The sequence below is a fragment of the Kovacikia sp. CALU 1929 genome (genome assembly GCF_056784235.1).
This window is the reverse complement of sequence record NZ_JBXBCF010000097.1, coordinates 57,672-173,014: the sequence shown is the minus strand read 5'-3', so window position 1 is coordinate 173,014 and position 115,343 is coordinate 57,672. Positions and strand designations below refer to the sequence as shown.

Below are 115,343 nucleotides of genomic sequence, written 5' to 3'. Positions count from 1 at the left end.
CCACAGAATTCTGGCAATACTCACCCCGTGGTTACAGCTATCGGGGAGTCGAGCGCATTTATCCCGCTAGTGTGGTCAAACTGTTCTATCTGGTTGCTATCCACGAGTGGCTAGAGCGAAGTATGGTGCAGACTTCGGTAGAACTGGAGCGGGCAATTCGCGACATGATTGTAGATTCCAGCAATGATGCAACGGGTCTGGTAGTCGATGTGCTAACGGGTACCACCAGCGGTCCTGAATTACCTTCTGGTCCGTTTGAGACGTGGAAACAGCAGCGTAATCTGGTGAATCGCTACTTTCAGTCCCTCAATTGGGAAGAACTGGAGACGATTAACGTCAACCAGAAAACCTGGTGCGATGGTCCCTACGGGCGCGAACGGATCTTCTATGGCGAACTGATGGAAAATCGCAATATGCTAACGACGATCGCCACAGCCCGGTTATTGCACAGTATTGTCGGTGGAGTGGCGGTATCCCCAGCGCGATCGCAGGCGATGATGAAACTGATGCGGCGATCGCTGAATCCTGAACATCTGGCAGCCGATCCCGAAAATCAAGTCACTGGCTTTTTAGGAGCAGGACTGCCTCTAGAGACGTGCATCTGGTCAAAGGCAGGTCTGATGAGCCGGGTTCGTCATGATGCTGCCTACGTTGAACTTGCCAATGCTCGTCCTTACCTATTAGTTGTGTTCATTGAAGGCACGGAACATAGCCAGAATGAAGCGATTTTGCCATCGATCTCGCGATGGGTTGCGGAAGCGGTAGTATTCCTGGGACAGGGACCAGTAGCTGAGAATTAATATCAATAAATCTGCCAGGCTAAGGCTTGGTCAGTTGCTTACCAGCAAGTTCAATCAATGATCCCCTACAACAAACTATGAATATAGATCGTTGGATTGATTTTAGTCTTGTAAAATTCTGACAGTTAGGTACAAATCATTTAGATAGGTTCAGTCAAATCAGGGTTGAAAGTATCTGCCCGATGGGCGAGGCGCTTTTAACAGGAAATGTTCAATATCTGACTAAGCTCAAATATTGCAGTCTGAACATAAGCAGTCCCAGTATCTAAATCCGAACTAAACCTCATCCAAATTGAGAACTGGAGATTTTTTCCAGGAAAACCCACGGGTTTCTAAGTTGGTGAAGTTTACTATCAATTTGGACTAGATCCTGTGGGGTGAAAGTCAAGCGAATTCATTAGTGTGTGGAGAAGTGAACGTGAAAGAAACCCTTGTGCTCAAACGGATGCTTTTATCAGTTAGCCTCGCCGTTTCTGCGATCGCCTGTGGGCAGTTTTCAGCCAAGGCTCAGGTCTCTGAGACAACCACATCAGAAACCTTTCGGAATAGACTGCAAACGACTGCTCAAGTGATTGATCAGAATGCAGTGAAACCAAACACCGAGGCTACAGAAAGTCCAATCAACTTAGAGCAGCTTGCCTCGGTTGCCGCCAGCCTGAAAGAGATTTCAGCCCCCGAGCCAGAAGCTTCTGCTGAAGCCGCTCAATTTGAGCCTACCCAGCCATCCGCCTCGATTCCAGCCCCAGGCACTGCTTCAACGTCTACATCTGGTTTTTATGCTCAGTCTTCAGAACCTGTTCCCGGTACTCCCGGAGAACCACTTGAGCCTGCTCCGGTAGAGACTACCCCATTAGAGGTTCCCGCTGCCGTAGAAACCCGTTACCGATTTAGCTACGTTGGGGTCGGGGTAAACCTGGGAGCAGGTAGCGGCGATACGGCTTTAGGAGAAGTCAGCTTTGCTGCCTTCAGTAAGTTTGCCTTCAGCCCCTATTTCTCTTTCCGCCCAGCCATCCTGGTTTCTAATGATGTGTCCTTTCTGTTTCCGGTGACTTACGATTTCCCAAATCGGGGTCCGGGCAGTATCTCTCCCTATGTGGGCGCAGGGGTAACCTTTGCAACCGGCAGAAGTGGCAATGCCGACTTGTTATTGACCGCGGGTTTGGACTATCCCCTTAACCCTGAACTGGCAGCCACCGTTTCCGTCAATGTTTCTCCGATCAACAAGTTTGACATTGGTTTCATCATTGGCCTGGCATATACCTTTGGCACTGAAACAATTACAACACCGGCGATCGCCGTTGGTGACATCGTTCCCGATCTACCACCCCGTCAAAATCCAAGTTATCTGGGGGGTGGGGTCAACTTTGGAGCCGGGGGTGACAGCGCCCTGGGACGGATCAGTGGAGCTATTTACAGCAAGATTGCTCTGGGTTCTTATTTCTCATTTAGACCAGGTCTTCTCATCTCACGCAATGTGACGTTCCTGCTGCCCGTCACCTACGACTTTGATGTAATTAACCTGTCAGAGTACATCCGCATTGCTCCCTACGCTGGGATTGGCGCTTCTTTCTCCACAGGAGATGACAGCAATGCCGATATGTTGTTAACTGGCGGGATTGATATTCCCATCAGTGATCAATTTGCTGCCACCCTCGGCGTTAACATCGGTCCCATTGATACGTTTGACATTGGCTTTCTGCTAGGGCTTGCCTATACCTTTGGACCGTTTGCTCGATAGATCAGGGATCAAAAGGCAAAGGGCAACCAGTGGGTGTCGAGTACAGGGAAATTAGTTGCTAGTTGTTGGTTATTAGACTAGACCTCTAATGACTAACAACTAACAACGACCGACTGTTCACCCCACACCTATCCTTTATTTTGGACTCACCTTGCCAACGACGTTTGTTTTGCCGTCCTCTCCCACCTGCCAAACATCGTAGCTGCCAACCACGTCTCCATTTTCATCAATATCAACGTTGCCGCTGGCTCCCTGGTAATTGATCTCCTGTCCTGCTTGCAGAAGTTTTAAGGCTTCACAAACATCGGTGACCTCCGTTCCAGGAGCATTGGCAACGTCCCGAATTCTGCTGCTAATCCCTTCACCCGTATTAGACTTTGCGGCTTGGGCTGCCAGGACTAATAAAGCGGCTGCATCCCAGGAATGGGGGACATAAGCGCTCACGGGTCTGTTTTTCTTCTCTTGCCAAAGTTTCGTCAGCGCCTCTAACGCTTTGCCATCAGCACCGGGCACGGTTCCCATTGCCCCTGCCAGAATGAACCTGCCGTCGGCTGTTTTGCCAACCTGCTCAGGAAAGTCGGGAGAGTAAACCCCATCGGTCAGCAAAATTTGTACCCCTTTACTAAGCCCCTGCTCAAAGGCTGATTTCAGCAGCAAACTGCCGGTTTCAGCATAAAGAACGGCTGCCACCGCATCGGGATTGCCAGAAAAGGCTGCCTGTACCTCAGTGTCAAAGGTCGTTGCTTTGGGATCATAGCGAGTGGGGCGGCTTGCATTCGTGATCTTGCCACCCGCTTTTTGAAATGCCTGCACAAATTCCCGCTCGAAGCCAACTCCATAATCGTTATTAATCACAATCGTCGAGGCGGTTTTGGCTCCCTTTTCGCCTGCCAATCTTGCTAATGCCTGTGCCTGGTAAGTGTCTGGTGGGGCTGTCCGTGCCCAAAAGCCTTGAAATTCACCCTTTTTCGCCCGCTCTGTAAAAACGGGACTGGTACTGCCGGGGGAGATTAGCATGACCCGATTGCGAACGGCTACAGGGATGGCAGCCGTTGAAACGCTGCTGGCAAAGGAGCCAACCACCCCTGCCACTTTTTCCACTTCAGCCAAACGGGTCATCGCTTCTAGCCCAGCTTCTGGGCTGGTCTGGTCATCGGCATTGGGAACCAATGTCACAGGAGCACCATTGACTCCACCACACTGATTGACCGCATCTACCAACAGGGGTACCGCATCCAGCATCGGTTGCCCAATGGAGGAAAGGTCGCCAGTTGCAGGGAGTAGGGAACCAATCTTTAACCCGCCTGTATCACCTGTTGCTGGGGAAGTTCCCTGCTGGGGCGGGGCGGTTTCCTGACAGGCAGCAGCAAGAATACCCGTCACCAGAGTCAGCGTTGCCAGAATGATTGCTCTACCGGGTTGAAGGGGGCTGGAAGTGAATCGTTTCATTGTGATCCCTAAACTCCTGACTTTCCATCACGATCGCATTGGGCATTAAGAATTAAACGATACCATTCTCGTGAACGCCCTTCCCCATAAAGCGGTACAGTTTTTGGAACTCGTTTTACCCTGTTCTTTTATGAAACTTTGTACCCCTCCCCTTCCTTTGAAACCGGGTGACCTATTGCGTGTCATTGCTCCCAGTGGCACTTTGCGAGAGTTGGAAGCGTTTCACAAAGGGGTAGAAATCTGGCGATCGCGGGGCTACCGGGTTGAGTTGACTCCCGGCTTTGATGACCGTTGGGGGTATCTGGCAGGTACAGACGAAAATCGCCGTCACCAGCTTCTCACGGCAGTGAATGATCCAGACTGTCGCGGGATCTTGTGTGCGCGGGGTGGTTATGGGGGTGCCCGCTTGCTGGAGAACTGGGAATGGCACCTGCCAGAACCTAAATGGCTGGTGGGGTTTTCTGACATCACCAGCCTCTTGCTCAGCCTCAGCCACCAGGGAATCTCAGGCGTTCATGGTCCCTTACTGACAACCCTGGCAGCAGAACCCGCCTGGTCGGTTGAGCGCCTGTTCGACTGGGTAGAAGGGCGATCGCTGCCTCCCCTCAAAGGAACCGGTTGGGGCGGTGGCAAAACCACAGGCATCCTTTTACCCGTGAACTTAACGGTGGCTACGAATCTGTTGGGTACCCCAATTCAGCCCAATTTCTCCGAGGTCATTCTCGCGATTGAAGATGTGGGAGAGGCACCCTACCGGATTGATCGGATGTTGACCCAGTGGCGATTGGGTGGGTTTTTCCAGCCGATCAAAGGGATTGCCATCGGGCGGTTCAGCCAGTGCCATCCCCCTGCGAACATTCCCAGTTTCACCGTTGAAGAGGTGCTGCGCGATCGCCTGGGCAATTTGGGCATCCCTGTGGTCGCCAGTCTTCCCTTTGGACATGATGGGGCAAATGCAACCCTGCCCGTCGGTGTAACCGTGGAATTGGATGGGGATTTGGGTAGCTTGAGCATGATTTGATTCGTCGGGGCAGATCACTGGGTATCAACCCCAACTTGAGCTGATTTAAGGAACTTGGGCGATCGCGGGTGCCGGGGGTACAGGCATGGACAATTGCGAAAAATGCTGCCCATTTGAGTTTAGGGAAGCAGGCTGTCCGCTAAATGTGTTGGCAGTGATGAGGATTGCCACGGTTGCTCCAACAGCAGTTCCAAGTCTGTAAATTGTATTCATCATGGAGGAACTCCTTACAGGTAGACTGCCAGCAAAAGGGGCGTTTGGGGCAGAGGATCTGACAGCAATTTTTTGAAATCGGTAGACCACAGGCATTCAGGCTGGGGACTTTTTGACCCTGAACTATGCCTGCCTCTGCCAGCGACGGAGAAACTCGTCTAAGGTTTTGGCAGGAATTTGACTTTGCAACCATTGCAAAGCTTCAGCCTGATGAGGCAGAGTTTGCGGACTATAAAGCAAACACATATCATCCAAACGAACAGGGAGTTTTCTGCTGCGCAACTCCTTCCAGACAATGGAACCGATCGCCCCATCAGGCACCAGCCCATAATGCTTCTGGAAATGAATAACAGCGGCTTTCGTCGCTGGACCAAAGAAGCCATCCACTAATAAATTGGCTCCCCTCGCATTCAGGAGCTTTTGCAACTCAACCACTGCCGTCCCAAAATCTCCTTCATACAATGCCGGATTGGTCAAAGTGGAAGCGATTTCCTCAGGAAATTCGTAGGTAGCGCTCATTGAAAACCTCTGGATTGAACAAGAGCTTTGGGTGGATATGTTTCAGGTTAAGAAAGGATGGAGAAGAAGTCGGGAAGAGGGAGGGGGAGGGATAAGAGTTGAGAGTTGAGAGTTGAGAGTTTGGAAGCTTAGGGAAATCAGTGAAGGCAAAGGCTAAAGGCTGGAGGCTAGAACACTTGTTATACCTAGCACTCTCTCCCTAGCACCTGCGCCCTGACACCTGACATTTCAGCAACTATAGGTCAGGCTTGCCTGCTTGCAGTCGAGACGACTGCACTACGGAATGGTAGCTAGTGCAAATTCAGACAAGCTTTTTTGTAACCTGTATATTGCCCACCCTACGGGAAGCAAGCTACATCCCCAACTTTTTTCCCCAAGGAGAAGGGAGCCAGAACTCCTGTTCCCTCGCCCCTTGGGCGAGGGCTAGGGTGAGGGCAGAGTTGGGGGTACGCCACAGGCTGGATAACAGGGAAAATACTTATTCGCTATAGGAAAATACTTCCTGCTCCGCTCCAAACACATAGTCATAGTCAAACGCCAGGGAGTGAGCATGACGAATGATTGAAAATCCAAAATTAGTGGTGGTTTCTGTGGTGAAAGTTGCGATCGCCAACTCCACTAATTTCTTATCCCCAATGATAGGTTTCTGCACATAGTAATCTCGTCGAGCGAAAAATAAATGCTCATCCTTAGGAACAATAATTTTATTGATTTTATGCGCGTGTTGGATGGGCTTAACGTAAGTCTGAATAAATTCATCCTGGTTTCTTTGGAGGCGATAGAGCTTTTCATGCTCATACCAGGTCATCCGAAACATCATTTTAATCAGTTCAAATCCCAGAATATAGTTGAACACATTGTTGCGTTCTTCAGTACTCATAACCAGGCGCAAGGCTGATTCTAGATACAGCTCTGGCTGGCAGCGCACATCCTGGGCTGAATGAATATAGAATTGCCGAATATAGCTTCTTAGCAAAGCAGTGGTTAACTCTGTCTCAATCCGAAATTCCTTTAAGTAATCTCTAACCTTTTGTTTGGTATCCCGGTCTTCTAAGACTTTTGAAATCAGCCCATCTGCCGTATAGTCGTCTAAAAAATCCGCCCGCATTTCTGACGTAGCAGCAACCATTAAATGGCAGATTGACAATAAATAACGTCGCTGGATCCAGGGTAAACTTTCAGCCCACCTTTTTGCCTCTGAAGGGAGCCTTGAAAGAATACTTTCAGTATCAATTGGATTGGACGATGGAATGTCTTCGTCCATTGGCATATCCATAGGAGGCAGAGAAAATACTTGAACCGATACCTCTAGTATGCCCAGAGAAATTTAGGGTGAACAAGGGACAGGATGGAGAGTGCAGGCAAGAACCAGGCTCAGCAAGCATTAGACAACTTGAGGGATTCTAAGGAATGTAGCCGTGGGGTGCGTTCGGGTAAGGCAAGCCCAAAGCCTTGCCCATAGTCCACCCCCAGATCCCGACAGAAAGCGATGTCCTCAAGCTCTTCCAGTCCCTCTGCCAGAACAGAAATTCCTAGCTCGTGGGCAGACTGGAGTAGACTCTTGAGCAGAATTTGCTTGAGATGATAACGGCTGCAACCAGCAACCAGTTGCCGATCTAGCTTAATCACATCCGGACGAAACTCCATGAAGAAGTGATCCGTCGAGGCACTGCCGCACAAATCATCGATCGCAAACCGAAACCCCCAGCGCCGCAGTTCAGCCACCATCTGACGCAGTTGGGGACAATTTGCCAGGGCTTCAACTTCGGTTAGCTCAAACACAATTTGCTGGGGCTGAACCCCCAGGTCAAGCACTTGCTGGAAGCTTTGCTCCAGGGAATGAATATCGGTTGTAATGGCGTTGGGCAAAATGTTGATGAAAAAACGCGGCGGGGTTTGGCTGGTAGTGAAGTGAACAGCAAGTACCTGGGCGATCGCCTGAAAACAGCTTGCGCGAGCCAGTTCATCAAATTCGCGGGTCAGATCCATCGACAGAGCCGCATCGATTAGCTGTTGCCCATTAAAGTAAGCCCCTTGGTCACTGATCGCCCGCGCAAGGCATTCATAGGCGACCACATGCCCCTGCTGCAAATCAAAAATGGGTTGGTAGTTGAAGAAAAGTTGCTGCTTCGCCAGAACTTGCAGGAACCAGGCATGTTTGACCGAGTCGGTGATGGTGCTTAATGAAGGGGCATCCAGAAACTCAATCAGCAGAGCCGTCGAGTCCAGGGGCGATCGCGTAATACAATACCGCGAACTGGTTAGACTTTTTTCAGAAAGAGCCTGACTGACCTGCAAAAACACCTGGGAAAGCTGACGGCTTTCTACAGCACGATAGAAAAGCTGCGGTACGGAGGGGATAGACTTGAACCCCAGTCGATGTAGACGATGACTGGCATCCAGGTCATTGGGATGAATGATGAACTTGAGCGGATTAGTCAACAGGGTTACAGAGCACACCACAGGGACATTCCTTGACCGAAACGATTGAGGCTGGCTGTTTCATTGGAAACAACTAATCAGCCTTTTAGCGATTCTCAGACGAGTGCGGTACAAATTAGTGTAAAAAGCCTTGTGAATAAGCAGTTTAACCGTACACACCAATGGGAATTGCTATATGTAACCGACTTTCAGGCGAGGTGACATCCCAATCACGAGAAATAGGAATTCTCTCTAGAGACGACGCTAATATAGCGTACTATGCCGTTCGCTATCTTAAAGTTTTTGACCGAACAATTCCATCTATGGGAATGATAGAAAAGTCAGTCGGGTGAACATCAATGGACTATCAACGTTTTATTGCAGAACTTCCCAAACTCTACAACGATTGGGGGCAGGAGTCCATTCGTCCCCAGGTTGGGCAGTTTCAGGCAGTGATCGAGCAGATAGACGGAATGACCACCGCCAATATTGCCCAATTGCTGAATTTTGCGGTTGCCTGCATGGAACCAGATGAGGTGTATTGTGAAGTGGGCTGCGGGTCTGGCTCTAATCTGATTGGGGCATTGCTAAATCACCCCAACCGCATGGCGTATGCCATTGATACAGAATTTGATCCACCATGCGAAAACCAGGAAAGCCTGATACAAAACCTGGTGCGCTTTAACCTGGAAGAACAGGTGTTTTTTTGCAGTCAGGATTTTGAGGCATTCTTTGCTGATTTACGGGAATTAGAAAGTAGCGATCGCATCGGTGTTTACTTCTATGACGGTGCCCACGATTACCGCTCCCATCTCATGGGCTTGCTATTGGTCAGACCGTTTTTGGCAGAACGAGCCTTGATCATTCTGAACGATAGCAACTGGGATGGGGTACAGCAGGCAACCTGGGACTTCATTGCTGCCCACCGCGAATGTAACCTGCTGTTAGATCTGCCCACCCCTGGCAATGCCCATCCCACCTTTGGAAACGGCATCCAGGTGTTAAGGTGGGATACCCATGCCAGCCATCACCATGACTGGTCAGCCTTAGCACAACAGCGCAAAACGAGATTAATCCAGGCAATTGGCGAGATTCCACCCCTGGATCAAACACCCCAAGCAACCCACCTGGAATCTTTACAGCAGCAAGCCCAGCACTTGCAGGCAACCGGACAACTGGCTGAAGCCGAACAGGTTTACCGAACCATTCTTCAGCAAAACAGTAATCTGGCAAGGGTTTGGCACGCATTGGGCATGGTTTACTTCCAGATGCAGCAGTATGGGGATGCAATTGGAGCATTGTCCAAAGCGCTGGAACTGGATCAATCTAATGCTCCATACCATTACAGCCTGGGGCTAGTGCATGAAGTCCTGGAACAGTTTACTGAAGCGGCGATCGCCTATCAAACCGCGATTGTCCTGGATGCCAACCTGGTTAATGCCTACAGCAAACTGGGCAGCCTGGTGCTCAAACACGGCGATCCTGCTCAGGTAGAGATCATTTGCCAGCAGGGAATTTCGGTTGATCCGCAACACCTGGATAATTACCTGAATTTGGGCGATGCACTCTTGATTCAAAAGAAAGTGGAAGCGGCGATCGCTGCCTATGAAACCGCCTTGCAACTAAAACCTAATGCAATCGACATTCGGCAAAATTTAGAGCTGGCTCGGAAATTTTCTGAAGATGAAGTGCAAGCCTGTATTTTTGCCGGAAATAGTCTCCATCAGCGTCAGCGGTATCGAGAAGCCGCCATCCACTATCAACGGCTACTCGATCTGCAACAAACAGACCTAGATATTTATACGGTTCTAGCGGATTGTTATGAGCAAACCCATCAGTATGAAGCAGTCGTCAGGACTTGTCAGCAAGGAATTTTGCACCATCCGGTTGAGCAGGTTGAACAGTTATCTATCCAACTCATTCAAGCCCTGCAAAAGACCAATCAGACCGAGGAGGCGATCGCCCAGGCAACTCACTATGCCCAGCAGTTCCCAGACAACCCCTACTTCAGATTTCAGCAACACCTCCTCATTCCCCTGATCTATCAAACCACCGAAGAAATCGAACGCTATCGAAGCCACTTCACTCAAGGCTTATCAACCCTGATTCAGGAAACCCTGCCGCTTCTCAGCGAGAGAGGCACCGTCGCACAACGGATCCTTGAAGATGCCCTCAGTCGCCATACTAATTTCTTTCTACCGTACCAAAACGCGAATGTTGTCGAACTCCAAAAACAGTACGGACAGCTTGTTCATCAAGTCATGGCAGCCAATTACCCACAGTGGGTGAAGGCGATCGCGCCGAGGGGGAGTGGAGGGGAAGGGGAGCAGAGGCGTGGAGGCGCAGAGGCGCAAGGGACGAGGGACAAGAACGAAACACCTAGCACTTACCACGTAGCACCCAACAAAATCCGTATTGGCTACATCTCAGGCTGCATGTGGGAACACACGGTTGGCAAGATAATCATTGGTTGGTTCAGGCACCACAACCGAGAACAGTTTGAAATCTATAGCTACTCCCTGTCAGACAAAAATGATTCTCTGACACAGCAGTTCCAGCACTATAGCGATGCCTTCCATCAAATTCCAGATAACTTAGAAGCCATTTGCCAGCAAATTTTGGCAGATCAGTTGGACATCCTGGTATTTTTTGATCTGGGCTTGCACCCTTTAATGACCCAGTTAGCGGCTCTGCGTCTGGCACCCGTGCAATGTACGACCTGGGCGCATCCCATCACGTCTGGACTGCCAACTATCGACTATTTTCTGTCCAATGACTTGATGGAACCAGACAACGCCCAGGAGCATTACTCCGAAAAGCTAATTCGTCTGCCGAATATTGGCATTTCCTTTGCCAAGCCTCAAATCCCTGAACCGACCAAGCCCCGCTCTGCGTTTCAACTGCGGGAGAATGCGGTGGTTTATCTGACTAATCAGATGTTAAGTAAATATTTACCGGAGCAGGATAGGGTACTGACCACTATCGCCCAACAAGTTCCCAATGCCCAATTTGTCTTTGTTGCCCGTCCAAATGTGACGGTTGCCCACGAGTTTCAGCACCGTTTGCAGCAGGCATTTTCTGAAGTAGGACTGGATAGCGATCGCTATTGTGTCATGTTGTCCCAGCTCAATCAGGTGGATTATTGGAATCTGAACCAGCTAGCGGATGTGTTTCTGGACACCTTTGGCTGGTGTGGTGGACAAACCACGCTGGAAGCGGCAGTCTGCAACTTGCCAATCGTCACACGACCAGGAGAGTTTATGCGGGGTCGGCAATCCTACGCCATTCTTGCCATGATGGGTGTTACCGATACCATTGCTCAAACCGATTCAGAATATATCGACATTGCTGTGCGGCTGGGAAAGGATAATGCCTGGAGATCCGCCATCATTAAACGCATGATTGATCGCCATTCCTATCTTTACGATGACACCGCTTGTATGTCTGCGCTTGAAACCTTTTATCGCAGAGTGTGTGGAAAGAGTGGGAACGGATAATCAGCTATTCGTCATTTTGTAATTTCTTCATCCTCCTCAGGTAATAAACCCCAAAAAATAATCATGAAATTCTGACTAAAATGTCGTCTCTAAGTCGTTTGGCTATTGCGATGATAGGGTTCACTGGCTAAAATCTGGGGATCAGTTCCCCTTTCACACAAACTGAATGAAAACTGCAATGCCTGTTTCCCAAGAGGTCGTACAGCAAGTCGCTGAATATTTCAGCGTTTTAGGTGAGCCAATGCGCCTGAAAATCCTGAACCTGCTGAGAGACGGCGAGAAATGCGTACAAGATCTGGTTGAAGCAACCAATACCAGTCAGGCAAACGTATCCAAACACCTGAAGGTGATGGTGCAGGCAGGTATTCTCAGCCGTCGAACCAAGGGCACCCTGGCTTACTACAGTGTGAAAGACGAACTGATTTTTGAACTCTGTAATCTCGTCTGCGATCGCCTCGCCAGTCGCATCGAGCAACAAGCCATTCATTTTCGTGCCTTTAGCTTTGCCGGAAAGCGATGAGGGAGAAGTTGAGAGTTGAGAGTGGAAAGTTGAGAATGGTAAGTCTGGAGTTGAGAGTTCGGATCTGATCCTTTACTCCTCTCTGCCCCTCACACCTCACACCTCAAAACGAAAACTCCTGCTCAAAGCTCTTACGGGTCAAAGGCTGTTCAATTAGTAACCCTTCGCCACCAAGTGTTTTTAAGGGTTCCCCCTCAATCGATAACCAGACCTGGTCATTAGGATTAAGACTAGTAGCGGTATAGAGAACCTGAGCAACCCTTGCCGTCATTGAGGCAGTGCCCCCTCCCGTTGTAAATTCTTTTGATAGATTAATGTGAACACCGTCCTCCCGCACTGTAAAGCTTTGGAGTTGAGTATCGCGGGGAATAGTTGTAGCCGCAGTTGAGTTGGCGGGTCCAGCTAAAAGCTGTTCTAACGCCGCTTTAAGTAAGGAACCCGAGTCACCCGTAGAACTTAGTTTGACTGGAGTAGGAGCTAATTCAATTTCGCCACCCGAACCTTTAAGCCAATAAACTTGCAGGGTTTTCTCTGTCCCAGCGGGTGCTGGTTTAGTCTGGGGTTGCCCGGTTTCAGTTGGTGCAGCAGTGACTGGAGGAAATTTTGGCTCTTCTGTTGGGGATGTGGAATGCTGGGTTGTGGTTGGGGTAGAGGCATTACGGGAAGTGGTATGCCATCCCCATAAAGCAACGGCACTTCCGGTTGCCAGAATTAGCACTGAAATGCCTGCAACCACACCTAGAGGAAAGCGGCGAGTAGATGGTTCACGGTCTTGCATGGGTTTCCTCCTGAAGATGAAGTGCAGTTTTTGGAAAAGAGAGGATGCCTGACTATTACACCTGATCTTGAACGTTTTTGGAAATATTGCAATGAAAGTTGCAATGTCTTTTTAGAAAGCAGTCAGACGGGGATTTGTTCCCGGTGCAACCTGAATAAAGGCTGCCACTTCCATCTGTTTTGGGTCGATTTTAAGTTGCAGAATTCGGGCAGTAATTCCAGATTTCTCTAGCTGACGCAGGTCTGAGCGCTCAAATACACCATCGGCGATCGCCCTGACCAGGTTATCGGGTGCGGGTTCACCATTCAACCGAATGAGCGGATTGATCAGCCGTAGTTGTCGTCCTGCAACCACTTCAATCCCTGACTCAACAAAAATGTCCAGAGTTGCCGGATCATCTTTTTCCCGGACCTGAACGTGTACTTGCAATCGCTGGCTATCTAAAAGGGCGATTTGAGGATTGATCAACTCATAGCGTTGAGCCTGTCTGGCTTGCTGTCTCCCCAGCACCCCGATTCCGGCTTTGCGCAGCCGTTCGACCACAACAGGAGACTGGAATGCTCGCAGAATGTCTTCCTGGTTAATCACAACCCGCACTCCCGTTCTTAGAGGTTGCACCAGCCGGGTTCTGCCGCGCCGCAGCAGGCGACCCGCATCAATCTGAACGGGGTCGGTTTCAACTTCCAGCGCTTCGATGCGCACCCCTTCCAGGGGAAACACGCCTCTTCCAGCAATGCGAATGCGATCAGCTTTTCCCTGCGCCAATTGATAGCTGGGGGCATTGTCAATTCGGACTTGAATCTGCTCAACAGCGGCAAGTTGCTTGCGAATAGCCGTTGCCGCCAGGCGATCGCTGACTCCTCCGACTGGAGAAATCAGCGTGATTAAGCTGGAAAGAAGGATGACTATAATTTCCATAGGAAGCCAAATTGATTCTGATTACATCAGGTTCATCGGGGCGGATCAGGGCGGATCAGCGGCGATCGCGCGGTTTACCAAACACCATGACATGCTGCTGAGGTAAATAACTCTTTGTTTCTAACCAGACCAGCCCCACTGCCGCCATCTCCTTTTTGACCTGTTTTTGGGTCATTTTGTGTAGCCCCTTGATCGGGATGAATGGGTTTTCACCCCGATATTCCACCAGTACAACCCGTCCTTCCGGCTTGAGTGCCTGCACAATCGCCTGCATCATCTCGTAGGGATACTCAAATTCGTGGTATGCATCCACCATCAGCGCCAGGTCAATGCTGTCTGGTTGCAATTGAGGATCAGTTTCGCTGCCCAGCACGGATTCCACATTAGTAATGCCTTCCTCCTCTGCGATCGCATTCAAAATGTCAATCATTTCTGGCTGAATGTCTACTGCCAGAACTTTTCCCTGGGGCACCAAGGGAGCCAGACGGAAGCTGAAATAGCCGGTGCCCGCACCAACGTCAGCCACAACATCAGTGGGTTTCAGGCGCAGGTCATCGATTAGCATCTGGGGCTGTTCTTCCAGGTCACGGGTGGGACGCTCCAACCAACCAGACCCTAAATGCCCCATAACTTCAGAAATTTCCCGCCCCAGGTAAAATTTGCCAATCCCATTCAGATTATGGATTGCCCGTTCCTGATAAATAGAGTCAGCTTCCGGTTGGGCGATCGCGGGTTGAGTACCGCTAATGCCCAGCAGGAGGGCAAAACAGATCGTCCAGATGAGAATGGCCCGGTTTAACCAGTGTGCCCACATATTCCTTACCCACTTGCTCAGTTGCTCAAACGCTCACTGTCTGCCCCTGCTTCTATCCTATTGGTTGACCAGGCTTTAAAGCCTACCCGAAATACAACCGAAATCCCCGGCTTCTGAGTGAAGTCGGGGATTTTATTGACGAGTCCAGTGGAACGGTCTTACATCAAACTTTGGATGGTTTCTCGATACTGGCTTTTTTGCTTCACCCCTTTCAATTCGCCCACCTTATCCTTTTGCTTAAAGAAATGGATGGTAGGAGTGCCGGCTACACCTGCGGCTTCAGCAATCTCCGGATCTTGCTCAATGTCAATTTCGATGTAGTGGATCTTGCCATCAAACTCATCGACCACTTTGCTCAAGATAGGTTTCAGCGTATGGCAGGGACCACATTGGGGAGACGCATACTTGACCATAATCAGGCGATCGCTCTCATGATAGAGCTTACGCAGGGCATAGCTGCCTTCATGGCGCGTCGCATCCACATCAAACCCAACTGCCTGTTCTTCTTCGGTTTTCTTTTGTACCGCTTCTTCAGCAGGTCTTTCAGAAGCTTCGGTCTGGTGAAACTCCTGCGCCAGCCCATTCAGTGACAGCCACCGCTCTGCCAGCATTGCCGCCATACAGCCCGTACCGGCTGCCGTAATTGCCTGCCGAAACTCGTGATCCTGCACGTCTCCAGCGGCAAAAACCCCTTCTACACTGGTTTCTACCGACTCATGGGTGACAATATAGCCCACATCATCCAGTTCAATCTGTCCCTTAAATAGGGAAGTGTTGGGAGTATGCCCGATCGCGTAAAACAATCCCTTAACAGCCAGATCACTTTCCTCGCCGGTCTGGGTGTTGCGAACTTTCACCCCATTCATCACACTCCCTTCGCCAATCACATCCACCGCCTCAGTATTCCAATGCACCGTAATGCGGGGATTCTTAAATACCCGGTCTTGCATTGCCTTACTGGCACGCATCTGCTCCGTCCGCACCAGCATATGGACATGATCCCCATACTTGGTCAGATAGAGTGCTTCCTCTGCCGCCGTGTCACCGCCACCAATAATTGCCAGTTCCGCCCCTCGAAAAATAGGCGTTGCCCCATCACAAATGGCACAGGCAGAAATGCCCCGACTCCAAAACTCACCTTCACAGGGCAGCCCCAGTCGTTTAGCGGTCGCCCCCGTTGCAATAATGACGCTATGGGCACGCACTTCCCGCTCCTCCGAACGGATGACAAACGGGCGCTGGCTAAAGTCAACAAAAGTCACATCTTCTGTAAACAGTTCTGCGCCCCAGCGAATCGCCTGCTCCTTCATCCGATCCATGAGCTTTGGTCCAGTGATGCCTTCAGGAAAACCCGGAAAGTTTTCGACCTCGGTCGTTGTCATGAGCTGCCCGCCAGGAAGTCCCCCAGCTTGAAACCCTTCAAACACAAACGGCTTGAGGTTTGCACGCGCCGCATAAATAGCAGCCGTGTATCCAGCAGGTCCAGAACCAATAATTACTAAATTCTCAACGGTAGGATTTGTCATAGGTTTTGAACGAACTCATAACGACTACGCATAGATTAGCATATTTTAAGTTCTGTTGAGAACTGCTTCGGAAATGTTGCGGTGGGCATGGGGTGAATGAGCTGAACAGATGGGGGTTGAACCAATTCAACTTTGACTAACCAACAAAGACCTCCGAGATTTGGGAAAACCTCGGAGGTCTAAGCAGCACAAAAATTCTGTTCATCTACCCTTTTTCAACCGCTGTCAGTGCCAGATCGATGCGATCGCCCTCTGGTTGGCTAATATCGACCTGCACTCCTGGGGCAAAGAAGCCAGTCATTTTCTGTTGCTTTTGCTGCCAGGTTGCCAGCGAAATTTGAGGTGAATCAAATTCCAACACCAGGGTGTACATACCTTCCCGTTCCTCTTCCCGCAGCCCAATTAGCTCTGGACGTTCTTCATCAGTAGGACTTAAGCCCAGATAGTTGAGAGCGGTATCAAAGTGAGCTTTTTGACCATAGCGGTAGCGGGTGACATCCTGCCGAATCTGATTAAGGGTAGCGGTTGCCTGTTGTTCACGTAGTGTTAATACTGAATCAGGGGTCGGCTGGCTAAAGGTAATTGGCTTCAGTTCAGCCGCTTTGAGGGCAAGTCCACCCAATAGCAATGGAATGCCATAGAAGAAGCCAGCCAGATTGAGAGTCGGATTATTCGTAAAATAAGCTACAAAACCAATGAGTGTAAGCAGCCCTCCCACACTCAGCCCCAACATACCGAGAGATGTTTGACGTAACATAGAAGAAAGTTTTGCTCAAGTTCACATACCGTCATCCTTAGTCTATAGTCTATTATCCCTGCTCTCTGGCGATCGTACAGAGGATAGACCTAAGCACCTCTATGGTTGATTGGCTTACTCAATAGCTCAGAGTTATCACTTGTAACCCAAAAAACAAAAAAAACTCAGTATGCTATTAATCTCTGCTGCATCTTCCTTTATGGATTTCCCCTATGCTCAAGAATGAAACCTGCCCCACGGATCACAAAAGCACCCTACTAGAACAGCTCGACTCGCTCAAGCGAGAGGATGAGATGCTGTACAACATTCTGGCAGTTGATATTTGGGCACTGGCAAAAACAATGGATGAGTATCAACCAGGGTTTTGGGCTGCATTTATGAAAAACCGGGAACAGGCACTCAAACGCTTTATTGATGAAGTGGTCAAAAGTAAGCCTGCGGATGTAAAACGCCCGCCTTTTTTGCGTTAGGGTTAGGTTTGGCGCTGTCGTTTTAGATCCATATAGCAGTGAAGGGAGGCGTTGACTTTTATGACCCCTGAAACAATTCGGGAACAGGTTTCTGTGATTAAAAGCAAACGGGAGGCACTGGTACGGCTACTAGAGCAACCCGATCTCGGCACCTTGAGAATTGATGTGAATCAGGCGATCGAGGAAATGGACGATTTATTGGATGAATTTAAGCTCACTTTTCCTGAGCTAGAAATTAATTAAACATTATCCTCTCAGGATACGAGGAGTGGAAAAAGCCCCACTCCTCCATTGCATTAATAACTGTCAGGGGATTGCTGACTCAACTGCCTGACCATACTGATTAGGTCGTTGGTTGCCGTGTCTTTGGTACAAAAGGCATCAACATTTGCTGTTTGCACCATCACTTCAGTTTGAGGATCATCCAGGGAAGAATAGGCGAGAATTTGAATCTCTGGATAGGTGGCTTTAATCTGAGTGGAAGCACTCAAGCCATCCATGACGGGCATCTGCAAGTCTAGGATAATTACGTCTGGATGGTATTTTTTAGTCAATTCGATCGCCTCCATGCCATTACTTGCTAACCCAACTAATTCAATATCTCGCTGACTACGGAGAGCCAAACTTAAACTAAACCGAGTCAGCTCATGGTCATCAACAACTAAAACACGAACTTTCGATTTGTCGTCGGTTAACATGCAAAACACTGCCATCTGCTGAAGGAATCCACTCACGAATGAGTCTTTTCCAAGCTTAAGCTGACGGATGACAACCCGCCTCTATCATATGAGTTAATTCTCTCCGCGTTTTAGCCGATAAAAGCTGGGGTTCGTCAGTTGACGCAGTTCGTGACCAAGCTGGAGCCTGGTCACGGGACAATCAAGCTCCAAGCCTTACCGAATCCAATCCTTCAGCAATGCCTGACGACGGGGATGGCGAAGTTTGCGCATGGCTTTCGCTTGAATCTGACGGACCCGCTCCCTGGATAAGTGATAAAGTTCGCCAATTTCAGTCAGGGTGTAGTGCTGTCCATCGGTAAGCCCAAATCGCAGCTTGATGATGTCGCGTTCGCGATCGCTCAGGTGATCGAGGACAGAGTTGAGGCGATCGCAAAGCAGCTTGTGATCCAGGTTGTCATTGGGGGCAACGTTATCAGAGTCTTCAATTAACTGCATCAGCTCAGTGTCTTCTTCCCGACCAACCCACGCATGGAGGGAAAGAGTTCCCTGGCTAACATCCAGGACTTGCTCTAACTTATCTTCGTCCAGTTCCAGAGCGGCAGCCAACTCCTGTTTAGTCGGTTTGCGTCCCAATTCCTGCGAAAGCACCTGACGGGCTTTGCGAATCTGGTTTAGCTTTTCGACCATGTGAACGGGCAGACGGACTGTACGGGATTGGGACGCGATCGCCCGCGTTATTCCCTGACGAATCCACCAGTACGCATAGGTTGAGAATTTGTAGCCGCGCTCATAGTCAAATTTTTCAGCCGCCCGCATCAGCCCCATTGCCCCTTCCTGAATTAAATCAAGGAAAGGAACCCCACGATTCAGATACTTTTTGGCAATTGAAACCACCAATCTAAGATTAGCTCTGACTAATCTCCGCTTTGCCTGTTCTGCGCCGGGACCTCCCTTTGCAATTTCCCGAGCCAATTCAATTTCTTGAGCTTGAGTTAGCAGTGGGTAACGTGCCATCTCTCGCAAGAATAGACCCACGGAATCATCCGTTAGCCCCAACCGTTCTGCTTTAGTTGGTTTATAGGAAGACTTGTCTCTGCCTGAATCGACCACCTCCATCTCTTCAATTTCGGTTAAATCGATCGCGAAGTCGATATCAGCAATAGGATCCGATTCAATAATATCTGGTTCGATTGGATCAGAAGGTAAGTTGGCACTCATACTCGCTCACATAAACTCTCAGAAATTGCCGTAAAATTGCCTCCAACTTTAGCAAAGTTTTGCGAAAACGCTCACTTTTTCTAAAAGATCTTTTTAAATTTTTGTGTGCCCCGGATGGAGCATTCGTAAGTTTATAACAAGTTCTTAAAAAAATGCACCATTTATTGAAACCTGTGCAGAATTTATAGATTTGTCCAATCACAATCCAGGGAATCGATCAGGTTTTAAAAACAGTGGCGCTCCGGTTTCGGGTTAGATTTCTTGCATGGAGTTGTTGGGGAAATCCAATGGTGGTAGGGGCAAGGCTAATAATCAAGGGCTAATAAGGTCAGCTTTTTTGCTGATTGACACTTTCTGCATTCGGGTAGATAAATAGCGTTTATAGCTATGAGTTCATCATTGGCAAATTGAGTGGGTAACTTGAGTGGGCAAATTAAGTAGGCAAATTCATGGGCAAATCACATGAGTAAATATGCGTATGGTTTAATAGAGGAAAAACTTTTCCTCAAAATAAAATCATGAGCCAACGACTTTCCTATAGGTATCTGGGTCTTTTGGCAGTGGCAGTCGGACTGGTTGCTGTTAATGAACGTGGTTTATCCCTGGCACCCTCCCCTCAGGTTTTCAGCGCACAGCCTGCTACTCTAGCCGCAGGCACCAAATCGCTTCCGGCTCAATTGGTGAAAACCCTCTCTGGGCATGGCAATACAGTCAATGCCGTTGCGATCGCCCCAGACGGCAATACCCTGATTAGCGGCAGTGCTGACCGCAGCATTCGGCTCTGGAATTTGGGGACCGGCGAAGTACTGAACACCCTTTCCAGCGGCACGGTCAATGCGCTGGCACTTAGCCCGGATGGCAACACGCTGGTCAACGCTGGAACCGATAAAACCGTCAAGCTCTGGAACCTGAGCGAAGGAAAACCTATCCGCACGCTGACTGGCTTTCAGGGAGTGGTGCGATCGGTGGCTGTTAGTCCGGATGGCAAGACGTTAGCAATGGGCTGTTTAGATAAAACGGTTCAGCTTTGGGATCTGTCCAGGGGCGAACTGGTCACCACCCTGACTGGGCACAGTGATTTTGTAACATCCGTTGCCTTTAGCCCAAATGGACAGTGGCTGGTCAGTGGTAGTGGAGGAACCGACCGAACCGTTAGAATTTGGAATCTGGCAACCGGGCAACTGCGGCAAACGATCAATGGACACACCGACTGGGTACTATCTACAGCGGTAAGCCCAGACGGGCAACTTTTTGCTAGCAGCAGTGCTGACAAAACAATTAAGCTGTGGGATCTGGCAACGGGAAAACTGGTCAGAACCCTAACAGGACATAAAGACTGGGTGCGAAAAGTAATATTTAGTCCGGATGGCACCAAAGTAGTCAGCGCCAGCAAGGATTCTACGATCAAGCTGTGGAGTGTCAATTCTGGAAAGCTGCTAGATACCTTGACTGACCATAAAAAACCCGTTTTAGCGATCGCCCTCAGTCCCGACGGACAAACCTTAGTTAGCGGCAGCGAAGACCGCACGATTAAGGTCTGGAAGATTGAGTAGGGGTCAGGTACCAGGGTCAGATACCTTTTATCTTCTAGCTTCTCTTCATTCCCATTAACTTCAAAACTCTCAACTCTTAACTCATACCAATTTGAATTGAAACCACGGCAGATCCCGGTACGGGCTTGGCACTGCTAAGCCCCTCCAGTACTTTGATGTGTCCACAAGTCCGTTTTCGGTATCAAAACTCTTACCACTTACCATCTACCATCCCGTCTGGGTTTCACTGGCTGCAAGTTTACTTTTAGCTGGCGGGTCATCACATGGCAGTCGTCTTTAGCGACATTTACGCCGGTCATCACAAACGTAGCGTATCCATCTCTCGAAACCGTGATGGTGTAGTGACCAGGACGTTCAAAGGCTCCACCATAAATCGTCTGACCTGTAGGGGTGACACCGTTCAGTTCTAAGGTTTCTTGAAAGGTTCCGTCTTTAATCACAATAGTCGCTTCCAGAGGTTTTTCGGTTCTGGAATCAGAGACAACGACGGTAATGGCGGGTTCAATGCTGGGAGTGCAAGGGGGCATTGCTTTAGGCTCCGTTTGGCTGAGAAGGGGGGCGAACACGAGTGCAAGGAGTGACATCAGATATTGAATGGAATTCCACATAATTGGTTCCCGAAAGGGAAGGAAGGGGAGGAGTTTTGAGTTGAGAGTTTTGAGTTGAGAGTTTTGAGTTGAGAGTTTTGAGTTAAGGGTGGGTGAGGGAATGGGGATTAGTTGTTGGTTGTTAGCTTGAGCTTCTAACAACTAAAAACTAAAAACTAACAACCAGCAACTTGTTTACCTCGCCCCTCGCACCTCGCACCTCACACCTTTCCCCTTACACCTTACGTAAACAGAGACGCACCGGAGTAGAGGTTAGCTAAGTCGTAGTGGCGACCAAGGGCGTGGGCGCGGCGCACGGCGGCATCGGCGTTGACCAAACCCTGACCAAAGGTGTTATCTCGACCAGCAGTTCCCAGATCCATAGCGGTTTCGGTTAAGACTCGACGCAGTTCGTTGCCATCCAGGTTGCCGTTGACACTCCAGACCAGAGAAGCGATGCCTGCCATGTTGGGGTTGGCAGCGGAAGTCCCACCGAAGGTAGTGACATTGCCAAACTTATCCAATGCCGGAGAGTTGGTGGCAGCAACCATCGTCAGGTTGGAACCGCGATTGGAGTAGCTTGCCAGATCTACGGCAGTAGCATTGGTCAACCCATTAACCGTGTTGCTGCTGGTACGTGCCAAGGCACCGACTGAGATCACGTTTCCGTGAGTGGTTTGCAGTTTGGCAACCCCGCTGACACTGGTCAGGTAGTTCGGGTCACTCAAGTTACCTCCAGGTCCCCCGTTACCGGCAGCGATCGCGAAGATGGCAATGTCTGAGTTGTCCCGAATTAATTGCTCCAGTTGCGCCTGGGTGCCGCCACTGTTGAGCCAACCCTCACCCTGAATGCCACCCTGGAACACGACTCGCTGATTCCGGGCACGGGCATAGGCGATCGCATCGCTGATAGCGGTCTGCAAGGAAACCCCGTTATACACATCGGTCACGTACACATTGCTGTTCCAGTTAATTCCAGCCACTCCCGAACCATTGTTCGCGGTGGAAGACATGACACTGATTGCCTTGTGCCCATGAGCATAGGAACCGGAGGTGGGACTGTAATTGTCATCGTCGGTGGAATCAGTAATCAACCGGGCAGTGGAAATGTCATGGATGCCACCACCACCAGTCACTCCGGCGGCGGTTAGGATACCCGTATCGAGGGAAACCAACAAGACATTGCTGGAGCCGCGACTAAAGCGCCATGCGCTGCTGACATCCGAGACATGCAAGTTCCACTGCTGCCCATAGGAAGTGTCATTGGGGCGGACTTGCAGTTCCAGGGTCGAACCATCGTTGAAGCGGAGGTTTTCAATCCCCTGGAAGTAGATTTCCTGCCCATCGGTGAGGGAGAGGTAATCGAAGCTGGTACCGCCAAAGAATGCCTGGTTCCAGGTGGAGTTGGTCAACGGATTGAAGGAGGTGAGACTGAGTCCGTTAACGCTGGCAACACTGGAGCGGGCAATTCCCAGGTTAAGGGTATCCGTACCACCGCGTCCCAGGTAGACAGCCCCCGTCCCGCTAGCCGCCGAGTAATTCAATGTATCCGCCGCAAAGGTACCGTTAAATCTTGCCCAGGGAACGATCTGGATAGCTTGGGTGGCTGAAATAAATTCAGTACCTCCGGTAGTTTGGGCGATCGCCCGAATCTGGTAATCCCCAGCCGTAATACTGGAGAAGTTCGCCAGGTTCACGAGTCCATTGGTGAGGCTAGAACCATGCCAGGTGCCTAAGTTAATGATGCTGCTACCGCTGAGGGCTTCTAAGCGCACATTGGCAAGCGAAGCGGTGCCTGCAAAATTATAGTTAAACCGCAGTGCCCCATCCTCAAAAACTTGCTGGGCAGAACTATCGCCAGCCGCATCAGCAACGCTAAAGCCCGCAAAACGATTTACGGGAGTTCCAGACAGGTTCAGCGTGTAGAGCGTGGAGGCGGAGCCGAAAGAATAAACCCGGACAAAATAACTGCCGCTCGTTAAGCCGCTCAAGGAAATCGATTTAGAAGCAGAACCACCCCAGGTTGAACGGGCAATCACTTCACCCGGATCCACGACACCATTGAAATTAGAGTCACGAATCAGTTGCACATCAGCATCCGCACTCAAGCCAGTCAGTGAAAGACTGAAGTTACTCTCCGTTCCCAAATTGAAGCGGTAATAGTCATTGGGATCATGGAACAGTCCAGCACTACCGCTGACCCAGCCGGAAAAGCCACGGCTGCCATTGAGGGTGCCGATGTTGTAAGCTCCACCCAGGGTGTCATTTGGCTCCGTTGCCACACCTAAGCCCGCAGTTGCAGTCAGGCTCAGGTTATAGCTGGTGCTGGCAGTTGTACCAGACCATTGATAGACCTGGGCAAAGTAGGTACCCACCCCCAACCCCTGGAGATTGATTGATTCTGCAATATTGCCGCCATTGGATGACCGGAAGATCTCTTCGCCCGTATCCACCACACCATTATTGTTGGCATCTCGAATGATTCGTAGATCGGCATCAGCACTCAAACCATTCAGTGCCAGGTTCAAGTTGCTGTTAGCGCTTAAATTAAACCGATAGACATCTGCTGTGTTGCTGGTGCTGATAAAACCGCTGGAATTGCTGGCAACCCCTGAAGTCAGGGTGCCAAAATTCGTTTCTATCGGCAACAAATTACTGGTAGAAAGAGCAGAAACATTAAGAGTGTAGTTAGTGTCACCACTGTACTGATAGACGCGAACATAATAGGTTCCGGTTGATAGAGATGCCCGGTTAATGGCTTCGTGGTTGGTGCCACCCCGATAGGAACCGGTAATCAAGTTACCATCGCCGTCGAATAATTGGACATCTGCGTCAGCCGTCAGCCCTGTTAGTGAGAGGTTAAGCCGACTGGTGGAATCGAGATAAAACCGAAAATAATCCTGAGTATCGCTACTACCAACAAAATTGACTGCTGTGCGTGTGCCATCCAGGGTGCCCAGGTTGTTCGCCCAGAACATGTAGTTATCCGAAAAGATCGGAAACAGCAGCGAAGAGTCTAGGATGCTGGTTGAAATGGCAGAGGAAGAAAGGGTTCCAAAGTCAAATCCGCCATCCGGAGGCGGAGCGCTCGACCGGGAAACCTTAGCCCCCTCTTGCAGAGGAGTACTTAAACCCAACAAAGCTCCAGGTTTCACTCTGGAGCTTAAGGGAACAGCATCAGGGGAGTAGTCATTAAAAGCATTAACGGAATTCGATAGTTTGTTAGGGGCAAACATGCTTTAACCTGCCTTTACTAGAGTCAGATAGTGAAATTGGGCAAATGCAACTAACGGCTCCCATTCACCCCCAAAGGTGGCGCTTGAACCGTTGAGGATTTGTCTGACTCAACAACAGGGATTGTGCATAAAGTTACATATCTTTACAAAAGCCGGTCTACCAGCTTCAGTTGGCTACAGAAGGAGAAGGCGGAAAAGTGTTTAGTCCTTAACTTGCAAACTTTTGGTTTTGTGGAGAGGGGTTTAAAACTAAAATCCCCGGAATCTTGGAGATTTCGGGGATCTAAAGCTTTTTCGTTCTGTGCAGTTCAGTCAGGAAGGTTGCCTAAAGCTCTCCTACCTGTGTCCTATCGTGCTTTGGGAAAAGACGGTAGATCAACTGCTGCTAGAGACTTCAGTTTTCTGGATGGACGCAGAGGATAAACGACGGGAGAGGGCCAGGCACCTGAAAGCATCTCCTGGTTTTTGGCAGGATTAGCTGATTCAGGTAAACTGTCAGCGCCGATCGCCACTGGCGAAGCCTTCACTTCCGCGTCTACCTGATTTGGTGCCACTCCAACAGAACGTCGATTGCTCCGAGGCGTGCCAGAACGGGCAGCCCAGTTGACCAATTCCAGCGGCTTATGCTCGCTACCAGCGGTTGCTTGATCAGCCTCAGCCAAGGGAACTGGCGAAGGGGCGTTTACAGTTACCCCTGTTTCACCCTCGGCGGCTGACACACCTGAGCCACTTTCGACGGATAGGGGGGACGGGACTGAAGCGGCATCCTTCTCTGCGATCGCGGGAGGCTCAATCAATTTCGCCAGGTCATCCCACAGACCATCTTCAACATCGGCAGGCTGACCCCAAGAAAAAGCTTCTAGAGGGCTACCCAGTTCGTCTGAATCCAACGGAACCGCCGCCAGCATTTGCAACAATTGACTGTCCCCCTGCTGAGACACCTGACTGCTGGAAGCGACCTCCTCTACCGTCGTCTCACCCAGGGACATCTCAGATCCGAGGCTTTGATCGTCAAGAAATGGAGTTAAGTCAAAAATAGTATTTGATGGTTGCCCATCGACGGGCTGATACGGCTCAGTTGCCGAAGTATCATGAAAAATCTGACTGACCCAGTTCTCTGAGGTTTGCGGATCCTCTACCAAACCTGCCATCCCATCCCCGTCATCCGGCGCATTGGGATGCAACAGCTTAGACAGCGGTTTTGGCAAAGCCATACTGCCCGTGTCATCCGCTTCAGACTGAGCTTCCGCTGCGGCAGACCAGGGACGCACAGGCTGATTTTTAGGTGCTAGAACCTGGGACAGCGAAGTGGGTGGAATCGAAACGACCGGAGCAGAGGCACTATTTCCCTCAGTCAGGCTGGGAATAAATTGGCTTTGGCGTTGGGCGGGAGTCATTTCCAGGCATTTTTCCAGCGCTGCTTTGAACTGGAGGGTTTGCCGCTGCTGGCGATGAAGGCGCATCCGCAGGTCGCGGCAGGTATTTTCTGTTTGTAAAAGCTGCTGTACTTGCTCGTTATAGCGTTGTTGGGCAAGGGCACAGTCTCGCTCTAGCTGGGCAACCCGTTCCTGACTACTGTCTAACTGCTCTGTCAGGGTTTCTGCCAAAATGCGCTGACGTTGAGCAACTTGCTTGGAAATTTCTAATTCCTGGAGCAACTCGTTCACTCGCTCTTGGGCAACGGTCAGTTCTTGTCCAAGCTGGGAGTCCAATGCTGCTGGCTGAGGGGATACTGGCTGGGGAACTATTGCCTCAGCATTATGGAGCGATCGGGCCACCTCTAGCTGAAATTCAATCTGTTGCTGAGTCAGATCTTGTTCTAACTGAGCCAGGCGATCGCGCAATTCTCCATTTTCCTGCTGAAACCGATGCAATTGTGCCGTCACCAGGTCGGCAGTTAAATTGGCTCCATCTAAGGGCGCTTCACCCAAAGCCGCTAGAGCGGCAACCACTTCCGAACTGGTATCGGGGCTAATCTCGGATGCAACCTGAGAAACCAACTCCGTCGCCCTGGGAATTGCATCCACACTTAAGGCACCAGGAAAATCAACCGTCTCCCAGCCCTCCTCATCATTGGCACCTGGGGAGGAAAACAATTCAGATGCCTCCGACATCTCAGACATGATATAGGGAGGAACAGAAGGAACTGGATCGGAAGATTCAGGCAAACCAGGTTCGTTGTTGACTCTCTCAGCTTCACTCATAGCTCTAGTCCTGCAGGGTGAGAAATCCTTAAGCGCAGCGCCTTGCGACGATACCCATCATATATGGAGTTATTAAATTTGTTTCGTTGATTTTATGAAATTGATTTAACCAGTCCAGTTTAACCAGTCAAGCGATACCAAACGAACTAACCATCAATCATGCACGGCGTTGCTGATTTTGGGTATGAATTGAGAGTTGTATGAATTGAAACTTTGTTCCAACTCATACTGCTATTCCAGCACCATCAATCAGGCACAGACTACCAATATTGACACTGAGTCTTTCATTTCGTACCACGAAACAATAGATTTCAATGAATTTGTTAGACAAATATACACCCCTATTCAGAGTTATGAATTTCTGAAGTATCAAAGATCACCAGAAACCTCACACCTTAAGCCAGCCTTATGATTTTGTGGTTCTCTACCTCAGTCGCTTGACCTGAGCCTGAATTCCTACGAGACTGACAGATGATTTAACGGTAATTTGAAATCGGGCATTTCAAAAGTTGCCTGCTATGTACCTGTTATCTATATGTTCTGAATCCCTATCCCCTGTAGTCTGTATCCGGCAAGCTCATCCCTGCTCTCCTGTACTCCTATCTGGTAACTATGAATTTTTCTGGCTCTAAACCGACACTGGCTCATTGTAGAGTCAGCGGTGTTTTATTACATCCCACCTCTTTCCCCAGCCCATTTGGGATTGGTGATTTGGGACCGGGCGCGCGGCGATTTCTTGATTTTCTCGCAGATACGGGACAACAAATCTGGCAGGTTTTACCGCTAGGACCAACGGGGTTTGGCAACTCTCCTTACATGTGTTATTCCGCGATGGCAGGTAATCCTCTACTGATTAGCCCAGAATTACTGCGCGATCGCGGTCTGCTGCATCAGGAAGACTTTGCCGATCTGCCCAAATTTCCCGCTGATGGGGTCGATTTCGACTCGGTAGAACCCTACAAGATGGCGTTGTTAAAGAAAGCCTGTGAAAACTTCAGGACCCAGGCTGCCGATGAGCAGCGGCAGGAGTTCAATCTGTTTTGCCAGGAAAAAGCGGAATGGTTGGATGACTATGCCCTGTTTATGGCACTTAAAGAAGAGCAGAATGGGGCAAGCTGGCATACCTGGGAACCGGACCTGGCAAAGCGAACCCATGATGCGATGGAAAAAGCTCGGCTCCGTCTGCCAGGAGCGGTCTTTTTTCAAAAGTTTGTCCAGTATGAATTTGCGCGCCAGTGGTCTGAGCTAAAGCAGTATGCTAATTCTCGCAGTATCTACATCGTGGGTGACATTCCTGTCTATGTGGCGCATGACAGTGCCGATGTCTGGGCGCGTCCTGCCAACTTTTCCCTGGATGTGAGAACAGGGGAACCCGCGATGATGGCAGGCGTACCCCCAGATTACTTCAGCGCTACAGGACAACTGTGGGGCAATCCCATCTACAACTGGGGGCGGTTGAAAAAGACTAAGTTTGCCTGGTGGATTCAGCGGTTTCGAGTCCTGCGCGAATATATGGATTACATTCGGATCGACCACTTTCGCGGGTTTGAGGGTTACTGGGCAGTGCCCAGGGGCGAAACGACTGCCATCAAAGGCAGATGGGTAAAGGCACCGGGGGAAGCTTTTTTTGAAACCCTGCGGGAAGAACTGGGAGAATTGCCTGTGATGGCAGAGGATCTGGGGGTGATCACCCCAGAAGTGGAGGCACTGCGCGATCGCTTTGAATTCCCTGGTATGCGGGTGCTGCAATTTGGGTTTGGCTCCGATCCGGCAAATCCCTTTCTGCCGTTTAACTATTGCCGTAACTGTGTGGTTTACACCGGCACCCATGACAACAACACCACAGTTGGCTGGTTTGAGAACGATCTGAACGATTATGAACGGACGAATCTATTGAGCTACCTGGGTGGGGTCAGTCCAGACGGAATTCAGTGGGATCTGATTCGGCTGGCGCTGAGTTCGATCGCCAATGTTGCCATCACGCCCCTACAAGACATTTTGGGACTGGGTAAGGATGCCCGCATGAACCGTCCCGGTGCAGCAGAGGGCAACTGGCAGTGGCGTTATCAGGATGACCAGTTGGCTGGAGAGGTGCGCGATCGGCTGGCGAAAATTACCTGGCTGTTTGGGCGGGGACCAGCACACTGGTAAGAGGGGAGAGGTGTTCGCCTTTGGCGTTCCCGTAGGGTGGGGTAAGGAGTTGTTAGTTGTTGGTTGTTAGCATTTCACGCGCTGGCGCACCTTCAGAGTGAAAGAAATTAAATTTGCTAGATGAGTATTTATGCTTATCGAAAATCTAATTTCTTAGGAGCTATGCAATGGGTAACTTGGTAGCGAAGATCCCCGTGTCTTGTTGAGCATAATATTGGTTGACTAAATCATCCTTTCACACACCGGGGGATCTGGAGATCGTCTCTCAAACCAACCTACCATTTTGTTCAAGTCATCTCGCAGGCACTTTCACCTACTCTAAATTTAGAACAAGCTTACATTGATCGAAATGCTCCATGCCTGAAGTAATTGAGATCCCGATTGAACTAGCTCGATTTCAACTTCCCCAAGCGGTTCAAGCACGCTTGCAATTTTTGTGAGATTGTCAGGATGGGGGGGAAGACGTTGTCTCCAGCAGAACGACAGGAGGCAGAGGGACTTGTTGAGTTGGTAGAATTCTTGTCTTTGCTGCGTTTACGGTCAGCATGGATGGTAATGGAATTTGGCTGGGTAGCCATTGATGGCTTGTGAGAGGCATGGAGTTTGAGTTTGACCTAAAGAGAAGCCAGTCTAACCAAAAAAAACATGGAGTGGATTTTTTAGAGGCTCAAAACCTGTGGACCGATCCTGACCGAGTTGAGATTCCTGCAAGAACCGAGGATGAACCCAGAATCGTGGTGATTGGAAAAATGGGTAGTAAACATTGGTCAGCAGTGATAACAAATCGAGGAGACAGGATTCGTATTATATCTGTGAGACGGGCGCGAGATGAGGAGATAGAGATTTATGAAAGCAGAAACGTTTGATACCCAATTTGACCAGGGCGAAACAGTCATAGAATTTCTAGATTTAGATCAAACACGTCGTCCAGGGCATGCATCTAAAGGGATAACGATCGATTTCCTCAATGGATGCTAGATGCCCTGGATCGGGAAGCTAAACGGTTAGGGGTGACTCGCCAATCGATTGTTAAGATCTGGTTGGCTGAACGTCTAGAGCGAGTAAGTTAAACCTTGCTGACCCTACAATCTCCATGACAGCGATCTGCACGACTCAGCTCCCAGAACTACTGCTCATTTGATTTTGCTGGGTTTGGATACTTCGGTATCCAAGCCATTACGCCTGCTGTAACTGTTCCAGCGATCAGAACCACTTCTAAACCATAGTGTTAATCCTATCCAGTTAATACAACTAGATGCAGCACCGCCTGGTGAACTGTCAAGAATTATTTGCTTCTGTTCAGTCCTGATTAAATAACCCCAAGCATGAGTGAGTTTTGACTCTACTTCAGTGCATCCAATGCCTTTTGATTGGTGATGCCCTTTTCGGAGGCAAGGAACTGGAAGAATTTGCGGAGTGCCACCCTCAGATCGGATTCAGTGGCAGAATCTAATACTTTACGCTTGTACCAGCTCCTGAAATGGCTGTTAACCATGCCCTTGGTAATCTCTTGAATGCTTTGCACGTTGAGGCTGACCCGCCTGCATCAGAGCATCGACAAACTGAATCATCAGTCCGGGTAGATGGGTGAAATGTGCCTGGGCGATCGCAGCGGACACAGCTCAAACTCAAAGCCTCCAGACCTCCGAGGTTTCCGAAAACCTCGGAGGTCTAAGCCGAATTATTTTCCACAAGAAAGACTACCAGAGGCAGCTTTCCTGTCACTCCTACCAGGGATTGCCCACCAGGGTGAAGGCTGCCCAGTAGAAGGGAAAGGACAGATCTTTGTCAGCTTCCTGCAATTCGGGTGGCAGGGGAATGGTGCCTGTGGGGGTAATCAACTGTCCCCGTTCGAGGCGTACCTGCTTGCGAATCAGGGCTAACTGGGTCTGGCGCACGGCTTCGGCTCTGATGGGTGCTGTTTTGAGTTGTCGGTAAAACTCTGCCATAAAGGCAAGCGTGCCTTCGTCATCCACTGCCCATAGACTTGCCAGCGCAGACCTGACCCCGGTTTGGTAAGCAAGTCCAGCAAAACCCAGTTCCGCTTCGACATTGCCCAGGGCAGTGCGGCAGGCACTCAAAACCAGCAATTCTACCGGTGGGTCATTCCAACCGAGTTTGGGGACTTGATCTAACCCCAGTCGGGTATCCCAAAGTTGAATATAGGACTGATCGATACTGCCAGGTTTGAATTCGGCATGGGTTGCCAGATGAATAATGCCGTAGGGCTGTTGCTGCCGCTGTGCTCTGAGATTGTCCAGGGTGAATCTTTCATTTAGAAAAGAATTCCCCTGCCACTGATTTTTGAAGATGGTTGCCAGTTCAGTGGGGACTGCTGGTAATGCCCTTTGAGTTTCAAACTGGGATGCTCCCATTGCCAATACCTGGGTATTTTTGAGATCCCGGTAGCGGGTGTCGGTGAGGCTGAGGCTGGGCATCAAGCCGACACTATAGCGCTCGATCAGAAACCCTTTGCCATCATGGAGAGCCGCGATAGGCAGCGATCGCAACCCCACATCCATAATGAATGCGAGATTGTCAATCTGCTTTTCCTGCAAGTCTGCCTCCAGGGGTTGAATTAACCACTGGTAGAGTTGCTGCGCTGGAGCCAGATAGCCTGTGGTTTCGCGAATGGTGGGGTCAGTGACGGCATTGGTTAACTGACGGGCAATTTTCAACACCTCTGCACGGGTCGCACCGGAAACTCGTCGATAAATCGGTGGTCGGTCTGGCACTACAGCAATCAGCTCCAGGCGATCGCTATCCTGAGGTTGCGTTGCCGGGGATTGTTGCAGTTGAGCGATCGCAGGCAGTTCAGACAAAGACTTTGCCTGGGGAGCGGGTGATTGAATCGAGTCTGGCACAAAGCTGACATAGATAATGGCTGGCTTTACCCCGGTCGCAGTCTGCACCTGATTAAAGACATTACAAATCTCCAAAACCTGGGTTCTGAAAGCACCCACCCGTTTCCCCAGAAATTCCTCAAACTCCTGTGCATACTGGTTATCCAGCGAAGCGACTCCAATATCGCCAGAGCGACAGGGGAGGCTGGTCAACGCTAAAGCATTGGAGGGCAGGGGCGATCGTACGGGCTGTTCCAATACGTCAAACCTTCCCACAGTTGGGGGAATGTCATTTCCTGGCGACCCATTTCCTGGCGACCCATTTCCTGGTGATCCGTTTCCTGGCGAGCCATTCCCTGGCTCTTGTGTAACTGGGATGGGCTGGATATTAATGGTGACTGGAGCGGCAGTCGAGGATGAAACGCCATCTGAAGCAACCAGCGTAAAGGCAGTTAATAGCCCGGTGGCAGTAGAAGGCGCAAGATAGAGGAGCGTATCACCGGCAGCAAGGGGTGTGACACCTGGAATTGCCTCAACGCCATTGACGAATAAGGTGCCATTGTTGATGGCAGAGATAAGCAGGCTGGTTTGGTCCTGGTTGGCATCGGCGATCGCGGGAGCCAGGTCGGCATAGGTAAACGTAAACGGTTGCCCCTCCGTTGCCCCAGTCAGGGTGGAAACCACTGTCAGCGTTGGCGGTTGGTTGACGGAGGTAATTGTAATCGTGTTGGGTGTGGCTCCCACCACCACACTGCCTCCCGTGGGCAGAACTGGAAAGTTATTTGTGGTAATGACGGAAGCACCCCCCGCATCGATCGCTCCGGCCGTCCCGTTCGTGGAAGGGCTACCCACTGTAAAAGGCTGGTTCGTCGGTCCACCATCATGCTGAATTGCCACACTGCCTGACTGCGTAGAACTGGCGGTGTTAATGGTGGTGCCTGCCGTCGTTCCCTGGATCACACCATTTGCAGTCAAACTGACGTTGCCACCAATGCTGGTGAGGGCAGTGCTGGCAGTGGTGTTGATGTCACTGAAGCTAATATTGCCATTGGTTGCCGTCAGGTTCACACTGCCCCCCGTTGCGCTGGAACCCGCTGCTGCGGGAGCGATCGCAAAGGTGGTAATCGACTGCGCCGTAATGCTACTGGCATTAATCGCAACATTACCTGCGGTCGCTACTGGCACACCGGGCGGCGTTGCCGAGGCAGACGTGGCAATATTACCCACCGAGACGTTATTCGAGGCAGAGAGAGTAATACTTCCCCCCGTGCTGGTACCGGCAGCAATACTGCTCGTATCCAGGGTGCCCAGAGTCAGGTTAGCTCCCGAAATGGTCAGGTTACGGGAAGATGCCTGAATCGTCTGGGTGGGGTCCATGATAAATGAACCAACCCCGCTGTTATCCGCATCGGCAATGAAGCTGATCGGTCCACCGGGGACAAAATTAAGTGAGACACCGGGGGCGATCGTAATGTTATTGGTCGCCTGCAAAACGACCGTGCCCGCCTGACTTTGCAGTGCCGTTTGCGAAATGGTAAAGGTTGCTGGGGCATCACCTGCCAGAATCGTAGGCAACGCCCCATCCTGAGCGCCCCCCGCTCCTCCAACAATGTTGATATCCACCGGGTCCAGCAGGAGGATGCCAGGAGTGCCACCAGGGGCACTCAGATCAACCATGCCACGGAAGATCAGGGTTTGTTTGCCAGAGACTTCAGAGAAGCCGCCGTGGGAGGGGAGAGGGGAGAGGGGAGAGGAGAGAGGAGGAATGGCTCCGCGGGCGGTAATGTTGCCGTAGAACTCGGTGGTCTGATCTGCCCAGACAATGACTCTGCCACCATTACCAGCATTGAGGGCATCGGCATGGATGGTAGAGTCGGGGCTGATGTAGGTGCGGGAAGCATTGGGTATGGTGCCATTACCCTGGAAGTCACCACCAATCAGAACGGTGCCGCCGCCTGCGCTACCGGATGCCTGCACCGTTGCGTCCACTAACCCGACGCGATCGCCCACCACCGTTACACTCCCCCCCTGCCGCCCAGACACATCCACCGCGCCACTCACAATCGTGGTACCGGGACGGACATCCACCGCTGCCCCTGAATGGGTGAGTACAATTTCACCCTGGTTGTTCACCTGGACTTCCGTTGCGCCAGGTTGACTGCCCCCGGTGAGTAGTTCGGCAAGGGAAACTGGCGGTTGGGCACTGGCTTCCGGTTGCGGGTTGGCGATCGGTTCAATCTCCAGACTCAACAGGCTACCTGGCTGGCTCAGACGCACCAGGGAAGTTCCTGGCACCGATGCCACTGTAATTTGTCCCTCCCGAGCAGAGAGGGTACCCGCATTCAGAACCGTCCCACCCAGCAGGGTAAGCGCTTGCCCCTCCCCCACAGCCAGATTACCGAGATTGGCAATGGCTCCCACCTGCGGCACGGTAAAGGCAAAGGCAGCAGGAGTTGCAACCAAAGCAGGGTAGTCATTCGTCCCCGTTGCACTAAACCATCCGGTACACTCCCCGCCCGATACTCCACACCCAAACCCCACCCGATTCGCCGTCGTTGCCAGAAACGATCCCGCCACATTCAAACTGGCAGCGGGACCAAACACGATCCCTGCCGGGTTAATCAAAAACAAATTGGCATTACCGCCTGTGACCTGAATTCTGCCATTAATCAGGGAAGCTTCTCCCCCCGTGATTCGGGTCAGAATATTGAGAATTTGAGAATTGGACAAAAAGTTGGCAATCTGCCCCTGGCTCAAGCCAAATCGACTGAAACTGTGAAACAGGTTGGCACCATTACCTGAAAGCTGCCCGCCCGTAATATCGTAGCGATCGCCTTGAGGGATGACCTGCGTCCCCACGCCATCTGTTGCAGGCACAATCGCCTGAGCAAGATAGGGAGAGGGGGATTCGCCCAGCGGCTCAATCGTTACAGACTGCCCAGGGGCAACTGCAATCGTCGCAACCGAAGGGTTTCGATCCGCTTCACGTTCAGGAGAAATAAAAACTGTCGGAGAATTAGGGGGAAGGGGAGGGAAATAGAACATGTCAACGATTCCAGATGCACCAGATGAATTCGCGAGAGCCTTGCAACCACACCCCGGAATTGACCTGCCGCCCTGATCGTTGCAGGACCGCCGTCATTCACTCTGCTTGCCTGCCTACCACAGCTCTCTGTTCAAACAAGGGCGTTGCTGATTTTGGGTATGAATTACAAGTTGTATGAATTGAACCTTCGTTCCAATTCGTACTGCTATTCAGCACCACCCTGTTCAAAAAAGCCCTAACAGTATACTCAATCTGTTACAATCCGAAGCTTTCAAGCAAAAGAATGTAGAGAGGGGAGAGTGAAGAGTTGAGAGTGAAGAGTTGAGAGTGCGGTTTGGTAATGGGTTAATTCATGAAGGGTGAAGATTTCCAAACTCATCACTCACGACTCAAAATTCAAAACTTTCCTCCCTCCCCTCCCTCCCCTCCCTGCCCCTCTATTCCTCACCCCTGACACCCCCATTTTGAATTTGGTGTAAAAATTGATAGGGGTGTGAGGATTCTTTAGCCAAAGTAAAGTAACGTTGACAACGTAACTGGGATATCCCAAACCCTTAGCTGTAAGCTTTACCGGGTATTTTGTTAACGTGCCTTGATGCCTTAGTGCTGCAATGGGTGTACCGTCCGCTGAAAAAAAAAGAACAAGCCCCCTTTCAGCTTCCAAAATTTTGCAGCACCTGAAGCAATGGTGTCATCGTGGCATGGGGCTGCTGGTTTCTGCTGAGTTAAAAGTCATTCTGGCTACCAGCTTGACCGCATCGGGTCTGGTTTTGAGTGCGCGTCACTTTGGCGGGTTGCAGCCTGCTGAACTGACGTTTTTTGACCAGATGATGCAGATGAAACCGGCTCAACGCTTAGACCCTCGTCTTCTGGTAGTAGGCATCGGCGAAACGGATATTCGGACACAAAACCACTGGCCTCTCCCCGACGAAGTGATTGCAACTGCCCTGGCAAATTTGCAACAGCACAAGCCCCGGGTGATTGGGCTGGATATTTTTCGCGATATTGCGATCGCGCCGGGGCATGACTTATTAAAAGTTCAGCTTCAACGTCCGAATGTGATTGCTATCAGTTACCTGGGCAACACCGCCGAAGAACATATTCCCCCACCACCTGGCTTGCCTATGCAGCGAGTCGGTTTCAGTGACCTGGTCTCTGACCCCGATGGCGTTGTTCGCCGTAATCTCATGTTTGCAGGGGATGGGACTGATATCTATCCTTCGTTTGCGCTCCAATTGGCTCTGGTTTATTTGCAGGACAAGGGAATTCGTTCTCAACTGACTACGCAACAGGAATTTCAACTGGGGCAGACAGTTTTTCCAAAATTGTGGTCTACAGCAGGTGGCTATGACACCGCAGACACAAGCGGCTATCAGGTTTTGCTGGACTACCGAGGGGCAACGGATGCCGTGCGGCAGGTGACGCTACAAGAGGTTTTGAATGGAGACGTTGACCCCAGTTGGATCCAGGACAAAATTATCTTGATTGGGGCAACGGCTCCCAGTGTGAAGGATCTGCACTACACCCCCTATAGCTCTGGGAAAGAGGGTAATCGCCAGATGCCGGGAGTGATGGTTCATGCCCAAATGGTCAGCCAGGTGTTGAGTGCGGTTGTGGATGGACAGCCCCTCTTCTGGTTCTGGGCAGAATGGCTGGAAATTGCCTGGATTGTTGGCTGGGCAGCCGTAGGAAGTCTCCTGGGTTGGCGCGTCCGTCATTGGCTGGTGCTGGGCACCGCGACGGGAGCCGCGCTGGTTGTTTTGTGGTGCCTCAGTTTTGGCATGTTTATTCAGGCGGGATGGGTGCCAGTGGTTGCTCCATCGCTGGCAATGGTGATTGCAGGGGCAGCCGCCGTTGCCTACCGGGTTGTATATGACACTTTCCACGATCCGCTGACGGGCTTACCCAATCGGGCATTATTCTTAAAGCGCCTGAACCACTTCATGCGGGCTACCAAACCCACCATTTCCAGCCCTAACCAGTCCGATGCACGCCAATTTGCAGTGCTTTTTCTCGATCTAGATCGGTTCAAAGTCGTGAATGACAATTTAGGGCACGACATTGGCGATCGCCTCCTGATCACCACCAGTCATCGCCTCAAAAGCTGCCTGCGTCCTGCCGATATCCTGGCACGGGTAGGCGGCGATGAATTTGCAGTCCTGCTCAAAGACATCAGCCATCTAGAGCAGGCAACCTTCCTTGCCAGTCAACTGCAACAGGAAATGGCATTGCCATTCTGGATTCAAACCCAGGAAATTTTTACCAGTGTCAGTGTCGGCATTGCCTTTAGCCAGAGTGAACCAGGGCACCAACCAGATGATTTGCTGCGGGATGCCCACACTGCCATGTATCAGGCAAAAGCCCTGGGCAAGGCACGGCAGGAGGTGTTTGCGACCGGAATGCGGATTCAGATTGTGCGTCGCTTGCAGTTAGAAACGGATCTGCGACGGGCAATTGAGCAACAAGAATTTCAACTCCACTATCAACCGATCGTATCGCTGCAAACGGGGCAAACTGCTGGGTTTGAGGCTTTAGTGCGGTGGCAGCATCCCCAAAATGGCTTCATCTCTCCGGCAGAGTTCATTCCGGTAGCGGAAGAAACCGGGTTGATTGCCCCCTTGGGGCAGTGGGTGATTCAAACTGCGTGTCAGCAAATTAAACAGTGGCAAACAGAATTTGAAACTGACTTACCGCTGATGATGAGCGTGAATCTGTCTGGGCAACAGTTCACCCAGCCCAATCTGGTTGAGTTTATTGAGGAAACTCTAGAAAACACGAAGCTGGATGGTCACAGCCTGAAACTGGAAATTACCGAAAGCGTTGCCATGCAGGATGTTGAATCCGCGATCGCCATGCTTGCCCGCCTCAAAGCCCTCAACCTCCAGGTCAGCATTGATGACTTTGGCACAGGTTACTCATCCCTCAGCTATCTCTACCGCTTTCCGGTGGATACCTTGAAAATCGATCGCTCCTTTGTTAGCCGGATGGATGATGCCGGGGATGATGCGGCGATCGTCCAGACCATTGTGGGCTTGGCGCACAGCCTCAGTATGAATGTGGTAGCTGAAGGAGTAGAAACCGCTGCCCAACTGGCACGGCTCCAAACCATGCATTGTGAGTATGGGCAGGGCTATTTCTTCTCAAGACCTGTCCCGGTTCAGGGAGCCACCGCTCTTTTAGCCGCTAAAACCCACTGGCTAGAACGGCAATGAAAGGGTTGAATCCAGCGATTCATATACTACACTTGTATTACAAACCTATCGATAGAATCCTGGAGGATCATCATGCATACACTCAGCCGTACATCCACCACCGAAATGGAAGTCACCAGCATTCGTCTGGAGCGGGAATTGAAGGAGCGGCTCAAAGAACTATCCGGCAATCAGGGCTACCAGGCATTAATTCGAGATATTCTCTGGAACTATGTGCAGCAGAAAGCGGGAAATTTTACCCCCCAGGTCACCAGAAGCGAGATTCGCGCCACGATCGCCGCCACCGCCCAGCAGCAAGAACGCTGCGCCCTCACTGGTAAACCCATTTACCCAACCGAACCCATGTTACTGGGACTAACCACCAACGGACTCTTGCTTCCCCTCATCTTAGATAGCTTGAATTAGGAATCCTGCCCCATGAGAACCGATACTGTTTGGCAGGATAAAGCACTGGTTGAAAGTTTTTTAGGCGTTCGGGCGGCGATTCCCTTTGCCGCAGACCAGATCAACATCGCGCTGCAAGTCGTTGATCGTAGCAGTCTCAGGATTAAGCGCGTTGCAGACCTGGGATGCGGGGATGGGGCGATCGCCCAGACCGTTCTAACCCGCTATCCAGAAGCCCAGGTGACTGCCCTTGACTTCTCTGAGCCAATGCTGAACCAGGCAAAACAACGCCTGCGATCGTTTAATGAACGGGTTACCTTGATCCAGGCAGACCTTTACACGTCTGACTGGCAAAAAGAGCTAGAACCCTTTGATGTCATCCTCTCAGGCTACTGCATTCACCATCTACCCGATCGCCGCAAACAGGAACTCTACCGCGAGATTTATCACTTGCTCAACCCGGGTGGCTGTTTCCTGAATATTGAACATGTGGCATCAGCTACACCGTGGGTCGAAGCGTTATTTAATGAGTCTCTGGTCGATGCGCTCTATGCATGGCACCTTGCTCAAGGGGGAACTGATTCACGGGAAGCCGTAGCTGAAAAATTTGTCTACCGAGAAGATAAAAAAGCCAATATCCTGGCTCCCGTTGATGTTCAGTGTGAATGGCTGCGGGCGCTCGGCTTTCAGCAGGTAGATTGCTACTTCAAATGGTATGAGCTAGCCGTGTTTGGAGGCATCAAGGGGTGAGTTGAGGAGTTGGGGATTTTGAATTGAAATGACTAATTTCATCCCTCAAAATTCACAACTCAAAACTTTCTCCCCTGGCTTTGCTATCATAGTTACGCCAGACATGCGGATGTGGCGGAATTGGCAGACGCGCTAGATTTAGGTTCTAGTGTCTTCGGACGTGAAGGTTCAAGTCCTTTCATCCGCATTAACTAAAAGCACGATCAATAAAGGGTTCTGTGATTGTAACCATAAGCTGTCCGAATCGGACAGCTTATGGTTACAATCACAGGGTACGCCTGCGATCGGTAGATCACGGTTGCGAAGGCATTGATGCGATCGCGCAGTTCTTATAGACCTTTGCCTCTACGATGTCGTAGTAGTAGAAGTTGTAGATTCTCACCGTGGAGAATGATACAGCCCGCTAACTCACAATGCGGGCTTCCTGTACCAGGGGATTGAGCCGATCGCCCTGGTCGCCAATCAATTTTCGGAAGCGGCGATCGCGGGCAATCTCGTCAAAATCAATGTCTGTGGCAGCTTCTTGACGGTATTTCGGGTTGAGTTGAATGGCTTTCCGTAAACTCTCTAATGCAAGTTCAGGTTGGCGTTGGAGAGCATAGCAGATGGCTTTATTGTAATAAGCACTGGCGTGATCGGGGTTGATTTCTATCGCTTTGTCAAAGCTGGCGATCGCCGCTTCGTCACGCCCCAACTGAACTAAATTATATCCTCGCTTATCCCACGCTTTAAATGAAGTCGGATTGAGCTTTAATGCCTGGTCAAAGGACTCAACCGCTTCCTCAAACCGCTCCAGTTCCTGGAGTGCCAGTGCCTTATTAAACCAGGCAACTCCATCATCCGGCTTCACCTGGGTCGCTTTATCAAAGGACTTGAAGGCATCTTCTGCCCGCTGCAAATAGCCCAGAGCAACGCCGCGATCGCACCACGCCTGGTGAAAATCAGGTTGGACTTCAACCGCTTTGTCATAGCACTTGACCGCTTCATTAAACCGTTTCTGCCGTGCCAGGATTAGTCCCCGGTTAAACCAGGCAATGGCATGGGAAGGTTGAATCTGAGTCACCCGATCATAGGCGGCAGCAGCCCCATCGTAGCGCTGCATGGTTTTCAGCACATTGCCCCGATTCAACCAGGCTTCCACGTCATCTGGTCTGAATTCCAGGGTTTTGTCAAAGGATGAGATCGCCTCCTCATGCCGCTTTAACTCTTCCAGTGCCAAGCCTCGATTAAACCAGACCGAGGGATTTTCCGGTTCAATTTCGAGGGCTTTGTCGTATTGAGCGATCGCCGCTTCAAACCGTCCCTCAGACCGCAGGGTATGCCCCTGCTGAATCATGTCCCTGGCATCCAGAAACAGTTCGGGATGGTTTGCCTTCAACAGTTTCAGGTTTGCCCCCAGAACATGAATTTTTGTTTGAGCATCGGCAACGAAGGAATCGGCAACAAATTGAGGCGAAACGATCGCCAGTTTTCGCAAAATGGCATCCTTGCGAGCTTGAGCGTTAGTCTCAATCGCAGCTAACCGAGCCGCCAGATCTCCTTCCAGCTTGCGCAAATTCGTCAGCGTTTGCTGCTTCTGCTCTTCTGCACTGGACTGCAAAGTAGACAGGCGATCGCCAAAGACCGCCTCTAACGACTCCATCTCCTGCCGGATCTCTCCCCGCTGTCTTTGGAGCGATGCTTTCAAATCAGCCAATTGGGCTGTAATATCCGCCTCCGCTTTCTCCAGCGACGCATATGCCTGACCGCTACGGGTCTGATTGCTGGATTGGAGTTGAGCCAATTGAGCTGTAATATCCGCCTCCGCTTTCTCCAGCGACGCATAGGCTTGACGGCTACGGGTCTGAGCACTCGACTGGAGTTCCGCTAGTTGCGCCGTAAAGTCTGCCTCTAACCGTGCCAATGTCTGTCGCAGGGCATCCTTTTGGGGTTGGGCGATCGCCTGTAACTCACCCATCTGGGCAGTTGCCTCCGCATTTAGCGCGTCAATCGTTTGGCGGATGCTGGTGCGCTGCGATTGAGCTTCTGCCTGCAACTGAGCCAGTTGCGTAGACACCTCCGCTTTGACCTGTTGCAAATAATTGAGCAGTTGATCGCGCTGAAGGTGTGCCCCAGAGTGAAGTTGCTTCAATTGGGTGGAAAAACTCGTTTCCAGACGAGTTAAGTCCAGCAGCACCTCATCCTTGCGTCCATAAGCCCTGGCTCGCAGGTCGGTCAGTTGGCTAATAAATTCCGCTTCTAGCTTTTTCAGGTTCGCCAACATCGACGTGAACTGCTCCTGTGCCCTGGTTTCTGCCTGTTGCTGAAGTTGGGCAAGATGGGGCGTAAATTCTGCCTCCACGGTATTAAGCCGTTCAAAAACCTGCTCTTTGCGTCCCTGGATCTCTAACTGAAACTGGGTTAATTGAGCCGCCAATTCGGTTTCAACACTTTTAAGCGTTTGTAGGGTAGCAGACTGTTGCGATCGCGCCCCACCCTGCAACTCAGACAGGTTGGTGGTAAAATTTTCTCCTAGCTCCTGCAACCGCTGTTGGGAATGTTGCAGGTAAGACTCCAGTTCCGCCACCCGCTGTTCCTTCAGTTGGGTAAGTTCTGTCACCAGGCTAACAAGCCGCTCCTGTTGGCTCTTGAGATCTGCCTGAAAGTCATCGGCTTCCTGATATAAATCATCGGCAAAATCATCCGCCTGCCGAAGAATCGCTTCAATTTCCTTACCAGCGCGTTGAACTTGCCCTTCCAGATCTGCAACCTCATCCAACCGCGCCTTCACATTGTTGGAAATCTCACGAATGACTGCCTGACGAATGCGCCACAGACCATAAACCGCCCCTCCCAGCAGCAGCACCAGAACTGCCAGCAAAATGTTAAATAGCATGGCTGTCTGGTTCAGAGCACGGTTTGCCTCAGCCTGAGCCTGCTGCTGAACCTGAACCTCCGTCCGCAACTGATCCAACTCCTGTCGCTCTTGAGATGAAGCGGCTTGAGCGATGATCGGCGACGAAGCAGTCTGAGCAACGACAGCTTGACCACTGGCAGAATTTGCTGCCAGTAGAACGATGAAAAAAAGAACACGGCTTCTAAGGTCCAAGGCAATACCCCTTTTTGCTGACTGAACGGGATCTGACCTTTCTATAGTTTAGAAGCTGTCGCGGTTTAGGCTGAAATTTCTATGGAGCGAAGGTTGGTAAATAATGGTCATTGGTCATTGGTCATTGGTCGTAGCATCCACAAGCGACAAAGGACGAATGACCATTAACAACCGATTTACCAATTAGCCATCCCTCTCAACCCTCAACTCTCAACCCTCAACTCTCAACTACCTCCCCCGATAGTTGTCCCTGATCCACAGCCGCAGTTCTGCTTCTGAGTCGGCATAGACACTGTTGCCCGTTTGGGGGTCAAAGGCATACCACCAGCGATCGCTGCCATTGATAAATTGCTGCACCTGTAACTCTGAGCGATGAGCGATCGCTTTAATAATGCTTTGAACAAAGTCCTTTAGTCGATCACCATTCCATAAAGGGCTTATGTGAGAGGTACCGGCTGAAATTTGCTGCCGCTCTCGCTCTAGTAATTCGACAAGCTGAAAATTATTGGTAGCTCTGGCGACCTCCAGACGATGAGCCAGAGAAGTCATCATATTTACCTGGTGCTGGGCAAGAAATTGAGGGGCGTGAAGTACGTTAGCCATAGCAGGATCTGAATAAATAGAGTAAAAACAGTTTTTCGTTTTCCATTTATAAATATAAGATTTTTTCTGTAGCATAAGCTACTGACTTAATCTAAATTGTCAAAAAAATCTATGCCCCTTCCCCCTCCGCCTACCACCCCCTCACATCCGATATTATGTGCTGGAGCAAACTGCGGTGGGTGGGGCGATCGGGTGCCCAACTGGGCGTTTCAGACCCTATTGAAGAGAACCCCCATAGTCTTGGGCTTTACTCTGGATGCAGAAGACTCTGCCCAAGCTTGAAGCCGTGACCAGACTCATCAACGAATTTCCGAAGCGGGCACTTCCGTTGTAGGGACAACAATTGAGGGAGCGTCAGGCTTTGCACGGGGAGCAGAGACACCGGGAGCAGGGGCAGGAACAGCATCGAGCGGTTGTTCATCCATTGGCACTTCCTCGACAGGCTCCTCAATCTCAAAATTCTGAGTCACCACTTCCTGCATTTCCCAGGCAGTGCAGGTAGGACCACCAATTAACTGAGTATTACACCCCTGGACTTTGATGACGTACTGAGTGCTGGGCAAAATTTTGGTTAACGCCAGACTACCCCGGTTGCCTCCCTCTAACATCCGGTGGGTCTCGACAGGATCAACCCCTGGTCGGTACCACTGAACGTTATAGAAGTCATAGTGTTCACCTCCCCGCCAGCTTAACTGAATCAAGCGGGTATCCGAGACCACAGACTCAATACAGGGGCGATCGGAGTAACAAAAAACCTGATCCTCAACCACCATGGCTACTGCTGCGGCTGGCACCAGGGCAAACGATGCCGCAATGGCAGCGACCTTGAAACTAGCACTGGCTTGTTTGCCATAATTTGATAACACAGTAATCCCCCCGATAAAAGATTGCCTATGCATCAGCAACTCCTGCTGTTTGTATTTCGGCAATTTTAGCCGACATTAGATTCGCGGAAGCACCCAAACGAAAAAGGCTTTCATAGAATGCCCTATTTGCATGAGAAATTGTTCACTCCTGGATAGATGCGGTAAATGTTGAAGGTACTGGTGGTAGAAAGTCATTGGTCATTAGTCATTGGAGGCAGACAACCTCTGTAACTTTTTCCCCAACTAACAACTCCTCACTCCTCACCCCCTTGCCCAGTACTTTGTTCTACCTATTTGGAAAAACGGCTCTATGTTAGCGATTCCTCAGTCAACCAACTGCCTTACCCAGGGTACTCTGCGACGAGTGCATCATATTGCATTCAACGTGAAAGATATGCAGGCTTCCCGCCATTTCTACGGTGGAATATTGGGACTGCATGAATTAACAGGGGATGAAGTGCCTGCTACGCTCAAGGATCTGGTGTCAGCAGGAAAAGTGTGCAATTTTGTCACACCAGACGGTACTGTCATTGACCTGTTTTGGGAACCAGAACTGAATCCCCCGGCTGCAAACCCCCATCAACAGTTCACCCGTGCGAACCACCTGGCATTTGACATTGCTCCTGCCCTATTTGACCAGGCAGTGGAGATACTTCATCAAAACCAGGTCATGATTGACCACGGACCCGTCACTCGCCCCACAGGGCGCGGGATTTATTTCTACGATCCAGATGGCTTTTTGATTGAAATTCGCTGTGATACAGAATAGGGAGGCAGTGGCAGTAGTTACGGATGAAGGATGAAGGATGAAAGCTAAGAGTTTAAAGTGACCAATGACCAATGACCAATGACCCCTCACTAACAACTAACAACTCCCCTCTGCGCCCCCTCCCCTCTACTTCCTTCCTACCCCTCCTGTGCCTGCTCAACAGTAAAAGCCACGACCTGACCATAACTCAGTTCCAAAATGTGTCCATCTGGGTCTCGCAGAAATGCCCAGTAGCCAACAGGGGGACCGAAGTCTTCGGGTCCTTGTTCCAGGCAACCTTCTGTGCTGGCTTCCTGGCAGAGAATATCGACCTCCTCGCGGGTTTTGCAAGCGACACCCAAATGGGCAGGCGATCGCAGGGGGTGTTTGACATCTGGCTGTTGCAGAAGAACGATTACAAAAGGACGGGTGAGGTCGGTCATCCAGGCAACGGCAATACCAGGATGGTCTACCCGGTAGTGAACAACACTCATATGAGCGTACTTTTTGTAAAAAGCAATGCTGGCATCCAGGTTGGTGACAGGTAGCGCCACGTGGGTCAGTCCAAAGTCAGGCATTGGTTTTGTGGGGATACGGGATGTTTCCTTTACCGTATCAGTTGCAGGGGGGCGATCGCTGCTTGCAATTGCCGCAGCTTTTGCATCACCTGTCCATTGCTCAATCGGGTCTTTGCCTCTATGATTGCTGATTCCATCGAAGAACAGATGCCACAACGCCAAAGGTAAAAACTGCTACTCCAGAGAGCGGTGTCAGTTAAATCGGATGGGTTTCCTTGAAGCACTGCCTGCATTGCTTGGACAACCTGCATCGAGGAGTCCAGGGGAAAATTTTTGCCTTCAAACCCATAGTCACGGGGGTGCAGGTGTAGCCGCTCAAAGCCGGTTTCTGGCTGGTTCAAACCAATAATGGCAGTGCGCTCCCTCGGTAGATCGCAACTGCCTTCTAAGCCTTTAACGGTTGTGAAATGGGAAATTCCCCGGCGTGCGAAGGCATCTTGAAACATTGCCTCCGTGGGTGGATGGACAAACCCGGAAACCACATGAGCTTTTCCCGCATAAGGACACCACATCAGTTCCATCGTGGCAAAGGGGGGGCGCTTGCCAATTTGCTCGCGGTAGGGCACAAGCCCGTGTGCCAGGGGAAAGTGAAGCGGTAAATAGAGAAAGCCAATACCAGTGGTTTCCAGCACATGCTGAACTTTCGCTAGCGGAAGCTGGGTCCAGTCTATTCCCAAGCCCTGCCAAAAATTGATTAGAGGCTCCCCTTCCTTAGTCGGCATCCGATCTCCCCCATGCAGGATCACCGGACAACCAGCCGTCGCCAGGATCAGGGCAACTAAAGGAGCCACCGGAGCGGTGCGCGATCGCCCATCGTAGGGAATGCCAAATACGGTAACGGGTTGGTCAGTGGAAATGGGTTGTAACGTAGGTCCCAGTTCATCATAAGCATCCAGCATTCCCGCCAGCTCTTCCCCAGTGGGTCGCCGGATTCGGTGGGCAATCATAAATGCCCCAATCTGAGCCGGGGTTGCCTCCTGAAGTAGCATCATTCGGGTGGCAGCGGCAGCTTCTTCGCGGTTCAGATTTTCTCCAGTGTGCGGACCGCTTCCCACTTTGCGGAGTAATTCTCTGAAGGCGTGGCTCATGACAGTTTCCTGAAGTTGAAAAATTGAGACATGGGATAACAGACGTTGAATCAGCCAATCATCCAACGTCTAAAGTCTAAATTCGAGCGTCCCCATTGGCAGTAGACAGGGGTGAATGATTGACCTGAGGTGGCAATAACTCAGAAACCAGTTGATAAAAATGCTGAATGGGAGGGATTTTCAGGCGATCGCGGGTCGTTACCATCACAACCTGACGGGTGAGTGGCGGGTCTGCAAACGTGCCACCCCCAGTCCGACTATCGACCCCAGCGAAGATAGAACGTACCGCCAGGGTAGGGTCGGTATACGCTTCTACCAATGCGGTTTCAGGCAGTAGGGCAACCAACTCTCCCTGCCGAACTACCCCACGAAATGCATCGGGGGTGTTAAGTTCTAGAACAGCCCGGAGGGTCGCACCTCTGCGTTCAAACTGTTCCTGCACAATCCGCTGCATCCCATAGCCATCCTTAAACACAACCTGGGGATACTTTGCCAATTCTTCCCAGGGTACCGCTTCATAGCTTGCCAGGGGATGATTAACCGCCACCAGCACTTTAATCGGCTCATCATACAGCACTTCGACCACCATCTCAGCATTTGTTGTGAGGAAGCGATTATTCATGACGATCGCCAGGTCCACCAAACCATCTTTCAATACTTTGAGGGCGCGATCACTGCCCAATGCGGTTACCCGCAATTGTACATCTGGATACTCCTGGCAGAAGCGTTGCAGAATCGGCGGCAGGTAATAGGCGCAGAGGGAATGAATCGCCGCTACACAGAGTTCTGGCTGCTTGCCTGCAACCAGATCAGCCAGATCCTGGACAGCATTTTGCCACTCCTGACACATCTTCCTGGCACGGGGCAGCAGGCGATCGCCCGCAATGGTTAGCTTTGCCTGGTTTGCCCGGTGAAACAACGTCACGCCCAGATCAGCCTCCAAGCCTTGAATCTGGCGGCTAATCGCAGATTGGGTTACGCCACACCGTTGAGCAGCCTGCTGAAAACTCCCGGTCTCTGCTACAGCCAGAAACGCTTGTAACTGTTCTAAGCGCATGAAATATAAAATGGTTCAGATCACTGAATTTCAGCTTGAAGTGACCTTAGCGGATCTACTAAATTCAGTTCGGTAGAGATTGATACAGTCAGGGGACAGCATTTTATCCATTGTCAGGAGACAGGGGGTGAGGGAAATGGAGACAGGGTGAGGGAATCCAGTCGCCCATTACCCCCAGCATCACCACTGGGTAATTATTTCTGGCATCCTGCACAACGACCACTAGAAGGAGATTAATTCCTCCTAGTGGTCACCGTTCCTCACGCTTTTATCCCTGTTTGACAGTCTGCCCATTTAGAGGCTCTGTCTTGCTAGCCGAGTTCTTACAGATCAATGGCACTGAAATAAGCGGAAACATACGAGTGACCGCACGTTCCCATCATCCATCCCTCTCGTTCCAAGGCTCTGCCTTGGAATGGCAACCCTGGAGGCTCTGCCTCTAGTACTGATAGAGGCAGAGCCTCTCAGTCAGTATTCCCAGGCTGAGCCTGGAGAACAAGGTAAATAGGGATTTCTGTTTTAAGTCAGTGCCATTGTTCTGACAGATAGCCTCACTAATTTGCTGGAAATCATCTCCCTAACGGAATCGATCTGGATTTAATCGGGGAGCCGGACGACCTGGCGTACCACCGCGCAGGTAGGTACCTGTTCCACCGTCTGCCCGATCCAGGAAGGGACGTAGATCAATCCCACTAGAGTTGCTGGAACGCCCACCCAGGTTAGCTCCGCCCAGATTGGGTAAATCGATGTTCAGCATGTTACCCAGATCATTCAGAATTCCCGTTCCCCGTCCGCCTTCGACAAAGGTATTAACGGCATCAGTTCGCTGTCCGCTATCGGCAACGGTCAAGTTTTGGAAGACGCGATCGCGAGTGATGGTCGGATCTTGACCGGGGGGAACGGTTAGCACAATGCGACAGCCTGAAACCTTTTGAGTTGTCACACATACCGTGTTATAGCCATTCTCTATGGCTGTCTGCATCTCCAGCAATCCATCCGGCCGGTAAACCTCTAGCCGACGGCTGATCTCCCCACAGCGCCGTTCTGGAGTCCATCCCCCACCCATCGTGTTCGGGTTTGCCCACGGGTAGGACTGTCCTGGCTGACTCTCCGGATGATACATAACAACGTACTGCCCACCAGTGTACTGGCAGGTAAACCGGGTATTTGCCAACGTATTCGGTGCTCCACTACCCGGTGTGGAAGTAGTTGAGGAACCCGTATCAACAATCACATCATCGGGTGAAGCCGGTTCTTCTCCTCTCTGGGTTTGTTGGGCAGTTTGAGTAGATTGGGCAGCACTGGGAAACAGCGGACTGGCGATCGCGCTGTTACTACCCACCATTGCCGCTAACCCCAGCGACATGCCTATCCCCTTAAAAAGGATAACTACCGGACTGATATGCGGTCTAAACCCCCGTAAAGCCATGAAAATCACCTCTAGATAGGTCAGTGAATGAGCGAACCAGACTTGAAAACAATAGACTCTGAGGGACTGCACTAGGGCGCAGCTCAAAGTTCCATGCTAAAAAAACAACACCACAAGGTCGAGATTCTACCCATCTGTCATAGCAATCTGGCTTCTGAGGGGGCATCAGAAAATTTGCCGATGAGAACCCCGAACTGTAACTCCTCTAATCACTTGTGACGACACAAGTGCCTTGAAAGTTCCCCTTTGCCGTCCACTTGACAACTAACGCCTCATCCACTCAACCCCACCCCTCAGCGTTCCTTCTAACAACCACCCGATTCGATTAGATGAGCTAATTTCACAAAACTTTATTTTGCGCAATGGAGTAGCGTATACTACGCTGTGGTGATTGAGAAGAGGAGCAGGATTATAAATGTCGGAGGCAGTGAAGCCCCTGACGGTGCCCAAGGAGTTGTTAGGTCCTCCCCGTGATTTCAACCCGACGCTGCTAATATTCCTGGCAGCGATCGCTTTGGCGACCGTTTCAACCTTTGGTTACTTTTGCTGGCATTGGTATCAGTGGTGTTCGTTTGTTATGAATTTGCTGGCACTGCATCTGGTTGGCACTGTCATCCATGATGCTTGCCATAGTGCTGCTCACCGCAACCGGATTGTTAACGCGATCCTGGGTCACGGCAGTGCTCAAATGTTGTGCTTTTCCTTTCCCGTGTTTACCCGCGTGCACATGCAGCACCACGCGAATGTGAACGATCCGAAAAACGATCCCGATCATGTGGTTTCTACGATGGGACCCCTATGGTTGATCAATGCACGCTTTTTCTATCACGAAATTTATTTTTTCCAGCGCCAGCTCTGGCGTAAGTATGAATTGCTGGAATGGGTAATTGCCCGCTCGATTCTGGCAACCATCGTCTTTCTGGGCTACCAGTACGGGTTTATTGGTTATATTTTTAATTTTTGGTTTGTTCCTCTGGCAATTGTGGGATGGGAATTGGGCTTATTTTTTGATTACCTGCCCCATCGCCCATTTAAGGAACGCGATCGCTGGAAAAATGCCAGAGTTTACCCTAGTCGGATTTTGAACCTGATGATTATGGGGCAGAATTACCACCTAGTTCATCACCTATGGCCCTCAATTCCCTGGTATAACTACGAACGGGCGTATTTTGCCACCAAGCCCTTACTGGATGCCAAAGGGTCCCACCAGTCCTTAGGGTTACTCCAGACCACGAAAGATTTTTTTGGCTTCGTCTACGACATCATTCTGGGAATTCACTTCCATAAGAAGGAAACTGTTGAAGTTACGAAAACAAGCGACCAGCCTTCACAAGTCATTGACCCGGAAGACATCTAAGCGATTGCTCGGTAAGGACTAAAAAATCAGCAAACAGGGAGCTTGTGAACCCTTTACCGCTTTCCTGTCAACACTTGAGCCACTGTTAGGGGCAATTCTGGAAACGTAGGGGACTGAATCACACCTTCCCCTAAAAAAACAGTCTCATCATAACGACCTTCATATAATTGGCAGATTGTCACTTTCCCCTGTAACGGGTCAACAATCCAATACTCAGGAATTTCTAAAACACTATATTCACTGTACTTTGGCACGGTAGTCTGCCGGTTTTGTTGACTCGCTGACCACTTCCACAACTAACAAAGGGGGTGACTCATGCAAATCAATAATCGCTTCCCGATCTGCCATTGCCTTCCACTGGGCGATCGCTAAAACGGTGATTCTGGAACCCTGGAGGTATCCCAACGCCCTCTAGGGGGCTATCGCACGCCTCCCTCCGCTGCAAAAACCCACCCAGCGCATAGAACAAAGCGGAATCGTTGACCTTGGGATCAAGATCACAAAGTTACTAACTTTTGGGAGAGGCTTTTGGAGCAGGCGATGATTTTGTTTCCTCTTTTTTATCTGCCGAGGACTTATTGGCTTCAGGCTTTTTATCCTTAGACTTGTCGTCCTTCGCCTTATCCTTTTCTTTCTTTTCTTCTTCGACTGACTTAAACGGCTTGAAAGAGTATTCTCTGGTAACTGTCTGGCTGGGAGATCCATCTGGATCACCCGAACTGTATTTGTCCATCTTGACGGTGATCTTTCCGGCATTCGCAGATAGAGTTTTAACCTTAGCCCGTTCACCCAGAAATTCTGCGGAAGCGTGTCTGGGTTCACCCTTTTCGTTGATCACACCGACCAGATAGGTGAACTTCCTGCCGTCAATATTGATGGTCAGGGGTGCGATCGCATCCTTAATCCCATCCCGGTTCAAATCTCCGTAGGAGACAGGCTCTCCCAAAGTAAAGACCCGTTTTTTGCCATCTGTAAAGGTGCCCTTAGCCAACTTCACAGGGCCATCTGCCAGAATATAATATTCGGTATTCTTAAGCTTTTCCACCGTCAGAGGCGGTCTGGATGGTGGTTTGGGTTTCTGAGCAGGCGAAGGCGATGGGGAGGCAGCGGTTTCGGTCGAGGCGGCGGGGGAAGTAGCCGCTATGGGAGAAGGAGACGCACTGGAAGCGGTGGGCTGCTCTCCCAAAAACGGCATTGAAGAGACGGAACAGCCACTGATCCCTGTTCCTAAACCAAGCCCAACAATTGCTATGAGGAAGGTGCTTTTGTAGTTAAAAATCATCTTGCATAAAGAAGAATACTGTGTTTAATCAAAGGAAGCGATCGGTGTTGCCATTCAGACGGACGCTAACGCTAGCTAAATGTACATCATTTTCCTGGATATGAAACTTCGATATTGGCTGCTTTGCCTTACCTCCCTCTTGCTAATTGTTGCTGTTCCAGGTATTAAGACGGCAACTCAGGTACTGACGGATTTGGGAAATCCCAAACAATCCCCATCAGCCAGCAATTCAGAGCTGCAAGCAGGGAACCCCCAGTCGGCTCCGCCCAAGAGCGAACAGCAAATTGCTGACGAAATTTTTCAAACCGTGAATCCTGCTGTGGTCACAATCTACAGCGGCAGAGAAATTGGTTCGGGAATCATCATCAAACCAGAAGGATGGGTGCTGACCAATAAGCATGTGATCTGGAGTTCACCGCAGGTAAAGGTCAAAACTGCCGGGGGCAAAACCTACAAGGGGTGGGTGACATCCGTGGATATGCAATATGACCTGGCACTGGTTCAGCTAGAAACCAAAGAATCCCTTCCGACTGTACGCATGGTAGGCAAAATGAATCTTAAACCCGGTCAGAGAGTTTATGCGATCGGTAGTCCTGGCGGACAGGCAGGGACCTTTACCAAGGGCACCTTTACCAAGATCACCAAACATGGCAGTCTGCAAATAAGTCCTGGTTTGCTTCAGCCCGGCAACTCTGGCGGACCATTACTAAACGCCCAGGGAGAAATGATTGGTATTAACAAAGGATTATTGGAGGATGGCAGTGGGCTGGCAACCAGCGTCATCCCAGCACGGATGTTTATTGAGCGTACCCGACGGGCGGCGGGGTCGAAGTCGAGCTAATAGCCTGCGACATAAGTTTGGCATCCCCTGTCCAGCCAGGGCGAAGGGCAAAAGATAAAGCGTATCCGCCTGTAAAGCTTATAGCGGTTAGCCATTAGAGCTAGGACAAATCAGGAACCGTAGAACCCTGCCTCACTCCTTTCTCCCTTTAACACCTGTCACCGAATAGCTGTCACCAGCTATAGTGCAGTTTTCTCTCCTGCCTTGGACAGGATATCCACACTGGAGGTCTATGAAGAGACTTGCCAGGATAGGAGATGAATAGAGGGCTAAACAATGAAAAATTCGATTGAGTCAATTTACAACTGGTACCGTAGCGTCATTCGCAACCCCAAATACCGCTGGTGGATTATTCTGGGCACGTTCCTTTATCTACTCAGCCCGATTGATATTGCACCGGACTTTCTGCCGATCATAGGATGGATTGACGATGGCATTATTGCTTCGCTACTTGTGGCTGAGTTGTCCCAGATTCTGCTTGAACGTTTGAAATCAGGTCAAAACAGCAAGACAGATCAGGGCATTCCTACGAATGCTGCATCTACCTCCAATGCAAGCACAGTAGAGGTCAATGCTGTAGAGCTTGAATAAAGGATAATGCTGAATAGCAGTATAAATTGGAGCAAAGTTTCAATTTATACAACTTCTAGTTCATACCCAAAATCAGCAACGCCGAATAAAGAGTTTAGGGAACAGTTTGGAAGCAAAATGTAGGGTTGGCATGACTTTGAGCTAATATCCCACAGGCGCATTTTTGTTAAAATTCAGCGCGTTGTAGTGAGGTATAGTTGCTGCGATCGCTCCATCTCCCACAGTCTACCCTACACGCTATGCCAGGTTTATAGCCGTTGCATAATCGCCTTGACCTCCAACCTGTTCCCAATTTCGCCTAACCATCCCAAACCCCACTAACAAAATTCCATTAATTTCCTTTGACTGAGTGCTGCATTTTGGTGAGTATGAGTAAAATCGGGGTAACGTCTCATACGTCTGAGCCGATCATATTGGAGAACCACTCCCAGCAGCACCTACCAAATGCACCCGACACCGCCTATACCCGACGATGAAATCAGCCCATCTGGGATGAAAAAGCTTGCTATCGAGAGCGTGTCTCAGCTTGTGGAAGATTATCCCCTCCTGTTTTGGGCAGGGATTTGGTTGTCAGTTCTACTGGTTGCTGCGATCGCGGTCAGCGGTCTGGTTAGCCCTGGATTGCCCGGTCGTCGTGCTTCTAGCGCTTCATTTGGTTCTAGCACCAGTTCAGAAAATGTCCAAACTTCTGGACGACAGAATCGGGTACCGTTCTGGCTATTTGGTGCACTTGCCATCACCTGTACAGCGGGTTCAATCCTGGTTTCCCAACGCATTTCCCAGACTGAGCGGACTCACAAGCTATCCAGACCCCGTCGTTCGGGTCGATATTCCCCCTCGCCCCGTCCTGCTGACGCGGGGAATCGTCCTTCTACCCACGGCAAGCGTCCAAGCAAGCGTTTGAGACCATTCGTAGAGAATGAATTTCGTTCTCCTCCAACTTCTCCAACTTCCCGCCCTCAACCTTCGGGTGCAGCCTTCGGTTCATTAAATCCCCGTCGTCAGCGGAAGCGCCGTCCTCAACCTATTCCCCGTAGAGGAGCAGCCCCTGTTCCGGTGACGGTGATTCCCCCCGAACAAAACCACCCGCTGGATTGGAATGAAGCGAGTCTGGCAGACGCGATGGATATTCGCAAGCAGCGATCGCTCTCCTCCTGGATGTAAAGGAAATTGCTGGCTTAAGCCGTGAGATGATTCTTGTAGCTTGGGTTGACGACAGGAAACCCAACATCACCAACACGCAAAAGGGTGAGATTCAACTGTATAATTACACTCTTATTCATACAATCACTGATTGCTGCAAAGCCTATGGGTGTTGGGTTTCGTAGGCTAAACCCAACCTACGGCGCGAGGATGCGATCGCACTTATTTTCAGAGCAACCATTGATATTTCAATTACACTATTTTCGCGTAAAATCGTAATATTTTTACTTGGAATCTGATGACTTCTATGGAACCATTCCTCTGTCCGTGTTGTGCATCGGTCGTTCTACACACCTTGTCTCAATACAATCCACAGGTATTAGTTCAGCCGTTGATGATGCTAGGGTCGAGTTCTTTATCTGCTGCAATTGGGTTGAAGAAACAACCTTCTGAGAACACTTCTGGTAATGTCCCCCTTTTGCTTGATTGCTCCCCCTAATTGATGTGAGGAATAAAGACAATGCTGTCCTTTCGTAAGTTTGCCCTTAAGCAATGGCTGAAGCAAGGGATCATTCTAGCTTTGGGCATAATTGCAACTAACCTGCTCCTGGTTTTGACCATACCGCTTTTGGGTTTGCATCCCGCTCAAGCGCAACAGCCTTTTACGGGTACACCTGCCACAAAACCTGCTTACTTTGATCGCTTGATGGCTGAAGTTGATCAAGATGGTGATCGCCTGATCAACATTTTCAAAGACATTCATCAAAACCCTGAATTGCAATTCAACGAAACCCGTACAGCGGCGATCGTGGCAAAGGAACTAAAGGCATTGGGCTACGAAGTCAAAACCGGGATTGGTAAAACCGGAGTCGTGGGCATTTTGCGAAATGGGGATGGTCCCAAGGTGATGTATCGGGCGGATATGGATGCATTGCCCGTAGAAGAAACGACTGGATTGCCCTATGCCAGCACTAGACGGGCAACGCTCCCAAATGGCGTAGAGACCCCAGTGATGCACGCCTGTGGTCATGATTCCCATACAACCTGGATGCTGGGTCTGGCAAAGGCAATGGTGGCATTGAAGTCGGACTGGAAAGGGACGCTGATTTTAGTCGGGCAGCCCGCAGAAGAAGGGGTTGCGGGAGCCAGAGCAATGGTTGAAGATGGTCTTTACACCCGCCATGGAGTGCCTGTGCCTGATTATTTGCTCGGAATGCACAGTGCCCCCGGTCCCACAGGGTTCATTGCCAGCGCCCCAGGACCCCGAATGGCAGGGAGTGATCCGATTGATATTGTATTCAAAGGGGTGGGAGGTCACGGTTCCTCACCCCATCTGGCAAAAGATCCCATTCTCATGGCTGCGAATGCAATCGTCCAATATCAAGCGATCGTAGCGCGGGCGATCGACCCTCAAGAAGCCGCTGTGATTACCGTTGGCTCATTTCAGTCCGGGGAAGCCAATAATGTGATTCCGGAAGAAGCCTTGCTGAAACTCAGTTTGCGATCGTTCAAACCAGAAGTCCGGGAAACGATGCTGAAAGGAATTGTCTCTGTCAACCAATCGATCGCGCGTGCCTATGGGATGCCAGAGGATCAACTGCCAACCCTGACAGCAAAAGGCGGCTCACCTCCACTGGTAAATGACAAAGAATTGATTGATCGCATCAATCCTCAATTAGCGAGTTTCGTTGGGTCCAACAAACTGATCGCTGACTTTCCCGGCACTACAGGCTCAGAAGATATCCATCAGCTCAAGGGCGATCATAAAAATATTCAGTTCAGCTTTGTCTTCGTCGGTATTGCCGATCCTGCTTTGTTTGCGAAAGCCAGGGCAGAAGGTAAAACGGTTCCTTTCTCAAACCACAACCCTAACTTTCAAGTCGATCTCAATGCCATTCCATTTGGCACAAAAGTTGCATCATTAATGACGATGGAGTTGCTACAAAACTAGACAACCAAGTTGCCAGTAAACCAAACTATTCTGCTGATAGGGAAATCGGTTTCTGCTAAACGAACTCAACCCAACCTGAAGGACTTACTTCAGGCTCATCACTGTCTTCCAGTCCTCAACTGCCTGGGCTGACCACATCCAATTTTTGCTTAAAGCATCCGGTTGGAAATTGGCAGGATCATCGGTGAGGACTTTCTGGCGCAATTGAGCCGCCTGACTGCGATTACGGTTGCGCTCTTCGGCAGATTGATTTTCTGACTGTTTGACCAGTACCAGTGCTATACCAGCACGAGCCGTTAAAGCTTCATAGGAATAGGCGGGGATTGGCTTTTTTAGTTCCTATTTGACTCGCAGATCCTTCCCCTGCCAGTTCCAGGGCACGTAGCCACGCATGTCTGGCATTATTCAGATCGCCGGCTGCGTAAGCAGCGAATCCCAGAGCATTTTGCCGCTGGGGAGTTGGTTCTCGTCGGTTGGCAGTTTCCCAATAACGACGGGCATCTTCAATGCTGTAGTCCCGGTTGCCGGTCATGGCATACTGCCACACAGCACGCCCCATTAAGAAGTTAAGCGTAGGATTATCGGTCTTTTCACTAAGGACTGGAGTCATCGCAGCCACCGCTTGAGCTAGCGCACCCCGATCCAACAAGGTCTGAATGGACGATTCTGCTCCCAGAATGTCTCCCCGGTTCAATTGCCTGGTGGCAAGGGCAGCAACGGTTTCCGTACTATCGGTCTGCTCGTCGGTCTTTTCAACATTCGTAATCGGGGGCTGAAACAGAGGCAGGCGAAATAATGAGCTATCGATGTAATTGCGGGAAAACCAGACACCCATGACGATCGCTGTAATACTAATGGCTCCCGCTCCCGCCCAAAGCAGCGATCGGGTGGACTGTCCCAGGGAAACCGCCCTTGCACGGGCATAGGATGTGCGGGGAAAGTCTAGCATTTGCTGAAAGGGAATCTGGTTCGATGGCATTGGCAGAGCCATTTCTGCAATATCGCCATTTGTACCGATCCCATTGGCAGGCTGTGCCACCGGAGGACGGATCTCTACCACCGAAGGGCGAGTTTCTATGGGTTCAGGGTCAAGGTTCAACTGGTCTGGGGACAGATGAACCCCTTGCTTACGGAGAGCAACGTCCAGGTTTTGTCGAGCTTCTTTCAGCATCGGGTTGAGTTGAATTGCCCGACTGTATGCCCGAATTGCCTCCCTGACATTGCCCTGCTGGTAAAGTGCCAGACCGAGGTGGTTGTGCGCCTCTGCCAGGGAAGGGTTAATCCGAATTGCCTGCTGGTAAGCTGCGATCGCTTCAGATAGATAACCCTGTCCACAGAGCGTCAGCCCCAAGTGATCATAAGCCTCTGAGTTAGTCGGATTTGCTTGAATTGCCCGGTTACAGGTGGCGATCGCCTCAGTGGGTTTGCCGGTTTCCGCCCAAAGCCGCTCCAGTTCCAGGTAGACTGACCCATCATCTGCCTGCTCAATCAAGGTAGGGGCTTCCGTTTCCACGGTTGCTGCCACCCGGTTAGGCGTGGGAATCACCGCAGGCGCAATATCGGCAGACGGATCTAGAACGACGTGAGAATCTACTGAATGAATATCCTCCTCTGGAGGCAAGCTTTCAGTAGCAGTCGTGGGCAGGGGCGGAGCTGGAACAACCTGTCTGGACGAGCTTTGGGAAAGCTGCTGCACCAGTTGAGCGATTTCCAGTTCAGGCTGGTACTCTGGATCGTCAAACTCCAGATCTTCCGGGTCCAACAGGGAGTCATCATCAAAGGAATCAAATTCGGGGTCAAATTCATCCGTGCCAAATTCATCAGCACCCAACCTGGTTAAGCTAAATCCTGAAGAAGTCACCTTCTCCAAGTCAAACATCTCTGAGCTGGTGTCTTCCTCCAGATCTGCCTCACCCAGATCTGCCGTGTCTAGATACCCTTCACTTAGCGCGTCGTCCCGCCCTTCAGCATCAAATCCTGGAGCATCCAACCCTTCAACATCAAACTCTTGGGCATCCAACTCTTCAGCCCCAAAAGCATCAGGCTCAGGGAATGACTCTCTATCGAGAATGTCATCGTCTTCCAACGCAGCATGGTCGCTCCAAGCATATTCCGTTAGGGCTGGCTCTTCAGAAGCAGAACCAAACGATGCGATAGATAGGAGTCTGTCTGCACTCTCTGATGGCGGTTGTAGATATCCATTAAACTCAGGCTGCAAATAGAGGATGGGCAACGCCCAATACATCTGGTCAGAACCATAGGATGAAAGCAGTCCTTGACGGGCGCGGCTCAGGCTTAAATCGATGGGATAAAGCTGCTTCAGGTTACGGTAGAATAATCGGCTCAAATTGAGCGCTACATCATCGGGAATGCGCTCTGCCATTGCCAGTACCGCCGGAATACCTCGCTTAACCAGCGCTTCTGCCAGGTTTCCTTCCCCAACCTCTGAACTGGACTCAGCCGTCGCTGTATATGCCCCCCGGCAAGAGTTAAACACAGCCATTCGGATGCCGTTATTAACCAGTAACCCCGCCAGGTCATCGCCACTAACTGATTCCGTTAGCCCAGTTTTGTTGCTCACCAGGTAGAGCTTGCCACCATCACTGCCCAGGTTGCTATGTCCTGCATAGTGCAAGACCTGGTAATGGTTATGCTCTAACGCCTGGGTGAGTTGTTCCCGTCCCGGTTGCTCCAGAATGGTGAGTTCAATATCAGGGAACCGACCATTCCGACTCCCATTCTGAAGATCCTCTAACTCTTCTTGCAGGTGCAGGGCTTCTTGCTTCAGTGCCAAAACTTCCTGGTCGCTGGGAGCGGCTAACACTAGCAAAATTTTGAGTGCCTGTCCTGGTTCAACGACTGATACCGGCTGAAATTGGAATGATGAAATGGCTGCAAAGCTGGAGTTATAGCGGGAGAACAGCACATCTGTTCCCGTTGCCAGGGGGCGATCGCCCGCATGGAGAACTTCCCAGGGTAAGCGGGGCAGACGATGATCCTTCAAACCAAGCCGTAGTCGAAGAATCTCCTGCCGATGCTGAGCGATACCTTGAGCCGTCATCCAGCTATCCCGAATCGTTCCCTGGAAGAGGGCATTATAAAGATGTTGCCCCAGGGAAATTAAGTTAGTTGAACGTTGAGACTGAACATCTGAAGAATGGTTGAAAGTGCTTTGTAAAGTATCGGTGAAGGAAGGGATGGCATCTCCTCGAAGCAAGCCAGTTAGCGGATCATTCATTAATAAAGATGCCCGCTCTAGCCATTCCTGGACGGGCCACCTGACCTGTTCTTCCGCCAACGGCACCCCTGGTGCAACCCGTTCCGTTCGCACCAGATATTCATCATCCCCAATTGGAGTCACAGAAATGTGAAATTCCTGGGTCACCGCTACACTCCGAGAACATTACCTTACAAGCTTTTCAGTCGATTTTAGGCGATTTCTGACCCTTACCTAGACAACCAAAAAATCAGCGCATCAGGTAGAAGCGCGATCGCTAAAACTCTAAGATCCAGGTTGCCCTTTTTAAGGTGCCGCAGCGCCATTGATTCGTATCGTTTTGCATCGTAGGTTATGACAGGCTGCTTACTACACTCTACAACCTCGATCTGGGGCTTTTCGTAAAATTCGGTAAATGCACTGACTCAAGCAGATAGGCTTTATCAATTTCTTACTGAATCATGACACGAGCCACTGAAATACACGGATCCTGCCCCGAAAGGTTACTAAAAATTTAAAAAAACCCCTATCTCTTTAAATCTTTCCACAAAATCAATCCGGATGGTCACAATCCGCCTATGGAATACATAGATGGTAGATGCACCCTAATTTGTTCCCCAGTTCAACTTTTGATCTGGGGTTTTTGTTTGATCAACAACACCTCCCAGTCCTTTGCCTACTGACTACTGGGAGGAATGCTTCACTCTGACAACATCAAGACCTTGGAAGTGTTGGGTTTCGCTGTCGCTCTACATAACCCAGGTTGCTAACTCCTGACTCTTCAAACAACGCTGCACCGGAGGTCACTGAGAACCGCTATATTAATATCTGAGTTTAATTATCTGATGTTCAACGCCCTTGGAGATAGCTAACCCTATGAATCGAACAGTCATTAAGTTCTCCTCGGAAGATTGTGGGATTTGCCACAAAATGTCCTTCTATGACCAGAAAGTGGTGGAGGAACTTGGGCTTCAGTTCGTTAGCGTCAAAATGCAGGACACCTCAACCTACCGCAAGTACCGCAAAATTCTGCTAGCTCAGTATCCCGATAAGGAAGGGATGGGCTGGCCCACTTACCTGATTTGCGATGAACCAGAGGGGGATAACTTCAAGATTTTAGGAGAAGTCAAAGGTGGGCATCCTAAAGGAGAATTCAGGAGCCGGTTGCAGGAAGTATTAGCCAGTACAAATTGAAGCTTGAATCTGTAAATACCAATTTTGAATTTTCAGTTTGCTTGTTCCAAAGCCTACCTTGGAATGGGAAACCTGGAGGCTCTGCCTCTAATGCTCATACGAGGCAGAGCCTCTCAGTCGGTGTTCCCAAGGCCGAGCCTGGAGCACAAGATATGCCAGGGCGTTCAGCCTTAAGTCAGTGATATTAAGTTTTAGATCCCAGGAATCTTTGAGATTCCTGGGATCTTGGTAAAGGCTCTATGTCTAAATCAGTGCTATTCTGCACTACGCTGAAGCCTATCCGAAAACTTTTTGAGTTTGATCTCATGAGCCTGAGCAGTTGGGCTTTGCGGATGATTTTTTAGCTCAACACCTCAAAATTCTGGACTTCCAGAATTGGGCCAATCATCGCAAAGGACATCACATCTTCGCGAATTTTGCCATCGACCTTGACCTTTAACCCGTTTTTATGGAGGTCACCAGGTGACTTATGCAATTCGTAGGTTTTGCCATCGTTGCCAACAAGTGCCCAGGTTCCAGGACCCAAGCCTTTGCGTTCAATCGTACCTTCAACCTGAATACTCATGTCGCTGAAACTCCTCCGGGTTTAACGGCTAACCGTGCCAGTGCAAAACAGAGCAGGGCATTGACCACCAGGAAAATGCGGGCAACTATCCCATCTCCTAGCCACATCATAGTGGGTGACCAGGCAGCGCTGATCGCAAGGCAGGCAGTCATGCCAAGGGTTGTGCCAATGGCAAACCATTTCCATTGGGCGTGTCCTAATAACAGAACAATTAAAACTAGAGGCACCAACACGCTGGCAAAGATCGGATTCAAGGCAGTCGTACCCTGAACCGCACTGCCCAACTCTGGAATCGAACTGCCCAGAACACGGAAAGGCCATTGGGGGGCATCAAAGAGATAGACTCCCTTGAGGAAAAATAGACCTGAACTGCCAGCCACCAGACCTGTGGAGAGAGTCCAACCCCAGGTGAAGGGGAAGAAATTCCGCAGCAGCCATGCCAGCAGGTAAGAGCCAATAACCATCAAAACCTTGGGCCAAAGAGCAATCACGCCACCATCGATCCAGAATCTGGGGTTGAGGTAGCCGTTGTCGCGCAACCAGCGGAAGAAGTCGCGGAAAGTAATGCGACCACGGGTTACCAGCTTCACAGCCGCATCTGCATCCAGCTTGCCTGCACCGTAATGGTTAAGGGAATCATCTTCTACCTTGAGGGCAGATTGTTTGAGTACATCTTGCACCTCATCTGGGCTTTCAATCCCTTCTGCCTTCAATAGAGCAGCCACTCCAGCTACATGGGGAGCCGCCATACTGGTGCCCTGGTATGAGGCGAAAATCGACTCACCCGTTTCTGGATCAATCGTATTTTGGAGAATGCCCCCGTCGGGATCTTCGCCATTTTTAGCGCCACCGGGAGCGGAAATATCGATACCTGCCCCAAAGTTAGAGTAGGGCGCTTTGGAACCTGAAGGACCCAGGGCAGAAACCCCAATAACGCGAGGATAGCGAGCAGGATAGGCAGCCGCATTTTCACCAGAGTTGCCAGCGGCGGCAACAATCACCACTCCTTTATCGTAGGCATAGTCGATCGCCTCTTTCATCAGTTGGCTTTCACCCCCACCCCCCAGGCTCATATTGATCACCTGGGCACCATTGTCAGCCGCAAATCGAATGGCTTCGGCAATATCTGCTATAGTGCCGCCACCAGAGGCTGATAGTACTTTTAAGGGCATCAGAGTAGCTTCATAGGCAATTCCAGCAACCCCAAAGCCATTGTTGGTTGACTGGGCGATCGTGCCCGCCACATGCGTTCCATGACCGTTATCATCGATTGCTTCAACCCGATCATTCACAAAGTCGTAGCCTTCCGCAAAGGTGGTTTTTGCCAGGTCAGGCACCGGGCTAATTCCAGTGTCAATTACCGCGACCGTGACACCTTTACCCTTTGTATCGTCCCAGGCTGGCTCGACGTTTATGCTACGGAGGTTCCACTGCTTACCATAATCCGGGTCATTAGGGGCAAGAAAGGTACTGTAGATATAGTCGGGTTCAATGAACTCGGTATAGTTTCTGACCTCAGACTTTTTCAACGTCTTCAACAGCTTTTTGTCCCCTTCGACAACAAAGATATGGTCGTCAAAGGAAAATACACTGTTCAGTCGGGGAGTCACGTTAAATTGCTGGGCGATCGCCTGAACTTGCTGTTCAATCTGCGCTGCGCCTACATCTTCTCGGAAGTTCAGCACAATGGAGTCATAAGTTCCCTGGTGAGCCAATCCGGTAAAGTTTGCCAATGCCAGCCACAACCCACCGATAAACAATCCCAGCAGCAAAAGTCTTTTCATACCCGTGGTCAACAGTGAGGATTCATACAAACATAGCTCACGTCCAGGCAAAATGGGGGAAGACGTTGAAGATCTTGATTTACTATGCAACACGCACTTTTCTGGCTGCCTCTGCTGGCATTCTTTATTGGGTTAGCCTGGTCTGGTTGGCATGAGTACCAGAAGGTTGAGGCTTACCGAGTCTGGGCTGAGCAGTTTGACCGGGCAAAGTACGATGTGTATGCCGTTTTGGGACAGAAAGAGAGGATATTAACCTGGGGAGTTCCAACCCGACGGGGTCCAGTTAACCTGAAGAGCTTTTCTCTCAGTGATATTTACGCGATTCAGATGCGGGTGAATGGGCAGTTGGTTGATCTGGCATCTCCACCGGGCAAAGGTAAAGCGGTACTGGAGTTTGTGACGGCAACCCAGGAAGCTCCTGTTAGTGTCCCATTTACAGAACCCCCTTTAGCCGCCAGGTGGGGGCAATACTTACAACAAGAACTGCAACAGTTGCAGGTAGAGTCTTAGAGAAAAACTCATTGTCCATGACCAACCCGATGCGTCGTAGTATCTTGATTTAGCCCCAGGTTAATTCTTTAGCCGCAGCTCAATTCGCTTCTGATTTTTTGTGGCGGATGGTTGGAATGGGGATAGAGTGGGGCATGACTATCCCCTTGTGGTGGGCTGGGTTGGGTTGATATGGGTTCTCGCAATCGTGCTTTCAACCATTCCAAAGGCGTGGCTAACATCGAGACGCTTTCTGGCAAAGGAAACCTGGGCAACCAAAAAGTTGCCATGCCTACTCACCAAGGTAAGCCTGGGCAAAAGTCATCCTGGGTAGGGGGAGGCGTGGTCATCTCCGTGCTTTTTGTCGCCGCCACAGGCATTGGGTTAAGCATCCGATTTGGGGCAGAGTTTATCCTCAACCCCCAGTCAGTGAATTGGCTGAATCGGTGGCTACCCAACTGGATACCAGTCCCGGTCACAGGGCTAGAGCATCCTCAAACACTTCAACAAATCAAGACTGAAATTGAGCAGGCAGGGCACGTCGCTGGGGAAGCGCTGGCACTGGGGCAAAATCGCAGTTTTTTAGATAGTCAATTCATGGCATCGGATTTACTGGTGCCGGTGATGGAACGGCAGCCTAACTGTCAGAACGATTGTGAAAAAATTGTAGAGTTGCGGTTGTACCAGTCTGTCCCTTTGAGACAAAAAACGGTTGGACAGGTGCTTACCTTTCATCTGATCAATCAACTGGCGATCGCGGGGCCCGAAGAATTATTTGTCATTGCACCTCTGATTAGCAACCAATCTGACACTCATGGGTCAACTCGCCAGCTACCTTTAACAGGACTTAAACGGTTTGAAAACAAATCTCTACCCCCAGGGATCTGGCTCAATCTGAGTGGGCAATGGTCTCGTCACCATACCGTGATTTACGGGAAAATTGTGCATTACAATCCCAGCCGGTTTCACCTCAGTACAATGCTGGAGTGGAGCAGCACCACCGGAGAGGAACCTACCTGGCAACGGGTGATAGGAACAGAAACCCCCGAACTGGTAATAAATCAAACCATTGGCATGGAGCCTCAGTTCAAGATATTTCAGGTGCACCCCCGCAAATTTTTGCCGAACCCGATTCACCTGGAACCGATATCCCTGATTGAACCTGCCATCAACAATCAGAACTACAGCAAAGGACTATTACTTGCCCGCAGTGGCTTATGGTCGATTGGTTTGGAGTGGCTTCAATCCGTCAAGCGTCAGAACAAGCAGGCATGGACTACCGCTGCCCAGGCTCAAATGGAACTGATTCACAGGCACGCCCAGGCAACTCAAACCCAGGCAGAAAAATCCTGGGTGAGTGCCAACCAACAAATTTTGGCAAACCTGATCGATGGTCGTTGGCTCAGGGCGCTCTCTATCTTTGAAACCAATTCAGAGAACAGCCTGGAAATCGCTGAACTGTTGAGGGCAGATCAGGGTCATTTACAAAGCCGCATCGAGTCAGCACTGCAAGTAAACCCCGCCCAATTAGAGGTAAAAGTCTGGGGGGCACTATTGGTTGCTGCACAAAAGGATCAGAAGGCAGCGATCGCCTGGCTCAAAAAACAGCCTAAAACCACCAGCGCAGATATCAACCACATCAGCCAACTGATTAAACGCATCGAAAATTCAAGCAACCCTCTAGATGAGTAGGGGAGGGGCAGTGGTCAGTAGTCAGTGGCGGATAAGATGCTTCTTTCCAACTCAAAACTCTTAACTCAAAACCAATCCACCCCTCACCTCCTACTGAGCCAATCCTGCCAGCGAATTTTACAAGTGACGTACAAAGGAACCTGGTAATGCTCAACCAGAAGCCAGGTAACAAACAGAAAGTGAGAAAGAAATGCCAACCCAACCCAAATGGTTGGAAACCAGTACCAGGAACTTCCCTGCATGGGGGGAAAGGTATGGGAAGATAGCCAGATTAACCCAGGGGGTAACACAACCAGGGCGACTCCTACCAGCCAGATAATAACTGTTAACTCCTTATCAATATGACTGGTGGCACCCTGCCACGCCCTCCCGTTCCACCGCCACGTCATAGGTTGGGAGCTATCTTCCACCCGAATGGACTGGTTACGCAGATCAGCAGTAAAAATGTGGCGGCAAAAATTACAGGCAAAGGCATGCATCAGCGGTAGCGTTGCAATTTGCCCATGACGACATACCGGGCAAGTATAAGTTTCCTCATAGTTGAGATTGCGCCGCTCAGATATTCCTGCCGCATGCTTTGCACTATTGACGGCATCGCGCCGAACCATCGGGTCTATCATAAAGCGCCTGACTATTCGAATGGCAATCGGTCAACTGGTACTACCCAGGGATTTAATGACCTCTCTACCATTCTGCTGTAAAACCACGGCGGGTTCCGCTCCTGCCAGGATTCGCTTAACAAGTACCCTCCCATTAGCTAAATAATCTCCAGTTTTGACGTAGCGACTGGTTGGGGAACCCGGTTCTTTCACAATCACCGTCCATTGCCCTTTGACCTGTAAAACTCCAGTGACTTCAATCGTTTCGGCAAGACTACTGGGGGATGATGGCACGACAGGTACCCCCATAGGCGGAAGCGGTGTCAGGGTAGGATTGCCAGGAACCGCCAGTGGCGGCAGAGTACTGGGATTCGCCGCGATCGGCACTGTTGGCAGAGTAGAGATTGGAGCTAAGGGTCTTTGAGCTAAGGGTGGTAGCGATCGCCCTGTAGCAGGTGTTGCCTTCGCTGCCACAGGAAGAGCCAGAGGAGGAGTCGCAGTCGCTTCAAATGGGTTTTGCCTTCCCGTTGTGATGGTTGGCACTCGACGCGCTGCATTTGTCGGCTTTAACAGTCCTGGCACGGCAGGAACTTCAACAATGGCAGTCGGGCTGGCAACCGGATTTGGAAAACTTTGAGGGCTGGCAGACTGAGGATTAGCCGTTTGAGGATTAACAGCCTGAGGTGAAGACTGTGCAGCATCTCCCGGTGCTAACTCCGAGGGAACCTGCGCTTTTTGGCTTTCTGGCGCATTGGAACAACTCGCCAAAAACACCAATGTGCCCAAACCAGCCATCCAACTTCCACTTTTCATGGCAACTCCTCCGTGACTCTGGGTTTGAACTAAGCCCAGGATAGACGGAATTTAGGAAAGTGGCGCACTGTTGTTGGGAATTGAGAGTTGGGAGTTGAAAGTTGAGAGTTGAGAGTTGAAAATTAAACCGGGTAGTCGGTAATGGCGGTGTGCAACTTAGCAGCCAAGATCCCCGGTGTCTTGCTGAAATTCATTGAATTGGTTGAATGATCTTTCCAGACACCGAGGATCGGTCGATTGTTGCACATCACATAACCAACAACTAACAACTCCTCACCCCTCACCCCTCACCCCTCACTCCTCACCCTTTACCGCCCATGAAACTCCTGAAACGACTGGTAGTTCCGCTCAGGATGGTACAGATGGCAGCGATCGGTAATCTGTTGCATCAGCGACCAGGAGAATTTGCACTCATAGAGGTAGCTAGCCCAGTTTTCCTGAAGGCTACGGTGTGCCATCCGCAGGTTGTAGGACGGAATTGCCGTGGAGAGGTGATGGGGCACATGTACATTAATGTGATGGCAAAGGAACTCTACCCAGGCAGGATATTCGCAATGCACAGTCCCTGACAATTGAGCTTTTGCCTCATCCCACTGATCTGGTTCTTGAAAACCAATTTCAGGTACAGTGTGGTGCACCAGGGTAAAGGTGCTCATCCAGAAATGGAAGACTAACCAGGGTAACAGCCAAAATTTGACAAAGCCCCAAATTCCCGTAGTTGCGATTAGAAGAGGGAATGCGATCGCCCCAAACACCAGCACACTCCCAATCGACAACCGAATTTTCGCCCGATCTTTGGGTTCAAAATTAGCTAGATTAAAATGTAATCCAACCCAATGGGCAATAGACCCGACCCACCAAATCTGCCCCCTCAATACCCGGTAGCTCCATCGCCCTAGCCAGCCTAAACCTTGATAAAACTCTGGTCTAAAAGGCTGCCATGCATTGTCTACATCCATCTTATTGGTGTGCTTGTGATGGTGATTATGCAGAATGCGCCAGCTATGGAAGGGATAAATCAGCGGCGACATAAAAAGATGCCCAACCAGATCATTTACCCACCGTCGTTTTGCAAATGAACGATGTCCACAATCATGCCCAACCACAAAAAAACCAGTCAGCGCAGTTCCGGTAAAGATCCAGGCGATGGGCAATAGAAACCAGGGAGCTATAGCCAGACAGAAGTACCCCAAGCCAACCATCAATACACTCATGAGGGCAGATAGCCACGCTTTTCGCATATCTTTCTGAAAGCACTCTTTAGGTAGCGTTTTCAGAATGTGTTTCAGTTGGAGCTTAGGAGCCGATAGAGTGGATGGCAAATCGTCGGGCGCTATTGTTGTTGCTGTCATGAACGATGTATTTCCTCCGTTTGTCAGAGTGAAGCGTTAAAGGCACACAAAAAAAACCTGCCGTAAAAGGAAATTAGCAGGCACACTGAGCTAGTTCGACTGCAAATGGATGTAGAGCACAGCCTGATTGATAGAGGCAATGCCCTCTTTATTTCAGTTACAAAACTTTAGTATCCTATCACACCTCAGGAATGACTTGACTGGCTCAAGGCTCAGTATCCCTATCCCTATAGGTTTGAGCCAGATCCACACTATTTGTAGAGTAGGCCTGAACACAATCCAAAGGGGGGAAGCTAAGTTACCAGGTAAGGTACTATCGAAGAACCATGTGTAAGCTACATAACACTTGTCATGGAGCAAAATTCTTTGCCGACGGAGGTGATACTTACCCATCCACCTCGATCACTGGGTAGCGTTTGGTTGGATTGGGCACCTCAACCCGGTGCTTACCTTGATTTAGAGGGAGCCACCTACGCGGTGTTAGAACGTCGTCATCGCTATCAACTCAAAGCAGGACGGTATCGGCTTCATAAGATTTCTCTTTATGTGCAGGCGGCTCAACCTCCCTCAGAACGGAGCATGATTGATGGACGCTGGGTTTTGGGTGAGTTAAGTTGTCGGTTTAATGCTCGTTCTGAGTTGATCCGGTGCGCTGTCAACCCTGGGGGACCGTGTATGGGTTGCCGTTACTATGAACAGAGCCATAGTGTAGATGAGTAAGGAAACCTGGGCGTTCTGGTTAACTGCTGGAACCCAGAATTTCTCCAGGAGAGAGGCGAGTCCCATTGGCAAAATCCCAACCAGACTGGGGGCGTTTTCCAGGTAACTGAACTTCCCTCAAGAGTAGAAATCCGTGACCTGTTTGCACAATCGGTCCCAGCCCCTTAATAACGGTAGTAATTTCACCAGCTTGGGCAGTTTGAACGACAAGTCTAGACCAGTTTTCTTCTAACCTCCGAATATCTAAGGGTAACTTTGCCCAGTAATCCGGGCCCAGCGGAGCAGTGGCAGTAATCTTAATGTCATTCTGGCGGAACGTGGTTGTGCAGTTCGGGTAAAATCCGCGAATTTGATTATGGAGGGCGATCGCCTCCCGTTTCCAGTCCAATCCGTAATCTTCTTTCTTAATCAACGGCGCATAGGTAGCCTGATCGTTGTCCTGGGGCAGAGGATGAATGGTCTGTTGTCCCAGTCCTAACAAAGTTTTAACCAGTAGATCGGCACCTACCTCCGCCAACCTTGCCGCTAACTCGTAAAAGTTTTCTAAGAGGGAAATGGAGGTTCGAGCTTCCATCAGCATTGGTCCGGTGTCCATGCCAGCATCCATGAGCATCGTGGTGATCCCGGTTTCTTCCTCGCCATGATAAAGACTCCACTGAATCGGAGCCGCGCCCCGATACTTAGGCAAAATCGAGCCGTGGGCATTGACGCAACCGAACCGGGGCATGTCCAGGATTTCCTGGGAAAGAATTTGTCCATAGGCAACCACGACAAATGCATCGGCATCAGTTGACCGCAGCTTATCCAGGGTTACAGCATCTTTCTTAACACTCTTTGGTTGCCAGACCGGCAAGTGATGGGCGATCGCCACTTCTTTCACTGGAGCAGGGGTAAACTGATTGCCCCTTCCGCGACGTTTGTCTGGCTGGGTCACGACTGCCAGCACATTAAATGCTGTGTGTGTCAGTAACCGTTCTAAACTGGGGACTGCGAACTGAGGAGTACCAAAGAAGATGAGGTTCATGGGCAATGGGAGGCTACAACATTTCCTGAATTTTGAACGCTGACTTTTGAATTCTTAGCTTAAGTTTGTGTTTCATAAGGTTGAACGCTTAAAAACATTAAAACTCTTGGAAACTTCCTGAGATCGCTTACCCAAACTGGCGTTGGCTGTTATACATGAAGGTAAGGTTTTGAGCCTGTCCTGTTGATGGTTTTGCAATTAAGCTTATTATCAAAAGTTTGCTCCTTAAATTGAGCTAGGTTAAAACCTTTAAACTCCCACTTTCAACCGTCTATAGCAATTCTCAAACAAATGAAGTACACCCTATGCCTTGTAACAAGGAGCTTAAGCCCCTTGCCTGTACCTTACTAGAAGCAGAAACGCTATAGGTCCCCCGCCTGGAGCTACAGCCATTTTCATTTGGGCATGCCACACCGATCTATTGTTCGCATTCATCTAAAGGGATCGCCTGGGGGCACTCGTCTGAAAACCGCTGTCAATAAATTGGTCATTCTCCAGGCTGGTCAGCCAGTAAGGGTGAGGCTGAGTTAACTCAACAGGGTAGCTCCCCTGACAGGAACATCATTCTCTATAACTGGAATGGTTACTGAGCTTTGATCCCCTGAGGCTACAGGTCAGCTCTCGTTATGAATGAACGTCAGCTCATCATCAAGTCAGGTCGAGAATCGAGAGTGGTTGATTAACATTAGAGCCAGATTAGAGTAAAAAATAATTTTTTTGCTATCCTGTCCTGGTATTTACACACCCTATAAAGTCCGTTCTGGCTAACCATCGCTGGTCGGATCTGATTTTTTGCTTTCGGTTTTTTTGAGTAAACCTTTTTATGTTTGAACAATCGGTACAAATTGATCCCCTCAATAGCCCCCATCCAGTTCCCTGGAACTGGGTTCTGGCAACCCTGGATGATACAACATCGAACCAACCTGTGAGTCATGGTTTAGAAGCCACTGCAAGTTTGCATTACTACCGAAGTCAGTCCCTACTGTCACCCGATAGTCGGTATGCCGCCTATAGTCGAATTCAAATGCATGTTTATCCTGAGTTTTATCGCAGCCAGGTGAATAGTGTGTTGTTTTTGGAGAACTTAGAGACAGGAGATTTGCAGGCAGTCACTCCAACTTCACCACTGGCAGATAACCCTTTTCTCTCAGATGAGATGGTATCAGGGGGCAAAATATCAATTGTAATTCCTATCGCCTGGTCAAAGGAAGGCGATCGCCTTTTAGCACGAGCGTTTGAATCACTCTTTGGTTCTGATGTTGCCTCAGATTATGCGGTGATAGTAGACCGCACATTTAACCAGATCAGCACGGTTGCACCGACTGCAATTTCATACACTACGGCTGTACTACTTGGCTGGAGCAATGTTCATCCGGGTCGGGCACTGTTTCAAGCGGGCAACCTGGGAGAAGCAGAGTGGCACCTGTGGACTGTAGATGCGGCTGGAAAAACGACTCTGGCTGAGGGCGATCGCCCCATCGTTTTTGGTCAAACGGTCAGCAACGTCTGGATGGGTCCTCAGGTACAAAAGTAGGTCAGAAGCCGCCTTACTCTGGTTGCCACCCTCGCCAGGGGCTTATTTCTGCTGCACCACCTGGTTTCAAGACGACCTTGAAGATCGCGTGGGAGGTGTTAAGGGGTCCCCCCCCCTCATCTGCTGGTTTGCCCAGTGTTCGGAAGGGAGTTTCCTGGACATAGTTATAAGCAGGCGGGTTGTCTGGCTTGTAATCAGCAATGCTGCCATCCTCATTCACCCGTACTCGATAGACCAGCTCTGACTCGTAGGTCGGCTTCAGATCGGTTGAGTTGTCGTAGAACTGGTCCTGGAGTTGTTCCAGAAGTTGTTCCAGGCGAGCATTATCAGTAATTTCAGTCCCCCCGTTTTTGCTGATCGGAGTCGCCATTGCCTCTTTCCAGGGGGCAACTTCTGCAACCCCACTGGGAGTAAACACAACTTTATATTCCGCGATCGGCTCAGATGGAGAACGACTCCCCCCTTGAGCAGGAAAAGCAAGCAGGGCAATCAGGGGGGTTTTATTGGTGTTGGTTAATGCCGCCTGATTCACAGCTTTATAACCCACAATTTTTCCATCTTTGCCAACACCGACGTGGTAGACCAGATCTTGGGTAACCGCATCACGGGTATTCCATGCTTCGTTAATTTGCTTCCGCAGATTCTCCCGGAGAGCCTCAATTTCACTGGAGTCCGTAATCTCTGGAGCATTGGTCAAAACCGCTGCCAATGCCGCTGGATTGGGGGAAGCGCCTGGGGCAGGACTGACATTGGTCTGGGGAGTGGGGGATGGTGAGCTACCCGCCGCCGGAGAAGGACTGGCAGTTGGGGAAGTCTGGGCATCTGGAGTGGTGGTGCAGCCCGGTTCGCCTGGTCGCAGACAGTTGGGTTGGGTGATTTTGGGAACAGGCAAAGCAAAAATGGCGATCGCCGCCAGCGCCACACCCGAAACCCCCAATGCTGCCGGTACCGCCTGTTTTGCTACCACCTCACTAGTACGGATGTAACGCTTTGACAGAGGTTTAAGGTTTAAGGTCAGATCGGGTAAGGTTTGGGTATCGGCAAAAAGCTGATCCACTGCCTCAACCAGGTCAAAAAGCTGCACTGTGGTCAGATTGATCTGACGAGTAAGTTGGGCTGCAATTCCAGAACCGGGAGTTGCCCCCTCAGGCAAGACACTCAGGCGATGATGATTACTGTCAATCCGCTCTAGCTGTACGAGCGAGGTATTTTGTTTGGGATGACTGAAATCGTGCATACCACTCAAAATTTCCTGAACATAGTGGCTAACCGCAGCGACCAGGCTTTCTAAAAAGTCCCGTCCACCTGACAGTGGCTTTTCCTGCCCTGGAAGATGGCACTCTGCATTGATCAGGACGGACATCAGAGGACGGGCATCGGACTGATTCGCCAGGGAAAGATCACCCAATCCCTCAAGCAAAAGCGTACAGTTTGGCAGACGATACTGTCGTTGAATAGTCATCCCACCTCTCCATCAAACAAGCTAATCCAAAACCGCTGCATTCCGTAGGTGCCTGTGCAAAACAGGAGTTGGGTCAGCAATTTAAGCGCCAATTCATCCAGCTTCTCATCCGAGTTGTAAACCGCAACCGCGGCACGGCGTGGATTCATGCGAGATCTAAAATGGGCACGAAACCGCTCCAGATATTCCTGTAAACGGAAGTGATGCTCCATTGATAGCTGCTTGTCACTCAATTGCTGATATGCCAGCAATAGCTGGCGAATGAGTACGGTGAGCCGCCGAGCCAGGTAACAACCCACCACAACCAATGCTTTCGCTTCTACCACAGTCAACGATCGCCGCTGATTATTACGCCGGAGAGGATTGGTACTGCGCAACCGCCACAGGGCGACCCGGTTTTTAATGATGCCTTGAAGCTCCAATTCGTGCGCCATCAGCAAAATGGCTTCTGAACCACTAAGATCCAACGCCTCTATCGCCAGCAACATGAGGTCAATCTGCGTCATCGCCCGTCGGGGACAAGATTCATCGGCGATCGACGGGCTGGGCAAACTGTCAAGAATCAAAGGGGTTGACTGGGCAGGTAATTCGTTTGACTGCATCACATTCACAGATATATCCACACCATGCGGCTCAGTAATCAACAAAACATTAAGTTCATCATTCCCCAGGCTCACGACGAAACCAGGCAAAATTGATGATCCAAGCTGTGCAACCTTATAGTGTACGATTTCTCCACTTTTATTACATTACGCTGCAAATTTCGTTTTGGGGGGCAGGGGAGTGAGGTGTGCCCCTCACCTTACCTAAACTCGCCTACCGATAGTAACAATTCGTCACTGAGATGGGAGAATTTATGATAGATAAGCGCTCCGAATTTATGTAGGGCGATTTCGATGGACACTGCGAAGGAGAAATTTCGAGAGATGCTCAAACGGTTGGTGGCAACGCTGTTATTAGTGTTTGCTTTAAGTTTGCAAGGCTGTGTTTCTCCCGTCAGTGGCTTAAAGAGCTACGTAGACAGCACGGATGGATATCAGTTCCTTTACCCCAATGGTTGGTTGCCAGTAAAAGTTAACAGCAGCACTGGGGCTGATATAGTCTTCCACGACATTATTGAGCAAAGTGAAAATGTCAGTGTAGTGATTAACCCAGTATCGGACGGCAAACAACTAACCGAACTGGGAAGTCCTGGTGAAGTAGGCTATCAGCTTGGGAAAACCGCGATCGCCCCTCCTGGCTCTGGGCGCGAAGCCGAACTGGTCAACGCAGAATCCCGTGAGTTTGGCGACAAGACCTACTACACCCTGGAGTATGCCGTGAAAGTGAACGGGCAGGAGCGTCATAACCTGGCAAGTGTCGCGGTCAGTCGGGGCAAACTCTATACTTTCAACGCCTCCACCACCGAAGATCGCTGGGACAAGATGCAGGATATGTTGAAGCAGGTCATCGATTCGTTTTCGGTGTATTAACAAGGTGAGGAGAAAGGGGTGAGATTCACTGGTCATTGGTCATTGGTCAGTAGCCTTTTGCTTTTCCCTTCTCTGCCCTTCTCCGCTGCCCCATTCCCTCCGCTGCCCCATGAACACTCCTCGTTTTGTCCTTGCCTCTGCTTCTCCAGCACGGCAGCGATTGCTGCGATCAGTAGGAATTGATCCGGTGGTTCAACCGAGTGATTTTGATGAATCGCAGGTTCAGTTATCTGACCCAACAGATCTGGTGCAAGCACTGGCACTGCGGAAAGCAGAAAGGGTAGCAAGGCGAGTACACTCTTCGGATTTGCCAACGCTGGTGATGGGATGTGACTCGGTGCTGGCAATCCAGGGTGAGATTCATGGTAAACCGGCAAATCCAGAGGAAGCGATCGCCCGCTGGCAGTTGATGCGGGGACAAATTGGGGAACTCTACACCGGACATGCGCTGATCGAGATTCAGCAGAAAGATGAAAGCGGCAGGATCAAGGATGAAAAAGAAAATTCAGTCTTTAGCCTACCCTTCGGGAACGGCACAGCCCTACATCCTTCATCCTTTCAAATGTTGGTGCGCTGCCAGATGACAAAGGTGCATTTTGCTGAGGTGAGAGATCGCCAGATTGCGGCTTATGTGGCAACCGGAGAACCGCTCAGTTGTGCCGGATGTTTTGCCCTGGAAGGGAAAGGTGGATTGTTTGTAGAGAAGCTAGAAGGCTGCCACACTAATGTGATTGGGCTGAGTCTTCCTTTACTCCGCCAGATGTTGGATGAGTTGGGGTTTGAGGTAACCGATTTTTGGCAGCCAGAACTTTAAAGATTTGCCCCAGAAGCTTGTGTTTCTTTCTAGACTGGAAGCAAGCTGTGGGGGAAGTCGAAACAAGAACTTAGAGGCTAAAGAGTCCAGAGTAAAAATCCAACACTCTTTCTAACTCCTGTAGCTCCCTCTACCTCTTCCCTGGCTAAACTTCAAAGCTCGTTGATGAAACTTTAAGTTGTGGCTGTCTGATGGATCGTTCACTGGCAGATTTGGCTAAGTATCGCGCTGATGCTCTGGATCAGACCCATCTGGGGCGGCTGTGTGGTTCTCCGCAGCGGTTTCGCGAGCGCTACGAAATTCTCAAAACTCTTGGCAGAGGTGGGTTTGGTATTACCTTTCTGGCGCGGGATGGCTTGCTTCCAGGGCAGCCCTTCTGTGTGATTAAGCAGTTATGCCCCAAGGTTAGCGACCCGGCGGCACTTCATCAAGCTCGGAAACGATTTGAGCAGGAAGCCAGAACGCTGAGCAAACTGGGAAGCCATGCCCAGATTCCACGTCTGTTGGAGTATTTTGAAGAGGAAGGGGAGTTTTACCTGATCCAGGAGTACGTGCGGGGCAGCACCTTGACCAGAGACGTAAAGCGTTCGGGTCCCTTTTCTGAAATGGTGGTCAAGCGGTTTTTGCTAGAATTCTTACCGCTTTTACAGTACGTCCACGATAACCACGTCATTCATCGAGATATCAAACCCCCTAACATTATTCGGTGCAAAGATGATGGCAGGCTTGTATTAATTGACTTTGGGGCAGTTAAGGAAAAAATAGCTCAAGTCACCGATTCTTGCAGCATACGCCACTCCAGTACTCAGTTTGTCGGTACGATTGGGTTTTCTCCTCCAGAGCAGCTTGCCTCTCGCCCAATCTATTCCAGTGATATCTATGCGCTGGGAGTGACCTGCCTCTATCTCCTATCTGGCAAGCCACCGGCTGAATTTGACTATGAATTTCTGACTGGGGAAATTCGCTGGCAGGATCACATTACGGTGAGTGAGCACTTTGGTAATGTGCTAACCAAGATGCTAAAGGTATCTCCTCGCGATCGCTTCCAATCCCCTAAAGAAATTCTGCGGGTGTTGGAATTAGAGCCGTACCTGGACAATTTGGTTTATTGCATGAATGTCAACCCGAAGCCCTTTCCCCGTGAAAGCGCGATCGCAGAGGATTACATTCCGCCAATGATGCGAACGGCAATGGCAATCCGAGACTGGCGGGCAAAGTTAAAAGCTCGCCGAATCCAGGGCGATCGCTTCTATCCTCAAATGACGTGCAGCAGTTCTGGACACCCAAAATAAAGCGCTACTTTTTTAACTTTTGTAAAGTTAATGAGGGGGTTTCCCCCATTCCCCCTTCCTTTGTGTCCCCTTGAGTCGCTAAACTACTGAGAGATATCCAGACACAGCCATAATCATGAGTGTAATTAGTCAAGTCATTCTTCTAGCTGACGACGAACTGCGCTATCCAACCTCCGGCGAACTTCAAGGACTGACAGACTTTTTTAAAACGGGTGAACAGCGGACTCGCATTGCGGCAACGCTGTCTGAAAATGAGAAAAAGATTGTACAAGAAGCCAGTAAGGAACTTTGGAAAAAGCGCCCTGATTTCATTGCTCCCGGTGGCAATGCCTACGGTGATAAGCAGCGCGCCCTTTGCCTGCGTGACTATGGTTGGTACCTGCGCTTGGTCACATACGGTATTCTCTCCGGCAGTAAAGAGCCGGTTGAGGCGATCGGCATTGTGGGAGCGCGGGAAATGTACAACGCCCTGGGTGTACCCGTTCCCGGTATGGCAGAGGCAATTCGTTGCTTGAAAGCCGCTTCCCTGGGACTCCTCTCCGCTGAAGATGCGACTGAAGTCTCCCCCTACTTTGACTATATTATTCAGGCGATGTCTTGAATGTAGGAGACAGAGTGTTGAGTACCAGGTACAGGGTATCGGGTACAGGTAAAGGCTACAGGGTTTATTTGAATTTTGACCCCACGGATAGTGGAAGTATTTTGCTTGTTGTTGCTTAATACTGTCCTGTCTGTGGGGTCATTTTTGGAAAGGGGGGGTGCTGAATAGCAGTATGAATTGAAAGTCTTCAATTCATACAACTCTCAATTCATACCCAAAATCAGCAACGCCTTTTTTGGAAATGAGTTTGGAGCAGGTATTAGGGGGATGGGGATGAAGGATGGGGATGGGGATGGGGATGGGGATTGAAGCAGCGGAAGGGCATTGAATATGAGGGGTTCTGCCCTGCGCCCTAATTTGTTGAAAGATCACTCAAATTCAGTAGGAAAAATAAAATAGCTCCAGTGTAGCTAGTACAGGATGCCAAAAGTAACCGAGAAGCACGAACAACCAGCAACTACCAACTAACAACTACTTCCCCCATGCCTCAACCTGATGACATTCTGAACTTCTGGTTCGATCGCCTGCCCAATGAATCTGGTACAGGAGAAGCCCGCAAAGTCTGGTTTTCAAAAGACTCGGAGTTTGACCGGGAAATTTCAACTCGTTTCGGTTCAGCCTATGAGCAGGCAACAACAGGGGAGCTAGACCATTGGCAGGAAACCCCAGAGGGGACTTTGGCAATGATTCTGCTACTGGATCAGTTTCCCCGCAATATGTTTCGGGGCTTGCCCCAGTCTTTTGCAACGGATGGTCAGGCATTGGTACTGGCTAAAAGGGCGATCGCTCGTTGTTTTGACCAGGCGCTTCCTCCTGTAAAACGCTGGTTTGTTTATCTGCCTTTGATGCACAGTGAGAACTTGTCAGATCAACACCAGTGCGTCGAATTATTTCGTCCCCTGCAAGATCATCCCGATGTGGGCAGTGCCTACACCTATGCCGAAAAACATCGGGTCGTGATCGATCGCTTTGGGCGATTCCCGCACCGAAACCAAATTTTGGGGCGAGCAACCACACCTGATGAAAAAGAATTTCTGAAACAGCCTGGTTCGTCTTTCTGACGGTTTGATCGCTGTTCAAATATCCAATGTTCACGTACCGCTTTTTCGAGTACCCCTGTTTCGATTGCCCCGTTTTCAAGGGCCCGTGTTCAAGTGAATCCATAGCCCCAGGAGCGACTTGTCATGATCAACCACACCATAATTCCGACTGCCGATCAGGTCAATCAGGCGAAACAAGCCATTGATGCTTATATTCACAGCATTGACAGCCATCCGGAACGCCGGGATGGTGCCTATCCGTACTACTTGTTTCACGAACCTGGACAACCCATTCGTGGCACGGTCATGGTCTTCCACGGCTTCAGTGCCAAACCCCATCAGATGTGGCGACTGGCAGACTACCTGTTTCAGAATGGGTTTAACGTCTATCAATGTGGGGTTGCGGGTCAGGCTTTTCTAAATCCAGCAAAGAATTGGCCCCAGGTTGACCTCAAACCCGAAATTGCCGACCCGCTGAAGCAAAAGATCCAGAAAGACCCGGTGTTGCAAACTTTTTTTGCCAACCTTGCAAAAACAGATGGTGGCATCGGGCACCCCAACCCCTTACAGCAAATGGCACTGGTGGCTCGTCTAGTCGCCCTTGAGCCGCGATCGCTCGACATCATCCGTTCCATCGAGTCGCCCAACAATCCCGACTTTGAAACTTACTTTACCTCCAATCATATGGAACTTCTATCCGGTGCTGAAGCACGGTTGGATGAACTGGAATCGATGCCGGGACCCGTTTACACTGTTGGGCTTTCGGTAGGAGGCTCAGTTGCCCTGGGGCTAGCATCTGCCCGTTCAGAGCGGATTGAGAAGGTGGTTGCCTATGCCCCGCTGCTCAAAGTTTACGGGCAAAGCAACCGCAAATACATCAACCTGGCAGGTCCGCTTGACATTAAAGAAACTGGTTGGGATCCTGACCTCCAATTTCCAGTTGGCTGCTTAACAGCGGTTGATCGATTCGGCTGCAACTATATTATGAGTCCCAACGCGATTCGTGCCCTTCGAGATACCCCCATTTTCATGGTGCTGACAGAAAACGAAGATGCGGCAGACATTCAGACCAACCAGGACTTTTATGAAAAGACCGGCGAAGAGCAGCAGGGCAACCGCTACTACTTCTATCGGGCACAGGATTTGGTACCTCACCCAATGGTTGATCCAACCGAAATCAGTCAGGGCATGAGTAACCGCTTCTGGCAAAGTCTTTATCAGGAAACGTTCCGCTTTCTGACAACGGGTGAAGTGGATGAGCGCAATCTGGGTAATCTGGAACAAAATTCCGATCTCCCACAGGTTGCGCCAGTCAGCTAATGCCGCCCTTTAAAGAGACGGTCAGCAGCATCCTTGCTTGCCACCTATGCAGATTCGCAAATCAACCGCTAAAATAGGGGAAGGTTCTACTACGACGTTGGTGACTGCCAATAATGTTTTATGATCTATGTCTTGTCACTAAGGGAACCTTAAACGTCTGGCAGCAGTAGACCGGGCATGTACCCGGAAACTTTAAGCCAAGACAACTGGTGCCCACCTGGTTTTAACCAGGTCAAAAACTGAGGTAAGACGGCGTTGTGGGGAACTTTAACCGAATTTGACAAATAACTTAGAAAGGCTGAATCATTGACATGATTCAGCCTTTTTGATTTTGCACAGAAGCAGAAGTGGTTAACTACTGCTGACTAATTAAGCTGCCATCAATTACAGGGAGCAGACTGCCTTATCACTTGCATTCAACTTCAGCCGCCCTTCGGAACCGCCGACAACAAAGGGAACTGACTCGTCACCCACAACCCTCACCAGAATAGGTTTAGACTTGAGGCACTCGGACACTGATTCGCCCCACTTAGCAAGATCGGTGCCGTACTGGTCAGTCAAAGGAGTATTGGTCGTAATGCTTTCGTCTTTAGCCACTCGAATATCCATCGGCAGAGTGTATTTTGCCGTCAGAACTGGGGGAGTTGGCAAAACTTGGGAAGGGACACCGGAAATCGTCTCGTCTGGAAGAACTGGCGTTTCAGCCGTCTGTGCCGATGCTGGGAGGGAAGCCCCCATCAACACAGCGGCAGCGCCGAAAGCAGACAAAACACGCATTTTCATTTAATTCAGCTCCTCGCATCAATCGTGATTACAATGTGACGTGATTACCGTGTTAAAGCGAAGGGTAGGATCCATCACTAATTTTAGTTAACCCTATCTACTTTACGCTTTTTACCCAGGATAGGCGAGTACTTCTTCGCCATAACTTTAAGAATTAGCCCGATAACTCGGCTAACAAACTGTTCACATCAACTGCCAGTTTTTGTCCCAGGCGCAGCAGAGAACGGAGGTGAACGGTTTGAATGGAAGCGTTTGAGGCGGAAGCAGTTCTGGCTTGTGTCACTTTCACCTGGTTCAGGACTGCGGGAATAATCCAGCTATTTAAGCAATAGAAGTAAAGCTCCTGTGCCTGCGCGAGGGATAGCCCCAGATTCATTTGCTGTCCCAGGTCGATCAGCCGCTCTAGCCGATGCCCATCGGCTTCGCAGGTGGCAGGATCAAAATTATGTAGAAGTTGCCACAGCGATCGCAGAATCAGCCGCTCTAAGGTTTGTCTGGCTTCGGGCAGATTAATCTGGCAGCGCATGTGAGCTGATTCAGTGGCGATCGCCTCCAATTCTGCCAGGTGGTTTAGCCCCATCTGGTTTGGCTCAGAGGATAAATCACTGCTTTCCTGCTCCAGGGCACGGATAGAGAGTAAAACCCGGTGACTGAGGGCGATCTCAGCCGCCACCTGAAGCTCCTGCGGCACGGGCAGATCGTCGCGGTGGAATGCCATCAACACGCCGTAATTGTCCCGATAGACCTGGGTATAAAGTTGATCCAGACGGGTCAGCGTCTCCTGGGTCAATAGCTGCATGATCCGGTGGCGTTCCTCGGCAAACAGACTTTGCAAGCTGTAGGACTGATTGCCAAACACCTGGCTCATTGCCAGGATCGTTTGGGCAGCACTGGCTCGTTGCAGTGGCTCAAACAGGCGCTCTTTCATTGAGCTGTAGTCGCGCCGTCCAGAGAAGGGTTGGATGCAGCAGTGAAAGTCCCAGCCGCCCAGGTGCAACACAGCAAACACCAGATTGGCAGTTTCCCGCGTAATCTCCGAAGTCAGTTGGAGTTGCCCAACTGCCAGAGTCAGTGCGCCCATCCGCTGAAGCTGATAGTCCACTTGATGAGCGGTATAGCAGTAAACAGATTGCTCTTTAGCAAAGTTCGTGAACAGGGAACTGATGGCATAGTGGGCAGCGACCTGCTCCAGGCTGATCTGAGCCGACTTCACAAGCTGGCGATACACTTCAGCCCCATGCTTGAAGCAATCCACATTACTGGGTGCTGTTCCCAGACGTTTGATGAACGCTTTTTCTAGCTGGATGCCAGTCACATCTCCAGCAAGTTCCAGTGCCCTGGCAGCATAGCGAAGAATCTGAGTCCCTTCTGGGCGGGACAGTTCTTCAAAAAACCAGCCGCAACTGGTGTACATCAGCAGAGCATGACGCTGCATTTCCAGCAGGCGCAAGGCATCGGTTCGCTCTGCGGAGTTCAGTCTATGAGCCTGGTGGCGATTAAGAAAGGCAGTAATCGTTGAGGGCGTGCGATCGCGAATCACCTGGATATATTCATCCCGTGCCAGCCAGGGATCGCGGAATACCTTTCTGCCTGCCTCTTCATAGACCTTAATCAATTGATCCCGCAGCCAATCCAGGGCATCTCGCAGGGGACGCCGCCACTGCTGGTGCCACCCGCCGCCGCCACCGCAGCCACAATCATCCTGCCAGCGATCGACTCCGTGGGCACAGCTCCAGGCAGTCACAGGCTTGAGTTCTACTTCCCAGGTCGGCGGATTGAGCGAAAGGTAATGGGCAAAGTTGGTCACGGTCCAACCCCGCTGAGGAAACTCGCAAGCAAAGCTGTATGCCAGACATTTCTCAGTCCCACCTTTGTGGTGCCCAAAGGTTTCACCATCGGTTGCTACTGCAATCAGTTGCGCTGGACGATGATCACCCCGAACTGCCTGCCCCAAACGACTGGCGAATTGGTAGGAATTGCTGAGGGCGCTGTCATCAAATCCCATATCGCGGGAGATGGGACCGTCGTAGAAAAAGATGTCGATGTAAGGAAGTGTGCGGTGGGATCTCGGTTCGCCCGGTTCAGGTTCCGATCCCCTCAAATAACAGCGGTAGGGACGGGTGGGATCGATTTGGCTACCTCCCACTTCAATCCATTCAGGGTGAGGATTGTCAGCCAGGATAGGGCGACAGCGCTGTGCCTGGGAAGGAGCCAGAATGATAAATTTGATCCCTTCTGCCACCAGAGCTTCCAGAGTGGCGTAATCGATCGCCGTTTCTGCCAGCCACATGCCTTCGGGATCACGCCCAAAGCGGGACCGGAAATCTTCCTTACCCCAACGAATCTGGGTAATCTTATCGTGATCATTTGCCAGAGGCATGATGATGTGGTTATAAACCTGGGCGATCGCGTTTCCATGCCCATTCAAACGCTCACAGCTTTTGCGGTCTGCCTCCAGGATGCGCTGATAGGTTTCCAGATCGTACCGCTCCATCCAGTTCATCAGTGTGGGACCGATGTTAAAGCTGAGAAACTCATAGTTATTGATGATCCCCGTCACTTGCCCGTGGTCATCCATCACCCTGGCAAAGGCGTTGGGGCGATAGCACTCGTAATGAATCTGCTCATTCCAGTCGTGGAAGGGAGCAGCGCTGGGCTGGCGCTCAATCGCGTCCAGATAGGGGTTTTCCCGAGGAGGCTGGTAGAAGTGACCGTGAACTGTAATGTAAACCCCCCTTGCCGTTTGTAGGGGATCGCTGGCGGGATCGGCAGTAGTACCTGACTGGGACGATTGTCTATGGGTTAAGAGAGCAGAACCATTGCCTTTATGAACCTTCGCATATTCGGCAATTGCCAACTGAGCCGCTAGAGACTGGCTTGAAGTGGCATCAGAATTCGTATCAGATAAAGTCATAGAAAAAGTTCCAGAAGGGCAGAAAGACATGAAAGAACTGCTTCAAGCCGTTGCGGCTGAAGCCATTAACGAAAAAATCAGGAAACCGTTGCAAGGAAAATCGTCACAAAAAGGCAAGAAGATTTAGGGCTGAACAGCAGGCAGCGATACCAGGTGCTGGGTTGTAAAGCCGAGGATTAGAAATTAGAAGGGGTAAAGCCTGACGGGGCGATCGATGCAATGTAAACCCCAAAGTTGAACTGAAAATTGACTATGGCTCAAAGGTAGAGTGACAGGAATGGAATCGTTCTCAATCGGTTTTGAGTCCAGTGCGTAAAACTCTTGTCAGGGGCGATTTTAACGCGAATCATCAATACAATCATCAATACTCTGGTTTCCAGCCCCATTCGGTTGACCGTACCATAACTGATTCAACCGCAGATTGTAGACAAAATTAATCCTGCTTTAAGGGATCACAATAAGACTTTGTGATTTCGACAACAAATGAAATAATTTGATACACAGTAACGCTGGACATGTAACCAGCATCCATGTCTCATGTCCTTCAAAAGCATCTTTTCCCTCAAAAACCTTATTTTTATTGGCTTTTTAGTCTTTATTCCAATCTCAATTACAGCCCACTTTTTAGGATGGGGATCGCTGACGGTATTTGTGACTGCTGGGTTGGGGATCATTCCCTTGGCAGCTTGGATGGGCACCGCAACGGAAGAAATTGCTGTGGTTGTAGGTCCATCTTTAGGAGGATTGCTGAATGCCACCTTTGGCAATGCAACTGAACTGATCATTGCCCTGGTTGCCCTCAATGCTGGACTAATTGATGTGGTCAAAGCCAGCCTGACAGGTTCAATTATCAGCAATCTGTTGCTGGTGATGGGATTATCTATGTTTTTGGGTGGTCTGCGCTATAAGGAGCAGGAGTTTCAGTCCGTGGTGGCGCGGGTGAATGCCTCATCCATGAATCTAGCGGTGATTGCCTTACTGCTGCCAACAGCGGTTGACTACACCTCGGATGGAATTGATGAAGCCACGATTCAAACTCTATCAGTGGCGGTCGCGATCGTCCTGATTCTGGTCTACGGTTTAAGTCTTCTGTTTTCCATGCAAACCCATAATTATCTTTATGAGGTTGGGGTTGCTGAATCCGCCCAGGCGGATCGGGTAGAAGATCAGTTGATTGAGGATGTGTCAGAACCAAACCCTAGTCTTTGGCGCTGGATTGCAGTGTTGCTGTCAGCGACGCTGTTGGTGGCGATCGAATCTGAACTATTGGTTGGCACTCTGGAAGCAGCCACTGCCCGCCTGGGATTAACTGCTCTGTTTACCGGGGTAATTCTGCTGCCGGTGGTGGGTAATGCTGCCGAACATGCCACCGCCGTGACCGTCGCACTAAAAAACAAAATGGATCTGTCGGTGTCTGTGGCAGTCGGTTCCAGTATGCAAATTGCGTTGTTTGTTGCTCCCGTGCTGGTGATTGTGGGTTGGTTCCTGGACAAACCAATGGATCTGGACTTTAACCCATTTGAACTGGTGGCAGTGGCAGTGTCGGTGTTGATTGCCAATTCGATTAGCTCCGATGGGCGATCGAATTGGTTAGAAGGGGCACTTCTATTAGCGACTTACACTGTATTGGGGCTGGCATTTTATTTCCATCCCGTGATTGAGGGAATTGGGTAAGGTAGTTAGCAAACCGCTACCTCAATTACTGTTTCAGATTGATCATTCCTTTAAAATCTGACGGTTTCCCTTGCAGCGATCGCCTCCTTATCTATGCTGATCACAAAGCAACCTGTTCTGAAGCGGTTCTGGTACCCCGTTGTCCCTGTCGCGTCTCTGCATTCTGGTCCCCAGGCATTCACCCTGATGGGGGAACCGCTGGTACTGTGGCTGGATGGGGAGGGGAAACCGGCGGCAGTGAGCGATCGCTGCTGCCATCGGTCAGCCCAACTATCGAAAGGAAAGGTGGTGGAAGGCAACATTCGCTGCCCCTATCATGGCTGGTCATTCAATGGGGAAGGAACTTGTGTCAAGGTTCCCCAGTTAGAGAAGAGCACCATTCCCAAAAGCTATCAGGTGAGTGCCTACCGCTGCCAGGAAAAGTACGACTATGTCTGGGTCTGTTTAGGCGAACCGTTAAATACCATTCCAGAAATTTCCGAATCAAACGATCCCCGTTTTCGCCTGATTCACGAGTTCTATGAAACCTGGAATGCCAGCGGTCTCAGAATTATGGAAAACTCCTTTGACGGTGCCCACGGTCACTTTGTCCATGCGACTTCCTGGGGGGATGAGAGCAATCCTGTGCCACCGCCGATTGATGAAATTGTGGAAACCGAAACCGGGTTTGTCATGAAGCATTGGGTGCAGGTATTGAACCCAGACATGCAAAAGAAAAACCTGCGAATTGCTGACGAAACAACGATTCGGACTAATGAACGTTGCTGGTATATGCCCTTTGCCCGCACCCTCAAAATTCATTACCCGAATGGCTTGATTCACCTGATTTTTAACGCGGTGACTCCCATTGATGACAAAACCTCCCAGATCATTCAATTTTGTTTCAGGAATGACACGGAAGCGGAAGCCAAAGCGGATGATGTGATCGCCTTTGACCGGATTGTGACCCAGGAAGACCGAGAAGTTCTGGAAACAACCGATTATGATGCTCCGCTAAATATCCGAGCAGAACAGCACATGCCTTCAGACAAACCAGGCATTCTGATGCGTCAACGGCTGGCGGCTCTGCTGAAAGCGCATGGGGAAGTTGAACAACGACGGAAGGATTGATGCCCGTGACCTATACAATTCGTGGTGCCTTGATCCCGGTTGAGGAGGGATACGCAACCGTTGATGTGCAAATTGAAGCAGGGCAGATTGCGGCGATCGCCCCCAGCCTGCCAGTCGTGGGAACCGCCGTGGATGCCACCAACAAGCTCCTGCTTCCCGGTTTTGTCAATGGGCATACCCACTCCCCTCAGTTCTGGCAGCGGGGGTTAATCCGCCAATTGCCCCTGGAATTATGGTTAGCAGACGTATTCGATTCATCAACCAGAGATCTGGAGAAGATTTACCTGGGGGCACTGGGAACTGCCATCAACACGCTGCTGTCCGGTGGCACCTGCGTCATGGATCACCTGCTACCGATTGCGAATCATGAACTGGAGACAATCGCTGCGGCTGTGCGTGCCTACAAAGAAGTGGGCATCCGAGCGTTTATCGCTCCCATGCTTCAGGATCAACCCTTTGCTGCTGGGTTTCCAGGGGGAACCAAATCTCTGCCATCCAAACCCTTCCCGCTCTCTACCGAGGAAGTATTGGCACAGATGGAAGCCATCATTACCCAATTCCATGAACCCGATGCTGGAATTCACATCGCGGTTGGTCCCACCGGGTTTCAGCGCTGTTCTGATGGATTGTTTACAGGCTGTGCTGAGTTAAGCGATCGCTACAATCTTTGTCGCCACACTCATTTACTAGAAACCAAAGCACAGTACAAACTCGCCCAGGAACGTTATGGGGGCAGTGCCGTTCGCCACCTGCAACAGTTGGGCTTCCTGGATTACCGCACCTCCCTTGCCCATGCCATCTGGCTGGATGAACCGGATATTGCCATCCTGGCAGAAACGCAATCCACGGTGGTTCACAATGCGTTGAGCAACTTACGGTTGGGTAGCGGCATTGCGCCTGTTTTGAAGTATTTGCGGGCAGAGGTTAATGTCAGTTTTGGCTGCGATGGAGCCGCCAGTAATGATGCCCAAGATCTACTGGAATCGATTAAGTTAGGTTCTATTCTGCACAATGTCACAGATTTTGAGTACAACCACTGGATTACTCCCCGCTCCGCGATCTCAATGGCATCGGCGGGCGGCTTTAAAGGGGTGAATCTGGCAGACAAGGTGGGTTCCCTCACTGTTGGACAGGATGCCGATTTAGTCCTGTATGACCTCACAAATCTGTCTCTGCTCCCTCGGACTGATCCAGTTCAACTACTGGTTTTGGGTAGACCCGCCCATGCGGTGGATAGCGTCTGGGTCAGGGGTAATCGCGTGGTAGCGGGCGGGATGATTCAAAGTGTGAATGGCGATCGCTTCCAGCAAGCCCTACTTCATCAGAATCAGGAAACTGACCCCCACCAGTTTCAAATGATTGATCAGGTCGAGGCTCACTACCGTAGCGTGATGGGGTTGTCTGAGTGTGGATGGGTGGAAGGGTAGATGAGTCGATAAGTGAATGGGCTACCTGGCTTCCCATCTACTGATTTGACTCATTCATTCACTGATCCACCCACACCCTCATCCACACTTGACAAAGTTACACCAATGGGTACTGTCAACCAATTTTGGGATTACTTACAGTGATAAACAAAGCAGACTACACAGGAAGTTGTCACCATGCCTGAAACCAGTAAAAGTCTCTTGCTTGGCTTGCTGTATGTGTTGGAGTTTGTCGAATTTTTAACCCGTCCACCGGTTCTGTTTATTGGTGTCTGGTCTGTGTTGTATAGCCTGACTGAATTTGTTCGTTCCTAACTCAACCCTCTGAGTTTCGCTGTCACTTTTCAATCTTGCCAGGAGAGGCAATCAGAGATCGCTGCTTAAAATCTACGTTAGCCTTGTACTTAGCTGGTCTTTCAGGACAACACGCCATGACCACTTCCAGTCCGGATGTCCGTTGGACAGTCACAGATCTTGAACTGCTACCGGACGACGGGCGACGCTACGAAATTGTTGATGGAGAGTTGTTTGTGACCAGAGCACCTCACTGGAAACATCAGAACGTCTCCGTTAAATTTGGTATGGCACTCGAAAGCTGGTCAGTTGAGAGCGGCTTGGGCGAAGCAGCCGTAAATCCTGGTCTGGTATTCTCCGAAAGCGATAGTGTCATTCCAGATGTTGTCTGGGCAAGCCATGAACGCCTTGCCACGATGCTTGATGAGGCTGGGCATCTGATTGCGTCCCCAGAATTGGTGGTTGAAATTCTGTCTCCCGGAGAGAAAAATGAGCGGCGAGACCGAGAATCCAAACTGAAGCTCTATTCCAGCTATGGGGTTGTGGAATATTGGATTGCTGACCGTCAACAACGTAAAGTTGAGGTTTATCGCCGCGATCACGGCATCTTAAAGTTAAGTTTGACCCTATATTCGGATGATGAGCTGATCAGCCCTGTCCAGGATTTAGTATCCTTGTAGGTCAACTGTTTTAAAGATCGCTGCGGTGGTTGATCGACCGCGATCGCCCGATAACCGCCTGCAATGTTGGGTTTCACAAGGTTCAACCCAATCTATGTTGTAGCGTTGGCTGATTGCTCTACCAGGGTTGCCTCTGGCTCCTTAAAAGAACACTTGACTGTAATCTTCAAGTTACTTTGAGCTTTACCACTGGCAATGTAGGGAATGCCCGCATCCGCACTCAGATTAACTCCAAACTCAAGGGTCACTTCGTTTACATTGGCGAGACCGATATTTTTGAACGCATTCAGACAATAAACCGTATAGGTCCGAATGGTGCCCTGTACCATTTCCATCGATTGTGCCGGGTTTATTCGGGTAGGCATCCCAATCCCCTTGGCACCCCCACGTCGCTGCTCACCATTCGACTCATAGGGTTCCTGGGAAATAATTTCAGCTCTTTCAGTTTCTTCTTGCGCTTCAATATATAGGACAGCGCCATCCTCTAGTTGAACGGGAATCAGTTTTGCCAAAGGAGTTCCTGCCAGTGGGGTCAATGTCATCGTTCCCCAGCGGCACGGATCTGGATCAGGGGTGATACCCCTCAGCCTTCCATCCATTTGACACACTTCTCCATCTGCTGGTGCATCGTCTGCCGATCGCTGTGGTAGCGGCGACCGTGCCCTGGAAGCACCCACTCAAAGGAGTAAGGCAACAGTTTTTTCATGGACTGGGTGAGTTCTGTCCAGGAGTACCAGCAGGCATAACGAAAGGCAATCAGATGCCCCCGGTCTTCAGACCAGGCAAGGTGATCACCAGTGAACAGAAAGGTTTGGTTATACAGCAGAACGGTGTGCCCCTTGGTATGTCCTGGAACCGGGATAATCAACAGATCAGACGCAAGTTGTACAGGCTCCTGTCCAGACAGCTTGATTTCAACATCGTGGGTGCTGCTGGTGATTTCGTCTGTGTGCAGGATGCGATCGCAACCGAAGTGCTGGTGAAACTTCTGATGATCTGCTACATCATCCCGGTGGGTCAGGTACAGGTAACGGACACCACCCATTTCATCGAGTCGCTTGACCAGAGGGGGAGCAAACCGGGGCGAATCTACCAGGACATTCCCCTCAGGACGCTGGATCAAATAACTGGCAGCGCCAAAGGAACTTTCAGCATGGTAGCCACAGTGGTAGACATTGGCAGCGATCGCGATCGGAATACTCTGTTGGGCAATCTTAATATCCAGTGGTTTCTCAATTGTTCCAATCGAAGCCGTTGGACAGGATAGCAGCGCCTGCATTGCCTGTAGACGTTCTTTCTGATTCGCAGGCTGATGGTAAACCACAGACTGATCGCCTGACTGACTGAAGACTTCAGGTGCCATCCAACGGCAGGTATCGCAGTCAATACAGGTGCGATCGACGTAAAAGTCACCACAAACGTTTTCTGGTCGGCGTTGGGAGAGGTGAGCCATAGTGGAGATGATGGTGAGGGTCGGGAGTAGGTATCGGGTGTGGAGTATTCCCCATGTGGAAACGGTGGAGTGGAGCTTTATCAGTTGCAAATCCACACAGATGGGTATGAAATGGAGAATTGTGATCCTCAAATCCCTGTACCTTACTCTCTATAGCCTATACCCTCCACCCCTTACCCTGCCCGCCGCACCCCTTACCCTGCACCCCCTACTTTGCACCTATGACCATCACGATCGCCCTCAACGCCGACAGCATTAACACGCTGGATCTAGCTCCTGCCCTATCTGTAATTGAACCGTTATTGCAGGCAGGGGCAATCGCTCTGCATGAACAGCAAATTCAGTTTCAGATTGACTACCCCAGGGAGCCAGAAGACCCCCGTGAATTGCCAGAAATTCCAGAAATTCGGTTGTGGTTTGTCCGACTGGATGCCCTGTACCCCTGGCTTCCATTTCTGCTGGACTGGAAAGCGGGAGAACTGACCCGTTACACTGCCATGCTGGTACCCCACCAATTTCATCCCAAGGACGGGATTCAATACAATCCAGAGGCTTTAGAAATCTTTGTCATGCATAAAATCTTTGTCCTGACCAACTGGCTGAGAGGACAAAAGATTGAAGGCAGATCCCGTCTGAAAGCGATCGCCCAAATATTTGGATATGAACTAGATGACGGATTATTTGACCTGCTCAACGCTGAGGGCTTGTAAAAAACATCTTCACGATTTCCCGAATTGATTTTATGTATTTTCAACCATTTGACTGTTCGCTAGAATACAGTAGATGTTCAACAAACCCCGATTACAAAAAATTAAGATTTAGGGATCGTGCCTCAGCCTTAAGAGTGACATCATTAGCAATGACCTCGCCTATGATGGCTTCATAGCTTTTTGATAGGAGCCTGACACTCAATCTGGTTAACCTAATGATGAATATTGATAAGCATCGCTTATTTGTGGATGCCTCAAAGATTCTAGGGTGAAGGAAAAAAAGTGGTATCGAGAGACACATCTCTTGATGAATACGACAGGTTTTATTTAAGAAACGTGTGAAGTATTTGATCTGGAGAACAGGCTACTGTTTTGTCCATGCGTGCATCTAGCTAAAATTTTAGGAAAGAAGAGTATTGTGACTGAATTCAGCTCTAATTGAATTCACTTTCGCTTGATCTGGGTGTGCCCCTTATGAAAAGTCGTCGCTTTGTGACAGAAATCACTCATCTAACTCATTATCATCACTATCCCTGGATAGGCTTTATCACCCAGCACAGTGGACAAATCCCTCATGATAATGAGACGCTAAGTATTTTCACGATGGGTGAATTGAGATTTGTATCTCTGAGTGCTGTTTTTTTACTGTTAGCCCGTAAGTTCACGACCAATGTACTGGCAGCAGTTCCCTAAGTGCTTCACTTCACTCCAAAAGATTTAGCGGAATTGCTTGTCTGGCTGGCATTTTATTGGATGGAACTGATCGATGACGTAAAAGTTTAGCGCTATCACGGGGCGGTCGATTCCCGTTCAGCCTTAGCAAAATGCAGACCCTATCATCCTGAGTACGTATGATCGCCAGGAATGCTTTGGACAATATCTATTCAAACCCAATGGAACCGACTATCCGGCTGAGTAAGCCAGGACGGAACATTCAGCAGTCCCAGGAAGCTATTTACAGCTTTTTGCTGGAAGTGGTTAAAAAGTGGCCCCCTGAAGAGGTGCTGTTAGAGTTCAAGCGTCTTTTCGTCTACCACGTAGACTCTGTTAACTCGGATGCAATGCAATCGTTGTATGAAATTGTCTTTTCGAACAACGAGGAAGAATTTAGAAATACGTTGAAGCGTGCTTGTTATATCCTGATCAATAACTGGGATGCCGCCCGAAATTACAAGCCGATTCAGGAATTAGTTAAAACCTTTTCGGATTCAACCCTTAACCGTCATACTTCGTCTCCGACACTGAAACGACTGAGGCAGTGGGTTGATAACTTTGTCAAGAGTAAGGATTTTGAGGAGCTAAGGCTCTTTGCATCTCGTTATGAAGATCATGAGCGGGGTCCCTGGAGTTCCCGATATACCTCCTACTTACTAGTTCCCCAATATATTGACTTAAGTAACCCAATTGAGCAAAGAGAGGCAGCGCGGGCATTATCCAAACAATTAAAGGATCGATTCAAGTTTGACCTGGCGATGTATATTGCCAGAGCACAAACCAGTGCTCCTGCCAAACGAACGCCTAAAAATCCGACGGTACTTGGGGATGAGGTGCTTCGTTTAATTAAGGCGATCGTCGCAAAGCGAGGACCCTTTAGCTATGCCAACCTGGCAAACATTTTTGTCAATCAGATCCAGAACTTAACCTATGGAGACTTTAAACAAAGCCTGCGGCAATACCTGATCTTTTCAGTCGAAAACCGGGAATTTGTGGAATCTTTACAAACAAAGCTCGCAGATCGGCTAGATACACTTTATGAGAGCCATGAGGATGAAGTTATCACCAATGCGCTGATTTTACGAACCTGCAATCGGGTAATCGAGTATTTAACGACAGAGAACCAGAGTGATCCATCCCAACTTTTTGTCCTGTTACTGTCTCAGGGAAACCCGGTTACACTGGTCATTGTTTTACTGAAAATTATCCTGATTTGCAAACATGCCCGCACCCATCTAGAATCTTGTATTGCCCATTTGATTAAGTATTACCAGGACTATCCTGAGGATGAATGCGCCTGGGTAGTCAACTTTCTGGAAGTGTTTAATGTCACGTTTGCCATTCATGCGGAGAACGTGCAGTACAACCTGATCAAGATGGATGTTGATGAATTGCAGCAAGCTCCGAGGTTTGACCCGGATAAGTATCGAATTTTCTCTCAGCTTAAAAGTGAACCGAGGCTTGAGCTATTCCCAGAGATTATCGACCCGGAGCAACTGCTGCCGATGGATGATCAGGTGTTGTGAAGTAGTGTCTAGGGGCGTCATTCAGGGAAGAGATGAGAGGGTTCACTAGTTTAGTGGTCTGTTCCCTTCTGTAACTTTGTAGTTCTCAACTTTTAATTCTCAACTTTTAATTCTCAACTCTTCACTCCATCACCCTTCTCCCCATCTCCCTTCCCCTTCGAGAGCATGTCGATCGCATCCCCCAGGGCTGTTGTTAATCCCTTGCGGGTCTGAGCATGGTTGGCTTGTTCGGTTTTGAGTGCCTTCATCAAGCGATCGCGCTCTACCAGAACTTGAACCAGTTTTTCCTGTAACTCCTGGGAAGTCTTTAATTGAGCAACTTCTGATTGAATGATTGCCAGAGCATCTGGTCCCGTTTCTCCCGCCAGGAAGCTTCCTTGCATTTGCTGAATTTGCTGTTTCAGGTCTTCAATCGTCTTTTTTGCCAATGCTTTATCAGCCCGTCGTTGCTGCGCTTCGGTTTCATACAGGCGCTGCCAGTTGGCTGCGCTGGCATAGGCTTGCTCACGATCTTGCTGAGCCTCTGCCAATTGCTGTCTGAGGGTTTTGATTTCAGCTAACCATTGGCTAACGTCCTGAGACATTGGCACCGCTCCTTCTGGACTGGATTCGATACTGAACTGTAGATACAGGCTACCGCCTATTCCACTTTATATCTGTACAGGGGTGTTGCTGATTCCCGAGATAAATTTAGAGTTAGACGAATTCGTTCCAATTTCATCCTGCTGTCCTTTTATCCGCCCATTTGATACAGCATAGTGTCCCCTGGGCATTGTAAATATGAATATGCCAGGTTTATTGAGAGTTCTCCCATGACTCAAGAACGGTTGCGGCTACTGGAATCGATTTTTATTCATGCCAGTGACGCAGTGCTGGTAACAGAAGCTGAACCGTCCGATTTACCGGGTCCCCGGATCGTCTTTGTAAATGCAGCCTTTAGCCGCATGACAGGTTACAGTTTCGATGAAATTGTTGGTAAAACTCCGCGTATCCTGCAAAAATCCCACACGAACCGACAAGAGCTGGATAAAATTCGGACGGCTCTGATTAATCAGCAAGCAATCCAGGTCGAACTTCTCAACCAGCATAAAGATGGGACTGAGTTTTGGGTAGACATCTCTATCACCCCTATCTTTGCTGAATCAGGGGTGGCAACTCACTTCCTATCCATTCAGCGAGATATTACGGAACGCAAACGGGCAGAGGTTGCCCTGCGGCACAGCGAAGCGACCAATCGGGCACTGATCAATGCCATTCCCGATCTGTTATTGCGTGTGAAGTCCGATGGAACGTACCTGGATGTCATCAGCAGTGGACAACTCAGATTAAACAACCCGTCTAGGATGACAGCGGGAAGCAAACTCAATGAATTTTTGCCCCAGAGTGAGGCACAGAAAGGGCTGCACTATATTGAGCAGGCTTTGCAAACGGGTGAGTGCCAGATGTATGAGCAATCGCTCATGATTGACGGGCAACTCCAGGATGAGGAAGTACGCATTTCACGGATCGGGGATGACGAAGTACTGTTCATGGTGCGTGATATCACAGAACGTAAACGTACTGAAGAAGCACTGCGGCAAAGCGAAACAACCAACCGGGCGATCGTGAATGCGATTCCTGACCTGTTAATCCGCATAGGGCGGGATGGCACCTATTTAGACCTGGTCAGCGGCGATCGCATTTTTGAGCAATCGATTATTCCCTTTGCTCCAGGAGATAACCTGCTTCAAGTGCTGCCATCAGATCATGCCGAACGGGAAATGCACTTCATTGACCAAGCTCTGGCAACCGGGGAGGTGCAAATTTATGAGCAGCAAGTTCTATTAAATGAAGATCCGCGCGAGGAAGAAGTCCGGATTGTTCCCGTTGCCGTCGATGAGGTTCTGGTGATTATCCGCGATATTACCGAACGGAAACGCACAGAAGTGGCTCTGCGAGAAAGTGAAACTCGATTCCGGTCGATTTTTCAAAATGCCGCTATTTCAATCTCCCTGACAAAACCGGGGGGCTTTTACCAACAGTGGAACCCGGCAACTCACCGTATTTTTGGCTACAGTGATGCTGAACTACACCAGATGAGCTTTGCTGACCATAGCCACCCCGATGACATCGAGAAGGATCTTGCTCTCTATGAAGACCTATTGGCAGGCAAGCTGGACTCATACCATCTGGAAAAGCGGTTCTTTCACAAAGACGGACACCTCGTTTGGGGCAGGTTGACGGTCAGTGTCATTCGAGACGGAAACGGAGATGTGCAGTTTACTCTGGGTATGGTACAGGATGTTACCGCTCACAAGTTGGCAGATCAGGCATTACAAGAGAGTGAAGCCAAGTATCGAGAACTGGTCGAAAATGCTAACAGCTTCTTGGTGCGCCTGGATGCTCAGGGTATCGTCACCTACTTCAACGAAGTGGCACAGCAGTTCTTTGGTTACACGGAAGCCGAAATTCTGGGAAAAAACGTTGTCGGGCTACTGGTTCCGGCAACTGATACCGCAGGCAACGATATGCACCTGCTATTCCAGGATATGTTTCAGCATCCTGAGCGGTACGTTCGCCATGAAAACGAGAATCTGCGCTGCAATGGCGATCGCGTCTGGGTAGAGTGGACTAATAAAGCCTTATTCAACGACATCGGAAACCTGGTGGGAATGCTGAGTGTAGGCATTGATATCACCGATCGCAAACGGGCAGAAGCCGCATTACAACAACAATTTCAACGGGCATTACTGCTGAAACAAATCACCGAAGAGTTGCGCCAAAGCCTGGATACCCAAAATATCTTTCAAACTACTGCCAGCCAGGTCGGTCGGGCACTGAATGTCAACCGCTGTCTGATCCACAGCTACGAAGCCGAGCCATTTCCTCGCATTCCCCTAAAAGCAGAATACCGAGAACCCGGTTATGAGTCCCTGGCAGCCATTGAAATTCCAATTCTAGGAAACCCTCATATGGAACAACTGCTGCGACAGGATCAGGCGCTAGTCTCTCCCAATGTTTATACTGAGCCTCTGTTGCAGAATGCTGCCGATCTCTGTTTGCAAATTGGATTGCGATCGATGATGGCAATTCGCACCTCCTATCAGGGAGAAACGAACGGAGTGCTTGGGCTGCACCAGTGCGATCGCGATCGGCAGTGGACCGCAGACGAAGTAGACCTGTTGGAAGCTGTAGCTGCCCAGGTTGGGATTGCCCTGGCACAAGCTCAACTCCTGGAGCAAGAAAAGCAGCAACGAGCCGAACTAACGATCAAAAATGCTGCGCTGGAACAGGCGCACCAACAGGCAGAAGCCGCAAACCAGGCAAAAAGTGAATTTCTGGCAATGATGAGCCACGAAATTCGCACCCCGATGAATGTTGTGATCGGTATGACTGAACTGCTGCTCGACGAACCCCTTACGCCGCAACAGCAGGACTTTATCAGTACCATCCGTAATAGTGGAGACAGCCTCCTCACCATTATCAACGATATTCTGGATTTCTCCAAAATTGACTCTGGCAGATTAGACCTGGAAAACGAACCCTTTTCTCTGCGGCAATGCATTGAAGACGCGCTCGATCTGCTGGCTCCCCAGGCAGGCACCAAAGAGCTAGAACTTGCCTGTTTTATCCATCCTCAAGTGCCCACTATTGTTTCTGGTGATAGCATCCGTCTGCGCCAGATTCTGATCAACCTGCTCAGTAATGCTGTCAAATTTACCAACACCGGAGAAGTCCTTGTTACAGTAACCGCCAAACCCCTGGTGGACAATACCGCCATCCCCAAACACAGCAGCCCTAAAATCCCATCCCTTTCCAGCCCCGCTTCCCCGCCTCCCAACTCCCACTCCCACTCCTACGAAATCCAGTTCACGGTTAGCGATACGGGTATTGGCATCCCCGCAGAGTCGATGCACCGCCTGTTTAAACCTTTTAGTCAGGTTGACACCTCAATGACCCGGCACTACGGCGGCACTGGTTTAGGACTAGTGATCAGCAACCGGCTCAGCGCATTGATGGGCGGCAGAATGTGGGTCGAAAGTGGGGGCGAAGTGGGCGGAAACCCCCCAGAGCATTGGTTGAGCCAGAGGAGCGGCGGGGCAACGGAGCGGCGGAGCAACGGAGCAGCCCTGGCAACGGTTTACATCCCATCCAAAATTCAAAACCCAAAATCCAAAATCTCTAGCGGTTCTTCTTTCTATTTCACCATTACCACCCAGGTTGATAGCCAGGATGTGGAAAGTCAAGCTCCACCCGCTGAACTGGTAGGAAAATGTTTGTTAATTGTGGATGACAATGCCACGATTCGACGCACCCTATCATTGCAAGCCCAGGCGTGGGGAATGCATGTGTGGGTAGCAGAGTCGATTACGGAGGCGGTAGAACTCTTGACCAAACTCAACCGCTTTGACCTGGCAATTTTAGACAGTGACCTATCGCCAATGGATGGCTTAGACCTGGTAGACCACATCCGCTCTGTTCGGGGTTTTGCCCATCTTCCCCTGATTTTGTTGAGCCAGTTTGGCAAAAAAGTGGCTAGTGAGACCCGAGATAAAACAGCTTGGTTGGCAAAACCAATCAAACGCTCCCAACTCCTTTACATCCTACTTCAAGCATTTAATGGATGGTCTGCCAGAGAGATTGCCCCTCTGAAATCAGTTGAATTTGGCTTAACATCGGCTCAACCTCGACCCCTTCGTATTTTGCTGGTCGAAGATATTCTGGTTAATCAAAAAGTGGCCCTCAGAATGTTAAAGCGAATGGGTTACCCATCTGAGGTTGCCAGCAGTGGGCAGGAGGCACTGGATGCCCTGAGACACCAGACCTTTGACATTATTTTCATGGATGTTCAAATGCCCGGTATGGATGGATTGGAAGCCACTCGGCGCATTCGCCAGATGGGTTCATCTTGCCATCCCTGGATCATTGCAATGACTGCCTATGCGATGCAAGGCGATCGCGAACGGTGCCTGGGTGCTGGGATGGATGATTACATTAGCAAGCCCATTTCAGTTGATAGCTTAGTGACCGCACTGAACCGATTTTATGAAGTCTACGATCCATCGGCTGATGCATCTTTGGGGTTGAGTCTAAAGCCAGACCTGGCACCCATCCAGCGTTCAGCCTGTGATCTTGCTCCGGATGCAATTCTGACTCTGGATACGCAGGTGCTTCAACGGCTGAGAACCATTGCCAGCGATGACGAAGACCTGTTGGTAGCTGAAATTATTGAAAGCTACCTGGAAGATGCCCCCCAACGCCTGCACGCCATCACCGGTGCCGTCACCCAACAGGATGGACCCGCATTGCACAAAGCTGCCCATGCGCTGCGATCGCTCAGCGCTGCGATTGGCGCTGCCTGTCTGGCAAAGCTTTGTGAAAATTTGGAGAATCTAGGGCGATCCAGTACCTTGTCCACTGCACCCTTGCTGTTGGGTTCCATTCAAGCCGAGTATCGCCGGGTAGAAGTTGCGCTAGAAGCTTATACCCGAGGGAGGTATGACATTGGTTGATCTTGCTTCAACCAGGTTGGCGCGCATTCTCATCGTGGATGATGAGAAGACTTTGCGTATGATGTTAAGCCGTGCCATGCAAAAAGAAGGCTATCAGGTCATCGAAGCCATGAGCGGTGAGCAATGCCTCGATCAATGTCAGCAACAATTACCCGATATGGTTCTCCTGGATGCCATTCTTCCCAGCATGGATGGGTTTACCTGCTGTGCCAAGCTACAAAGTATCTTTGGCGAACAATGCCCTCCCGTGTTGATGATTACTTCTTTGAACGATCAGCAATCGGTCGATCGGGCGTTTGAAGTGGGAGCGGTAGACTATGTGACTAAACCGATCCATTGGGCAGTTCTGAGGCAACGAGTGCGGCGAATCTTACAGGCTGGCTGGGCAATGACCGAACTCCGGCAAACCATGGAGCACGAACGGCTACTGATGGAACAGTTAGAACTCGCCAATCGCGAACTCCGTCGCCTTGCATCCATTGATAGCCTGACCCAACTGGCAAACCGCCGCTGCTTTGACGAGTTCCTGCACCAGGAGTGGCAGCGACTCAAGCGGGAACAGTCTTTCCTATCCCTGCTTTTGCTGGATATTGATTTTTTCAAAAGCTATAACGATACCTACGGACACCAATTGGGAGATGAATGCCTCAGGCGAGTCGCCAGCCTGCTTGAACAAACTATTAAGCGTCCGGCTGATCTGGCAGTCCGCTATGGGGGAGAAGAATTTGCCGTTATCTTACCCAATACCCCCCTGGAAGGAGCCATCCACATTGCCAAAGAAATTCACACGAAGGTACAGGTTGCCGCGATCGCCCATCGGGGTTCTGCCATCAGCAACCATCTGACGCTTAGTTGCGGCGTAGCAACCATTATCCCCAGTAATCAGTCCTCCTTAGAAGACCTGATTTCCAGTGCTGATCAGGCACTCTACCAGGCAAAGTTGCAAGGGCGAAATCAAATTGCTGTTCAGTTCAGGATCTACTGTTCGCCGGAAATGCTCCAGGCTTCACCGGAATCGTGCGAACCTGACCATTGCGATTAATTTCAACTTGCAAAGAAGACCCGATCGCAGTAGCTTCTACCCTCGCCTGCACATCCCCAGCGGTCTTCACCTGTTTACCATCAATTTTTTGGATAATGTCTCCCTGCTGTAATCCAGACTGACCGGCAGGAGACCCTTCAAACACACGCACAATCAGGACTCCTTCATCCTGATTGACTTTTAAGTTGGAACCACTGTCTTCGTTAATCTCCTTCCGCAAAGCTGCCGTCAAATCGACCATTTGAATCCCCAGGTAGGGGTGCTCTACCCGCCCCTTGGCAAAAAGCTGCTCCCCAACTCGTTTAGCCGTTTCAATCGGAATGGCAAACCCAAGTCCCTGGGCATCAGCTCGAATTGCCGTGTTAATCCCAATCACCTCACCCCGGTCGTTCAGCAGAGGACCGCCGGAGTTACCAGGATTGATGGCAGCATCCGTTTGAATAAAGCTGACCCGCTTATCTGGAACTCCTACCTGAGAACTGGATCGTCCAGTTGCACTGATAATTCCTGCGGTGACCGTATTATCTAGCCCCAGGGGGTTTCCAATCGCGATCGCCCATTGCCCTGGTACCAGATTATCTGATCGACCCAAATTAACCACAGGTAAACTGTTAGCGTTAATTTTTACCACTGCCACATCTGTAACCGGGTCAGACCCGATTACCTCGCCCTCAAAGGTGCGCCCATCTTTGAGCGTCACTTCTACCGTACTGGTACCCGAAACTACGTGGGCATTGGTGAGCAACCGTCCATCTGCCGATAGGATAAAGCCCGACCCCGTACCCCGCTCCACCCGTTCTCGCGGCACTGGCAAATCTCCCCCAAAAAACCGCTTGAATAGGGGATTCTGGAGCGCATCGGGAACATCATTAGCAATCTTGCGGGCAGCATCAATTCGCACCACCGCCGGTCCCACCTTCTCAACAGCCACCGCAATAAAATTGGAGTTACTTGGCTCATAGGCGGCTGTTGCTGTGGTTTGGTCGCCAGAACCCGAATAAGGTTTTAGCACCGTTGGCAAGCCGGAATAATTTTCTGAATGCGGCTGGTTGAGCAGGTATTGACTTCCCACCACTCCAGCACCACCGCCAACCGCGAGTAGCGCGACATAAGTTGCCAACTGCTTAAACGATAGGTTCATATCTCTAGAGGGTAATGACGGCGTACTTTAACCCTACTCTAACTCGCGGTGAACGGTGCCTGCCTGACATGGAAGTTGGTTACACCCTCAATTACCAGCCCTCTGTGACCAGCATCACCCGAAAGCCTGCTGACTGTCACTTTCTGAGCCGAACAACATCACACATTTGAGCGATCTCAATCAGTTTTTGGCTCGGAGGAATTGCGCATAGTAGAGATGAGAAACCTGTCACGGGTAAAGGATGGTGCTTCTATGATTGCTAGTCTTGTTGAATCTGCCTTTCAGACGGGGTGCTTGAGCGTTGAATCGGAAGGCTTGATCCGTCAAGTCCTCGCCGTTGGAGGGTGTCGGTCTGTGGATGTCCAGGCACTAGAAAAACTTTACGAAGCCATTACCACCGGACACATTCGCCGGGAATCCCGTCATCCTTTTGCAACCACACGCAAATAATTGCAGAATGGAGGCAGTTCACCACATACCAGATGTCTGCTATGGCTAACTTGCCTGCCCATATTAAGGATTTACTGTCTGACTTAATCTCTCGTTACCGTACTCAAGTGGATTATCTGGCAATTCGGCTAGAGGCGGCAGAGGGGGCGGATATTTTACTCAGAGGCAACAAAATTGAAGCCTTGAGTGAAGGAATTTCAATTGGGGGGCAGGTCAGAGCTTGCCATAGAGGAGGCTGGGGATTTGCCAGCTTTAACCAACTGGCAACCCTGGCAGAACGCATTGAAGAAGCCATTTCCGCTGCCCGTTTAGTTGGAGATGAAGAAACCCTACTGGCACCCATTCCTGCAATTCAAGACACCTGCATTCTTCCCCTCACTGGCACCGATCCCCGTCAGATCCCCTTAGCTGACAAGAAAGCCCTTTGCCAGCACTATGGTGAAATCCTCCGAAGTATCAGCCCCAAGGTAGCAACCGTTTCAGTGCGTTATGGTGATAGCGCTCAACATCTGATTCTGGCTACATCAGAGGGAACCCTGCTGGAACAGTCCTGGGTGGACATGGAAATGCGATTTGCAGCAACCGCTCGCAATGGCGAGACCGTTCAGACGGGGCGCGAGACAACAGGTTCACGGAAGGCTTACGAAGACCTGGTGGGGTTGGATGCCCAGGTGCGAAGTGCCGCTCAGCGGGCTGTGGACTCTCTGGCACTGCCTCCCGTGAAAGGGAATACCTATACGGTAGTGATTGACCCGATCTTGACCGGACTGTTTGTTCATGAGGCGTTTGGGCATCTGTCAGAAGCGGACATGACCTACGAAAACCCGGATCTACTGGAGGTGATGAGCTTGGGGCGACGGTTTGGTTCTGCGGATCTACAAATTTTTGATGGGGCGGCTCCAGCGGGTCATCGAGGCAGCTACTATTACGACGACGAGGGCACCCCGGCAACAACGACTCAGCTGATTCAAGACGGTGTACTGGTGGGTCGGCTTCACTCCCGCGAGACGGCAGGCAAGCTAGGCGAAGAAGCCACAGGTAATGCCCGTTGTCTTAACTATCACTATCCTCCAATTGTACGAATGACCAATACCTGGATTGAGCGGGGAACCACTCCAGTTAAAGATTTGTTTAATGGGATCCAGGAAGGCGTTTACGCCCGCAACTGGCTGGGTGGGATGACGAATGGCGAAATGTTTACTTTTGCAGCCGGTGAAGCCTGGATGATCCGCAATGGCGAAATTGCTGAACCGGTTAGGGATGTGACGCTATCTGGAAACGCCTTTAAAACTCTGGCAGACATTGAGGCGATCGGGGATGATTTTTTCTGGGATGAATCAGGCGGCTGTGGCAAAGGGGGACAAAGTGGGTTGCCCGTTGGATGTGGTGGTCCCAGTCTGCGGATTGGCAATGTGATTGTGGGTGGAGAGGCAGTTTAGAAAAGGTGGTGCTGAAAGCCGTATGAATTGGAACAAAGTTTCAATTCATACAACTTTATAATTCATACCCAGAATGAGCAACGCCTTAAAAAAAGACTGCCCTTGGGTGGCTAAAAAGCAGAAAACAGGACAAGTTGAACAAGGTTTCAACTATCCAGCGGCTTTTCCATTCCAGAATCAGCAATGCTTGCTCCTACTCCGACGGGGGCAGCCTGCCCCGGTGCTTGCGTGCCTCCATTGCCCGTTCTAAAGCATTCAACAGTCCGGGGGATTCTTCTTGCAGACGCAGCAGCAGCCTTTCCCCTTCTGTAACATCGCCGGGGTCTTGACCCGTTGCCATGACTGCTTGAAGCCGGGGAAGGGCAATTTCATCGACCAGTTCAATCAGACTGAAAAGACAACGGTTGAACTGGCGCTCGGTCAGGGTGGAGTCCTCGAGGGGAAATTCGATAATTGCCCGGATTTCGCCATCAGAGGGGTCATACTCCCACTGGAGCATCTTTGTCTCCCAGGAAATGCAGAGCATCGTCTGCAAAATAGCAGTTTTATGGGGGTGATCCTTAACTCCAGAAAGGACACGAGGCGCGAACAGTTCAAAAAATTCTCCGTCTTCATCCAGTTGAATGACGATCAGAAAGTCTTCAACATTATCGGCATGAACACCGGTCAGAATGCGGCATTCGTCTTCGTCTAACCGATATTTCCAGCCCTTGTTGTCAAGATAGCCAGCAATCTGTTGCAGCGTTGCGCCCATAGGTGAGTTATTTGCACAGTCTAAATGTTAGCCCTGTGGAACAGTCAGCCAATTTGGCTGCTGAGCCAATCTAAAATCCACTTGCTGATAAAGATTTTCCGGGGTGGATGAGTTGTCAAGCACAACGTCAGACCGGGCCGTCTTCTTTTGAATCGCCATCTGGCTATTGATCCTTGCCTGTGCCTGCTCCAGGGAAAGGCGATCTCGGCTGATTAACCGTTCTAACTGCTGCTCTAATGGGCAACGAACCACCCAGGTTTCCGTCACCAGGTCAGTCATCCGTGCTTCAAACAGAAGTGGGATCACCATCACCAGGATAGGGCTATGCTGGATGTCAGCCAGAGGAGGGGCATTTACCGTCTCCAGCAGGCGATCGCGAACATAGGGATGAATTTGCTGCTCTAGCCAGAGTCGCTCTGGAGGACTGCTGAAGATGATATCACCCAATCGGTGACGATTGAGTACTCCATTAGGCAGTAGAATTCCGGATCCATAACGTGCCGCAATTTGCTCTAAGACTGTCGAGCCAGGTTCAACGGCTTCCCTGGCATATATATCAGCATCTAATACGGGAAGCTTGTGAACCGTTGCCAGGTAGTCTGAAACCGTTGTCTTGCCCATTCCAATCCCTCCGGTCAAACCAATGATGCGCTGATGCTTCTGAGCTTGATTGCTACGAATATCCATAGGCATCTGACCAGAATTCTTAATAATCTCCATCGCTCCTTACTGATTCTGCCAGTTTTCTAGAGACTGAGCCAGAATTTAGCTGAAATCCCCATCGGAATTACATATTTGGGGGAAAGACGGAGGGGGTGATTGGTTGTTAGCTATTAGCTATTGGTTGTTAGTAACGAGATGGGCAACTAATTTGCCCTCATCCCCACCCTTCTCCCCAAGGAGAAGGGCTTTCAGACATTTCCTGTCCCCTCTCCCGGCAGCAGAGGGCTAGGGTGTAGCTTGCTTCCCGAAGGGTGGGCAGTTCCTACAGGCATTTCAGCAAAGTCGCACATCGCATTAGTAGCAGCCAGTGGTCAGGGAGTCTAGAACTCTTAACTTTCAATTTTCAACTCCTCACCCCTTCCCGATTACCAATTACCAATTACCTCTACCCCCTAGTAAGAGGGGCGATCGCCCCTTTACAATAAGCGGTTAGAACAGATCCGGCACCTTCAAGTCCAGCGGAGTTTACTTCTAATGTTGTTAAAGTCTACAACCCGTCATATTCATATCTTTACCGCGACGGTTGAGAACAATGAGTTAGTTCCCAGTGAAGGCGTATTAACGCTCGATGTTGACCCGGACAACGAATTTAACTGGAATGAAGATGCGCTCCAGAGAGTCTACCAAAAGTTTGATGAATTCGTAGAATCCTATGAAGGAGCCGATTTAACCGAATATAATTTGCGTCGGATTGGTTCGGACCTGGAACACTTTGTGCGATCGCTGCTGCAAAAGGGCGAAATCTCCTATAACCTCAATAGCCGTGCCGTGAACTACAGCATGGGTTTACCGAGGATCGAATCCGAGGAAGGCTGATATTTACAAACCGTTAATTTTTCCTTGAAGCACCACTCCAAAGTAACAGCGCTTCAGAATCATCCGAAAGACAGGGTTTTTCCAGCGTTAAAGGGCTGTTACTTTTAACTTTTCTTTCTCAAGGTCGAGGAGCGAAACCTCAGTTTTCGGTCTTCACCTTTAAAATTTTTAACAAAAACGCTCATCAAATCAGTTTACCTTAACAATTCAGGGGTTGTTAGCGTTTCAGTCTTAACGCTTCAAAACGTGCCGATACCCATTAAGTCAACGTATAGGTTGGATGATTTAGCATGAGCAGTAATTTAGCAACCAAACTGCGTGAGGGGACCAAAAAATCCCACACAATGGCAGAAAATACTGGTTTTGTAGCGTGTTTCTTGAAAGGAACCGTTGAGAAGACCTCTTATCGTAATCTGGTTTCCAATCTCTATTTTGTCTATTCTGCAATGGAAGAAGAGATGGAGCGGCAGCGGGAACACCCCGTTGTTTCCAAAATTTACTTTCCTGAGTTGAATCGGAAAGCAGCCCTGGAACAAGATCTGTTCTACTACTACGGTCCCAATTGGCGAGAGCAGGTTGCTCCTTCCGCGTCTGCCCAGGAATATGTTGCTCGCATCCAGACAGTATCCAATACTGCGCCTGAACTGCTGGTTGCCCACTCCTATACCCGCTATCTCGGTGACTTGTCTGGCGGTCAAATTCTTAAGAAAATTGCCCAGACTGGCATGAACCTGTCCGAGGGTGAAGGAACGGCTTTCTATGAGTTCAAAACGATTTCGGATGAAAAGGCGTTTAAAAACACCTACCGTCAGGCAATGAATGACCTGCCGGTTGATGAAGCAACGGCTGATCGCATCGTTGATGAGGCAAACGATGCGTTTGGGTTGAACATGAAAATGTTCAAGGAGTTGGAAGGTAGCCTGATTAAAGCGATCGGGCAAATGCTGTTTAACACCCTGACCCGTCGTCGTAATCGCGGCAACACCGACTCTGAGTTGGCAACAGTCGAGTAAAAGCTCAAGACTAAAGCAGAAAGTTTTGGAATGGGCTTCATCAAGGATGGGCAACTAAACTTTTAGATGGGGGATTTTGGGGTACTGCCACCGATTGGCTGCCAGTGTCCTCCAATCGCTAACCTGAAGGTTCAACTTTTGGAATCCTGGGGATCAGGTGGTTTCACAAAAACTATCAAACCTCCAGGATTCTTAGTAGGGGCGCAACATTTGCATGGGCATTGCGATCGATTTTGGAACCAGCAATACGGTGATTGCCCGCTGGAACCGGGCAACCCAACAACCAGAAACCCTGACTTTACCAGGCTTTACCTCCAAATCAGGGCAAAATCCCCCTCTGATTCCCAGTCTGGTCTATGTGGAAGATGCGCTTAAGGGGCAGATCGTTCTGGGACAGATGGTGCGCGATCGCGCCCTCGACCTTGCCACCGATTCTCGCTTTTTCAGGAATTTTAAGCGTGGCATTGGGTCCCCAGTTCAGGGATTTCTGCCAGAACTGGACGGGCGGGTTGTCAGCTTTGAGCAGGTCGGGCAATGGTTTCTGACCCAGATTATTCAGCAGTTGAAGGCGATCGAGCCAGAGGCGGGGCAATCCCTGGTATTCACTGTCCCAGTAGACAGCTTTGAAACCTACCGACTCTGGTTGGGGCGGGTATGTGAATCCTTACAGGTTGAACAGGTGCGAATGCTGGATGAACCAACCGCTGCTGCCCTGGGTTATGGCTTAACCAACCGACAAACCTTATTGGTAGTGGACTTTGGCGGCGGCACCCTGGATCTATCCCTGGTACAACTGGATATCAGCGCTGGAGCGCAATCCAAACCCCTCGGCTTCATTCTCAAGTGGGGGCAAAAGTCCTTTGCAGAAGAGAGCGGGCAGAAGCCCAAAATTGCCCGCGTGCTGGCAAAAGCGGGACAAAACCTGGGTGGGTCAGATATCGACAATTGGCTGGCTGACCATTTTGCCTCAACCCAAGAACTGCCGGTCACGCCCCTGACAATCCGCCTGGCAGAGCGCTTAAAGATTCAGCTTTCCCTGCAACCACAGGCACAAGAGGTCTATTTTAACGATGAGACCTTTGAAAGTTACGAATTACAAATCAGCCGGACCCAGTTTGAGGAAATCCTGAAACAGCACCAATTCTTTGAACGGTTAGACGACTGCATGGCTCAGGTACTTCAGCAGGGACGCAGGCAAGGGCTACAAGTGGAAGATATTGATGCCGTGCTGCTGGTTGGCGGTACGGCACAAATTCCGGCAGTTCAGGATTGGATACAGCAGTATTTTGCACCAGAGAAAATTCGGTGTCAGAAACCGTTTGAAGCGATCGCTGAGGGTGCCCTGCAACTCAGCCAGGGGGTTGAGCTAAAAGACTTTCTCTACCACAGCTACGGCATTCGCTATTGGGATCGGCGGAATAACTGCCACAACTGGCACCCCTTGATCCGGGCGGGACAGGCGTACCCCATGAGTGACCCAGTAGAACTGTTGCTGGGTGCTTCCTTGGATAATCAGCCCAGTATTGAATTGATTATTGGTGAACTGGGGGCAGAAGCAGAGCAAACAGAAGTTTACTTTGATGGGGACCGCCTGGTGACCCGTCGCCTGAGTGCTGCCCAAGCTCAAGTTCAACCCCTGAACGATCGCGAAGGTGCCCGCAGTATTGCTAAACTTGACCCACCCGGTCATCCGGGGAGCGATCGAGTCAAGGTTATGTTTTGGGTCGATGACCAACGATTTTTACGCATTACCGTTGAAGACCAACTTGCATTGCGTACCCTGCTGGATAACCAGCCCGTAGTGCAGTTGAGCTAATCGGCGGTGAATGTCCCAAAACAACCGCAAATGCGGGTACGCTAACAGCTATCATTTGGATAGCCGATTTTGAAGACGAGTCGGAACCCATACACACGTGGATTTAGAACAAATATTCGAGACTCCCCATCCCATTATTGGTGTGGTTCACCTGCTGCCTTTGCCCACTTCAGCCTGCTGGGGGGGGAATTTAAAAGCAGTCATCGATCGCGCTGAGCAGGAAGCCACAGCGCTCGCCTCTGGTGGGGTAGATGGGATTATGGTGGAAAACTTCTTTGATGCGCCCTTTACCAAAGACCAGGTTGACCCGGCAGTTGTCACCGCTATGACCCTCGTCGTCAATCGGTTGATGAATATGGTGACGCTACCCATTGGCATTAATGTGTTGCGGAATGATGCCCGCAGTGCGATGGCGATCGCCACCTGTACCCGGGCACAATTTATCCGAGTCAACGTCTTGACAGGCGTGATGGCAACTGACCAGGGCTTGATTGAGGGTCGAGCCAATGAACTGTTGCGCTACCGGCGAGAACTGGGTAGCCAGGTCAAGATCTTTGCAGATGTGCTGGTCAAACATGCTCGCCCGCTCAGTTCCCCCAACTTAACCGTTGCCGTTCAGGACACCATTGAGCGTGGCTTGGCAGATGCCATTATCCTCTCTGGCTGGGCAACAGGAAGCCCTCCCAGTCAGGAAGACTTGGAGCTTGCCAGTGCTGCCGCCCATGGTACTCCTGTTTTTATTGGCAGCGGTGCAAACTGGGAAAACATTCACACCCTGATGCAGGCAGCCGATGGGGTGATTGCATCCAGTTCGCTTAAGCGGCATGGTCGTCGGGATCAACCCATTGATCCGATTCGGGTCAGCCGCTTTGTCGAGGCAACCCGTCGGAGTTGTGCCGACAAGGTTGAACCCCAGTCCGTTTCCTCCGTATCGTTACACTCCTGAACCCGTTCCTATGAAAACCTGGTTTTCCTGGCTTCGTCCAGTTTCCCGTACAAGCCAAATGTTTGTTTTGGCAGGCTTTCTGGCGATCGCCGCCAACCTCACCACTAGAACAGCGCCTGCCCGCACCGAGTCATCTCCACCAACTCTCACCGCCCAAACCAATTCCAATATCAGTGCGCTGGCGAAACACTTACAGGCGATCGGTGCCAAGATGTACGGCGCTTACTGGTGCCCCCACTGCCATCACCAGATGGATTTGTTCGGAGAAGGGACCTTTAATCGCTACATCCGCTATATCGAATGTGACCCCAGAGGCGAAAAAGCAAAGCCTGAACTGTGTAAAACCGCCAAGATCGAGGCATACCCCACCTGGGAAATCAGAGGCAAGCTTTATATGGGTGTCCAATCCCTGGAAGAACTAGCAACATTGTCTGAGTTTAAGGGGACAAGGCAGTTTTAAGGCAGAGGAGAGGAGAGGAGAAGTTGAGCATTGAGAATTAAGGATAATAACGGGATGTGCCACTAATTTGCCCTCATCCCCACCCTTCTCCCCAAGGAGAAGAGCTTTCAAACATTGCCTGTCCTCTTGAGGGCTAGGGTGTAGCTTGCTTCTCGAAGGGTGGGTAGTTCTTGCAGGCATTTCAGCTAAGTCGCAGATCGCATTAATCGTGGAGAACTGAGCGTTCACAGACAGGTAACAAGCAAGCAACCACTTAACCACTGATTCCGCTCCCCTCCCTGATCTACCGCCAATATCCGCTACCCTCTGCCTGGAATGGGGCAGAATAGGAGCAGACAATTATCTCCAGGAGAACTGCCGCTTTTTTGAGGATATTTCATGTCTAGTTTAGTCAATCGTCGTCGCACGACTCCCTGGATCCATCGCTGGTCCCGCCCAATCATTGGGGCGATCGCGATCCTGGGTGCCATCATCACGGCATACCTCACCTTTGCCAGACTGACCAGCACCGCCGCCGCCTGCCCAACGGAAGGATGTGAGCAGGTTCTTTCCAGTCCTTATGCGACGCTGTTTGGGTTACCACTCTCCTTGTTTGGTTTGCTTGCCTACATTGGCATGGCAGCATTTGCGTTGGCTCCTTTAGCCATTAACCCAGAAAAAAATAGGCAATTTCGCACCAAACTGGATCAGTGGACCTGGCTACTGCTGTTCATGGGGGCAACAGCGATGACCGTTTTCAGCGGTTACCTGATGTACATCATGTTTTCCCAGTTTGTTGCCCGGTTTGGAGCCGGTGGGATTTGCTATTTCTGTCTTGCCTCAGCCGTTTTTGCCCTCAGCATGTTAGTGCTCACTCTAATTGGGCGCGATTGGGATGACATTGGGCAACTGCTGTTTATGGGTGTCATCATCGTCATGGTGACGTTGGTTGGTACGCTGGCTGTCTATTCGCCCATTGGAAGCGAAAGTGGAAGTGTTGATCCGGCTGCGCAGATCCGCTCAGGCGATGGACAGGTATTCTTCACCATCAAAAATACCTCCGGTCCCGCAGAATTTGAGCTGGTTCGCCATCTCAATCAAGTTGGGGCAAAAATGTATTCGGCTTACTGGTGCCCCCATTGTTACGAGCAAAAGGAACTATTTGGTGTCCAAGCTGCCAGACAACTGAACTACTTTGAATGCGATCCCGGTGGTGTCAATTCTCAAACTGCCCAATGTCAGAAAATTATTCCAGAGGCGGAGAAGCAAACTGGGCAGAAATTTGGTTTCCCCACGTGGGAAGTCAACGGTAAGTATTATCCCGGTACCCAGTCGCTCCAAAAGCTGGCTGACCTATCGGGCTATAAGGGTCCGCGCAACTTCCAGAATTAGTTAGTTAGTGATCTGTCAAGACTGCATTTGGCGGAATATTCAGTCCACCCGCTCTAGCTGCCAGAGGATCTGGTTTCCTTCTCGGCGGACACGGGAAACGACCCAGTTGCGCCAGACCCAATTATCGCCCCGGCTGGTCACAGCGCTGGCGTTAATGTCCATCAGGTCTGCCAGTTCCGAACTGGTGATCAGGTAGCCTTTGCTGGCAACCTCCTCAGCAATATTTAGCGTATCTATCAAGTCCCGTAGTTGACCGACTCTGATTTCACGGGGTAGGTTTTCGAGCGAATCAGCCGAAGAAGGGGTGTGAACGTCCATAAACCAGATTCGGTGCTGTGTTGACTTTGATGTTAACTTGAGTATCGCGTTGATGGTTATCGCTACAGCCGCCAGAATATTGAGGTTTCCTGACTATCGAGAGAACTCCAGTCAGGGTTAGGGAGCAGCTACCATGAAATCCCCGGCTTTTGGTAAGACAGCCAGACAAATTTAGTCAGGCTCAACCAAAAACCGGGGACTTTCTCAAACTCCCAAAATTGACACGATTTAACAACTGTCAATTTTTCTAGGAAGGTTTAGAATTTCTTATTCGATCGCTCTTGACGAAGCCGCTCCTCGTAAGCAATCCGATCTTGCTCCATCCTTTGTTGGGCAGGCGCATCTCTCACATTTTCGGGGTAATTATCCATTACCCTGCGATCGCCATGCAACCGATCGTGTTCGTCCCGGTAACTCGGAGAAACGGGTTCGCCATAGGAATCACGAACGGATGGGTCAAGATAGGGGCGATCGCCTCTGGCATAAGTACCATCAGCTCGATCCCAGGCATCACGAGTGGCATACCGGGCTTGATCCCAGGTTAAACCTGTACTACCCCGCCGAGTCTCATAATCGGTTCGCAGATCTGGCTCCACCTCTTCATACCGTCTACCAGCATAACGACCGTAGCCTTCATAGCCCGTCCGGTAAGCTGGTTCATAGTCTTCGTAGCGTCGTCCTGTTTCATAATAAGGACGGGAAGCATAATTCGTGCGCCAGTACTCATCTTCAATGGTTGGATTGACAGATTCTGCTGCTGTCTTCCCTAACAGCCCTCCTGCAACAGCACCTACGGCTGCACCAACGACTGCACCAACAGGACCGCCAAACGCTCCACCAACTGCGGTCCCGATCGCGCCTGTGTAAGCAGCACCCAGCCCAGTCCCAACGGGATGAGCACCGGGTTCATGGGTAATTGGGTCAGGATTGCTATCCGTGGGGTCAAACGGGGGATCATATTCCGTAACCATCGTTGAAAGCTCCTTTTATTTAAAGGCTATGAATGAAAAGTCGGCTTCAATGTTCTATACCGAACCATAACTATCCCAGCTTGTAACCTCCTCCCTAAAAAGAAGGAAGTTCAGTTCCAAAAACTCTAACCTCATAGGTAAACTGACTGTGTTACCCTAGAGAAGTTGTCAAAAAACCGCACATCCAGGGTTTCGGGTGTCTGCCAGGGGTTAGTAGAGGTTAGTTTTTAGTTGTTAGAAATCCAGGAATCAATAGTCATTCCTCTTTCTAAAAACCAACAACCAACCACTAAAAACTTCTAAAAGATGCTCCTGGGTGGAGGATTAACCCGAAAGGAGAAAAAATATGCCGGTTATTACGTTGGCTCAAATGTTAGAGTCAGGGGTTCACTTTGGGCACCAAACCCGTCGCTGGAACCCCAAAATGGATCCGTTTATCTACACGTCTCGGAACGGAGTTCACATCATTGACCTTGTCCAGACTGCCCAGTTGATGGATGAAGCGTATAACTACGTGCGCTCCGCATCTGAGCAAGGCAAACGCTTTCTATTCATTGGCACCAAGCGGCAGGCAGCCGGAATTGTTGCTCAGGAAGCTTCCCGCTGTGGTGCTTATTACGTCAACCAGCGCTGGCTGGGTGGCATGCTGACGAACTGGGTCACGATTAAAACCCGGGTAGAGCGTCTGAAAGAGCTAGAACGCCGTGAGGAAACGGGAGCTTTAGATCTGCTGCCGAAGAAAGAAGCCTCGGTTCTACGGCGAGAACTGGAAAAGCTGCAAAAGTATCTGGGTGGCATCAAGCTGATGCGAAAAGTTCCCGACATTGTCCTGATCGTGGATCAGCGGCGCGAATACAACGCGGTTCAGGAATGTCAGAAGTTGGGCATTCCAATTGTGTCTTTACTCGATACCAATTGTGATCCGGATGTCGTAGATGTCCCCGTTCCTGCTAACGACGATGCCATTCGGTCAATTAAGCTAATAGTGGGCAGACTGGCAGATGCGATCTATGAAGGTCGCCACGGTGAACTTGAAGTCGAAGACGACTACGAAGATTTTGAAGGTGCTGAAGAAGAGTTCGATTACGAAGACAATGACACCTCTTTTATCCCAGAGGAGGAAGAGGAATCGGAAGAGTAACTCCAGGTGGTTGGTTGTTAGTTAATCGCTTTTAGACTTTCTAACAACCAACCACTAACCACTAATCAACGCATAGCAGAGCAGGAACTAAGGGACATGGCAGAAATTACAGCAAAACTGGTGAGCGAACTGCGCCAGAAAACAGGCGCAGGCATGATGGACTGCAAAAGGGCGCTGACTGAAAATGATGGCGACCTGGAAAAAGCAGCGGAATGGCTCCGTAAGAAGGGGATTTCTTCTGCTGAGAAGAAAGCTGGGAAAACGGCGGCTGAAGGCTTAGTGGGTAGCTACATTCATACAGGTGGTCGCCTGGGTGTGCTGGTCGAAGTCAACTGTCAAACTGACTTTGTGGCACGGAACGAAGCATTCAAGAAACTGGTTCAAGATGTTGCCATGCAGGTGGCTGCAAACACTCAGGTAGAGTATGTCAAGGTGAGTGATATTCCTGCTGCGATCGTTGACAAGGAAAAGGCGATCGAGATGGGTAAAGATGACCTGGCAGGTAAGCCTGACAACATTAAAGAGAAAATTGTTCAGGGACGGATTGAAAAACGTCTGCATGAACTCTGTCTGTTAAATCAGCCCTACATCCGTGATCAAAACATTACGGTTGAAGAACTGGTGAAGCAGCATGTGGCTCAACTGGGCGAAAATATCCAGGTGCGGCGGTTTGTTCGGTTTGTTCTGGGTGAAGGTATCGAGAAGGAAGAAACGGATTTCGCGGCTGAAGTGGCAGCTCAGATGGGTACTCAGGCTGCACCTGCGGCGGAAGCACCTGCGGTTGAGCCGGTAGCAACAGCGGAAGCACCTGCGGTTGAAGAGCCGGTAGCAAAAACACCTGTAGCAGAAGCACCTGTGGCGGAAGAGCCGCTAGCAGAAGTGCTTGAGGCTAAATCGACTGAAAAGAAAGAAACTAAAAAGGATGGCAAAAAGAAGAAGAAGTAAGTGCTTAAGTGGGAAAGCTTCTAGCTTCGCAATGACAGGTAGAGCTAGGCACTTTACCAATTCTCTGTGAGTTGCATATTTCTTAATCTCCCCTTATCTCTCCTTAAACAAGGAAGTTAAGGGGAGATATAATTTTGTGCGTTCTCCCGTAGGCATTTATACTATATCAATTCTCAGGCGAGGGGGTTAAAAATTAGTACCGGAAACCCTTGCCGTATCAGCCGCTTAACCGCATATGTAAATGAAATTGCTCCTACTTTATTAAAAGCAACGGTCCCAGGCATAGCTTGGGACCGTAAGGAAAAAGTACAGATTCAGCGTGTACAGACAGATTAAGCAGGGTTTGCCTGGGTTCGCCCCTGGAGCAAGTTGATAATTGAGGGCTTTTCCAGCAGTCCGACCAGGATGTTGTTGTCACGAATGACCGTTAACGCTGGTAGCTGGTTTTCTTCCAGGAGCTTAATCACATCCATCAGGGGTTCACTGGATGAGACGGTTCTGAAAGACTCGATCGGTTGGATCAGATCTGCAACTTTTGTTTCTGCCCAGCGATCGCCCGGTATTGTTCTGAGAGTGTCAACCGCCACTTCACCTACCAATTGACCATCCGGGTTCGTAACTAGAAACTTACGCCAGTTACCGGAGTTAAGGATAAGCTGGTCGGCAAATTCGCGCAGGGACACCTGGTCAGAAACCACCGGACTGTTTGGGGTAACGGCATCGGCAGCGGTCAATCCGTCAAGCTGCTCCTTAACAGAAGCATATTGCGCCGCTTGACCTGCATTTTGTAACAGGAACCAGCCAATCAACAGGTTCCAGAAGCTACCAAAACTGCCTGTAAGAAACAGTGGCAGAATGCCTGAGGCGATCGCCCCCCAACCCACCACCTGACCCATACGGCTGGCAAACTTAATGCCTTTGTAAGGATTACCTGTGATTTTCCAGACCAATGCTTTGAGAATATTACCGCCATCCAAAGGCAGACCTGGAATCAGGTTAAACAGCGCCAGAGCCAAATTAATGTAAGTCAACACACCCAAAATGGCGGCTAGCGGTCCCGCAACACCCGTTGTATAGCCAATCGTGAACAGCACTCCGGCTAACAAAAGACTGACGAGGGGACCGGCGATCGCCACCCAAAAGGCTTCGGCAGGCGTTTCTGACTCCTTCTCAAGGCTGGCAAGACCACCAAACAGAAACAGAGTAATTGAATTCACCCCAACACCTTGCCGCAGGGCAACAAAGCTATGTCCCAGTTCGTGTGCCAGAACTGAAGAAAACAGCAGCAGGGCAGTCAACAACCCTAAAGCCAGGGGAACACCGATGGGTAAACCGGGAAATTGAGCAGCTAAACCACCACTATAGGTCCAGGTCACCAGTGCCAGCACCAGAAACCAGGAGGGATTGATGTAGAAGGGAATCCCAAACAGGTTCCCGACGCGGATATTGCCGTTCATAACAGCACCTCTTTAATCGATTCGGAGTCTTTGTGCTCCGGTTCATGTTTCGATTGTAACGGAATGTTAATAAACCTCTCAGGAATCGGAGGGGGCGATTACCGTCTGGTTTTGTTCGGTTGCCACAGAATTACAAGCGAGAGCCTTATCTGTCAGGGTTATCATCCGCCATGAGTCGTGTCATCATTTTTGGGGCAGTCTGATATCTCAACCTCATCCAAGTTGAGCACTGGAGATTTTCCCCAGGAAAAACTACGGGTTTCTAAGTTAATGAGGTTTAAGCTTCAACCTCAGATTTTTTGGAAATCTATTTGGAAATCTATATAGTGATCAACGAATCAGCGGGCAAGCGGGACTTTTGCAAATGGTTTCGTTATGATGGGGACGATTGATAAATGTTTGTTAACAAATATCAATGATTGTATCGACTTCTGGTTTTACTAAAATTAAGGACTCCATGACCGAAAAGCTCCTGTTCGGTCATGAACCCTCGGCTGAGTTGATCGCCATTCTGCTGGTCTACTTTGTTCAGGGCATTTTGGGTCTGGCTCGATTGGCAGTTAGCTTTTTTCTCAAAGATGACCTGGGACTCAGTCCGGCAGAAGTTTCTGCCCTAATTGGGTTTGCAGCATTGCCCTGGATGATCAAACCATTATTTGGGTTTATATCGGATGGAATGCCCATTTGGGGCTACCGACGGCGACCCTATTTAATTCTGTCTGGGCTGCTGGGAGCACTCTCCTGGGTGGCACTGGCGACGGTTGTGCATTCTGCCTGGGCAGCTATGGGGGCGATCGCCCTCAGTTCGTTTTCAATTGCTTTCAGTGATGTGATTGTTGACTCTATTGTGGT

At 50.2% G+C, this 115,343-nt stretch carries 98 protein-coding genes, 1 tRNA gene, 1 other RNA gene and 1 pseudogene (2 of these 101 cut by a window edge); 53 read left to right on the top strand and 48 right to left on the bottom strand.

Translation table 11 applies throughout. The annotated features are described in order from the left end of the window. On the top strand, positions 1-800 hold the 3' portion of the coding sequence (locus AC1S52_RS27505) for a serine hydrolase (protein ID WP_482032237.1). It extends 157 nt beyond the left edge of the window; 800 of the gene's 957 nt are visible here — the last part of the coding sequence; its start codon lies off the left edge, out of view; its stop codon occupies positions 798-800. 418 nt (positions 801-1,218) lie between these two features. Further along, complete coding sequence (locus tag AC1S52_RS27500; RefSeq protein ID WP_482032236.1) at positions 1,219-2,538, top strand: hypothetical protein; 1,320 nt, start codon at positions 1,219-1,221, stop codon at positions 2,536-2,538. A 135-nt stretch (positions 2,539-2,673) separates the two neighbouring features. Here the strand turns inward: AC1S52_RS27500 and AC1S52_RS27495 are convergent, their stop codons facing one another. Further along, a complete protein-coding gene (locus AC1S52_RS27495; RefSeq protein WP_482032235.1) occupies positions 2,674-3,987 on the bottom strand; it encodes an ABC transporter substrate-binding protein in 1,314 nt (437 codons plus the stop codon). 130 nt (positions 3,988-4,117) lie between these two features. Here AC1S52_RS27495 and AC1S52_RS27490 point away from each other — a divergent pair, with 130 nt between their 5' ends. Further along, the gene (locus tag AC1S52_RS27490) at positions 4,118-5,008 is read left to right on the top strand and encodes a S66 peptidase family protein (protein WP_482032234.1); all 891 of its coding nucleotides are present in this window, start codon (positions 4,118-4,120) and stop codon (positions 5,006-5,008) included. A gap of 45 nt (positions 5,009-5,053) precedes the next feature. Here AC1S52_RS27490 and AC1S52_RS27485 read toward each other — a convergent pair whose 3' ends face one another. From AC1S52_RS27485 to AC1S52_RS27470, 4 genes are all read right to left on the bottom strand, one after another. Next, on the bottom strand, positions 5,054-5,224 hold the full coding sequence (locus tag AC1S52_RS27485) for a hypothetical protein (protein WP_482032233.1): 171 nt from the start codon (positions 5,222-5,224) through the stop codon (positions 5,054-5,056). A gap of 120 nt (positions 5,225-5,344) precedes the next feature. Next, the gene (locus tag AC1S52_RS27480; protein ID WP_482032232.1) at positions 5,345-5,740 is read right to left on the bottom strand and encodes a peptidoglycan-binding domain-containing protein; all 396 of its coding nucleotides are present in this window, start codon (positions 5,738-5,740) and stop codon (positions 5,345-5,347) included. Positions 5,741-6,218: 478 nt separating this feature from the next. Further along, entirely contained in the window at positions 6,219-7,016 is a 798-nt protein-coding gene (locus tag AC1S52_RS27475; protein WP_482032231.1) for a cobyrinic acid a,c-diamide synthase, read from the bottom strand. Between the two features lie 98 nt (positions 7,017-7,114). Beyond that, positions 7,115-8,203, bottom strand: coding sequence for an EAL domain-containing protein (locus tag AC1S52_RS27470; protein WP_482032230.1), 1,089 nt, complete (start codon positions 8,201-8,203; stop codon positions 7,115-7,117). A gap of 317 nt (positions 8,204-8,520) precedes the next feature. Here AC1S52_RS27470 and AC1S52_RS27465 point away from each other — a divergent pair, with 317 nt between their 5' ends. Together AC1S52_RS27465 and AC1S52_RS27460 are read left to right on the top strand one after the other, a co-directional pair. Then, positions 8,521-11,658: an O-linked N-acetylglucosamine transferase family protein gene (locus tag AC1S52_RS27465; protein ID WP_482032229.1), complete on the top strand. Its 3,138-nt coding sequence runs from the start codon at positions 8,521-8,523 to the stop codon at positions 11,656-11,658. Between the two features lie 178 nt (positions 11,659-11,836). Next, on the top strand, positions 11,837-12,178 hold the full coding sequence (locus AC1S52_RS27460; RefSeq protein WP_482032228.1) for an ArsR/SmtB family transcription factor: 342 nt from the start codon (positions 11,837-11,839) through the stop codon (positions 12,176-12,178). 103 nt (positions 12,179-12,281) lie between these two features. Here AC1S52_RS27460 and AC1S52_RS27455 read toward each other — a convergent pair whose 3' ends face one another. The 5 genes from AC1S52_RS27455 to AC1S52_RS27435 form a co-directional block, all read right to left on the bottom strand. Beyond that, positions 12,282-12,956: a GerMN domain-containing protein gene (locus AC1S52_RS27455; protein ID WP_482032227.1), complete on the bottom strand. Its 675-nt coding sequence runs from the start codon at positions 12,954-12,956 to the stop codon at positions 12,282-12,284. A 111-nt stretch (positions 12,957-13,067) separates the two neighbouring features. Then, positions 13,068-13,874, bottom strand: coding sequence for an LmeA family phospholipid-binding protein (locus AC1S52_RS27450; protein ID WP_482032226.1), 807 nt, complete (start codon positions 13,872-13,874; stop codon positions 13,068-13,070). 55 nt (positions 13,875-13,929) lie between these two features. Beyond that, on the bottom strand, positions 13,930-14,688 hold the full coding sequence (locus AC1S52_RS27445; RefSeq protein ID WP_482032225.1) for a class I SAM-dependent methyltransferase: 759 nt from the start codon (positions 14,686-14,688) through the stop codon (positions 13,930-13,932). 158 nt (positions 14,689-14,846) lie between these two features. Next, positions 14,847-16,214, bottom strand: a complete 1,368-nt coding sequence (gene trxB / locus AC1S52_RS27440; protein WP_482032224.1) for a thioredoxin-disulfide reductase — start codon at positions 16,212-16,214, stop codon at positions 14,847-14,849. 205 nt (positions 16,215-16,419) lie between these two features. Then, positions 16,420-16,971 (bottom strand): DUF2854 domain-containing protein, encoded by a 552-nt coding sequence (locus AC1S52_RS27435; RefSeq protein ID WP_482032223.1) that lies wholly within the window; start codon positions 16,969-16,971, stop codon positions 16,420-16,422. A gap of 212 nt (positions 16,972-17,183) precedes the next feature. On the opposite strand from AC1S52_RS27435, the gene AC1S52_RS27430 reads away from it, so the two are divergent. Both AC1S52_RS27430 and AC1S52_RS27425 read left to right on the top strand, forming a co-directional pair. Then, complete coding sequence (locus AC1S52_RS27430; protein WP_482032222.1) at positions 17,184-17,441, top strand: hypothetical protein; 258 nt, start codon at positions 17,184-17,186, stop codon at positions 17,439-17,441. 60 nt (positions 17,442-17,501) lie between these two features. Further along, positions 17,502-17,684, top strand: coding sequence for a hypothetical protein (locus AC1S52_RS27425; protein WP_482032221.1), 183 nt, complete (start codon positions 17,502-17,504; stop codon positions 17,682-17,684). Between the two features lie 53 nt (positions 17,685-17,737). Here AC1S52_RS27425 and AC1S52_RS27420 read toward each other — a convergent pair whose 3' ends face one another. Both AC1S52_RS27420 and AC1S52_RS27415 read right to left on the bottom strand, forming a co-directional pair. Continuing rightward, positions 17,738-18,175: a response regulator gene (locus tag AC1S52_RS27420; RefSeq protein WP_482032220.1), complete on the bottom strand. Its 438-nt coding sequence runs from the start codon at positions 18,173-18,175 to the stop codon at positions 17,738-17,740. A gap of 159 nt (positions 18,176-18,334) precedes the next feature. Further along, positions 18,335-19,339, bottom strand: coding sequence for a sigma-70 family RNA polymerase sigma factor (locus AC1S52_RS27415; protein WP_482032219.1), 1,005 nt, complete (start codon positions 19,337-19,339; stop codon positions 18,335-18,337). A gap of 518 nt (positions 19,340-19,857) precedes the next feature. Here AC1S52_RS27415 and AC1S52_RS27410 point away from each other — a divergent pair. Beyond that, the gene (locus AC1S52_RS27410; RefSeq protein ID WP_482032218.1) at positions 19,858-20,892 is read left to right on the top strand and encodes a WD40 repeat domain-containing protein; all 1,035 of its coding nucleotides are present in this window, start codon (positions 19,858-19,860) and stop codon (positions 20,890-20,892) included. A gap of 197 nt (positions 20,893-21,089) precedes the next feature. Here AC1S52_RS27410 and AC1S52_RS27405 read toward each other — a convergent pair whose 3' ends face one another. The 3 genes from AC1S52_RS27405 to AC1S52_RS27395 form a co-directional block, all read right to left on the bottom strand. Beyond that, entirely contained in the window at positions 21,090-21,419 is a 330-nt protein-coding gene (locus AC1S52_RS27405) for a peptidase associated/transthyretin-like domain-containing protein (protein WP_482032217.1), read from the bottom strand. 302 nt (positions 21,420-21,721) lie between these two features. Continuing rightward, entirely contained in the window at positions 21,722-24,715 is a 2,994-nt protein-coding gene (locus tag AC1S52_RS27400; protein WP_482032216.1) for a pre-peptidase C-terminal domain-containing protein, read from the bottom strand. A 347-nt stretch (positions 24,716-25,062) separates the two neighbouring features. After that, entirely contained in the window at positions 25,063-26,919 is a 1,857-nt protein-coding gene (locus tag AC1S52_RS27395; RefSeq protein ID WP_482032215.1) for a hypothetical protein, read from the bottom strand. Between the two features lie 612 nt (positions 26,920-27,531). On the opposite strand from AC1S52_RS27395, the gene malQ reads away from it, so the two are divergent. From malQ to AC1S52_RS27380, 3 genes and pseudogenes are all read left to right on the top strand, one after another. Then, positions 27,532-29,070, top strand: a complete 1,539-nt coding sequence (malQ, locus tag AC1S52_RS27390) for a 4-alpha-glucanotransferase (protein ID WP_482032214.1) — start codon at positions 27,532-27,534, stop codon at positions 29,068-29,070. A 596-nt stretch (positions 29,071-29,666) separates the two neighbouring features. Then, entirely contained in the window at positions 29,667-29,936 is a 270-nt protein-coding gene (locus AC1S52_RS27385; RefSeq protein WP_482032213.1) for a BrnT family toxin, read from the top strand. 102 nt (positions 29,937-30,038) lie between these two features. Then, positions 30,039-30,140 (top strand): annotated as a pseudogene (locus tag AC1S52_RS27380) (hypothetical protein); the annotation flags it as partial. Positions 30,141-30,412: 272 nt separating this feature from the next. On the opposite strand, the gene AC1S52_RS27375 reads toward AC1S52_RS27380, so the two are convergent. The 3 genes from AC1S52_RS27375 to AC1S52_RS27365 all read right to left on the bottom strand — a co-directional run bounded on the left by AC1S52_RS27375 (position 30,413) and on the right by AC1S52_RS27365 (position 34,958). Beyond that, positions 30,413-30,565, bottom strand: coding sequence for a hypothetical protein (locus AC1S52_RS27375; RefSeq protein ID WP_482032212.1), 153 nt, complete (start codon positions 30,563-30,565; stop codon positions 30,413-30,415). After that, a complete protein-coding gene (locus AC1S52_RS27370; protein ID WP_482032211.1) occupies positions 30,558-30,689 on the bottom strand; it encodes a hypothetical protein in 132 nt (43 codons plus the stop codon). Before AC1S52_RS27370 ends, AC1S52_RS27375 begins: the two co-directional genes overlap by 8 nt. A 108-nt stretch (positions 30,690-30,797) precedes the next feature. Beyond that, entirely contained in the window at positions 30,798-34,958 is a 4,161-nt protein-coding gene (locus AC1S52_RS27365) for a CHAT domain-containing protein (RefSeq protein ID WP_482032210.1), read from the bottom strand. Positions 34,959-35,570: 612 nt separating this feature from the next. On the opposite strand from AC1S52_RS27365, the gene AC1S52_RS27360 reads away from it, so the two are divergent. The 4 genes from AC1S52_RS27360 (at position 35,571) to AC1S52_RS27345 (ending at position 39,492) form a co-directional block, all read left to right on the top strand. Then, positions 35,571-38,171: an EAL domain-containing protein gene (locus tag AC1S52_RS27360; RefSeq protein ID WP_482032209.1), complete on the top strand. Its 2,601-nt coding sequence runs from the start codon at positions 35,571-35,573 to the stop codon at positions 38,169-38,171. A 72-nt stretch (positions 38,172-38,243) separates the two neighbouring features. Next, on the top strand, positions 38,244-38,576 hold the full coding sequence (locus AC1S52_RS27355) for a ribbon-helix-helix domain-containing protein (RefSeq protein WP_482032208.1): 333 nt from the start codon (positions 38,244-38,246) through the stop codon (positions 38,574-38,576). A 12-nt stretch (positions 38,577-38,588) separates the two neighbouring features. Further along, complete coding sequence (locus AC1S52_RS27350) at positions 38,589-39,305, top strand: class I SAM-dependent methyltransferase (protein WP_482032207.1); 717 nt, start codon at positions 38,589-38,591, stop codon at positions 39,303-39,305. A 105-nt stretch (positions 39,306-39,410) separates the two neighbouring features. Continuing rightward, positions 39,411-39,492: transfer RNA gene (locus AC1S52_RS27345), tRNA-Leu, on the top strand. A 216-nt stretch (positions 39,493-39,708) separates the two neighbouring features. Here the strand turns inward: AC1S52_RS27345 and AC1S52_RS27340 are convergent. The 3 genes from AC1S52_RS27340 to AC1S52_RS27330 all read right to left on the bottom strand — a co-directional run bounded on the left by AC1S52_RS27340 (position 39,709) and on the right by AC1S52_RS27330 (position 43,895). Continuing rightward, positions 39,709-42,393: a tetratricopeptide repeat protein gene (locus AC1S52_RS27340; RefSeq protein ID WP_482032206.1), complete on the bottom strand. Its 2,685-nt coding sequence runs from the start codon at positions 42,391-42,393 to the stop codon at positions 39,709-39,711. A gap of 228 nt (positions 42,394-42,621) precedes the next feature. Then, entirely contained in the window at positions 42,622-42,996 is a 375-nt protein-coding gene (locus AC1S52_RS27335; protein ID WP_482032205.1) for a hypothetical protein, read from the bottom strand. Positions 42,997-43,295: 299 nt separating this feature from the next. Continuing rightward, positions 43,296-43,895 carry a fibronectin type III domain-containing protein gene (locus tag AC1S52_RS27330; RefSeq protein ID WP_482032204.1) on the bottom strand — a complete coding sequence of 200 codons (600 nt, stop codon included), beginning with the start codon at positions 43,893-43,895 and terminating at the stop codon, positions 43,296-43,298. 277 nt (positions 43,896-44,172) lie between these two features. Between AC1S52_RS27330 and AC1S52_RS27325 the strand changes: the two genes are divergently transcribed. Then, entirely contained in the window at positions 44,173-44,631 is a 459-nt protein-coding gene (locus AC1S52_RS27325) for a VOC family protein (RefSeq protein ID WP_482032203.1), read from the top strand. A 137-nt stretch (positions 44,632-44,768) separates the two neighbouring features. Here AC1S52_RS27325 and AC1S52_RS27320 read toward each other — a convergent pair whose 3' ends face one another. The 4 genes from AC1S52_RS27320 to AC1S52_RS27305 form a co-directional block, all read right to left on the bottom strand. Continuing rightward, positions 44,769-45,188: a VOC family protein gene (locus tag AC1S52_RS27320; protein ID WP_482032202.1), complete on the bottom strand. Its 420-nt coding sequence runs from the start codon at positions 45,186-45,188 to the stop codon at positions 44,769-44,771. 29 nt (positions 45,189-45,217) lie between these two features. Next, the gene (locus AC1S52_RS27315; protein ID WP_482032201.1) at positions 45,218-46,276 is read right to left on the bottom strand and encodes an anthranilate phosphoribosyltransferase family protein; all 1,059 of its coding nucleotides are present in this window, start codon (positions 46,274-46,276) and stop codon (positions 45,218-45,220) included. A gap of 76 nt (positions 46,277-46,352) precedes the next feature. Beyond that, a complete protein-coding gene (locus AC1S52_RS27310; protein ID WP_482032200.1) occupies positions 46,353-47,333 on the bottom strand; it encodes a LysR family transcriptional regulator in 981 nt (326 codons plus the stop codon). 577 nt (positions 47,334-47,910) lie between these two features. Further along, entirely contained in the window at positions 47,911-48,699 is a 789-nt protein-coding gene (locus AC1S52_RS27305; protein ID WP_482032199.1) for a COP23 domain-containing protein, read from the bottom strand. 478 nt (positions 48,700-49,177) lie between these two features. Here AC1S52_RS27305 and crtR point away from each other — a divergent pair, with 478 nt between their 5' ends. Next, a complete protein-coding gene (gene crtR, locus AC1S52_RS27300) occupies positions 49,178-50,119 on the top strand; it encodes a beta-carotene hydroxylase (protein ID WP_482032198.1) in 942 nt (313 codons plus the stop codon). Positions 50,120-50,172: 53 nt separating this feature from the next. Here the strand turns inward: crtR and AC1S52_RS27295 are convergent, their stop codons facing one another. From AC1S52_RS27295 to AC1S52_RS27285, 3 genes are all read right to left on the bottom strand, one after another. Further along, positions 50,173-50,373 carry a Uma2 family endonuclease gene (locus AC1S52_RS27295; protein ID WP_482032197.1) on the bottom strand — a complete coding sequence of 67 codons (201 nt, stop codon included), beginning with the start codon at positions 50,371-50,373 and terminating at the stop codon, positions 50,173-50,175. Beyond that, the gene (locus AC1S52_RS27290) at positions 50,357-50,524 is read right to left on the bottom strand and encodes a hypothetical protein (RefSeq protein WP_482032196.1); all 168 of its coding nucleotides are present in this window, start codon (positions 50,522-50,524) and stop codon (positions 50,357-50,359) included. Before AC1S52_RS27290 ends, AC1S52_RS27295 begins: the two co-directional genes overlap by 17 nt. A gap of 103 nt (positions 50,525-50,627) precedes the next feature. After that, positions 50,628-51,314 (bottom strand): hypothetical protein, encoded by a 687-nt coding sequence (locus AC1S52_RS27285; RefSeq protein WP_482032195.1) that lies wholly within the window; start codon positions 51,312-51,314, stop codon positions 50,628-50,630. Positions 51,315-51,501: 187 nt separating this feature from the next. On the opposite strand from AC1S52_RS27285, the gene AC1S52_RS27280 reads away from it, so the two are divergent. The 4 genes from AC1S52_RS27280 (at position 51,502) to AC1S52_RS27265 (ending at position 55,927) form a co-directional block, all read left to right on the top strand. Next, entirely contained in the window at positions 51,502-52,242 is a 741-nt protein-coding gene (locus tag AC1S52_RS27280) for a S1C family serine protease (RefSeq protein ID WP_482032194.1), read from the top strand. 276 nt (positions 52,243-52,518) lie between these two features. Next, positions 52,519-52,833: a YkvA family protein gene (locus AC1S52_RS27275; RefSeq protein ID WP_482032193.1), complete on the top strand. Its 315-nt coding sequence runs from the start codon at positions 52,519-52,521 to the stop codon at positions 52,831-52,833. Positions 52,834-53,277: 444 nt separating this feature from the next. Beyond that, entirely contained in the window at positions 53,278-53,997 is a 720-nt protein-coding gene (locus tag AC1S52_RS27270; protein ID WP_482032192.1) for a hypothetical protein, read from the top strand. Positions 53,998-54,496: 499 nt separating this feature from the next. Then, on the top strand, positions 54,497-55,927 hold the full coding sequence (locus AC1S52_RS27265; RefSeq protein ID WP_482032191.1) for an amidohydrolase: 1,431 nt from the start codon (positions 54,497-54,499) through the stop codon (positions 55,925-55,927). Positions 55,928-56,231: 304 nt separating this feature from the next. Here the strand turns inward: AC1S52_RS27265 and AC1S52_RS27260 are convergent, their stop codons facing one another. Further along, entirely contained in the window at positions 56,232-59,312 is a 3,081-nt protein-coding gene (locus AC1S52_RS27260) for a CHAT domain-containing protein (RefSeq protein WP_482032190.1), read from the bottom strand. A 708-nt stretch (positions 59,313-60,020) separates the two neighbouring features. Between AC1S52_RS27260 and AC1S52_RS27255 the strand changes: the two genes are divergently transcribed. Beyond that, positions 60,021-60,338, top strand: a complete 318-nt coding sequence (locus AC1S52_RS27255) for a TlpA family protein disulfide reductase (protein WP_482032189.1) — start codon at positions 60,021-60,023, stop codon at positions 60,336-60,338. Between the two features lie 340 nt (positions 60,339-60,678). Here the strand turns inward: AC1S52_RS27255 and AC1S52_RS27250 are convergent, their stop codons facing one another. Next, complete coding sequence (locus AC1S52_RS27250) at positions 60,679-60,903, bottom strand: hypothetical protein (RefSeq protein ID WP_482032188.1); 225 nt, start codon at positions 60,901-60,903, stop codon at positions 60,679-60,681. After that, on the bottom strand, positions 60,900-62,687 hold the full coding sequence (locus AC1S52_RS27245; RefSeq protein ID WP_482032187.1) for a S8 family peptidase: 1,788 nt from the start codon (positions 62,685-62,687) through the stop codon (positions 60,900-60,902). Before AC1S52_RS27245 ends, AC1S52_RS27250 begins: the two co-directional genes overlap by 4 nt. Positions 62,688-62,771: 84 nt before the next feature. Between AC1S52_RS27245 and AC1S52_RS27240 the strand changes: the two genes are divergently transcribed. Together AC1S52_RS27240 and AC1S52_RS27235 are read left to right on the top strand one after the other, a co-directional pair. Next, on the top strand, positions 62,772-63,197 hold the full coding sequence (locus AC1S52_RS27240; RefSeq protein ID WP_482032186.1) for a hypothetical protein: 426 nt from the start codon (positions 62,772-62,774) through the stop codon (positions 63,195-63,197). Between the two features lie 210 nt (positions 63,198-63,407). After that, complete coding sequence (locus tag AC1S52_RS27235) at positions 63,408-64,868, top strand: hypothetical protein (RefSeq protein ID WP_482032185.1); 1,461 nt, start codon at positions 63,408-63,410, stop codon at positions 64,866-64,868. An 83-nt stretch (positions 64,869-64,951) separates the two neighbouring features. On the opposite strand, the gene AC1S52_RS27230 is transcribed toward AC1S52_RS27235, so the two are convergent. The 3 genes from AC1S52_RS27230 to AC1S52_RS27220 form a co-directional block, all read right to left on the bottom strand. After that, the gene (locus AC1S52_RS27230) at positions 64,952-65,488 is read right to left on the bottom strand and encodes a hypothetical protein (RefSeq protein ID WP_482032184.1); all 537 of its coding nucleotides are present in this window, start codon (positions 65,486-65,488) and stop codon (positions 64,952-64,954) included. Between the two features lie 30 nt (positions 65,489-65,518). Continuing rightward, complete coding sequence (locus tag AC1S52_RS27225; RefSeq protein WP_482032183.1) at positions 65,519-66,280, bottom strand: hypothetical protein; 762 nt, start codon at positions 66,278-66,280, stop codon at positions 65,519-65,521. A gap of 308 nt (positions 66,281-66,588) precedes the next feature. Then, complete coding sequence (locus AC1S52_RS27220) at positions 66,589-67,632, bottom strand: fatty acid desaturase (protein WP_482032182.1); 1,044 nt, start codon at positions 67,630-67,632, stop codon at positions 66,589-66,591. Positions 67,633-67,983: 351 nt separating this feature from the next. Here AC1S52_RS27220 and AC1S52_RS27215 point away from each other — a divergent pair, with 351 nt between their 5' ends. Then, the gene (locus tag AC1S52_RS27215; protein ID WP_482032181.1) at positions 67,984-68,352 is read left to right on the top strand and encodes a DUF6464 family protein; all 369 of its coding nucleotides are present in this window, start codon (positions 67,984-67,986) and stop codon (positions 68,350-68,352) included. Between the two features lie 19 nt (positions 68,353-68,371). Here AC1S52_RS27215 and fmt read toward each other — a convergent pair whose 3' ends face one another. Further along, positions 68,372-69,376, bottom strand: coding sequence for a methionyl-tRNA formyltransferase (gene fmt, locus AC1S52_RS27210; RefSeq protein ID WP_482032180.1), 1,005 nt, complete (start codon positions 69,374-69,376; stop codon positions 68,372-68,374). Positions 69,377-70,199: 823 nt separating this feature from the next. On the opposite strand from fmt, the gene AC1S52_RS27205 reads away from it, so the two are divergent. Further along, positions 70,200-70,910 carry a hypothetical protein gene (locus AC1S52_RS27205; protein ID WP_482032179.1) on the top strand — a complete coding sequence of 237 codons (711 nt, stop codon included), beginning with the start codon at positions 70,200-70,202 and terminating at the stop codon, positions 70,908-70,910. 13 nt (positions 70,911-70,923) lie between these two features. On the opposite strand, the gene AC1S52_RS27200 is transcribed toward AC1S52_RS27205, so the two are convergent. Both AC1S52_RS27200 and AC1S52_RS27195 read right to left on the bottom strand, forming a co-directional pair. Next, a complete protein-coding gene (locus AC1S52_RS27200; protein ID WP_482032178.1) occupies positions 70,924-72,372 on the bottom strand; it encodes a DUF4335 domain-containing protein in 1,449 nt (482 codons plus the stop codon). Beyond that, a complete protein-coding gene (locus AC1S52_RS27195; protein WP_482032177.1) occupies positions 72,369-73,064 on the bottom strand; it encodes a DUF3038 domain-containing protein in 696 nt (231 codons plus the stop codon). Before AC1S52_RS27195 ends, AC1S52_RS27200 begins: the two co-directional genes overlap by 4 nt. A gap of 204 nt (positions 73,065-73,268) precedes the next feature. Between AC1S52_RS27195 and psbP the strand changes: the two genes are divergently transcribed. From psbP to ssrS, 7 genes are all read left to right on the top strand, one after another. After that, on the top strand, positions 73,269-73,844 hold the full coding sequence (gene psbP / locus AC1S52_RS27190; RefSeq protein ID WP_482032176.1) for a photosystem II reaction center PsbP: 576 nt from the start codon (positions 73,269-73,271) through the stop codon (positions 73,842-73,844). 109 nt (positions 73,845-73,953) lie between these two features. Next, a complete protein-coding gene (locus tag AC1S52_RS27185) occupies positions 73,954-74,658 on the top strand; it encodes a Maf family protein (protein WP_482032175.1) in 705 nt (234 codons plus the stop codon). 191 nt (positions 74,659-74,849) lie between these two features. Beyond that, the gene (locus AC1S52_RS27180) at positions 74,850-75,950 is read left to right on the top strand and encodes a protein kinase domain-containing protein (protein WP_482032174.1); all 1,101 of its coding nucleotides are present in this window, start codon (positions 74,850-74,852) and stop codon (positions 75,948-75,950) included. 115 nt (positions 75,951-76,065) lie between these two features. After that, entirely contained in the window at positions 76,066-76,551 is a 486-nt protein-coding gene (locus AC1S52_RS27175; protein ID WP_482032173.1) for an allophycocyanin, read from the top strand. Positions 76,552-77,033: 482 nt separating this feature from the next. Next, complete coding sequence (locus AC1S52_RS27170) at positions 77,034-77,612, top strand: DUF924 family protein (RefSeq protein ID WP_482032172.1); 579 nt, start codon at positions 77,034-77,036, stop codon at positions 77,610-77,612. A 123-nt stretch (positions 77,613-77,735) separates the two neighbouring features. Continuing rightward, on the top strand, positions 77,736-78,911 hold the full coding sequence (locus tag AC1S52_RS27165; protein WP_482032171.1) for an alpha/beta hydrolase: 1,176 nt from the start codon (positions 77,736-77,738) through the stop codon (positions 78,909-78,911). 83 nt (positions 78,912-78,994) lie between these two features. Continuing rightward, positions 78,995-79,179, top strand: a non-coding RNA gene (gene ssrS / locus AC1S52_RS27160) — 6S RNA. A 116-nt stretch (positions 79,180-79,295) separates the two neighbouring features. Here the strand turns inward: ssrS and AC1S52_RS27155 are convergent. Together AC1S52_RS27155 and AC1S52_RS27150 are read right to left on the bottom strand one after the other, a co-directional pair. Further along, positions 79,296-79,694, bottom strand: coding sequence for a hypothetical protein (locus AC1S52_RS27155; RefSeq protein WP_482032170.1), 399 nt, complete (start codon positions 79,692-79,694; stop codon positions 79,296-79,298). A gap of 154 nt (positions 79,695-79,848) precedes the next feature. After that, entirely contained in the window at positions 79,849-82,608 is a 2,760-nt protein-coding gene (locus AC1S52_RS27150) for a DUF3536 domain-containing protein (RefSeq protein ID WP_482032169.1), read from the bottom strand. 537 nt (positions 82,609-83,145) lie between these two features. On the opposite strand from AC1S52_RS27150, the gene cax reads away from it, so the two are divergent. The 5 genes from cax to AC1S52_RS27125 all read left to right on the top strand — a co-directional run bounded on the left by cax (position 83,146) and on the right by AC1S52_RS27125 (position 87,793). Beyond that, positions 83,146-84,282, top strand: a complete 1,137-nt coding sequence (gene cax, locus AC1S52_RS27145) for a calcium/proton exchanger (protein WP_482032168.1) — start codon at positions 83,146-83,148, stop codon at positions 84,280-84,282. A 93-nt stretch (positions 84,283-84,375) separates the two neighbouring features. Beyond that, positions 84,376-85,392: an aromatic ring-hydroxylating dioxygenase subunit alpha gene (locus AC1S52_RS27140; RefSeq protein ID WP_482032167.1), complete on the top strand. Its 1,017-nt coding sequence runs from the start codon at positions 84,376-84,378 to the stop codon at positions 85,390-85,392. Between the two features lie 5 nt (positions 85,393-85,397). Further along, positions 85,398-86,819: an amidohydrolase gene (locus AC1S52_RS27135; RefSeq protein ID WP_482032166.1), complete on the top strand. Its 1,422-nt coding sequence runs from the start codon at positions 85,398-85,400 to the stop codon at positions 86,817-86,819. 177 nt (positions 86,820-86,996) lie between these two features. Further along, positions 86,997-87,134 carry a hypothetical protein gene (locus tag AC1S52_RS27130; RefSeq protein WP_482032165.1) on the top strand — a complete coding sequence of 46 codons (138 nt, stop codon included), beginning with the start codon at positions 86,997-86,999 and terminating at the stop codon, positions 87,132-87,134. A 116-nt stretch (positions 87,135-87,250) separates the two neighbouring features. Then, positions 87,251-87,793 (top strand): Uma2 family endonuclease, encoded by a 543-nt coding sequence (locus AC1S52_RS27125; protein WP_482032164.1) that lies wholly within the window; start codon positions 87,251-87,253, stop codon positions 87,791-87,793. 92 nt (positions 87,794-87,885) lie between these two features. Here the strand turns inward: AC1S52_RS27125 and AC1S52_RS27120 are convergent, their stop codons facing one another. Together AC1S52_RS27120 and AC1S52_RS27115 are read right to left on the bottom strand one after the other, a co-directional pair. Further along, positions 87,886-88,335: a CU044_2847 family protein gene (locus AC1S52_RS27120; protein WP_482032163.1), complete on the bottom strand. Its 450-nt coding sequence runs from the start codon at positions 88,333-88,335 to the stop codon at positions 87,886-87,888. Between the two features lie 41 nt (positions 88,336-88,376). Next, entirely contained in the window at positions 88,377-89,246 is an 870-nt protein-coding gene (locus AC1S52_RS27115; protein ID WP_482032162.1) for an MBL fold metallo-hydrolase, read from the bottom strand. Between the two features lie 221 nt (positions 89,247-89,467). Here AC1S52_RS27115 and AC1S52_RS27110 point away from each other — a divergent pair, with 221 nt between their 5' ends. Beyond that, complete coding sequence (locus tag AC1S52_RS27110) at positions 89,468-89,956, top strand: CRR6 family NdhI maturation factor (RefSeq protein ID WP_482032161.1); 489 nt, start codon at positions 89,468-89,470, stop codon at positions 89,954-89,956. Between the two features lie 893 nt (positions 89,957-90,849). Further along, entirely contained in the window at positions 90,850-92,196 is a 1,347-nt protein-coding gene (locus AC1S52_RS27105; RefSeq protein ID WP_482032160.1) for a hypothetical protein, read from the top strand. Between the two features lie 113 nt (positions 92,197-92,309). Here the strand turns inward: AC1S52_RS27105 and AC1S52_RS27100 are convergent, their stop codons facing one another. Next, entirely contained in the window at positions 92,310-92,780 is a 471-nt protein-coding gene (locus tag AC1S52_RS27100) for a hypothetical protein (RefSeq protein ID WP_482032159.1), read from the bottom strand. A 228-nt stretch (positions 92,781-93,008) separates the two neighbouring features. On the opposite strand from AC1S52_RS27100, the gene AC1S52_RS27095 reads away from it, so the two are divergent. After that, positions 93,009-97,688, top strand: coding sequence for a PAS domain S-box protein (locus tag AC1S52_RS27095; protein WP_482032158.1), 4,680 nt, complete (start codon positions 93,009-93,011; stop codon positions 97,686-97,688). Next, complete coding sequence (locus AC1S52_RS27090; protein ID WP_482032157.1) at positions 97,675-98,730, top strand: GGDEF domain-containing protein; 1,056 nt, start codon at positions 97,675-97,677, stop codon at positions 98,728-98,730. Before AC1S52_RS27095 ends, AC1S52_RS27090 begins: the two co-directional genes overlap by 14 nt. Here AC1S52_RS27090 and AC1S52_RS27085 read toward each other — a convergent pair. Then, on the bottom strand, positions 98,660-99,871 hold the full coding sequence (locus AC1S52_RS27085) for an HhoA/HhoB/HtrA family serine endopeptidase (RefSeq protein WP_482032156.1): 1,212 nt from the start codon (positions 99,869-99,871) through the stop codon (positions 98,660-98,662). The two genes, AC1S52_RS27090 and AC1S52_RS27085, sit on opposite strands and share 71 nt — an antisense overlap. Positions 99,872-100,123: 252 nt before the next feature. Between AC1S52_RS27085 and AC1S52_RS27080 the strand changes: the two genes are divergently transcribed. Next, the gene (locus tag AC1S52_RS27080; RefSeq protein ID WP_482032155.1) at positions 100,124-100,321 is read left to right on the top strand and encodes a hypothetical protein; all 198 of its coding nucleotides are present in this window, start codon (positions 100,124-100,126) and stop codon (positions 100,319-100,321) included. Between the two features lie 41 nt (positions 100,322-100,362). Then, positions 100,363-101,760, top strand: a complete 1,398-nt coding sequence (locus AC1S52_RS27075; protein WP_482032154.1) for a TldD/PmbA family protein — start codon at positions 100,363-100,365, stop codon at positions 101,758-101,760. A 193-nt stretch (positions 101,761-101,953) separates the two neighbouring features. On the opposite strand, the gene AC1S52_RS27070 is transcribed toward AC1S52_RS27075, so the two are convergent. Together AC1S52_RS27070 and coaE are read right to left on the bottom strand one after the other, a co-directional pair. Then, complete coding sequence (locus tag AC1S52_RS27070; protein ID WP_482032153.1) at positions 101,954-102,514, bottom strand: hypothetical protein; 561 nt, start codon at positions 102,512-102,514, stop codon at positions 101,954-101,956. Positions 102,515-102,541: 27 nt separating this feature from the next. Further along, positions 102,542-103,201: a dephospho-CoA kinase gene (gene coaE / locus AC1S52_RS27065; protein ID WP_482032152.1), complete on the bottom strand. Its 660-nt coding sequence runs from the start codon at positions 103,199-103,201 to the stop codon at positions 102,542-102,544. A 510-nt stretch (positions 103,202-103,711) separates the two neighbouring features. Between coaE and ndhM the strand changes: the two genes are divergently transcribed. The 6 genes from ndhM (at position 103,712) to AC1S52_RS27035 (ending at position 109,659) form a co-directional block, all read left to right on the top strand. Further along, positions 103,712-104,053: an NAD(P)H-quinone oxidoreductase subunit M gene (gene ndhM / locus AC1S52_RS27060; RefSeq protein ID WP_482032151.1), complete on the top strand. Its 342-nt coding sequence runs from the start codon at positions 103,712-103,714 to the stop codon at positions 104,051-104,053. Positions 104,054-104,343: 290 nt separating this feature from the next. Beyond that, positions 104,344-105,066, top strand: coding sequence for a biliverdin-producing heme oxygenase (locus AC1S52_RS27055; protein ID WP_482032150.1), 723 nt, complete (start codon positions 104,344-104,346; stop codon positions 105,064-105,066). 214 nt (positions 105,067-105,280) lie between these two features. After that, positions 105,281-106,882 (top strand): Hsp70 family protein, encoded by a 1,602-nt coding sequence (locus AC1S52_RS27050; protein WP_482032149.1) that lies wholly within the window; start codon positions 105,281-105,283, stop codon positions 106,880-106,882. Positions 106,883-106,979: 97 nt separating this feature from the next. Beyond that, positions 106,980-107,828 carry a photosystem I biogenesis protein BtpA gene (btpA, locus tag AC1S52_RS27045; protein WP_482032148.1) on the top strand — a complete coding sequence of 283 codons (849 nt, stop codon included), beginning with the start codon at positions 106,980-106,982 and terminating at the stop codon, positions 107,826-107,828. 10 nt (positions 107,829-107,838) lie between these two features. Then, positions 107,839-108,288, top strand: coding sequence for a hypothetical protein (locus tag AC1S52_RS27040; protein WP_482032147.1), 450 nt, complete (start codon positions 107,839-107,841; stop codon positions 108,286-108,288). Positions 108,289-108,666: 378 nt separating this feature from the next. After that, a complete protein-coding gene (locus tag AC1S52_RS27035) occupies positions 108,667-109,659 on the top strand; it encodes a vitamin K epoxide reductase family protein (RefSeq protein WP_482032146.1) in 993 nt (330 codons plus the stop codon). A 39-nt stretch (positions 109,660-109,698) separates the two neighbouring features. On the opposite strand, the gene AC1S52_RS27030 is transcribed toward AC1S52_RS27035, so the two are convergent. After that, positions 109,699-109,977, bottom strand: a complete 279-nt coding sequence (locus AC1S52_RS27030; protein WP_482032145.1) for a hypothetical protein — start codon at positions 109,975-109,977, stop codon at positions 109,699-109,701. A 257-nt stretch (positions 109,978-110,234) separates the two neighbouring features. Then, on the bottom strand, positions 110,235-110,948 hold the full coding sequence (locus AC1S52_RS27025; protein WP_482032144.1) for a hypothetical protein: 714 nt from the start codon (positions 110,946-110,948) through the stop codon (positions 110,235-110,237). Between the two features lie 346 nt (positions 110,949-111,294). Here AC1S52_RS27025 and rpsB point away from each other — a divergent pair, with 346 nt between their 5' ends. Both rpsB and tsf read left to right on the top strand, forming a co-directional pair. Further along, the gene (rpsB, locus tag AC1S52_RS27020) at positions 111,295-112,089 is read left to right on the top strand and encodes a 30S ribosomal protein S2 (RefSeq protein WP_482032143.1); all 795 of its coding nucleotides are present in this window, start codon (positions 111,295-111,297) and stop codon (positions 112,087-112,089) included. A gap of 96 nt (positions 112,090-112,185) precedes the next feature. Then, positions 112,186-113,034, top strand: coding sequence for a translation elongation factor Ts (gene tsf / locus AC1S52_RS27015; RefSeq protein ID WP_482032142.1), 849 nt, complete (start codon positions 112,186-112,188; stop codon positions 113,032-113,034). A gap of 332 nt (positions 113,035-113,366) precedes the next feature. Here tsf and AC1S52_RS27010 read toward each other — a convergent pair whose 3' ends face one another. Further along, positions 113,367-114,491, bottom strand: coding sequence for a site-2 protease family protein (locus AC1S52_RS27010; RefSeq protein WP_482032141.1), 1,125 nt, complete (start codon positions 114,489-114,491; stop codon positions 113,367-113,369). A 457-nt stretch (positions 114,492-114,948) separates the two neighbouring features. Between AC1S52_RS27010 and AC1S52_RS27005 the strand changes: the two genes are divergently transcribed. Next, positions 114,949-115,343, top strand: partial view of a folate/biopterin family MFS transporter gene (locus tag AC1S52_RS27005; RefSeq protein WP_482032140.1) — the start only. It continues 1,042 nt past the right edge of the window; 395 of the gene's 1,437 nt are visible here — the first part of the coding sequence; its start codon is at positions 114,949-114,951; its stop codon lies beyond the right edge, outside the window.

Coding starts and splice junctions, on each gene's coding strand:
- AC1S52_RS27080 (WP_482032155.1), top strand. CDS start 100,124: ATGATTGCTAGTCTTGTTGAATCTGCCTTTCAGACGGGGTGCTTGAGC.
- AC1S52_RS27165 (WP_482032171.1), top strand. CDS start 77,736: ATGATCAACCACACCATAATTCCGACTGCCGATCAGGTCAATCAGGCG.
- AC1S52_RS27335 (WP_482032205.1), bottom strand. CDS start 42,996: ATGGCTAACGTACTTCACGCCCCTCAATTTCTTGCCCAGCACCAGGTA.
- AC1S52_RS27170 (WP_482032172.1), top strand. CDS start 77,034: ATGCCTCAACCTGATGACATTCTGAACTTCTGGTTCGATCGCCTGCCC.
- AC1S52_RS27105 (WP_482032160.1), top strand. CDS start 90,850: ATGGAACCGACTATCCGGCTGAGTAAGCCAGGACGGAACATTCAGCAG.
- tsf (WP_482032142.1), top strand. CDS start 112,186: ATGGCAGAAATTACAGCAAAACTGGTGAGCGAACTGCGCCAGAAAACA.
- AC1S52_RS27280 (WP_482032194.1), top strand. CDS start 51,502: ATGAAACTTCGATATTGGCTGCTTTGCCTTACCTCCCTCTTGCTAATT.
- AC1S52_RS27435 (WP_482032223.1), bottom strand. CDS start 16,971: ATGTTACGTCAAACATCTCTCGGTATGTTGGGGCTGAGTGTGGGAGGG.
- AC1S52_RS27095 (WP_482032158.1), top strand. CDS start 93,009: ATGACTCAAGAACGGTTGCGGCTACTGGAATCGATTTTTATTCATGCC.
- AC1S52_RS27250 (WP_482032188.1), bottom strand. CDS start 60,903: ATGAGTATTCAGGTTGAAGGTACGATTGAACGCAAAGGCTTGGGTCCT.
- AC1S52_RS27220 (WP_482032182.1), bottom strand. CDS start 67,632: ATGACAGCAACAACAATAGCGCCCGACGATTTGCCATCCACTCTATCG.
- AC1S52_RS27125 (WP_482032164.1), top strand. CDS start 87,251: ATGACCACTTCCAGTCCGGATGTCCGTTGGACAGTCACAGATCTTGAA.
- coaE (WP_482032152.1), bottom strand. CDS start 103,201: ATGGATATTCGTAGCAATCAAGCTCAGAAGCATCAGCGCATCATTGGT.
- AC1S52_RS27215 (WP_482032181.1), top strand. CDS start 67,984: ATGGAGCAAAATTCTTTGCCGACGGAGGTGATACTTACCCATCCACCT.
- AC1S52_RS27180 (WP_482032174.1), top strand. CDS start 74,850: ATGGATCGTTCACTGGCAGATTTGGCTAAGTATCGCGCTGATGCTCTG.
- AC1S52_RS27150 (WP_482032169.1), bottom strand. CDS start 82,608: ATGACTTTATCTGATACGAATTCTGATGCCACTTCAAGCCAGTCTCTA.
- AC1S52_RS27385 (WP_482032213.1), top strand. CDS start 29,667: ATGGAGTTTGAGTTTGACCTAAAGAGAAGCCAGTCTAACCAAAAAAAA.
- AC1S52_RS27410 (WP_482032218.1), top strand. CDS start 19,858: ATGAGCCAACGACTTTCCTATAGGTATCTGGGTCTTTTGGCAGTGGCA.
- AC1S52_RS27305 (WP_482032199.1), bottom strand. CDS start 48,699: ATGTCGCTGGGGTTAGCGGCAATGGTGGGTAGTAACAGCGCGATCGCC.
- AC1S52_RS27330 (WP_482032204.1), bottom strand. CDS start 43,895: ATGCATAGGCAATCTTTTATCGGGGGGATTACTGTGTTATCAAATTAT.
- psbP (WP_482032176.1), top strand. CDS start 73,269: ATGGACACTGCGAAGGAGAAATTTCGAGAGATGCTCAAACGGTTGGTG.
- AC1S52_RS27070 (WP_482032153.1), bottom strand. CDS start 102,514: ATGGGCGCAACGCTGCAACAGATTGCTGGCTATCTTGACAACAAGGGC.
- AC1S52_RS27350 (WP_482032207.1), top strand. CDS start 38,589: ATGAGAACCGATACTGTTTGGCAGGATAAAGCACTGGTTGAAAGTTTT.
- AC1S52_RS27030 (WP_482032145.1), bottom strand. CDS start 109,977: ATGGACGTTCACACCCCTTCTTCGGCTGATTCGCTCGAAAACCTACCC.
- AC1S52_RS27010 (WP_482032141.1), bottom strand. CDS start 114,491: ATGAACGGCAATATCCGCGTCGGGAACCTGTTTGGGATTCCCTTCTAC.
- AC1S52_RS27430 (WP_482032222.1), top strand. CDS start 17,184: ATGCTCAAGAATGAAACCTGCCCCACGGATCACAAAAGCACCCTACTA.
- AC1S52_RS27365 (WP_482032210.1), bottom strand. CDS start 34,958: ATGTTCTATTTCCCTCCCCTTCCCCCTAATTCTCCGACAGTTTTTATT.
- AC1S52_RS27115 (WP_482032162.1), bottom strand. CDS start 89,246: ATGGCTCACCTCTCCCAACGCCGACCAGAAAACGTTTGTGGTGACTTT.
- AC1S52_RS27245 (WP_482032187.1), bottom strand. CDS start 62,687: ATGAAAAGACTTTTGCTGCTGGGATTGTTTATCGGTGGGTTGTGGCTG.
- malQ (WP_482032214.1), top strand. CDS start 27,532: ATGAATTTTTCTGGCTCTAAACCGACACTGGCTCATTGTAGAGTCAGC.
- AC1S52_RS27200 (WP_482032178.1), bottom strand. CDS start 72,372: ATGACTATTCAACGACAGTATCGTCTGCCAAACTGTACGCTTTTGCTT.
- AC1S52_RS27455 (WP_482032227.1), bottom strand. CDS start 12,956: ATGCAAGACCGTGAACCATCTACTCGCCGCTTTCCTCTAGGTGTGGTT.
- AC1S52_RS27040 (WP_482032147.1), top strand. CDS start 107,839: ATGAAAACCTGGTTTTCCTGGCTTCGTCCAGTTTCCCGTACAAGCCAA.
- AC1S52_RS27075 (WP_482032154.1), top strand. CDS start 100,363: ATGGCTAACTTGCCTGCCCATATTAAGGATTTACTGTCTGACTTAATC.
- AC1S52_RS27025 (WP_482032144.1), bottom strand. CDS start 110,948: ATGGTTACGGAATATGATCCCCCGTTTGACCCCACGGATAGCAATCCT.
- AC1S52_RS27475 (WP_482032231.1), bottom strand. CDS start 7,016: ATGGATATGCCAATGGACGAAGACATTCCATCGTCCAATCCAATTGAT.
- AC1S52_RS27395 (WP_482032215.1), bottom strand. CDS start 26,919: ATGAGTGAAGCTGAGAGAGTCAACAACGAACCTGGTTTGCCTGAATCT.
- AC1S52_RS27375 (WP_482032212.1), bottom strand. CDS start 30,565: ATGGTTAACAGCCATTTCAGGAGCTGGTACAAGCGTAAAGTATTAGAT.
- AC1S52_RS27255 (WP_482032189.1), top strand. CDS start 60,021: ATGAATCGAACAGTCATTAAGTTCTCCTCGGAAGATTGTGGGATTTGC.
- AC1S52_RS27450 (WP_482032226.1), bottom strand. CDS start 13,874: ATGGAAATTATAGTCATCCTTCTTTCCAGCTTAATCACGCTGATTTCT.
- rpsB (WP_482032143.1), top strand. CDS start 111,295: ATGCCGGTTATTACGTTGGCTCAAATGTTAGAGTCAGGGGTTCACTTT.
- ndhM (WP_482032151.1), top strand. CDS start 103,712: ATGTTGTTAAAGTCTACAACCCGTCATATTCATATCTTTACCGCGACG.
- AC1S52_RS27445 (WP_482032225.1), bottom strand. CDS start 14,688: ATGTGGGCACACTGGTTAAACCGGGCCATTCTCATCTGGACGATCTGT.
- AC1S52_RS27400 (WP_482032216.1), bottom strand. CDS start 24,715: ATGTTTGCCCCTAACAAACTATCGAATTCCGTTAATGCTTTTAATGAC.
- AC1S52_RS27185 (WP_482032175.1), top strand. CDS start 73,954: ATGAACACTCCTCGTTTTGTCCTTGCCTCTGCTTCTCCAGCACGGCAG.
- AC1S52_RS27360 (WP_482032209.1), top strand. CDS start 35,571: ATGGGTGTACCGTCCGCTGAAAAAAAAAGAACAAGCCCCCTTTCAGCT.
- AC1S52_RS27275 (WP_482032193.1), top strand. CDS start 52,519: ATGAAAAATTCGATTGAGTCAATTTACAACTGGTACCGTAGCGTCATT.
- AC1S52_RS27085 (WP_482032156.1), bottom strand. CDS start 99,871: ATGAACCTATCGTTTAAGCAGTTGGCAACTTATGTCGCGCTACTCGCG.
- AC1S52_RS27460 (WP_482032228.1), top strand. CDS start 11,837: ATGCCTGTTTCCCAAGAGGTCGTACAGCAAGTCGCTGAATATTTCAGC.
- AC1S52_RS27495 (WP_482032235.1), bottom strand. CDS start 3,987: ATGAAACGATTCACTTCCAGCCCCCTTCAACCCGGTAGAGCAATCATT.
- AC1S52_RS27155 (WP_482032170.1), bottom strand. CDS start 79,694: ATGAAAATGCGTGTTTTGTCTGCTTTCGGCGCTGCCGCTGTGTTGATG.
- AC1S52_RS27490 (WP_482032234.1), top strand. CDS start 4,118: ATGAAACTTTGTACCCCTCCCCTTCCTTTGAAACCGGGTGACCTATTG.
- AC1S52_RS27320 (WP_482032202.1), bottom strand. CDS start 45,188: ATGCCTGACTTTGGACTGACCCACGTGGCGCTACCTGTCACCAACCTG.
- AC1S52_RS27315 (WP_482032201.1), bottom strand. CDS start 46,276: ATGAGCCACGCCTTCAGAGAATTACTCCGCAAAGTGGGAAGCGGTCCG.
- AC1S52_RS27205 (WP_482032179.1), top strand. CDS start 70,200: ATGTTTGAACAATCGGTACAAATTGATCCCCTCAATAGCCCCCATCCA.
- AC1S52_RS27425 (WP_482032221.1), top strand. CDS start 17,502: ATGACCCCTGAAACAATTCGGGAACAGGTTTCTGTGATTAAAAGCAAA.
- AC1S52_RS27090 (WP_482032157.1), top strand. CDS start 97,675: ATGACATTGGTTGATCTTGCTTCAACCAGGTTGGCGCGCATTCTCATC.
- AC1S52_RS27310 (WP_482032200.1), bottom strand. CDS start 47,333: ATGCGCTTAGAACAGTTACAAGCGTTTCTGGCTGTAGCAGAGACCGGG.
- AC1S52_RS27485 (WP_482032233.1), bottom strand. CDS start 5,224: ATGATGAATACAATTTACAGACTTGGAACTGCTGTTGGAGCAACCGTG.
- AC1S52_RS27110 (WP_482032161.1), top strand. CDS start 89,468: ATGACCATCACGATCGCCCTCAACGCCGACAGCATTAACACGCTGGAT.
- AC1S52_RS27100 (WP_482032159.1), bottom strand. CDS start 92,780: ATGTCTCAGGACGTTAGCCAATGGTTAGCTGAAATCAAAACCCTCAGA.
- crtR (WP_482032198.1), top strand. CDS start 49,178: ATGTCGGAGGCAGTGAAGCCCCTGACGGTGCCCAAGGAGTTGTTAGGT.
- AC1S52_RS27415 (WP_482032219.1), bottom strand. CDS start 19,339: ATGAGTGCCAACTTACCTTCTGATCCAATCGAACCAGATATTATTGAA.
- AC1S52_RS27240 (WP_482032186.1), top strand. CDS start 62,772: ATGCAACACGCACTTTTCTGGCTGCCTCTGCTGGCATTCTTTATTGGG.
- AC1S52_RS27035 (WP_482032146.1), top strand. CDS start 108,667: ATGTCTAGTTTAGTCAATCGTCGTCGCACGACTCCCTGGATCCATCGC.
- AC1S52_RS27265 (WP_482032191.1), top strand. CDS start 54,497: ATGCTGTCCTTTCGTAAGTTTGCCCTTAAGCAATGGCTGAAGCAAGGG.
- AC1S52_RS27120 (WP_482032163.1), bottom strand. CDS start 88,335: ATGACATTGACCCCACTGGCAGGAACTCCTTTGGCAAAACTGATTCCC.
- AC1S52_RS27405 (WP_482032217.1), bottom strand. CDS start 21,419: ATGCCCCCTTGCACTCCCAGCATTGAACCCGCCATTACCGTCGTTGTC.
- fmt (WP_482032180.1), bottom strand. CDS start 69,376: ATGAACCTCATCTTCTTTGGTACTCCTCAGTTCGCAGTCCCCAGTTTA.
- AC1S52_RS27355 (WP_482032208.1), top strand. CDS start 38,244: ATGCATACACTCAGCCGTACATCCACCACCGAAATGGAAGTCACCAGC.
- AC1S52_RS27270 (WP_482032192.1), top strand. CDS start 53,278: ATGCACCCGACACCGCCTATACCCGACGATGAAATCAGCCCATCTGGG.
- AC1S52_RS27285 (WP_482032195.1), bottom strand. CDS start 51,314: ATGCCGTTTTTGGGAGAGCAGCCCACCGCTTCCAGTGCGTCTCCTTCT.
- AC1S52_RS27130 (WP_482032165.1), top strand. CDS start 86,997: ATGCCTGAAACCAGTAAAAGTCTCTTGCTTGGCTTGCTGTATGTGTTG.
- AC1S52_RS27055 (WP_482032150.1), top strand. CDS start 104,344: ATGAGCAGTAATTTAGCAACCAAACTGCGTGAGGGGACCAAAAAATCC.
- AC1S52_RS27140 (WP_482032167.1), top strand. CDS start 84,376: ATGCTGATCACAAAGCAACCTGTTCTGAAGCGGTTCTGGTACCCCGTT.
- AC1S52_RS27050 (WP_482032149.1), top strand. CDS start 105,281: ATGGGCATTGCGATCGATTTTGGAACCAGCAATACGGTGATTGCCCGC.
- AC1S52_RS27325 (WP_482032203.1), top strand. CDS start 44,173: ATGTTAGCGATTCCTCAGTCAACCAACTGCCTTACCCAGGGTACTCTG.
- AC1S52_RS27225 (WP_482032183.1), bottom strand. CDS start 66,280: ATGAAAAGTGGAAGTTGGATGGCTGGTTTGGGCACATTGGTGTTTTTG.
- AC1S52_RS27465 (WP_482032229.1), top strand. CDS start 8,521: ATGGACTATCAACGTTTTATTGCAGAACTTCCCAAACTCTACAACGAT.
- cax (WP_482032168.1), top strand. CDS start 83,146: ATGTCCTTCAAAAGCATCTTTTCCCTCAAAAACCTTATTTTTATTGGC.
- trxB (WP_482032224.1), bottom strand. CDS start 16,214: ATGACAAATCCTACCGTTGAGAATTTAGTAATTATTGGTTCTGGACCT.
- AC1S52_RS27230 (WP_482032184.1), bottom strand. CDS start 65,488: ATGATAGACCCGATGGTTCGGCGCGATGCCGTCAATAGTGCAAAGCAT.
- AC1S52_RS27175 (WP_482032173.1), top strand. CDS start 76,066: ATGAGTGTAATTAGTCAAGTCATTCTTCTAGCTGACGACGAACTGCGC.
- AC1S52_RS27480 (WP_482032232.1), bottom strand. CDS start 5,740: ATGAGCGCTACCTACGAATTTCCTGAGGAAATCGCTTCCACTTTGACC.